Below are 115343 nucleotides of genomic sequence, written 5' to 3' on the forward strand. Positions count from 1 at the left end.
GAATCGCACTAAACTGGTACTGGGCGCAGTAATCCTGGCTTCTACTATGCTGGCTGGTTGTTCAAGCAATGCTAAAATCGACCAACTGTCTTCTGACGTTCAGACTCTGAACGCTAAAGTTGACCAACTGAGCAACGACGTGAACGCAATCCGTTCTGACGTTCAAGCAGCTAAAGATGACGCAGCACGCGCTAACCAGCGTCTGGACAACCAAGCTACCGCTTACAAAAAGTAATCGGGCCTGGTTAATAAAAATGGCGCCTGGTGCGCCATTTTTTTTGCCTTTTTTCAGGGTTCCCTTCTCTCACTCATCGCGAAACCCCATCACCAAACACACACTATTGAACAATGTTTTCGTTATTCATGTCAGTGATAGGTGCATGAGGCTGATTATTGGCGCTCTGCGTTGCTGTGAGCGACGGAAACTGATCGGGTGCCTCGGTTCCCTGACTTACCAGTACCGGCATGCCAGAACGCCTTGTAATGGCTTTTTTCACTTCATCAGCATTGGTCTCAGAAGACGCGATAAATTTCTTCGCCGTGACACTCAGCGTAATCGGCATGGTTTGCGGATCATCATTGCCCGTGCGTGACAGCGGTTGATGGACTTCGATATAGCGTTTACCGTCCGGTTCAATCGCATATTTAATCGGTTCATTGACGATCTGCACCCGCGTGCCTTTGGGTACGGAATTGAACAGCGCTTCAATGTCATCCGCGCGCAGGCGAATACAGCCAGAACTCACGCGCATCCCGATACCGAAGTTGGCATTGGTGCCATGAAGCAGATAGACCCCACCATTGGCCGAAAGGCGCAGCGCAAAAAGTCCCATCGGATTTTCAGGCCCGGCTGGCACCACCGCAGGCAAGGTAATCCCCTGCTCTTGCAGGTAATGCTTACGAATATTGGCGGTCGGCGTCCAGGTCGGATTCGGTACTTTCTGACTCACCGAGGTGACCATGGTTGGCGTGTTGCGCCCAAGTTGGCCAATCCCGATCGGGTAGACGATCACTTTGTCCTGATCTTTCGGATAGTAATACAAACGCAATTCGGCCAGATTGATCACGATGCCTTCACGCGGCGTATTCGGCAGCAGCATTTGGGTCGGAATGGTCAAAACAGAACCCGGCGTAGGCAGGTATGGATCGGTACCCGGATTGGCTTCCAGCATCGCGAGCAGGCCAATTTTATAATTGGCGGCAATAGCCTCCAGCGAGTGGCCCTCATTGGGTACGGTATACGTCGTATTTTCGCCGATCAGCCGGCTGTCAGCAGGCGGCAGCGGATATTCGGTGGCATTGGCGATCGTTGCACCGCCGAGCAGCCAGCCCGTCAAAAGTAATCCCGTCAAAGTTAACGCACATTTCATGCTTGATTCCTACATCACTTCACACAGTTGGGTTAAGAGGAAGCTATTCATATCCCTATAGCCTATATATTCAATAGCATAGATATCCAAAATACTTGCCGTCTTTCCGATAGGCCAGATGGCACTCTCATAGTAACAGCAGAGAATGGAAAGACAATGTGTGCTCATCCGCAGCACATCAGGCGATGTCACGGATGAGCATTTTCGCAATTAGCTTAAGTTTAGTTGCATTAACTTATCAGTGGAATACTCACGCCAACTGGGCGGCTTTAATGCGGATGGCGCGGATCATCGCCTCCAGTCCCTGAGAGCGGGATGGGGTCAAATGCTGGCTCAATTCAAGTTCAGTAAAAAAGGGTCGCACATCCAGGGCAACAATCGCATCAGCATTCATTCCCTGATAGAGAATGAACACGATGGTCAATAGCCCTTTCACTATCGCAGCATCACTGTCGCCATAAAACGCGACGTCACCTTCTGGCGTGGATTCCATCACTATCCAAACCTGGCTTTGACATCCCGCAATAAGATTGTTCTGCTGACGGAAATTATCGCTGAGCGCGGGTAACTTCGTGCCTAACTCAATGACATACAGATACTTCTCTTCCCAGTTTACGCAGCGTGAAAAGTTACGCAGCAATTTTTCTTTATCTGGCAGCGTTGCCATAAAATTATATCCTGAAGTATACCCTAGCCCAGCAAACGATGAATGCGTTGCAGCCCGGCCACCAGACGATCGACTTCCTCGCGGGTATTGTACATCGCCAACGAGGCACGGCACATCGCCGGTACGCCATAGAATGACATCAACGGCATTGCGCAGTGGTGCCCGGTGCGAATGGCAATACCGTATTGATCGAGAAAACTGCCGACATCATACGCATGGTGTTGCCCTAAATTAAAGGCAATCACCCCTGCCCGGATCTCAGGGCCATAAATCGTCAAGTCCGGCACATGCGCCAATGCCTCAAGGGCGTAGCTCATCAGTGCCTGTTCGTAGCGGTGGATATTATCCAGGCCCAGTGCAGACACATAATCCATCGCCGCACCCAGCCCCATGATCCCGGCGGTATTTGGCGATCCGGCTTCGAAGCGCCATGGCGGCTGCACAAAAGTGGTGCCTTCGGTCAGGCTAACCTGACGAATCATCGACCCTCCTCCTTCCCACGGTGGCATCTCTTCCAACAGCGCCGCTTTGCCGTACAGAATACCAATACCGGTCGGGCCATACAGCTTATGACCGGAGAAAACGTAGAAATCGCAATCCAGCGCCTGCACATCCACGCTCTGGTGCATGACCGCCTGAGCGCCATCCACCAGCACTTTCAGCCCTGCCGCTTTCGCTTGCGGGATAATGACGTCGAGCGGATTCACCGTACCCAGAACGTTCGAAACGTGGGTGATAGCCAGTAATTTGGTCTGCGGCGTGATGAGCGTCGCGAGTTGATCACGATCCAGTTCGCCCTTCTCCGTCAGGTACCACACATCGAGATGCAATCCGCGCTCTTGCGCCAGCATCTGCCACGGCACGATATTCGCGTGGTGCTCCATCTCGGTAATGATGATGCGATCGCCCGCCTTCAGCGCAGTACGCCCGAAAGTGTTGGCAACCAGATTAATCCCTTCGGTCGAGCCTTTTACGAAAATAATCTCTTCAGCGGAGGCCGCATTGATAAAAGCCGCTGCCTGAGCACGCACCGCTTCCATCTTTTCCGTGGCTTCAACGCTGAGCGTGTGAATGCCGCGATGCACTGCGGCGTAACCATACTGGTAAAAATCCATTTCACACTCAATGACCTGACGCGGTTTTTGCGCGCTGGCGGCACTGTCCAGATAGGCCAACGGTTGTCCATTGACTTCACGGCTCAGCAGTGGGAAATCCTTGCGCACCCGTTCAAGCGGAAAAGTCATCGCACACCTCCACGCAGACGTCCGGTAATACGCGCCAGCACCACATTACGCAGGGTTTCGTCGCCCAGCGCCTCGGTCAGTGCGGCGGCAAAAGCAAAGATGATCATCTGTTCCGCCGCTGCCACATCGATGCCGCGTGAACGTAAATAGAACAGTTGTTCGTCGTCAATGCGCCCGACCGTCGCGCCATGGCTGCATTTTACGTCATCGGCGTAAATTTCGAGTTGCGGCTTGGTGTCCACTTCCGCCTGCTTGCTCAACAGCAGGTTGTTGTTGGTCATCTGCCCATCGGTTTTCAACGCATGCTTGGCGACTTTGATCATGCCATTGAACACCGCTTTCGCGCTGTCATGGACGATCACTTTGTGCAACTGGCGGCTTAGGCAGTACCCTTTGTTGTGTTCGAGATAGGTACGGGTATCGCAAATTTCTTTGTCGATCGGCAACACCAGTGTGTTAATGTTCAACACGCTGTTTTCACCGTTCAACTGCGCGCTGGTGTTATGGCGGGTCAAACCGGCTCCCAGCAGGAAACTGTGGCTGGTGACTTTCGCATCGCGCCCCACCACCAGATCGTTATGGGCGAAGTGGTAACTGGCCTGGCTCTCAAAGGCCAGTTTGCAATGCGTGAACTCGGCATTGTCGCCAATCTCCACCGTCAGGCGGGTACCGGTAAAATGCCCTTGCTCACCCAGACTGACATAGTGTTCGATGACCTCGGCCTGCGCGCCACGCTCAATCTGTACATGATAACGGTGATGCGCCGTATTGATCTCTTTCGCGGCGTCACGGCCAGTACTCAGATGCAACAGGTAGAGCGGTTTGTCGACCTGTTTGCCTGCCGCGACACGAATAAGCTGCGGCTGCTCGCTCAGGCTCTCCGTCAGGTGTAAAAAGACCTCAGACTGGATCGGCTCAGGCAACATGCCCGCACGCGACGCAGGAATGGCCTCCACCTGAAAATCACCCAGATCGCTGTCGCTTAACTCGGCAGACAGTCGCCCATCGATAAACACCAACCGATAAGAGGCCAGCGGCAGTGCCAGCGCATCAATTTGTTCACGGCTGACGGTTTGGCTGGCGGGCGAAAAGAACTGATTGCCGAGCAGCGGGGCGACAGGTGTATATTTCCAGTTTTCCAGCTTGGCGTGCGGGAAGCCCAGACGCAAAACCTGTTGCCAGTGCGCGTGAGCATGCGAGGATTGTTCACCCCCCTGACTTTCAAACAGTCGGTAAAGCTGCTGCATGGCATGCGAATTACCGGCTTGTGGTAGATTACTCTTGGTCGGTAAGCCAGCCATAACCCTGCTCCTCTAACTGTTTGACTAACGTGAAATCTCCCGATTTAACGATCCGTCCCTGAGACAGAACGTGAACAAAATCAGGTTTGATGTAGTCGAGGATGCGCTGGTAGTGCGTAACGATAATGAAAGCACGCTTGCCATTACGCAGCGCATTTACGCCGTTCGCAACGATCTTCAGCGCATCGATATCCAACCCGGAGTCGGTTTCATCCAGGATACACAGCGAAGGCTCCAGCGCAGCCATTTGCAGGATATCGTTCCTTTTCTTCTCGCCACCGGAAAAACCCACATTCACCGAACGGGTCAGCAGATCGGCAGGCATTTTCAGCAACTCAATTTTTTCTTCAATGAAATCGGCAAAGTCAAAACGATCCAGCGGTTCCTGTTCACGGTACTTGCGCACCGCATTCACTGCGGTTTGCAGGAAAAAGTTGTTGCTGACGCCGGGAATCTCCACCGGATACTGGAACGCCATGAACACACCTTCACCCGCACGCTCTTCCGGGGCCAGCTCAAGCAGATCCTTCCCCTTGAACAGCACATTGCCGTCAGTCACTTCATAATCTTCGCGCCCCGCCAGCGTGGCAGACAGCGTACTTTTGCCGGAGCCGTTTGGCCCCATGATCGCGTGCACCTCGCCCGGATTAATCTGCAAATCAATCCCACGCAGAATTTCATTGTCCTCTACACTCACTCTCAAATTTTTGATACTTAACATGTCTTTCCTTCGGCGCCGCTGCGCGCTTAATTCTGATAAATGGCTTACTGACCGGGCTGCGGGTCGATCAACCGACGCTGTGCTCAAGGCTTATCGCCAGCAGTTTCTGCGCTTCAACCGCAAACTCAAGCGGCAGCTCAGAGAAAACATCCTTACAAAAACCGTTAACTATCATTGAAATCGCATCGTCTTCACTGATCCCGCGCTGCAGGCAGTAAAAGAGTTGGTCATCACCGATTTTTGATGTGGTGGCTTCATGCTCCAACTGCGCAGAATTGTTGCGCACTTCCACATACGGGAAGGTATGCGCTGCGCTGTCAGGGCCAATCAGCATGGAGTCGCACTGGGTAAAGTTACGGGCGTTATCCGCACCCGGCAGGATTTTCACCAATCCCCGGTAGCTATTCTGGCTATGCCCGGCAGAAATCCCCTTGGAAATAATGGTGGATTTGGTGTTCTTGCCGATGTGAATCATTTTGGTGCCGGTGTCGGCCTGCTGGCTGCCGCTGGTCAACGCCACCGAGAAGAATTCGCCAATCGAATTGTCCCCTTTCAGGATCACACTCGGGTATTTCCAGGTGATCGCCGAACCGGTTTCAGACTGTGTCCAGGACATTTTCGAGCCAGCCCCTTCACACAGCGCACGTTTGGTCACGAAGTTCAGGATACCGCCGGTGCTCTGTTTGCTGCCGGAGAACCAGTTCTGCACCGTGGAGTATTTCACCTCGGCATTTTTGTGCAGGATGACTTCCACGACGGCCGCATGCAGTTGATAGGTGTCACGCGCGGGAGCGGAACAGCCTTCAATGTAGCTGACATAGCTGTCTTCATCGGCGATCAGGATAGTTCTCTCGAACTGACCGGTTTTGGCCGCATTGATGCGGAAATAGGTCGACAACTCCATCGGGCAGCGCACACCTTTCGGGACGTAAACGAAGGTACCGTCGGAGGCGACAGCCGCGTTCAGCGCGGCAAAAAAGTTATCCTGCGCTGGTACCACGGTGCCGAGATATTTGCGCACCAAATCAGGATGTTCCTGAATCGCCTCACCGAAAGAGCAGAAAATAATGCCCTGCTCCGAGAGTTTTCCGCGATAGGTCGTCGCTACCGACACCGAGTCAAAAATAGCGTCGACTGCCACTTCCGCCCCTTCGCGAACCGGTACGCCCAACTGTTTGAACGCCTCTTCCACTTCGCTGGTCAGGTAGTTTTTGTGGGTTTCCACGGCGGGAACGCCGAGCGCTTCGGCAGCGGAGGGTTCCTGCGTGGCCCCAGGTTGCGAACCACAAGTGTCATCACAACTGCCGCAAGACGGTGCGGAATAGTAGCTATAGTCCTGATAATCGAGCGGGGCGTAGTACGCTTTCAACCAATGGGGTTCTTCCATTTTGACCCAGGCGTGATAAGCCTGCAGGCGGAATTCAAGCATCCACTCTGGTTCATTTCTTTTGGCCGAAATCGCCCGTACAACGTCTTCGTTGATGCCAGACGCCAGTTCATCAGTCGCCAACTGGGTGAAGAAACCCTCTTTATAGTTCTCTTCACCGGCCCAGACTTGCACACTATCCGGGATTTCTACATTGCTTCGTGTCATGGTGGTTACGTCGCTTAAACGCCAAAACTCTCGCCGCACCCGCAGGCGTTCTGAGCTTTAGGGTTATTGAATTTAAATATCTGATTCAGCCCTTCCCGGACGAAATCCACCTCGGTACCGTCAATAAAAGGCATCGCTTTGAGCGGGACAAATAGCTTCGCGCCGTCGCGTTCAAAAGTCAGGTCATCGCTGGCCGGTGTCTTGGTCAGATCCAGCACATACGTAAAACCCGCGCAGCCGGACTGTTTCACCGCCAGTTGCAGTCCCTTGACGTCAGGATCCTGCTTAATCAAATGTTTAATCTGTCTGGCTGCCGACTCGGTGATCGTCAGTCCCTGCCACAGATTGTCCTCCAGTGAGAACGTTGCAACTTCAGTTTGCATCAGTCATACCTCACAGTGATCTCTTCTTTAGTTTAGTGCTTTATCACCATCTTAGTGATAATGATTATCACTTCAACCTCTTGTTTTAAGAGGGTATAGCGATAATCACCCTTTTGCGGGTCATATCCCTGAGTATAAATTCAGCACGGGAAAGTTGATGTAAACAAACGTGCTAAACAAGCTGTTGAATAGTTTGTGAATTTTATGTTGCCAATTTCTCACCCGCGTAGTGAATCAGTATAAATTTCCTCCATTATAAAACATTCATCGAAAATACCTATTTATGAATTTGTCGCTGGCTATAAGGATTACTTAAAGCTTCAGGCTTATTTTTTGTCAGTTTGAACGCCTTAGAGGGAAAACGCGCTCCCCATCCTTCATAAGCATAACAGCCGTCAATTTTTGGGCGTAAAAAAACGCCGCAGCTTATGCATACGGCGTTTGATCACTGGAAAGTCAGGAGGCAGGCGCGTTGATAACCGCGGTGGTCAGGCGCGACGTGCAACACAACCGCCCTTCTGTATCGAACACCTCGATTTGCCACACCTGATGGCTGCGCCCGGTATGGAGCGCCCGGCACACGCCGCGCACCGGCCCCTTGCGCACTGCGCGTATGTGGTTGGCATTGATTTCCAAACCCACCACCTGCTGATTGCCCTCAGTGCACAGATACCCGGCCATTGATCCCATCGACTCGGCCAGTACCACTGACGCGCCACCGTGCAGCAATCCGAACGGTTGTGTCGTGCGGGAATCCACCGGCATGGTCGCTTCAAGGTAATCGTCACCCAGCACGATAAACTCAATTCCCACATGACCAACCATGCATGCTTGACCGGTCTTGTTCAGCATGTCGAGGGTGGCTTCGCGTCGCCAAATTCTCATATCAGCTCCAATAACGCCTGTAATGGGTGGCGCACACCATTGCCTTCGATGCGTTTAACCTGACTGCGGCACGAATAGCCGGTTGCCAGACAGCGTTGACGCGGTAAACGTTGCAGTGACGTATGCCACGACAACTCGTAAATCCCCAATGAATTGGCGAGGTTCTTCGCTTCATGCCCGTAGGTTCCGGCCATACCGCAGCAACCGACGCTGACATTTTCGAGCTTCGCGCCAAAACGTGAGAAAATCGACGCCCATTGCTGGGTACTGGCTGGCAATGCCGTGGTTTCGGTGCAGTGACCAAACAGATACCACGACTCCCCGCTCATCTGCTGTACCGGTTTATCTGCCAGTACACCCTGTAACCACTCATGCACCAATTGTACCTGGAAGGAACCGCGCGTATCGCCAAGAATCTCTTTGTACTCATCGCGATAGCAGAGCACCAATGCCGGATCAACGCCCACCATCGGCATCCCCAATTGCGCAATACGGTTAAGGAAATCAGCCGTTTTGCGCGCCGTCCTGGCAAATTTGACCATAAAACCTTTGATGTGTTGCGCTTTGCCGTTTGGCGAGAACGGCAGCAGGACCGGCTTCAGACCGAGCTTCTCGACCAGACGAACAAAATCGGCCACCACGTGGGCGTCGTAATAACTGGTAAACGGATCCTGCACGATCAGCACATATTCACCGCGATTGGCTGGCGGTATCTTCTCAAGCTGCTCCAGCGTCATGGTTGCGGCACTGTGCCCGAGCATCTGCTGGCGCAGCGTCGGCGTTGAAAGCAGCGGTAAATCCACCATGCCAATAGTACCGCGGCTCATTTCCCGTACCCACGGCTGCTTGAAGAAGAAGTTAAAGAACTTCGGTACCTTCGCCATCAGTGGCGTATAACTTTCAACGCCTGCCACCAGATAATCCCTGGCGGGGCGCAGGTAACGCGTATGGTAAAGCTGTAGGAAGCGCGAGCGGAAGCCGGGCACATCAATCTTGATCGGACATTGGGTCGAACAGGCTTTGCAGGCCAGACAGCCTGACATGGCCTCTTTTACCTCGTGCGAAAAGTCATACTCCCCCTTGCTGGCGTGCCATGAATTGCGCGTTTTATCGAGGAGCGTGCGGAAGCTGATCCGTTTCTTCTCGGCCAGACTTTTCTCCAGCTCCAGCGGATCCACGCCCTGCTCCGCCAACAGGCGCAGCCATTCACGCACCAACCCTGCCCGCCCTTTCGGCGAATGAATGCGGCTGCCGGTAATTTTCATCGACGGGCACATCGGGCTTTTCACATCGAAGTTAAAACAGAGGCCGTTGCCGTTACACTCCATCGCGCCGCGAAACGCCGTTCGCACATTGAGCGGAATACGCCGATCAAAGGTGCCACGTTTCACCGCATCCACCTTCATCATCGGCGCATCGTTACCCAATGGCGCACAGATCTTGCCAGGATTCAGACGGTTATCGGGATCGAACGCCGACTTGATGCGACGCAGTTCAGTAAACAATTCCTCACCGAAAAATGCCGGGCTGTATTCGGCACGGAAACCTTTACCGTGTTCGCCCCACAGCAGGCCGCCATATTTGGCCGTCAGTTCAACCACCTGATCGGAGATCTGCTTCATCAGCACTTCCTGCGCCGGATCGCACATATCCAGCGCGGGGCGCACATGCAATACGCCCGCATCCACATGGCCAAACATGCCATAACTCAGATTGTGGCTGTCGAGCAATGCGCGGAATTCGACAATATAGTCAGCCAGATGCTGCGGTGGCACGCAGGTGTCTTCCGCAAAGGGGATCGGTTTTGCCTGCCCTTTGGCGTTACCCAGCAAACCCACGGCTTTCTTGCGCATCGCATAGATGCGTTCAATTCCCGCCAATTCCCCGCAGACCTGATAACCGATCACGCCATCACGTTTATCCGACATCAAACCATCAAGCCGCTCGCAGAGTTCTGTCACCTGCTTCTCGATCAACGCGCTGTCGTCACCGGCAAACTCAACGATATTCAGGCCCAGCATTTCCTGATTGGGCACGTCAGTAATCAATTCGCTGACGGAATGCCAAACGATATCTTCCCGCGCCAGATTGAGCACTTTCGAGTCGATGGTTTCTACCGACAGCGCGTTGGCCTGCACCATTACCGGCGCATTGAGCAATGCAGAGTTGAAAGAGTCGTACTTGATATTCACCAGACGCCGGACTTTCGGGATCGGCGTAATGTCCAGCCGCGCTTCCGTGATAAAGGCCAGCGTACCCTCCGCGCCCGTGAGGATTCGGGTAAGATCGAAGGTTTGCAGATCGTCACTCAGTACGTGACGTAAATCATAACCGGTGAGGAAGCGGTTAAGTTTTGGGAATTTCTCGATAATCAGCGCGCGGTTTTCACGACAGCGATCCAATACCGTGCGGTAAATCCGTCCGAGGGTGGACTGCTCTTCACCCAACTTCTCCGCCAGTGCGGTCGGGATCGCCTGCGTGTCGAGCATCTCCCCACCCAGCAGGATGGCGCGGAGCCCCAGGACGTGGTCCGATGTTTTGCCGTAGACCAATGAACCCTGACCGGAGGCGTCGGTGTTGATCATGCCGCCGAGCGTTGCACGGTTGCTGGTCGACAGTTCAGGCGAAAAGAAATAACCGAAAGGCCGTAAATAGTCATTCAGTTGATCCTTGATCACCCCGGCTTCGACCCTGACCCAACCCTGCTCAGTGTTGATATCCAGAATACGATTCATATAGCGTGACATATCAACAACAATGCCGGTATTCAGCGACTGACCATTGGTGCCGGTACCCCCTCCGCGAGGCGTAAAGACCAGACTATGGAAACGCTCCTCCCCTGCCAATCGGGCCAGCAGCGCCACATCAGACGTTGAGCGCGGAAAAACCACGGCATCCGGCAAGAGTTGATAGATGCTGTTGTCAGTCGCCATCGTCAAGCGATCGGCATAACTGGTCGCCGTATCACCGTTGAACCCGTTATCTTTCAATGCTTCCAAAAAATCGAGCACCAGTTGAACCATGCCTGGTGCCTGAGAAATTTGTGGGATCATATTTTTGACCCTGTCCTTTTTATGTTGTGTATAACGAATAGATGTTGTGTATCTCGCCTGTCCGCCTACTACCCGATCTGTTGTGCAGATCCATCTTTTTTTTTCGCCATAAAATTACCACACTTCTTTTTTATGCGCGCCTGCCCCCTAACATAAACCGTACCCCTACGGGAGGCCACAACAAATGATGCTGCCTGGCTGTGAAAAATCTCAAAAATGCATCATGATTAGCAGATTGTTCTCCGGCAAATTTGCCTTATACATTGATGAGATCCATGCATGAATTATCCGCATAAGAATTATGACTTGCCCCGCATTATGTTTGGGGTGTTGTTCATCGCCCTGATGACGGTTGCCAGCATTTGGGTGGTACAACCCTTTATTTTAGGCTTTGCCTGGGCAAGTATGGTGGTCATTGCAACCTGGCCTCTGTTAATAAAAATTCAGGCTCTCTTGTGGGGGCGGCGGTCATTGGCCGTCATCGTCATGACCTTACTGTTGATCCTGCTGTTCGTTCTGCCCATTGCCCTGCTGATTAGCAGCGTCGTAGATAATGGCGGCGCGCTGGTGGCACTGGCCAGTGACCCGTCAAAATTACATGCGCCGCAATTGCAGTGGCTACAGGCAATCCCGATCGTGGGTAACAAATTGTACTACGGTTGGCAGGGTCTGCTTCACGGCGGGAACGGCGCAGTCATGGGAAAAATCCAGCCTTATATTGGTCAGGCGGCAGGATGGTTTGTGACGCAGGCGGCCAATATCGGACGGTTTGTTTTGCACTGTTCGCTGATGGTTCTGTTCAGTATTCTGCTCTACTCGCGCGGCGAACAAGTGGGCATGGGGATCCGTCATTTTGCCTTCCGGCTGGGTGCTGAGCGCGGTGATGCAGCGGTATTACTCGCCGGGCAGGCAATCCGCGCGGTGGCGTTGGGCGTGGTGGTTACCGCCATTGTTCAGGCGCTACTCGGCGGGATTGGTCTGGCGATTGCCGGTATTCAATACGCGACGCTGCTAACCGTCGTCATGTTTGTCTGCTGTGTTGCCCAACTCGGGCCGCTGTTGGTGCTTATCCCTGCCATTATCTGGTTGTACTGGAGCGGTGATACCACCTGGGGCACCGTTTTGCTGGTCTGGAGTTGCGTGGTCGGGACTCTCGATAACGTCTTGCGTCCGATGTTGATTCGTATGGGTGCGGATCTGCCAATGATTCTGATTCTGTCAGGCGTTATCGGTGGATTGCTGGCCTTCGGAATGATCGGTTTGTTTATCGGTCCGGTTGTGCTGGCTGTTTCCTACCGCCTGATCTCTGCGTGGGTCAACGAAGCCCCTGAGCCAGAAAAAGATCTGCATGAAGTCGCACAAGACATCGAAGATATGAAGCACTCTTAAAAGTAACGTTTGTCGCCGGATGCTGCCGCTTGTGGCATCCGGCTTCCCCAGATGACACCCTCAGCCCCGCCGTTTTCATTGCCTGCCTTTTTGCATTCGACCAGTTTCTCTTTTATATGGCGATAATCCTAATCGATATTTGTTGAACGCCCGCGATTGCAGGAGCTTACTGATTCATTGGCTGGGAAGGATTTTCGATTAGGATGATTCTTACAGACTAACTTTCGCCCGCCCCTTAATATTGAAACCAGATCGGATTTCAACCCACTGATTTATATACAAGCTTTCCCCTGAGTGAGTATTAAAAATCATCTAATTGCTGTGTGTAGTCTTTGCCTGTCATCCAATGATGGGCTTTTTTTTGCCTGTATTTTGCCTATTCCTTTATGCTGCCCTTCCGCTATAGGTTTTCACGTATTTATAAATAAAAAGTGATAAATAAAAAGCCACCGCCGAAGCGATGGCCTTTAGTTGTGTCGTGCCACATCAATTCTTGCGTATGAAATGTGGCGTATTAAGCTGGCGTATCGGCGCTATCCGCTTTATTCACTTCCGCCAGACTTACCCAGGTTTGCACCACGGTGTCAGGGTTCAGGGACAAACTGTCGATCCCCTCTTCCATCAGCCACGCGGCAAAATCCTGATGGTCAGAGGGGCCTTGCCCACAGATTCCAACGTATTTACCGTGACGCTTGGCGGCCTGAATCGACATCGACAGCAGTGCTTTCACCGCCTCGTTGCGCTCATCAAACAGTTCTGAGACCACGCCAGAATCGCGATCCAGTCCCAACGTCAATTGAGTCATATCGTTCGAACCAATGGAGAATCCATCGAAATACTCAAGGAATTGATCGGCCAGCAGTGCGTTGGACGGGATCTCACACATCATGATCACTTTGAGTCCGTTTTCACCACGCTTCAAACCCTGGTTCGCCAATTCAGCCACCACGGCTTTCGCCTGTGCAACGGTTCGAACGAAGGGAATCATGATCTCGACGTTGGTCAAGTCCATGTCATTGCGCACGCGTTTCACCGCTTCGCATTCCAGGGCAAAACAGTCACGGAAGCTGTCAGCCACGTAGCGGCCAGCACCACGGAAGCCCAGCATTGGGTTTTCCTCATGAGGTTCGTATTTCTCGCCCCCCACCAGATTGGCGTATTCATTGGATTTGAAATCAGACAACCGCACGATCACCCGCTTCGGCCAAAACGCCGCACCCAGCGTTGAAATCCCTTCGGTCAGACGCGCCACATAGTATTCCACCGGATTGTCATAACCCTGCATCAGCGTCTGGATCTCCCTTTGCACGGCAGGCTCTTGCTGATCAAATTCCAAGAGTGCCTTCGGATGGACGCCAATCATCCGGTTGATAATAAATTCCAACCGCGCCAGACCGACACCTTCATTCGGCAGGCAGGCAAAATCAAACGCACGATCCGGATTACCGACGTTCATCATGATCTTCAGCGGCAGATCCGGCAATTCATTGACTTCCGAGCTTTGCACTGAGAATTCAAGCAGATCGCTATAGACGTAGCCAGTATCACCTTCTGAACAGGAAACCGTGACTTTTTGGCCTTCTTTCAGCAGATCCGTCGCATTGCCGCAGCCCACAACCGCCGGGATACCCAATTCACGGGCAATGATCGCCGCGTGGCAGGTGCGTCCGCCGCGATTGGTGACAATCGCCGAGGCTTTCTTCATGATCGGTTCCCAGTCAGGATCGGTCATGTCGGTAACCAGGACGTCACCCGGCAGAATGCGGTTCATCTCACTGATATCATGAATTACTTTAACCGGGCCTGCACCGATGCGGTGGCCGATAGCGCGCCCTTCAACCAGCACATCACCGCGATCGCCGAGCTGATAACGCTCCATCACCTGACCGTTGGAACGCACCGTTTCAGGACGCGCCTGAACGATAAACAGCTTGCCGGTGTGTCCATCTTTTGCCCACTCGATGTCCATCGGGCGGCCATAATGTTTCTCAATCTGCACGGCCTGTTTCGCCAGAGACTGGATTTCTTCGTCGTTCAGACTGAACCGGGTACTGAGTTCAGTTGGCACATCTTCGATACGCACCTGTTTGCCATGCTCCTGAGTCGGGGCATAGACCATGCGGATTTTTTTCGAGCCCAGTGTACGCCTGACGATTGAAGGTTTGCCCTTCTCCAGCGTTGGCTTGTGGACGTAGAACTCGTCTGGGTTGACGGCCCCTTGCACCACCATTTCGCCCAAACCGTAGGCCGAGGTGATAAACACTACCTGATCAAAGCCAGATTCCGTGTCGATGGTAAACATCACGCCAGCAGACGCCAGGTCAGAACGTACCATGCGCTGCACGCCTGCCGACAGAGCGACACCGCGATGATCATAACCCTGATGCACGCGATAAGAGATCGCACGATCGTTGAACAATGAGGCATACACGTGTTTGACCGCGATCATTACCGCGTCAAACCCCTGCACATTAAGAAAGGTTTCCTGCTGCCCAGCAAAGGATGCGTCAGGCATATCTTCCGCCGTGGCTGAGGAGCGCACGGCAAAGGAGGCGTCGTCATCGTCAGATGAGAGTTCTTCGTAAGCTTCCCGGATCGACTGTTCCAGCGCGGGCTGGAAAGGTGTATCTACAATCCACTGGCGTATCTGCTTGCCTGCTTTGGCTAATTCACTGACATCATCGATATCAGTCTCATCCAGCAGTTCATAAATGCGCTGGTTGACGCCGCTTTGTTCCAGGAAGTCGTTAAACGCCTGAGCCGAGGTAGCAAAACCATTAGGCACTGAAACACCCAGCTCAGAGAGGTTGGTAATCATTTCACCCAGAGAAGCATTCTTGCCTCCCACCTTATCTACGTCATTCATTCCAAGCTGGTTGTACCAGAGAACATTACGCACGTCAGACTCATTGTTAGACATCGAAACAATCCTTTTGACATTCAGTGAGATACAATTGGCAGTCGCTGAATAATCTAAATCAGCTTTCTGAGATTAGCACAATGATCAATAAAAACAGGACAGGTGAATCGATCCACCCCCTGTAACTTTTTTATTTCAGATAAATCCAAATATAATTGCTTTTTTAGAACGCAATTATCCTTATGATATTCATGGTTTTTCATTCATAGACACCATCATGATGAAAGATAAATTCCATAACTATAATTAATAATATGAAAATTTCATTTAACTAAGAAATATCTCCCTGTCATTTTTAATTATTTATAAAATAAAACAGCATTTCATGATTAAAGTTAATTGCTTATTTTTTTACCTGCCAAAAGAAATAAACAATTAGCGAATTAGATGTTATTTTTAATTCAATGAATGGCATTTCCCGGTGTATAGCAAAGGAGTATTGCGTTGGAAAGAAGCGTATTTTACATCTCTGATGGCACGGCAATCACCGCTGAGGTGCTTGGACATGCGGTGCTGTCACAATTTCCAGTGAAGGCCACCATTTTCTCCCTGCCGTTTGTGGAAACAGAAGGGCGCGCCCGCGGAGTTTGCCAACAAATAAATGATATTTATGAGAAAACCGGCGTTCGCCCGTTGGTGTTTTATTCGATTATCGCGGCGGATGTCCGGCAGATCATCAACAGTAGCGAAGGGTTCTGCCAGGATATTGTGCAGGCGCTGGTGGGGCCGTTGCAAAATGAACTCGGCGTCGATCCCATGCCTGTCGCCAATCGTACCCACGGTCTGACCGAAAGCAATCTGGGCAAATATGACGCTCGTATCGCTGCCATTGACTACACGTTGGCGCACGATGACGGCATTTCGCTGCGTAACCTCGATCAGGCGCAGGTGATTCTTTTGGGGGTTTCCCGCTGCGGCAAAACGCCCACCAGCCTGTATCTGGCGATGCAATTTGGCGTGCGCGCGGCCAACTACCCCTTTACCGCCGACGACATGGACAATATCCAACTCCCGGCCGCCCTGAAACCTTTCCAGCACAAGCTGTTCGGTTTGACGATCAACCCAGAAAGGTTGGCAGCAATTCGCGAAGAGCGCCGGGAGAACAGTCGCTACGCGTCACTGCGACAATGCCGGATGGAAGTTGCCGAAGTGGAAGCCCTGTATCGCAAAAACCAGATCCACTATCTCAATAGCACCAACTATTCGGTAGAAGAGATCTCAACGAAAATTCTCGACAGTTTTGGCATGAGTCGCCGTCTGTTCTGATCTGTCCGGTGGCAATTTTATGCCACCGGTCACTTTCCTCATTTTCCCAATATTTTTTTGATAATTCCCTGCATATCCCGCGTGCAATGGTTGAATTCATCTGGTTTTCCTTTATTGTGATCTCCATCACTTCCCGGTATTCCTGCCGCAGCGAAGAAAAAAATTTCGAGAACAGTATGTACAAGACAGATGAACTGCGTACGACGCGCATCGACAGCCTTATTACGCCCCAGGCTTTGGCGGATAAGCTGCCGATCTCGGCGTCTGTTGCAGATAACGTGACGGCGTCGCGGCAACGCATTGAGAATATTATCAGCGGGAAAGATCAGCGTCTGCTGGTGGTCATTGGCCCGTGTTCTATCCACGATATTGAAGCCGCTATCGATTACGCCGCGAAATTAAACGTTTTACGCGAGCGTTACCAGGATCGGCTTGAAATCGTTATGCGCACCTATTTCGAAAAACCGCGTACCGTTGTGGGCTGGAAAGGAATGATTTCCGATCCTGAGCTCAATGGCTCGTTTCGGGTTAACCACGGCATAGAACTGGCGCGCAAACTGCTGCTGGCGGTCAATCAGATGGGGTTGCCTACCGCCACTGAATTCCTTGATATGGTGATCGGCCAGTATATTGCCGATTTAATCAGTTGGGGCGCCATAGGTGCTCGTACCACCGAGAGCCAGATTCACCGTGAGATGGCTTCCGCGCTCTCTTGCCCGGTCGGCTTTAAGAATGGCACTGATGGCAATACCCGTATCGCCATCGACGCGATCCGTGCTGCCCGTGCCGGTCATATGTTTCTGTCACCCGACAAGAGTGGCCAGATGACCATCTATCAGACCAGCGGCAATCCTTACGGCCATGTGATTATGCGTGGTGGGAAAACCCCTAATTATCACGCCAGCGATATTGCTGCGGCCTGCAAAAACCTGAGCGAATTCGACCTGCCGCAGCGTCTGGTAGTCGATTTCAGTCACGGTAATTGTCAGAAGCGCCATCGCCAACAGTTGGACGTCGCACAGGATATTTGTCAGCAGATTCGCAGCGGATCAACGGCCATTGCCGGTATTATGGCGGAAAGTTTCCTGCTGGAAGGATCGCAAAAAATCGTTGCCGGGCAGTCGCTGACCTATGGTCAGTCGATCACCGATCCCTGCCTGAACTGGGACGACAGCAAGACTTTGCTCGCCATGCTGGCCGACGCCGTCGACAGCCGTTTCTAGTTGTTATCCCTTCAGTTCATGGGCGCATTACTGCGCCCTATTCTTCACGACCTGCCTGCACTTTTGATCCTGCGATCGCCACCTGCTCGACCTATCACAAAGCCAACAAATTTTTCTTGATGTAACCGCCCGTTGATATGATAATGATTCTCACATTGAGATTAATTCACATTAACATTTACACTATGCAGAAAGATGTCCAATCCAATGATATTTCGCCGACTTCCGAGAACACCGGTTCCGCTATCCGCGAGATCGGCTGCATTGACAGTGAAACCCTTCTCGGTACGCAGGGCATGGTATTCATCAATCATCAGGGCCAGCAATACCAATTGCGAGAAACCAAATCCGGTAAGTTGATCCTGACAAAATAATTCGTTCGTTTATCCATTTGTATCCAGCGTAACTGGAGCGGTCGGTCGCTAATCCTTATGAGATCAGCCGCCGTAACTTCATGTATGACGGGTATGTATGACGAATGTGTGTAACGAGTATTTGTAACAAGTAATAAGCAAGCCACCCAGATTTCAAGATCGAGGCAGCCAGCAAATCTATTGATATGTTTTCGCATATGGAGAATTGCATAATGCCTCAGCACCTGACTACCCGGCTGCGTTTTTCAGCGTTGAGCCTGGCCATCGCCTGTGCTCTGCCGATGGTAGCGCACGCAACATCAACACCATCTGCCACGCCATCAGTGACAGATTCAAGCACAACTTCCGCCACTACCCGCGATGAAATGACCGTGACTGCCACAGGCAATCAGCGCAGCAGTTTTGAAGCGCCGATGATGGTCACCGTCGTGGACGGTAAGAGTCCGGAAAGTCTCACGTCATCCTCCGCCAACGATATGCTGCGCCATGTTCCGGGCGTGGCGATTTCTGGCACGGGTCGAACCAACGGACAGGATATCTCGCTGCGCGGCTACGATCGTCGTGGCGTACTGATTTTGGTGGACGGCATCCGTCAGGGAACGGATACCGGCCATATCAATAGCACTTTCCTCGATCCGGGTCTGGTCAAGCGGGTCGAAGTGGTTCGTGGCCCGTCGGCTCAACTGTATGGCAGCGGAGCACTGGGTGGCGTGGTCTCGTTTGAAACCGTCGATGCCGCCGATCTGTTACTTCCTGGTCATGACAGCGGATTCCGCGTCTTTGGCCTCGGCGCCACCGGCGATCACAGTCTGGGCATGGGTGCCAGCGCCTACGGCAAAACCGATGATCTTGACGGCTTGATCTCTTTCGGTACCCGCGATGTCGGCAGTATTCGCCAAAGTGATGGTTTCGATGCACCCAATGATGAAACCATCAGCAACGTGCTGACAAAAGGCACCTGGCAATTCGATCCGGCGCAATCCATCAGCGGTAATCTGCGCTACTACAATAATCGCGCAAAAGAGCCAAAAAATCCGCAAACCAGCGACATCTCAAGCGGCAATGTCCTGACCGATCGTTCCACTATCCAACGTGATGCCCAACTCGGTTATCATCTGAAACCTCTCGATCAGGAATGGGTTGACGCCACGGCAACCGTTTATTACTCCGAAGTGCAGATCAATGCCCGCCCTGAAGGTACGGATGAAGAGGATCGCAAACAGACGACCAAAGGTGCCAAGCTCGAAAACCGTACCTATCTGTTTACCGACAGCATCGCGTCGCACTTACTGACCTATGGTTCTGAGGCGTATAAGCAGGAGCAAACGCCTGGCGGCGCAACGGAAAGTTTCCCTCAGGCCGATATCAATTTTGCTTCGGGCTGGCTGCAAGATGAAATCACCCTGCGCGATCTGCCGGTCTCCATTCTTGCCGGAACCCGCTATGACAACTATCGCGGCAGCAGCGACGGCTATGAGGACGTCAACGCAGACCAATGGTCTTCGCGGGGTGCGGTAAGCATAACCCCGACTGATTGGCTGATGGTGTTTGGTTCCTATGCGCAGGCTTTCCGCGCCCCGACCATGGGCGAGATGTACAACGATTCCAAACACTTCTCGATGAATATCGGCGGTAACACGCTGACCAACTATTGGGTGCCGAATCCCAATCTGAAGCCGGAAACCAATGAGACGCAAGAGTATGGTTTCGGGCTGCGCTTCGACAACCTTCTGTTGGCCGACGATGATCTGCAATTCAAGGCCAGCTATTTCGATACCAACGCCAAAGACTACATCACCACTGGCGTAACAATGGATATGGCAAGAGGCCCCAACGGTTTTTACTGTAGAGAGTGTTCAACGTATTCCACCAACATCGACCGGGCGAAAATCTGGGGTTGGGACGCAACCATGAGCTACAAAACGCAATGGTTCAATTGGGATCTCGCCTATAACCGTACCCGCGGGAAAGACCGGGATACGGGCGACTGGCTTTCCAGTATCAACCCGGACACCGTCACCAGTATGCTCGACGTTCCTGTGGTAAACAGCGGTTTCTCAGTCGGTTGGGTGGCAACATTTGCTGAGCGCTCAACGCGGGTCAGCAGTGATTACTCGGAACAGGCGGGTTACGCAGTGAATGACTTTTACCTGAGCTATAAAGGCCAGAATGGATGGCAAGGTATGACCACCACCGTGGTTCTCGGCAATGCCTTCGACAAGGAATACTACTCCCCGCAGGGTATTCCACAGGATGGCCGCAACGCCAAACTGTTCGTCAGTTACCAGTGGTAAGTGGGCGTGGTGTCGCAGGGCTGGCTCTGCAGCACCACGCTGTTTGTACATTATATTTATGCAATGACGACCCAAATAATAAGAGCCAATAGGAGCAAATATGAACTCATCGCTTTTTCAACGTTACCAGCAAGCTAAAGCAGATCACCCCAAAAAATACGCCCGTGATCTGGCTGAATCACTGAACGTCAGCGAGGCAGAACTGACCCATGCGCGTGTAGGGCATGACGCCCAGCGCGTGCAGACCGATGCCCGTACCTTGCTCGCAGGATTGGAACAGGTGGGAGAGACCAAGGCGATTACCCGTAACAGCTACGCGGTACATGAGCAAATGGGCTTTTACCAGCACCAGCATCTGAGCGGCCACGCCGGGTTGATCCTCAATCCCCGCGAGTTGGATTTGCGTCTGTTCTTGCAGCATTGGGTGAATATATTCAGCGTGACAGAGACGACTGCGCGCGGAGAACGCCACAGCATCCAATTTTTTGACCAACAGGGTGATGCGGTACACAAAGTCTATACTACAGAATTGACCGACATGGATGCATGGCACGCGCTGATTGCGGCATCGATCGGTGAAGACAATCCACCGCTGGCGCTTATCCCGGCCACGACTATAGCGGTGAATCCGGCTTCAGAGAGCGCATCTGAGGCAATCGACAGTGAGTGGCGCGCCATGACCGATGTGCACCAATTCTTCCAGTTGCTTAAACGTCACGATATCAGTCGGCAACAGGCGTTCAAGGCCGTGGGTGACGATTTGGCCTATCGCGTTGATAACACGTCATTAAGTCAGTTGCTGTCGGTGGCACACGAGCAGCAGAACGAAATCATGATCTTTGTTGGCAACCGCGGTTGCGTGCAGATTTTCACGGGGAGGATCGAAAAAGTGGTTCCTTACAATGAGTGGATCAACGTCTTCAATTCACGTTTTACCCTGCATCTGATCGAAAACGCCATCAGCGAAAGTTGGGTCACCCGTAAACCAACCCAGGATGGTTTCGTGACCAGTCTGGAGCTGTTTGCAGCCGACGGAACGCAAATTGCGCAACTGTATGGTCAACGCAGCGAAGGACAACCCGAACAGACACAATGGCGCGAACAAATCGCCTCGTTAATCAATAGGAATATTGCCGCATGACAACCCCGACCCGCTCTCCCCTGCGTTGGATCGCACTGCTGCTGAGTCTGGCAGCCTCGCTCCCCGCCGTGGCAAACGAACGTATTGTTTCAATTGGTGGCGACGTGACTGAAATTGTCGCTGCACTGGGGGCTGGCGATCAGTTGGTCGCTCGCGACAGTACCAGCCTGAAACCTGCCTCTGTTACCGCACTGCCTGATATCGGTTACATGCGCCAGCTCAATGCCGAAGGCATTCTGGCAATGAAACCCACCCTGGTGATCAGTAGCGAACTGGCCGAACCGTCACTGGTTCTTCAGCAAGTTCAGGAGAGCGGCGTCAACGTCGTCCGCGTACCCGGTACCACCACACTGGATGCGGTAACGGTAAAAATTTCAGTCATTGCCAACGCGCTGGGCCGTAAGGCTGAGGGTGAAAAACTGGCGGCTGATTTCACGGCAAGACTGAATAACGTCGCGATAACGCCAGTTCCCGTCAAAGTATTGTTCATCATGAGCCACGGCGGTGCGACGGCTTTGGTGGCGGGACAAAACACTGCGGCGGATTCCATTATCCAGGCTGCGGGCGCAACCAACGCCATGCAGGGCTTCAGTCGTTACCGTCCATTGTCCCAGGAGGGCGTCATTGCCGCAGCACCGGATTTACTGTTGCTGAGCGATAGCGGCATCAAGAGTTTGGGTGGCGTTGATCAGATCTGGAACCTGCCGGGCATGGCAATGACCCCAGCCGCGCGCAACAAGCGCATGCTGATTGTGGATGACATGTCACTGCTCGGTTTTGGCCTGGAAACGCCTGAAGTGCTGATGACCCTGCGCCAGGCCCTGGAGCAGGTGAAATGAGTGAGAGCCGGACAATGAACGCCCAGCCACGCAGGCGGTTACGGATCACCCCCGTATGGACCGTTCTGGGTCTGGGCGGGTTGTTGATCTGTCTGGCTCTGGTTTCCACCAATATGGGGGCGCTACAACTTTCCGTGACCACGCTGTGGCATACGCCGTGGCAGGATCCGCTATGGCATATCTGGTTGAATATCCGGCTGCCGCGGGTGTTGCTGGCCGTTTTGGTCGGTTGTGCCCTCGCCTGTTCCGGTACAGTGATGCAAGGGCTGTTTCGCAACCCGCTGGCCGATCCGGGTTTATTGGGTATCAGCAGCGGCGCAGCCCTGTTCGTGGCGTTACTGATCGTTATGCCCTTTTCACTTCCCCCCTTACTGGCGCTTTACAGCCATATGATTGGCGCGTTTGCGGGCAGTCTGGCGATCTCATTACTGATCTTTGCCCTGAGCCAGGTGGGTCACGGGAATCTGGCCAGATTGCTGCTGGCCGGTATCGCCATCAATGCACTTTGCGGTGCCGCTGTGGGTATGCTGACGTATACCAGCGACGATCAGCAGTTGCGGCAATTTTCGCTCTGGAGCATGGGTAGTCTGGGGCAGGCGCAATGGTCAACGCTTGCTGTCGCAGCGTCGTTGATTCTCCCCGCCTGTACGGCGAGCCTGCTGCTGGCCCGCAAGCTCAATCTGCTGCAACTCGGTGATGAGGAGGCCCACTACCTCGGCGTTAATATCCGGCGCACCAAACTGACCCTGCTGCTGCTGAGTGCCTTGATGGTGGGTACTGCCGTCGCGGTCAGTGGCGTGATCGGGTTTATTGGTCTGGTCATACCGCATCTGATCAGAATGCAGGTAGGGCCGAACCATCGCTGGCTGTTACCCGGTGCGGCGCTGGGTGGAGCCTGCCTGTTGCTGGTTGCCGATACGCTGGCGCGCACTCTTGTCGCCCCGGCTGAGATGCCGGTTGGACTATTGACCAGCCTGATCGGCGGCCCCTATTTTTTATGGTTGGTACTGCGCCAGCGGGAGAGATCCAATGCCTGATACCACTCTCTGGCTTGACGCCGAACATTTGCATTTTCACGCTGGAAATCGCTGTCTGATTGACGACATCTCCCTGCAACTGCACAGTGGGGAATTGGTGGCCATTATCGGCCCGAACGGGGCAGGTAAATCGACGCTACTGCGATTACTGACCGGTTACCTGCAACCGCAGCAGGGCGAGTGCCACTTATTGGGAAGCCCGCTCAAAAGCTGGCAACCCGAAACACTGGCTCGCACCCGGGCGGTCATGCGCCAGCACAGTGAACTGGCGTTTGGTTATAGCGTTCGGGAAGTGATTCAGATGGGTCGTTCCCCACATTCACAGCGCGCAGGCGCAATGCGTCAGGACAAGCTGGCAATAGACGACGTGATGGCACAGACGGACTGCCTGCCCCTCGCCGATCGTGATTACCGCCAGCTTTCAGGTGGGGAACAACAGCGCGTCCAGCTCGCCAGGGTATTGGCCCAGCTCTGGCAGCCGGAGAACACCCCACGCGGCCTGTTCCTTGATGAACCCACATCCGCGCTCGATCTCTACCACCAGCAACATACGCTACGCTTGCTGCACCGCTTAACCCGTGAGCAGCCGCTGGCCGTGTGTTGTGTGCTGCACGATCTCAATCTGGCCGCGCTGTATGCTGACCGGATTTTCCTGTTGCATAACGGGAAGCTGGTTGCCAGCGGAACGCCTGCGGAGGTATTGACCAGCGCCATACTGACACGTTGGTATCAGGCTGACCTTGGTGTACACCCTCATCCCGAGCATTCATTGCCGCAGATTTTTTTACGTCAATGATTTATTTACGTCGATGGTTTATTTACGTAAAGAATGCAGATGCCGGGCGGACATGCCCGGCATCACGCCTCAGCTGGAACAGGAAATTTCCAGATGTTTCCCCCAATCCGGCGGCAAGCGGGCCAGATCCGCGAACTCGGGTGCGTCACCGTAGGGATCGCGCAACGCCTGATGTAACCGCGCCAGCACGCTGATGTCATCCTCCTGCGCCCGCTCGATCGCCTGCTGCGCCAGATAGTTGCGCAAAATAATCCGGGGATTGGCCAATTTCATGCTCTGCTGGCGCTCACTGTCGCTCACATTTTCATTTTGCAACCGCTGGCGATAGCGCTGATACCAGCCGTCAAATGCCTGTCGATCGATAAACTCATCGCGCAATGGTGAATACGCCTCATGCTGCGCGACATCGCTCAGCATGCGGAAGGTTTGGGTGTAATCCCGCCCCTCTTTGGCCATCAGACTCAACAGATCGGTCAGCAGGGAATTGTCCCGATTGTCTTCGGTGAAAAAGCCCAGTTTTGCGCGCATTTGTTGCCCATAGGCGGCCATCAACGCAGGTTCATAGGCGGCAAGTGCCGTTTCGAGTTGCTCAATGGTCATCAATCCAGACAATGCCTGCGCTAATCGATGCAGATTCCACAACCCGACTGCAGGCTGGTTGTCATACGCATACCGTCCCTGATGATCGGAATGGTTGCAGATGTAACCCGGTTGGTAATCATCCAGAAAACCGAAGGGACCGTAGTCGATCGTTAGGCCGAGGATCGACATGTTATCGGTATTCATCACCCCATGGGCAAATCCCACCGTCTGCCAGTGGGCAATCAGTCGCGCAGTGCGTTCAACGACATCTGTAAACCACTGCTGATAGCGTCCCGGTTGTCCGCTAAGGGACGGCCAGTGTTTTTCAATCACATAATCAGCGAGTTGCTGTACCTGTTCCGGCTGTTGGCGATAATAGAAATGCTCGAAGTGCCCGAAACGAACGTGGCTTTCCGCCACCCGCAATAACATTGCGCCACGTTCAGGCTGTTCACGGAATACCGGCTGATCGCTGGTCGTGATGGTCAATGCCCGCGTGGTCGGAATGCCCAGATGATGCAGCGCTTCCGATGCGAGAAACTCGCGTATTACCGAGCGCAGGACTGCGCGGCCATCCCCCATCCGTGAATAAGGCGTCAGCCCGGCACCTTTAAGATGCCAATCCATGCTTCGGCCATCAGTCAATTTCTGCTCACCCAGCAGGATGCCGCGCCCGTCGCCAAGTTGCCCGGCCCAGACGCCAAATTGATGACCGCTGTAAACCTGCGCCAGCGGCTGCATCCCCTCCAACAAAATATCGCCGGACCAAACCCCCTGCTGCTCAGGGCTAAACCAACTGTCATCAAGACCCAGCTCTTTTGCCAGGGGTTCACTGTGATAAAGCAAACGCGCCCCTTTCAACGGCGTGGGTGGCAAGGCAGTATAAAAGCCAGGAAGCTGGTTGAAATAGCTGTTCTCAAAATGTGGCATAAGCCCTCCTCTCTTCAGTGTAGAACCCCTCGAAGAGAATTAACACGGAGAAAAAACAGGGAGAAAGATCGCTATACCATAAAAGAATGGACTAAAAACGAGACGGAAAATCAGGAATAATGGCAAACAGAAGGGAAAATAGTCTTTACAACTCACTGGCGAACGGCAAGGGGGAAGTGAGCAAACAATTCAGTGCGTTTTCATCGACGCCCGGCCATAACATTCCCTGAACACCAGCAAAAGGCTGATCGTTCAACGCGGAAAAATAATCTTTCGTATCAATACCATCAATAACAACGCCCTGACAAAAGCGGTTAATATTTCTCAGGAGGGATGGAAGGATAATCTTGTAATTTTCACCTGCGACCAACTGCCAGAAAAAATTCCTGTCTGTTTTTACGTATTCAAACAGATGATCGAATAATGGCGCAAGATGGGCATTCCCCGAACCAAAGTTGACCAGCCACAACCTGAAGTGCTTGCTGAGCTCAGATAAAACGGGATTCCGTTTGCCCAGTGAGATATCGGGGAAGGACTCGCTCACTTCCAAACGAATAAAAGATAAGGCGGCGAGTTTATTGCGTAAAATGACATCAGAAATAATTAACTGAGCCAGTGATTGATCCACAAAAATATTCAGCAATATCCCATGTTCTAAAAACCATGCCTGCTGCGTTGTCGCATAATTGATCTGCTCATCAAGCATCTGGGTTAATTGTTGTAAATCTAGGGACTTCGTGACGAGTTCTATTGGCATCGTCAACTTTCCGTCTTCACTATTGAACCGGTTCGCTAATTCTACAGCGAGCAACTTACCGATCCGGGAATAGACGGGTTGGCACCAGAAGCTACTTAGAAAAGCCGTATCGAGTTGAATTTCCATTTTCTTTCCAGACAGGTAATGGCTCAGCAATATCATATTTTACGGAATTTACCGATGAGATTATCTTAAACCCATCGTTAAAACCAATGATGTAACGTAGATAACGAAAATGTATAAATTTAGATAATAATTCGTAGTTACCTGATTATTTAAGGACGGTGGTTAACCACTGCTGCAACTGCCGTAACTCCTGCTGCTGCGCAGGAAAACGCGCAATCACTTTTTCGCAGCACGCGGCGACATCATCGCTGCGGTAATAGCAACCGGGAAGCAATTCGGCCAGCGTCTCCAACGGTTCTGGATTAAGGCTGTCTGTGTAGATTTTCGCCCGACCGATCGCCCCTTTCTCTACATCAAAAAATATCTCAACCCCGCCCCAGACAAACCGTTCATCAAGTGAATGACTAAAAGCCGGTGCCTTACCGAAATTCCACTCCCAACTGCTTTGTTTGGCGAATTGTTCAGGAAAACCGGGCAGATCGGGATAAACATCCGGAGAAATGATTTCAGGCTCCACGCGACTGCCGTAATAGTTGAAAAAGGCTTCCATGGCTGCCGCGCATATTTGTTCATGGTTGATGTCAGGCAGGAATTCACTGAGATTTGCCACCCGGGAACGCACAGACGTAATCCCTTTGGCCTGCAGTTTTTTTACGTCGGGATTCAGGTAGTTCGCCAGTCGACTCAGATCGGCATCCAACAGCAATGTGCCATGGTGAAAGCCGCGATCGGCTGTTTCACGGTAGGCCGATCCGGAAATTTTCCGATCGCCATCCGGTGTCGCCATAACCAGATCGTTACGGCCTGATGCGGATGCGTTGATACCAAGAGAGTTCAACGCATCGAGGATAATACCGGTAGAAACGCTTTTGTCGTATTCCGGCTTGCCCGCCATAAAGGTGAAACAGGTATTGCCGAGATCGTGGAACACCGCGCCACCGCCACTGCTGCGACGGGCCAGTTTGATACCATCCTGCTCCATCCGCCGGGTATTGCACTCTTTCCAGGGATTCTGCGCCTGACCGATAACGACAGTTTCAGCATTGCGCCACAAAAAGAGAACGCGTTGCGTCGTCATCTGGCGAAAGATACAGTCTTCAACCGCCAGATTGAACCACGGATCGTAGGAATCAGAGAGTAGTAGCCGCAAGCTTTTCATAGAGATCACACCAAAGATTGTTTGCGATTATATTATCAGCAAAATCAATCATGACCTCATGATATATACCCTAAATAATTTGAGCCGCAGGACAAATCTGCTTGGAGCAGATTTGAACGCTGCTTGCAGCGGCCCCTTTAGGGGCGAGTCCCAGGGATGGGACGAGTAACGCGACAAGGACGAGAATCCCCAGGAGCATAGATTACTATGTGACTGGGGTTCGAGGACGCAGTCAACGCATCTGCGGCTCGAAGTATGACGGGTATATTTAGATGCGTCGCGCCTGCCAGTACGCCTTCTTCCAATAAACATTCTCAAGCGAGGAGCGCATTACGCCGCGACTGGTTGATGCGTGAATGAATTGATCGCCGGTGTCATAGATACCAACGTGAAGCCCACTTTCGCCACTGCCGGTTTTGAAAAAGACCAAATCACCGGGTAATAGCTCGTCACGCGAGACTTTGGTTCCCAGCTCGGTTTGCGCTTCGGTGGTTCTGGGGAGTTGCAGGTCAAAGCGATCGCGGAAGGTTCGGTAGACAAAGCCGGAGCAGTCCACGCCATTTTCATCCAGTCCACCGTAACGATAGGGCGTACCTTGCCAGTGACGTAACTGATCGTTCAATTGCGCCACGACGGTAATAGAATCCGCCAGTCGACCGCTTGGTGGTGGCGCATGACTGCTACAGCCTGTTAGTACCAGGCTGGCAAGAATCAGGCTGAATATAAATGCCCCTGTCCGCATGACTGACATTCCTGTATTCGCGATGAAACAAACAATATGTGATCGGATGCCCCCTCCCTGCTACATCATTTACGCAGGGTATAACTTGTTGAAATATAGCACGGGCAATAATGGCGTCTAGTCTGAGTTTCGGATAATGTTTGATTGTGCGCAGATTCTGTTCATTTGACGGGGAAATTAATAGCTCACGAATATGAAAATGCGGAAAAGTGTCCGCCTTATAAATACCTCACATTGCAAAATAGGCTTTTACTTTACAGATTGAATTGTTCTGTTTATTTCGCCTTGAGGCGCTTTATACCCTCGGGTTTGCTGTAAATAAGCCAAATGCCCAGCAGAATACACAACGTACCCACAGTTTTTAGCCAATGAAGCGATTCGTTGAACCAGGGTAAAATAACCGCCGCCAGGTACACCAGCGCGTAACTGATACTGAGCAGTGGATACGCGCGGTTCAACGGTAATTGCCTGAGCGCAAAAAACCAACACATCATAGATAACGCATAGGCAAACACCCCGCAGATTACCGCTGATGGATTGCGCCGGATCGAATTGCCAGGTGCCTTTTGTCAGCACGTTGCTGATGGTTTCATCATTGGGTGCATCGAAACCATCACTTTGGCGATACTGAAAAACAGCAGCGGCATGAGCGTCCAGCACAACGGCCCCAGAACCAGTCGCAACCAGACCAGTACCAGCGCCAACAAAAATCCTGAGATCGCAATGACGCTGCCAACGACGCTTAACAGACGCAGCGGCGTGGTAGTTAAACAGGTGATCAGGTCGTACATCAGATTAATCAGGCTATATTTTGAGTCGCCATATTCGCGCTCAGCATGATGAACGGGGATTTCAATGGTTTTCCGGGCAAACGTAGTCGCCCATCGACTTGCCGGTAGCGCGCTGGATCATCCTGTTAATCAGCTTTGAAGCCGATTTACGAAACCAGGAATCGCGACGGTTTGCCCGCACCGTTCCGACCACGTCATTGCCCTGCTCAGCCGTCGCGACCAGACGTGGGATCTCTTCCGGCGGATTTTGCAGATCGGCATCCAAGGTAATGACCAGATCGCCGCTGACGTGATGGAAACCGGCCATAATCGCCGAATGTTGTCCATAGTTGCGATTTAGCGCTACGGCAATCACATGATTAGCGGGAATTTCGGCTACCGCAGGTTTGAAATCGTCATGGTGGATACACTAGATGAATAACCTTAATTGAACCTTAAGAGAGAAAAATGATGAAATGTTTATTTATATATTGATAATTATGCAAAAATATCAATAAAATCAAGTTAATAAAATAAAACCAAATAAATCATTCATGCTCGTTTTTATGGAAACAGAATGATTTAATGCGTCACTTCAAATTTTAAAGCGGAAAAACAAATTAAAAAAAACACCAATTGTAAGAATTGATGCTTAGTAATGACTGGATGCTTCTATCGTTGTTATTAATTACGCCGTTCGCGTCATTAACCAATGGTGATCGTCCAAAGAGTGGAGTTGAAAACCTACTTCAAAAACGGGGGATAATATTGCCGGCTGCATCACTTCCACTGCCGAACCGCAAGCGATGACGCTGCCATGCTGCATCAGCCACACCTGATTTGCCTGTTGCAACGTCTGATTGAGATCGTGGGCGCTGATGATCACGCTGCGTCCCGATTGGCAAAATTCATCAATGAGTTCGTTCAGCGCCAGTTTCTGCGCAACGTCGAGACTATTTTCTGGCTCATCCAGCAGCAAAAGCTGGCTATCAGGATTCAGCGTCGGCCAGACTTGCAGCAAAGACGCCGCCAACCGCACACGTTGCCACTCACCACCAGAAAGTTGGTCCACGCTACGCGCCAGTTTATCATTTAGGCGCAATCGCAAGGTCAGGTAGGCGATCGTCTGTTCAACGTCATTCTCAGAGGCCGTAGCGGGCTGGTGCAGTGCCAGAAACTGAAAAACCGGCATCAACGATACCGGCGACTGTTGCTGGGCAAGATAAGAACGCAGGCGGGCCAGATCGCTGCCCGTGCACGCCTTCAACGGCGTGCCATTCAATACTATCTCTCCCGTTGAGGGCAGCATGCCAGCCAGACTCGCCAGCAGTGTGCTTTTCCCAGCGCCATTGGGACCAATCAGATGAACCTGCTGGCCAGACTCGACCCGCGCACTGAAGGGCAAGAGGCGTTGCGGTACGCCAACCTCATGAAGAGACAACATCAATTTACTTCGCCAGTGCCAGTTTGATGGATTGCAGAATCAGGGGATCCTGCGGTTCCATATCGGGTGCGAAACGCTCAATGACTGTACCGTCACGACCGATCAGGAATTTCTCAAAATTCCACAGGATATCGCCAGGCTGTTTTGGCTCACGGCCTTTGCTTGCCAGACGTTGATAAAACTCACTGCCTTCGGCCTGTACTGCCTGCGGTTTCGCCGCAATCAACTGCTGATACAACGGATGACGCTGCTCGCCATTGACTTCAATTTTGGTAAACATCGGGAATTCCACGCCAAAGGTTGCCCGGCAAAATTCTTGAATCTCCTCATTTGAACCGGGCTCCTGTCCGGCAAACTCGTTTGATGGGAAACCCAGAACCTCGAAACCTTGGTGATGCCAGGCTTTGTAGAGGTCTTCCAACCCTTCATACTGCTTGGTCAGACCGCATTTGGACGCCACATTCACCACCAGCAATACGGAGCCTTTATACGCGCCCAGAGTGGTAGCTTTCCGGTCAATGGTTTCTAATGCAGTATCAAAAATTGCATTGCTCATTCTTTGTTATCCTTTGATTCAGCAGGTTTTATATTCTCCGTCAGCGAGAACACTGATGGACAGCGATTTTTTTAAAGAAATGCCTGGGCTACCGTCAACGCGTCGGCAACTCGAATGATGAAGAGCATTCACCTTACGCTTTTTAACCGGGTCAACAACCAGATAAATACTGGTGCCCCCAGCGTGGCAGTGACGACGCCTATCGGTAACTCGGCAGATGACAGCATAATGCGCGCCAGAACATCAGCCAGTAAAAGTATCGCGGCTCCCGCCAGCGCACAGCCTAAAAGCAAACGACGCTGATCGGTCAACCCGTTCAACCGCAGTATATGCGGGATAACCAGGCCAACGAATCCGATTACCCCGGCGATAGCGACACTCACCCCAACCAGCCAGCCGACGGCAACCACCAGAATATTACGCCACAGATGCACTGATAATCCGAGCTGACGTGCCTGTTCCTCGCCAAGCGCCATCAGGTTGAGTGCCCGCCCCTGGAAACACAACCAGATGGCAATGGGCAACAGAGAGAGCATGAGCCACTTCTGCCGCCAGTCAACGCCGCTGAAACCGCCCATCATCCAGTACATCAGTTGACGTAAATCCAGACTGGAACTGAAGTAGACGGCCCAGGTCATGACTGCGCTGCAAACGATACCCAGCGCTACCCCAACCAGCAATAAACGCGAATTGGTCAACCGGCGACGGCGCGAAAAGAACAGCAGCAGTAAGGTGATGAATAAAGCGCCAGCGACTGCGCTCAGGCTGATTAACCACACGGGCACCATCTCCTGGCCCAGGAAAACCGTCAGTACCAACGCCACACCCGCACCATTCGCCACGCCCAGTAAACCCGGTTCCGCAAGGGGATTTTCAAACAGCGATTGCATCACCGCCCCAGCGATAGCGAGGCTGGCCCCCACCGCCATGACCGCCGCCGCGCGCGGCAAACGTAGCTGCCAGACGAAAAGGCGTGAAGAATCATCCATCCAGTGTTGCGGCAAGATCCAGACATCGCCCGCGCTCAGGCTGATGACAAAGATAATCAGCAATAGCACGCCCAACAGCAGCAGGCGTCGTCGATCTTGCCAACCCTGTTGCTGTTTGAGTTGTGTGAATGTCTCGTTAGATGGCATGAAAACTGGAATCCCGGTCACAGAGCAATTTGCTGTGGAGAACAATATAAAAAGAAAAGGCCGCTTTCGCGGCCTTTTATACTTTCACTTACTCTTTCGGTGTGGCATTTTCAACCCGGCTTTTTAACTTTTGCCCTGGACGGAAGGTCACCACACGGCGCGCCGTAATAGGAATGTCCTCTCCCGTCTTCGGGTTACGTCCCGGACGTTGGTTCTTGTCACGCAGATCAAAATTGCCAAAACCAGACAACTTGACTTGTTCACCATTCTCTAAAGCATGACGTACTTCTTCAAAGAATAGCTCTACCAGGTCTTTGGCATCCCGCTTGCTCAGCCCGAGCTTTTCAAACAGGTGTTCTGACATTTCAGCTTTAGTAAGCGCCATAGGTTCAATCCCTCAAGGATGCTTGGAATCGCTGTTGTAGAGCCTCTACACATCTTGCAACGGTAGCGGCAATCTCCTCTTCTTCCAGTGTACGAGCGGTATCCTGCAATACCAGACTGATAGCCAGGCTCTTGTAACCTTCTGCCACGCCCTTGCCACGGTACACATCAAACAAGTTTACGCCAACTACCTGATTTACGCCAACTTTCTTACACTCGACCAAAATATCGTCTGCGGAGACGTTTTCAGCGACCACAACAGCGATGTCACGACGGTTTGCAGGGAAGCGCGAAATCTCTCTCGCATCAGGCAGCACGCGGTCTGCGAGCTTATTCCACAACAATTCGAACACCACAGTACGGCCATTCAGATCGAGCTTACGCTCCAGCTCCGGGTGCACTACTCCAATGAAACCAATACGTTCGCCGTGTAAATAAATTGCGGCGCTCTGGCCCGGATGCAATGCAGGGTTAGCTTCAGTCTTGAACTGTATGGCAGATAATTTGCCAGTAAGTTCAAGAATTGCTTCAAGATCCCCCTTCAAATCATAGAAGTCAACTGACTGACGCGCCAGATCCCAATGTTCTTCGTATCGGTTGCCTGCAATCACACCTGACAGCATGACATCCTGACGGATACCCAGATCCGCTGAACTATCAGGTACAAAGCGCAGGCCACTTTCAAATAAACGCAGTCTGTTTTGCTGACGATTCTGATTATAGACTACGGATGATAGGAGGCCACTCCACAGGGAAAGGCGCATCGCTGACATATCAACAGAGATAGGGCTAGGCAGGATCAGGGCTTCTTCACCCGGGTGCAGCAGGGATTGAATCTTAGGATCAACAAAGCTATAGGTGATCGCTTCCTGGAAACCACGGTCGACCAGCATGGCTTTCACCCGCTTGAGCGACAGATTCGCCTCACGGTGTTGGGTCATGATCAGGTCGGCTTTCACCGGCACATCCGGAATGCTGTTATAGCCATAAACCCGGGCGATCTCTTCCACCAGATCTTCTTCAATTTCCATATCGAAACGCCAGCTCGGCGCAACGGCCAGCCAGTGGTCACCGTTATGGCTAACGTCGCAACCCAACCGGGTCAGGATATCCGTCACCTGCGCGTCTTCTACGTGATGACCAATCAGGCGATCGAGTTTTTCCCGGCGCAACGTGATGGTTGCGGGTTTAGGCAGGGTGGCTTCTGTGGTGACATCAATCACCGGACCGGCTTCACCCCCGCAAATGTCCAGCAGCAACTGGGTCGCACGCTCGATGGCCTTCTTTTGCAGCGCAGGATCAACGCCACGCTCATAACGATGCGAAGCATCAGTGTGCAAGCCGTAACGGCGTGCACGGCCTGTAATCGACAGAGGATTGAAGAACGCGCTTTCGAGCAGAACGTCATGCGTTTCGCCATTGACTCCGGAATGCTCACCACCAAAAATACCACCCATTGCCAGCGCTTTCTGGTGATCGGCAATAACCAGGGTATCTTCACGGAGTTTGGCTTCGCTACCATCAAGCAGCGTCAGTTTTTCTTCTGGTTTAGCCAGACGAACAATGATGCCGCCTTCAATGCGGTTCAAATCGAACGCATGCATCGGCTGCCCCAGTTCCAGCATGACGAAGTTGGTAATATCAACCACCGCATCGATTGAGCGGATACCACTACGGCGCAGTTTTTCACGCATCCACAGTGGGCTCGACGCCTTGACGTCAATGCCTTTGATCACACGGCCCAGATAGCGCGGGCAGGCGTCGGGGGCATCAACACGAATCGGCAGTGTATCGGCAATCGTCGCGGTAACCGGATTCATCTCAGGCGCAACCAACGGCAGTTGATTGATCACTGCGACATCACGCGCCACCCCAATAATGCCCAGACAGTCAGCACGGTTCGGCGTAACGCTAATTTCAATAATGCGATCGTTGAGTTTGAGGTACTCACGGATGTCGGTGCCAATGGTGGCGTCCAGCGGCAATTCAATAATCCCGCTGTGATCCTCGGAAATACCCAGCTCAGAGAATGAGCACAGCATACCTTCTGACGGCTCGCCACGCAGTTTTGCCGCCTTGATTTTGAAATCACCCGGCAGAACGGCACCAACGGTAGCAACAGCCACTTTCAGCCCCTGACGGCAATTTGGTGCGCCGCAGACGATATCCAACAGACGATCGCCGCCGACATTGACTTTTGTTACGCGCAATTTGTCAGCATTCGGATGCTGGCCGCATTCGACAACTTCACCCACGACAACGCCGTGGAATTCGCCAGCAACTGGCTCCACGCCGTCAACTTCCAGACCGGCCATAGTGATTTGGTTGGCCAGTTCGTCGCTACTGATGGCTGGGTTTACCCATTCACGCAACCAGAGTTCACTGAATTTCATGTGATATTCCCGCCCTTACTTAAACTGTTTGAGGAAACGCAGATCGTTTTCGAAAAATGCCCGCAGGTCAGTCACGCCATAGCGCAACATGGTCAGACGTTCCATGCCCATACCGAAGGCAAAACCCGAGTAAATTTCCGGATCAATACCAACCTTGCGCAGCACGTTTGGGTGCACCATGCCGCAACCGAGCACTTCAAGCCATTTGCCGTTTTTGCCCATCACATCGACTTCAGCAGAAGGCTCGGTAAATGGGAAATACGAGGGGCGGAATCGAATCTGCAAATCTTCTTCAAAAAAGTTACGCAGGAAATCATGCAGCGTCCCTTTCAGGTTGGTAAAGCTGATGCCTTTATCGACAATCAACCCTTCCATCTGGTGGAACATCGGCGTGTGCGTCTGGTCGTAATCGTTACGATAAACGCGACCTGGTGCAATGATACGGATTGGCGGTTGCTGACCGTTCATGGTGCGGATCTGCACACCAGAAGTCTGCGTGCGCAGCAAACGGCTCGCATCAAACCAGAAGGTGTCGTGATCGGCACGGGCTGGATGGTGTGCTGGAATATTCAACGCATCAAAGTTGTGGTAATCGTCTTCGATTTCAGGCCCGGTTTTGACAGAGAAACCCAACTCGCCAAAGAACGTTTCGATACGGTCGATAGTGCGGGTGACAGGATGCAACCCACCGTTTTCCATACGGCGCCCCGGCAAGGAGACATCGATGGTCTCTTCGGCCAGGCGCGCATTCAACGCGGCAGACTCCAGGGTATTCTTGCGCGCATTCAACGCGTCCTGAACTTCCTGCTTCGCCTGGTTAATCAGGGCACCGGCGGCTGGACGCTCTTCGGCAGACAATTTGCCCAACGATGCCATTTGCAACGTTATGTGGCCTTTCTTGCCTAAATATTCGACGCGTACCAAATCCAACGCGGCAACATCCTGGGCATCCTCTATGGCTGCCTTCGCGTTGGCAACCAGCTCTGCGAGATGTGGCATTGTTTTCCTCTTCTTCTGGCCGGAATGGCCCGATGTAAAATAAAAGATAGTTATTGTGTGTTCGCCCTGTCCCACTGGCCTGCATACTCAGAGGGCAAAAAACAAAAAAGCCTCCACATAGGGAGGCTTAGGCGCTACTTTTCGTTTCTTTTCTTACGCGCTAAAGCCCCCTGAACTCAGGTGCCAAAGTAAAAAAAGAAGCGGAAAACAGCAGCATTCATGCTTGCATTACCTTAGTAATCAACTCACAACCATTGTTAAATTCTGGCACGAAAAAGTCAATATTTCTATAAACATAAACGCAAAAGAGGGAGCAAGCTCCCTCTTTCATCTGACTTACGCCAGAGCCGCTTTCGCTTTTTCGACCAGTGCACTGAAGGCCACTTTGTCAAATACTGCGATGTCAGCCAGAATCTTACGGTCAATTTCAATAGAAGCCTTTTTCAGACCATTAATGAATTTGCTGTAAGACATGTCATTCTGACGCGCTGCTGCGTTGATACGTGCAATCCACAGTTGACGGAATTGACGTTTCTTTTGACGACGGTCGCGGTAAGCGTATTGACCAGCTTTGATTACTGCCTGGAAGGCAACACGATAAACGCGCGAACGGGCACCGTAGTAGCCTTTCGCCTGTTTCATTATCTTCTTGTGACGTGCGCGAGCAACCACACCACGTTTTACACGAGCCATATGCTCTCCTAAGTCTTATTCTGAGTTAATTAAAAAAGTTTCTTATGCGTACGGCAGACACGCGATGACAAGGCCCAAATCGTTCTTGGAAACCAGGCCTTTAGGGCGCAGATGACGTTTACGTTTAGTCGCTTTTTTGGTCAGAATGTGACGCAGGTTAGCGTGCTTGCGCTTAAAACCACCGTTGGCGGTTTTTTTGAAGCGTTTAGCGGCGCCGCGTACTGTTTTAATCTTTGGCATTTTAATATCCACTTCGCATTGTTAATTACATGAATCAGAAAGGCGAACTAAACCCACGCAGCGCAAGCACTGCGTGGGAGACGTTACTTGGAAGCCTTACTGTTTCTTCTTAGGTGCGAGCACCATGATCATCTGACGGCCTTCGATCTTCGTAGGGAAGGATTCGACAACGGCCAAATCAGAATCTTCACACAAATCTTTACGGACGCGGTTAAGCACTTCCATACCGATTTGTTGGTGCGCCATTTCACGTCCGCGGAACCGCAGGGTGATTTTGGCTTTATCGCCATCTTCCAGAAAGCGAATCAGGTTGCGTAGTTTGACCTGATAGTCGCCATCATCGGTGCCAGGTCGGAATTTGATTTCCTTGACCTGAATAACTTTTTGCTTCTTCTTCTGTTCTTTAGTCGACTTACTCTTCTCATAGAGGAATTTGCCGTAATCCATGATACGACAAACTGGCGGTTCGGCATTAGGGCTGATTTCTACTAAATCGACCCCAGCTTCCTCTGCTTTTTCAAGAGCTTCACTCAGATTAACAATACCAAGCTGCTCGCCATCGACGCCTGTTAGGCGAACTTCTTGAGCGCGAATTTCTCTGTTAATGCGATTAGGACGCGCCGGTTGAACTCGTTTTCCGCCTTTAATACTTTATTCCTCCAGTTGATGAAGACTTCGGCTGCGTATCTCATTAAGCAGCCTGTCTACGACGTCGTTAACATCCAGGCTTCCCAAATCTTTACCGCGGCGGGTACGGACGGCAACGTTGCCTGACTCGACCTCTTTATCACCACAGACCAGCATGTAGGGAACCCGACGTAACGTGTGTTCGCGAATTTTAAAGCCTATCTTCTCATTTCTCAAGTCTGCTTTTGCGCGAATACCGGCATCTTGCAGCTTTTTAGTCAATTCTGCGACATATTCAGATTGGCTGTCGGTGATATTCATCACCACCACCTGAACCGGTGCAAGCCAGGTCGGGAAGAATCCCGCATACTCCTCGGTCAAAATACCGATGAAGCGCTCCATGGAGCCCAGAATTGCACGGTGAATCATTACCGGTACCTGACGATCGTTACTTTCGCCAATATAGGACGCATTCAAGCGGCCAGGTAATGAAAAGTCGAGCTGCACGGTACCACACTGCCACGCACGATCCAAACAATCATGCAAGGTAAATTCAATTTTTGGTCCGTAGAATGCCCCTTCACCCGGCTGATATTCGAATGGAATTTCGTTTTCAGTCAGTGCTGCCGCCAGATCGTCCTCGGCACGGGTCCATAATTCGTCGCTGCCAATACGTTTTTCAGGACGGGTGGATAATTTCACCTCAATCTTGTCAAAACCAAAGGTGCTGTACATGTCGTACACCATCTTGATGCAACTGTTGACCTCATCACGCACCTGCTCTTCGGTACAGAAGATGTGCGCATCGTCCTGGGTAAAACCACGGACGCGCATCAGGCCATGCAGGGAACCCGACGGCTCATTGCGATGACAGCTACCGAATTCAGCCATACGCAACGGCAGATCGCGATAGGATTTCAAACCCTGATTGAAGATCTGTACGTGACCTGGGCAGTTCATCGGCTTAATGCAATACTCACGGTTCTCAGACGACGTGGTAAACATGGCCTCTTTGTAGTTATCCCAATGCCCGGTTTTCTCCCACAGTACCCGATCCATCATGAACGGACCTTTTACTTCCTGATACTGGTAGGATTTAAGCTTCATGCGCACAAAAGCTTCGAGCTCGCGGAAGATAGTCCAGCCGTCGTTATGCCAGAACACCATACCCGGCGCTTCTTCCTGCATGTGGTAGAGATCAAGCTGCTTACCGATTTTACGGTGATCGCGCTTGGCCGCCTCTTCCAGACGTTGCAGGTAGGCGTTCAGTTGTTTCTTGTCAGCCCAGGCGGTGCCATAAACGCGTTGCAGCATTTTGTTTTTGCTGTCGCCACGCCAGTAAGCACCAGAAATTTTCTGTAGCTTGAAGTGATGGCAAAAGCGCATGTTCGGTACGTGCGGACCACGGCACATATCGACATATTCTTCGTGGTGATAAAGGCCGGGGCGATCGTCATGGCTGATATTCTCATCGAGAATCGCCACTTTGTACTCTTCACCACGGGCGGCAAATGTGTCGCGGGCTTCCTGCCAGCTCACTTTTTTCTTCACCACGTCATAATCTTTGTCGGCAAGCTCATGCATCCGCTTTTCCAGCAGATCCAGATCTTCCTGGGTCAGTGAGCGATCGAGATCGACATCATAATAGAACCCGTTATCAATCACCGGACCAATAGCCATTTTGGTATCTGGCCACAACTGTTTGATCGCATGACCCAACAGGTGCGCGCAAGAGTGACGCAAAATTTCCAGGCCATCCTGATCTTTGGTGGTGATGATGGCGAGTTGCGCATCGGATTCGATAAGATCGCTGGCATCAACCAGTTCACCGTTGACGCGCCCGGCGATGCAGGCTTTCGCCAGACCAGGACCGATATCAAGCGCGACATCAAAAGGGGAAACGGGATGATCGTACTGACGCTGACTTCCATCAGGAAGGGTAATTACTGGCATGATAATTCCTTATCTACAGTGGTGACCCACACGACAGATCACATATAGTAATATATTATTGAATTGTATCAGTTAGTTATCAGCGTTATCCAGCTTCACTCTGCCAGATATAGGCACGCATAGGTACACAATTAAAATGCACTATGTTGCGACGCTATAACCTGCCCGCGATACTACCATCAAACAAATTCCCTATTCCATCACTTCGAACCTTATCCCTCCCTTCTTTGTGGATAAATAGCTTGTGGATAAACAAATGCCAAAACCATCATGCTTCTACAATACGTAGCCTTGCATAACATTATGGAAAAAAGCACGTTATGAGCCCACAGCCTGGAATTGCTGTTTATTATAGGGTTGTCTGCGGAAGGATAGGATGGCGCTCAGCGGTGGATTAACGAAGAGGGTGAGGCATTCTTTAGAAGTAAAAGCTGAAGTAAAGCGCCCTCAGGATTCAGGCCGTGCCTCAAGAAATGCTTCTGAATGGGTTTGACTTAACATAGTGATATCGCTGAATACAACCACCTTATTTGCATCAACTGCATAGCCACATTTCTTGCAAACAAGATGGCTGACGGATTGGGCATAGGGTTGCGTTGTAGGCGCTGTGAAACGGTCAAACCCACAGTTTTCGCAAAAAATTTTTATATCGGGCATGTCTATTGTAACCGCGCTGTTGAAAAGCAAGGTCACAAGCATAGCACATTTAGGACTATTCTGATAGCCGTCCGTAGATTTTAAGCAATGGTTTTCACTCCATTACACCCCCGCGCAATAAATTGACCAAGGGGAAATCCGAATTTTGGGGCGAGAGCGCAATTTCTCAGCTTCTGAAAAGTACATAGAGGAGGAAACTGCAACTAAAAAAGTCTAAAGTTGTATTCTCTGTAGAATCTGGATAGCAACACGAAAGGCTCAGGAAATGGTAAAGTTAACCAAGCAGCAATGCATTATTCTGACCGGCTTTACCGGTGTTTTGCACGGTGAGTTTGAATGGTTTCACGAAGATTTGGAGCATCGACTGGGACGAGAAGTCCAGACATCGGAATTGGGATACCCTGAATTCATTGCAGAATGCAAACTGTTATATGCCGACGATTTTGAGTCGTTGATGCCTTGAACCCAAACGCACATAATTTTTGCTCCCCCACGCAAGACCACTTCTGGCCTCTTGAATCTGCTGGCGACTCGCATATACTGTGCGTATATACAGCAAACCACGGAAAGGAATAGAGTGAAAGTCGAACTGATTTATGACAAAAGAAACGTCAGCGGCATTCAGAATGCTGCCGAACTCATTAATGCAGAACTGACGAAACGCGTGCATAGGGTCTTCCCGGATGCGGAAGTCAAGGTCAAGCCGATGCAGGCCAATGGGATCAATACTGATGCCAGCAAGCAGGAAAAGTCAGTCCTTAATCGTCTGGTAGAGGAAATGTTCGAAGATGCAGAAGAGTGGTTGATCAACGAGTAAGTGAGCGTCTCTACTGGAGCGGTGCCCTATTCTTCGTAAAACCGACGTCGTAAAACCCACTCGCTATGGGTTTTACGAATAAAAATAATGTGCTCAATCTGGTATTTTTATTACTTCATTATGCGTATTGTAGGCAAATCCGTCTTTACTTTCAGTGCACGATCAATGAACATTTCTGCCGAACTCTCTGGCAAGCCATTTCCACTCCCTATGTGCTGTTTTTTTCTTCACCCCGTTTTCATAAAAACTGGCGATGGACTCTTTTTTGGCTCCCCCATGAACAAAAAAACTGGCGCATGCCAGACTCACGACATTCTCACTGAAAGACACCTAACATGTTAAAAATCTTCACAAAATATGCCAGTATTGGCGTTATTAACACACTGATCCATTGGGTTGTCTTTGGCGCAATATATTATGGGCTACATGCCAATCAAGCGCTCAGCAACTTCAGCGCTTTTTGCGTAGCGGTAACGTTCAGTTTCTTCGCCAATGCCCGATTTACTTTTCAGGCACAGGCCACCACCATTCGTTACATGATGTATGTTTTTTTTATGGGCGCCTTGTCGTGTATCGTTGGATGGGGAGCTGATAAAAGCGGTTTGCCTCCCCTGTTTACCCTGATCTCTTTTTCAGCGATCAGTCTGATTTGCGGCTTCTTTTATTCAAAATTTATTGTATTTAAGGAAAAGCAGTGAAAATCTCATTAGTCGTCCCCGTCTTCAATGAAGAAGACACGATTGCGCTGTTCTATCAGGCTTTACGCGGTTACGAACCCTTAAAGCAGCATGAAATTGAGATTGTATTTATCAACGATGGCAGCAGCGATAAAACTGCTGACATCGCAACTGCATTGGCGATGGCCGATCCGCTGGTGATGGTACTCAATTTTTCACGAAATTTCGGCAAGGAACCGGCTCTGTTCGCTGGACTGGAGCATGCCACTGGGGATGCGGTGATCCCTATTGACGTCGACCTGCAGGATCCCATCAACGTTATTCCGCGTCTGATTGAAAAATGGCAGCAAGGTGCGGATGTGGTATTGGCCAAACGTTCCGATCGTTCTACAGACAGCCAGATGAAAAGAAAAACTGCTGAATGGTTTTATAAGCTTCACAATAAAATCAGTTCCCCAAAAATTGAGGAAAATGTCGGTGATTTTCGCCTGATGTCGCGCCAGACGGTCGATAATATCCGCACCATGCCCGAACGTAACCTGTTTATGAAAGGCGTGCTGTCCTGGGTCGGGGGTAAAACCGAGATTGTGGAATATACCCGCGAAGAGCGTGTTGCGGGCACGACCAAGTTCAATGGCTGGAAGCTGTGGAATCTGGCATTGGAAGGGATCACCAGTTTCTCCACATTTCCGCTACGCATATGGAGTTATCTGGGGCTTAGCGTTGCAACCATCTCTTTTCTCTACGCGGCCTGGATGGCTGTCGATAAACTGGTCTGGGGGAACCCGGTAAGTGGTTACCCTTCAATGATGGTATCAATCCTCTTCCTGGGGGGCGTACAACTGATCGGTATCGGCGTATTGGGTGAATACATTGGCAGGATTTATGTAGAAGCCAAAGGCAGACCGCGTTACATCATTACCCCTTCCCGTATGACGCAAGACAAAAAAGAAGTAGAAGAAGAAAAACCCTAGAAATACATAGCGGACTGTCAGTGCAAACTGACGATTAATGGAGACGGATCTCTTTGAAAGCGATCAGTGTAGTTATAATAACCAGGGTTCAAAATGAAAATAAGCGATAAGTTGCCACTCATCGTTATCACGCTGTTGGCTATTGTGGTGGTTTTATCTCCTGTCTTTGTCCATGACACGTGGACAAGTTACGATTCTGCCGCTCATTACGGCAGATTGAAGGCTATTAACAACCAGGTTGCGAACCTGCAATTTCCCCCCTTGTTTGACTACCTGAGCCCCGGCAGTTTCGGGTATTCCTGGAATATGTTTTACCCGCCGCTTAGCGTTTACATCATGATGCTGGTGAAACTGCTCTCTTTCGGCACACTCAGCGATGTCGTGCAGTTTAAACTGTCGGTTGGCGCGATGGTGTTGATTGGCTTTGCAAGCATGTATTACGCGGCCAAAGAGATTTTTGCTTCCCGTGAGTGTGCGATGTATAGCGCTGTGCTATTCGTCACGTCCGGTTATTTCCTTAGCAATGCCTATGTCAGGGTTGATGTCGGTGAGTTAATGGCGATGTCATTTATACCGTTGCTGGCATTGGGATTACGTTCGCTTCTGACCGGAGGCAAGCACCATGCCTTTTTCCCTTTCGCTGTCGCACTGATTTTGCTGTCAAATATTCCCTCATTTATCGCGTCATTGATTTTTATTACTCTGGTTCTGGTTATGCATCTGAAGATAACCTTCACCCGATCAGTCATGCTTTATATGCTGAAAAGCGTTGTCTATGTTCTGTTGGCAACGGCCTTTTTTACCGTCCCTTTGGTTTACCACTCGATGCATTACGACGTTTTTGCGTTCAATCATCTGGGTTATCACTATGAAACAATGGGTAAACTTTCTGCTGACTTGCCAGAGATCGTGTTTGGCATGATGTCAGCAAAAGGGAATATCACCCCCGGCATACTGATTTCAGCGGGTGTGGTAGTCAACGCCATCGTAATTGCCGGATTACTCAAGCGCAACGCGATAACCACTCACACCCCACAGAATATTGATATCAAACTGTTGCTGATTGCTCTGGTCTTTATCCCTGCGGCAACCAATATATTCCCCTGGTACATTATTCCTAATAGCGTTCCATTTTTCCGCTTTATGCAATTTCCGTGGCGGTTGATTATGATTTCAACACCCATCCTCTGCCTCTACGCAGGGAGCATGCTGTTCAAATCTTTCAATAATGTTCGCGTACTGAGATATTTCATTTTGGTGTTTGCGGTAATTATGGCATTTTATCCATTACGCGTGCCTTTGACCGAACGGGTAAAAGAGATTCCGTTGAATGTTTTCAATGATTACATGACGACGAAGTTTGAAAAAAACAAAGGCACGTTGACCAAAGAAGAGATGCAGGTAGAAATTCTGTCTGGCGAAGGTTCCGTAAACCTTTCTGGTTACACACTGGGCTATCCCGTTTATCAATATAAAATAACCTCTGATAGCGCATTGGTCGAGTTACCTATCATGGCTTATAAAGGCTATAACGTCGAAGTCAACGGGCAGTCGGTTGAGTATGGTGACGGCGATCGCGGTCTGATGACCGTAAATATTGCACAAGGATCAGGAAACGTAGCGGTAGAATATAAAAAATCACTGACACTGATTCCGTTCATCGTCTCGATACTTTTTATTCTGATTATGCTCATCAGCATTGTTAAACCGCGTAAAAGAAAATAAGTGATATCGGTTGCAGAGCCGCGGCTGGCGGCTCTGCAACTGCTCCCAGCACCCGCCAATTTCACATGAACACTATTTCATTTCATTTCGTTAATTTCATTTCATTTCATGCAGACCATGAAATAAAAATGAAATAGCATGCGCACATCCCGATTTTATTTTCCTTGCCCTGTCTAGCCTGATAACTTCCGTAATCGTTAAGACGCATTACCCTGGTGAATTTTCGAGGTGAGAAATATATGGAAGGGAAAATAATCATGAGTGAAGAGATTAAGGATGCCCGCAAGAGCATTCATGTAGTCTCTTTTGGTCAATTGGGTTATTACGTATTCACTGAATCTGGCGAGAGAAGTTTCAAACCAGGTGATAGTTTTCGTTATGAACGAAACCAGTGGCGACTGAATAACAAAATACCAGTACGGTTATTTGACTTCAATCTGCTTACGCCAAAGAAAATGAACCTCTTGATGAGCCAATTAAAAAAGGCAGGGTAATATCAAGACAATCTGATTATCGAGGATAACTATGGACAGTAATATTTATCTGACGCTAGTAGCGGTATTAGTGATTATTACAATGTATGCTTTTGTCAGGCATATTAAAAAGATCCGAAGTGGTCAAATATTTAGTCAAAGGATGACGCATAAGAAAAACAGACCTTTTCGCACATTTCTTTGAGACACCATTATTTGAGATACCCTTATTTGGACCAATCGCCTTTTGACATCAGAGTCCATTGAGAACAGTTTTTTACCATCACGATCCCTCACAGGCTATACTGCCGGAGCACAGCTTACCATTGCGGCTGGCAACACTATGTGGGGAGTAATTTGATGTCTGAAGTGCTGCAACTGTTCAAGGCCATTGGATTGGGTCTGATGATTTTGCTGCCGTTGGCAAACCCGCTGACAACCGTCGCTCTGCTGCTGGGACTTTCTGGCAACATGACGAAGGAGGAGCGCGACAATCAGTCTTTAATGGCATCAATTTATGTTTTTGCCATTATGACTGTCGCGTTCTATGCGGGTCAGGTGGTAATGAACACTTTTGGGATCTCAATTCCGGGTCTACGTATTGCGGGCGGCCTGATTGTTGCCTTTATCGGCTTTCGTATGCTTTTTCCACAGCAACAGGTGGAAGATGCAACTATTGTCGAAAATAAAAATGCCGAGATGAAGAAGCACAAAACGGCAAATATTGCGTTTGTGCCCCTGGCCATGCCGAGTACGGCTGGACCAGGGACTATCGCGATGATCATCAGTTCTGCGTCAACGATACGTGACGGAGTGGATTATCCGCATTGGATTATTTTGATTGCTCCGGTGCTGATTTTTTTTCTCGTCAGTACCATCCTGTGGGTAAGTTTACGCAGTTCAGGTGCCATCATGAGAATGGTGGGGAAAAGCGGTATCGAGGCAATCTCACGTCTGATGGGTTTTTTGCTGGTCTGTATGGGCGTGCAATTTATCATTAACGGCGTACTGGAGATTATTTCAAGCTATTCTGCAACCCTTCCCTGAGGCGCTACGCAGCGCGGTAACAGGATTTGCCACACCTTGCAGAATCAGGCCGTTGAGGTCGTCAACGAATACCTCAACGGCCTGTCTGTGCTCCTCTAAAGTCACCGTCCCCCTTTAAAGCAAAAGCGACTGATAGGCAGTATTCACCTTCCAGAGATAGCGCGGTGCCTGAGGTGCCGGGTGGTAATTCTGTATATGTTGATAGAACTCTTCCGGGCTGAGATCATTGATTTTCCTGACCGCCAGTTTACGATCGTTGGAGAACGTGCGCAGCAAAGCACCGGCACCATTCACGTAAGCAACTGTTGTGGCATAGCGCAGCGTCTGTGGATTATCGATCCCGGCCAGTTGCTGTTGCAACATACTGAGATAGGCGGTACCCAGATCGATATTGATCTCCGGATCTTTGAGATCGCTGGTGCTTGGTTGCCCACGCCGCCCCTGTAATTGATAAGCGTCACGGCCAGCCGTTGAGGCTTTCAGTTGCATCAGCCCAATCGCATTGGATGCACTGACCACGTTGGGATTGAAGCCGGACTCTACCTGGATAATCGCTTTCACCAGTGTTTCATCCACATCGTAGCGTTTTGCTGCCTGATGAATCGTATTGGCATAAAGAATGGAATTCTCACTGCCATTGAAAACCCCACCTTGCCGCTGAGGCGTTTTTTTTGCGCATCCCACCAAAAACAGAATGGCGATCAGGCAACAGACTCTCATTTTCACGCGTTATCTCTCACTTATCAGCATCAGGAAGCTACCGCAGCCAACAGCAGTTTCCTGGTCTATATTCTGAATATTATATAGGGTAACAACGAGGTGATTATGGCTCAATCTGGAATAAATAATTATGTCATAACGTTCCGTTACGAAGAAAAAGGGCTTTCTGACCTGGCGCAACTGAACAACCAACTGGCGCTCGAGGGTTTTTCCACCACCCTGAAAGACGAGGAAGGAAAAATTCATGAGTTGGGCAGCAATAGTTTCGGTTATGTCGGTCCGCAGGATGCAGAAACGCTCCGCCAGCGGGCTATCGCGATGGGTCATGTCGCCCTGGGTGTGGATCCTGACGTTGAGGTGAGTGAACTTGCGCAATACCTCCAAACGATATCGGTACGACAAAATCAGCAGGTAAAGCAGGTAAAATAGCCATGTGGCTTTTGTTGCTGACTTTTTAAGCGTATTATCAGTCATGTATAGATGTCGAGTGGCGCTGATTACCGGTTGGTATCCAAACGAGCCTCCCCTCTCTTTCCAGCTGTGCGCCATGTCGATCTTTTAGCAACGAAATGACGCTAACCTAATGAATTATTGGCAGGTTGGAGAGGTGATACCATGTGGCAAGCTGTGAGTCGTTTGTTAAGTGAGCACCTGGGTGAGGCAGAAATGCGCGAACGCGTAGAATTGCCTGGAGGAGACATTCATTCAGCCTGGCGGGTAAGCTACGGAGACAAAGACGTTTTTGTTAAGTGGAATACCCGTGAATGTTTGCCCATTTTCACCGCAGAAGCGGATCAACTCGCACTACTCGGTCGCAGTAAGACGGTTCGCGTGCCTGAAGTCTACGGCGTCGGCAGCGATCGTGATAACAGCTTCCTTCTGATTGAATACCTGCCTTTCAAGCCACTGGATGCCCATGGTGCCTATTGTTTGGGTCAACAGCTCGCCAGACTCCACCAATGGAGCGAACAACCGCAATTTGGTCTCGATTTCGATAACGACTTATCCACTACACCGCAACCAAACAGTTGGCAACGCCGCTGGGCACAATTCTTTGCTGAGCAACGAATTGGTTGGCAGCTTCAATTGGCCGCAGAAAAAGGCATGATGTTCGGCGATATCGATGAAATTATCGCCTTGGTGCTGCGAAAACTGCAAAACCACCAGCCACAGCCTTCGTTGCTCCACGGGGATTTATGGCCAGCCAACTGCGCGCAGAGCGCTGATGGACCGGTGATCTTCGATCCTGCCTGTTACTGGGGTGACCGTGAGTGTGATCTGTCGATGTTACCGCTCTACCCCGTTTTACCGCCGCAACTTTACGACGGTTACCAGAGCATATGGCCGTTGCCTGCTGGATTCATTGAGCGGCAGCCTGTCTACCAACTCTACTATCTGCTGAACAAAAGTAATCTGTTTGGCGGGCAGCATTTAGTGACGGCGCAACGTGCAGTGGAACATTTGCTGCATCCTGATCCCTTCTGATTGCAGCAGTACGGGTAAAAAGCCTGCCCCTTGGCAAGAGGCAGGCTTTTTATTGTGACGCGATTTTATTTCACAGGGGTTAAAACCCGACGAGTTTGATGATGAAATACGCGACGATCGCGATGATCAGCGGAAGTATATAGAGCGGGAAAAACTGCAGAAAAATAGTGTGGTGTGGCAACGTGAGTTTTTCTTCGAGTTGCGTCCGGCTTCTGCCCTCAGTGCCTTTGGCATGCTCAAGAATCAGTTGATCCTCCAGCCCTTCGCGAATATGCCTGACCTGGCGGGACATCCTCGCGCCTGATGCCTGCAAAGCGAGTCCGACAAAAATCAAAATATAGATCACGACAAACATCACATTGGCTGAGGAAAATCCGCTGCCCATTTGCGGAACCGGCGAGTTGAACCAAAACACGTTCAGAAATCCGGTATTGAAGCGGATCATATCAATCATGACATGCATGAAATCCAACATAACCGCATTGATGCCTTCGGTTTGCTTGCTGTGCTGATAGATAAAATTCAGCAATGAGACCAGCGTCGAGAGCAGCGCAGGGATGAAAATGACCCATCCCGCTACGCGTTTGAGGACTGCCACGCGTCCAGCCTGTTGATACGTCATGAATTCCCCTTGTTAAAGACGTCCCAGTTATTCCCCAAGTTTACCCATAGTTAGGAAAAGACGCCTGTTTTTTCAGTGGCCCACTCCAAAGAACCCAGCTAATAAGTGCCTTGACGGGCCGTTTATCGCCCTGGCTGGCTGTTAATTTCATTGACTGACTATTTATTGCATTGACTGACCATGGATAGCATGGTCGACTTATCCGCAGTACCCAAACTTTCTTACACAGGAGTGATACACATGGCATATACCCGCCCTATCGAGGCCGCTATATTTGATATGGATGGTCTGTTGATAGATTCAGAACCCCTTTGGATTCAGGCTGAAATGGATATTCTGAGCACCTTGGGCGTTGATCTTTCACAACGGGATCAATTACCAGACACGCTGGGTCTGCGTATCGATCAGGTGGTGGATATGTGGTATCAGGCGTTCCCGTGGAAAGGTCCGGATCGTGCGCAAGTGATTGAACGGGTAATTAATCGTGCTGTGGAACTGATAGATGCAACACGCCCACTCCTTCCTGGCGTTCAACATGCCTTGGATCTCTGTCGCGATAGCGGTTTAAAAATCGGTCTGGCCTCAGCATCACCGCTCTTCATGCTTGAGCGGGTGCTGGAGATGTTTCAGCTACAGGATTATTTTCAGGTTCGGGTTTCTGCCCAATTCCTGCCTTATAGCAAACCTCACCCACAGGTTTATCTGATGGCTGCGGAGCAACTGCATGTTGATCCGCTCAATTGCATTACCCTTGAAGACTCCTTCAACGGCATGATCGCCACCAAAGCAGCGCGAATGCGTTCCATTGTGGTACCCGATAAAGAGGTCCGTGACGATCCGCGCTGGGCGTTGGCCGACGTTAAATTAGCGCAATTGGGTCAGTTAAGGAATGAACACATCGGGGGGTAATGTTTCGACAGAACAGTACCTTAGAAGAATAACATTTTCTAAGGCAAATAGTTTGCGGATGCCACAAGGCATCCGCAAAAGAAAAATATCACAGAAAATCAGCGCGTTTTGGCGTGAACGTATCAATCAATATGCTGTTGTCTTCCAGTGAAACGGCTCCGTGCATTTCATTCTTGATGGCACGATACGCATCGCCCGCTTTCAGAATGCGTTTCACACCTTCAATTTCGACTTCAAAACTGCCTGCGGCCACATACGCAATCTGATCGTGGATGTCGTGCTTGTGCGCGGTACCAATGGCACCTTTATCAAAATGCACGCACACCATCATCAAATCATCACTCCAGGTCATGACTTTACGTTTGATGCCATTGCCCAACTCTTCCCATGGGGTTTCGTCATTAATAAAGAAAGTCTTCATTTTTTACTCCAATTGATATGCGATAGATGGGATGCACTGATTAGCCAACCCAAACAGCCGTCAGCCACACAGGATTCGGCCCATTCTACTGGCTTAAAGGTCACGCTGCGGTTAAAAAATTCAAAAAGCATGACCTTCCTCAAGAAATAAATAAAACGTTATTTCATTTTTATTGAATTAGTATGCCACAAGAACTATCATTCGGCCATCACAAGGAAGAACCGGGCGAGATAGTTGATCCTACTGCGTTGTCACTGCCACGCTACCCAGTTTGATCTGCCCGGGGTATTCCATGGCGGGTAAGTCTCCGGAAACCCTCCATCAGTTGGTTCATAACACAGTTGGTTCATAACAACAGTTGGTTCATAACAAACAAGCGGCAATTTCACCGGGTTGGTTCATTCACGCAAGCTCAGGCACCAGACGTTCAATTGGGGTTGGGTGGGTGAAGATCGGGCCTTTGTGATAAGGATCACGTCGCAGTGAGTGAGCTGCGCTAAACGCGCAACCAATAACAATCGGCGTTGCCACGAGCTCGCCAGTATAAAAACCTGCGGCCGTGCAGCCGCTTACAGAGAGAATGTTAATATGATTTTGGATTCCTTTGATTTAAAAGGTAAAGTTGCGCTGGTTACTGGATGTGACACCGGGTTGGGTCAAGGTATGGCTGTCGGTCTGGCTCAGGCTGGTTGTGACATCGTCGGCATCAACGTAGTAGAACCTACAGAAACCATCGCTAAAGTGCAGGCATTGGGCCGTCGTTTCCTGAGCCTCAGTGCTGACTTAAGCAAAATTGACAAAATTCCGGAACTGATTGAAAAAGCAGTTGCTGAATTTGGTCATATTGACGTGTTGGTTAACAACGCTGGTATTATCCGTCGTGAAGACGCCATCGAGTTCAGCGAGAAGAACTGGGATGACGTCATGAACGTTAACATCAAAACCGTCTTCTTCATGTCTCAGGCTGTTGCACGCCAATTCATCAAGCAAGGTAAAGGCGGCAAAATCATTAACGTTGCTTCTATGCTCTCCTTCCAGGGCGGTATCCGGGTTCCTTCTTACACTGCGTCAAAAAGTGCTGTAATGGGCGTTACCCGTTTGCTGGCCAATGAGTGGGCAAAACACAACATCAACGTCAATGCGATTGCCCCAGGTTACATGGCAACCAACAATACCCAGCAGTTGCGTGCCGATGAAGACCGTAGCAAAGAGATCCTTGAGCGCATCCCTGCTGGCCGTTGGGGCTTGCCAGATGACGTGATGGGTCCAGTGGTATTCCTGTCATCCACAGCATCTGATTACATCAACGGTTACACCATTGCCGTAGACGGTGGCTGGTTAGCACGTTAATCCATATTCATAGTCTTCAAAAGGCGCAATGTTTATTGCGCCTTTTTTTCTTTTTAATCAAAAAGTTAGTTTTTAGTTATAAAAAATTTCCGTTTTAAGATCCCCTTCCATAAAAAAATCAAAACAACGTTCCGACTTTGATCACACTTTTACCATCCTCTGAATGACTCGCTTCGAAATACAAATATAATCAATCAAAACACTGTTTCTATTTATGAGGAACTGTAAAACAGTTTCCCGACATGAGGCATCGTCAATGGCAGTTGCAACAAAAGCGTTAAGCAGTGATGGAATGATTCTGGACTGGTTGTCAGCCATACGCAGCCACGTTGAACAAATCCAGAAACACGGTCACAGCACCAGTAATCCAACGCCTTTGCTCGCCGATGGATTTGACGTTATTAGCTTTGAACCTGTGACCTGGCAATTCTCAGACGGCCACCAGGCGGCGGTTTCCAACTTTGCCAGCCAGCAGAATTGGCTGCGTACGCTTATCGCATTGAGCGTTGTGACCGGTGATGAAACGTACCGCCAACAGGCCGACGAGCACAGCCAATATTTCATGTCGAACTATGTTCACCCGAAAAGCGGCCTGTTCTTTTGGGGCGGCCATCGGTTCGTCAATCTCAATACATTGCAGGCAGAAGGCTTTGAGTCCAAGGCGCTGATGCACGAATTGAAACATCACCTGCCCTTATATGATTATCTGGCGCAGATTGATCGCCAAACCACGCTCAACTTCATTCAGAGCTTCTGGCATGCGCATGTCGAAGACTGGCAGTCTCTCGATCTGGGTCGCCACGGCGATTATGAAAAAATGCCGGATCCGGATGTCTTCAAACACTTGCGTAATGACGTGGTTGACCCATCACGTTGGCCTGAACTGCCAGAAACCAAAGGACTGACCTTCGTCAATGCCGGTACCGATCTGATCTTCGCAGCGTTCACCTTCGCGCGTCTGACAGGCGATAAAAACGCGGCAGCGTGGGGCAAGCATTTATACCGCCAATATGTTCTGGCGCGTAACCCAGACACTGGCATGCCCGCGTATCAATTCAGCTCCCCGCTTCAACGCCAGCCTATTCCCGCAGACGATCGCCAGACTGAGTCCTGGTACGGTGACCGTGCGAAACGCCAATTTGGGCCGGAGTTTGGTGAAGTCGCCCGCGAAGCCAACGTGCTGTTCCGCGATATGCGCCCCCTGCTGATCGACAATCCTCTGGCGATGCTGGAAATCCTGCGTCAGCAACCTGATGAAGAGATGATGGATTGGGTCGTTTCAGGGCTGAAGAGCTACTACCAAAGCGCCTACGACGTTGAGAGCAACACCCTTCGGCCAATGTGGAATGACGGCCAGGACATGACTGGCTACCGTCTGCTGCGTGACGGCTACTACGGTGCCAAAGATACGGTACTTAACGCGTTCCCACTGGAACCTGATTATCTGCTGCCACTGGTGCGCGCCTGGAATCTCACCAAAGATCCAGACCTGCTGACGCTGTTGAGCGTGATGCTCAAGCGCTTCGATCTGGCGTATATCACCTGCGCAGAGGATATCGTCAGCGCAGACACCACCGATTTGGCGTCACCGCAGTTGCTCGTGGCGCTGACTGAACTGGCTGAGAGCTGTGACTCAGATGCCCTGTTCACACTCGCGGCCAAAGTAGGGAATAACCTGGTCCGTCGTCATTTCCACCGCGGCCTCTTCGTGGAATCGGCACAACATCGTTACGTCCGCCTTGACGATCTTGTTCCCCTTGCCTTGTTGACTTATATCGGGGCCAGACAGCAACAGGGCAAACTTCTGCCAACACTTTTAACAAAGGGCGGTTATTTGCACGGGGATTTTCAGTACTACCAGCAAAGGAAAACTATTTTTGACGTTGAAGTTATTTACACGTCTTTATTACCAAATTAAAAATTTTACTCACTCACTTTCTTTTAATCAGATCAGGTAAGCATTATGAATGAAAACAGAATGCTGGGGCTCGCCTATATCTCTCCCTATATAATAGGGTTGTTGATATTTACGGCATTCCCCTTTGTCTCATCGTTTATACTGAGTTTTACTGAGTATGACCTGATGAACCCTCCCGTTTTCAATGGGATGGAAAACTATCGTTATATGCTGATGGAAGATGATCTCTTCTGGAAATCCATGGGCGTTACCTTTGCCTATGTGTTCCTGACTATTCCATTGAAACTGGCGTTCGCACTGGGTATTGCCTTTGTCCTGAACTTCAAGCTGCGTGGCATTGGCTTCTTCCGTACGGCGTACTACATTCCGTCAATCCTCGGCAGCAGCGTGGCCATCGCCGTCCTGTGGCGTGCCCTGTTTGCTATTGATGGTTTGCTGAATGGTTTCATCGGTATCTTTGGCTTTGATGCGATTAACTGGTTGGGTGAACCTTCCCTGGCATTGATGTCGGTAACGCTGCTGCGCGTCTGGCAATTCGGTTCAGCGATGGTGATCTTCCTTGCTGCCCTGCAGAACGTTCCGCAGTCGCAATACGAAGCCGCCATGATTGACGGTGCATCTAAATGGCAAATGTTCATGAAAGTGACCGTGCCATTAATTACACCGGTTATTTTCTTTAACTTTATTATGCAGACCACGCAGGCCTTCCAGGAATTTACCGGTCCTTATGTTATTACCGGCGGTGGCCCGACGCATTATACCTATCTGTTCTCGCTCTATATTTACGAAACAGCCTTTAAATATTTCGATATGGGTTACGGTGCCGCATTGGCGTGGGTTCTGTTCCTGGTCGTCGCCGTCTTTGCGTCGATAGCCTTTAAATCGTCGAAATACTGGGTGTTCTATTCTGCAGATAAAGGAGGAAAAAATGGCTGATTTACACAATGGCCAAACGGGACTGAGTTCAGCAGAAGAGATCGCCTCTGCAGAAGTAAGCCGTACATTGCGCCGTGAAAAGATTAATGCCTGCATCCGTTACGTTATATTGCTGATCGTCGGCTTGCTGATGCTCTATCCGTTGGTCTGGATGTTCTCTGCGTCGCTCAAACCGAACAACGAGATCTTCACCTCCATCGGTCTGTGGCCTTCAAACGCGACCAGCGACGGTTTTGTCAACGGTTGGAAAACCGGTACGGAATATAACTTCGGTCATTACATGCTGAACACCTTCAAGTATGTCATTCCGAAAGTAATCCTGACGATTATTTCCTCAACCATCGTGGCTTACGGGTTTGCCCGTTTTGATATCCCGTGGAAGAAATTCTGGTTTGCAACGCTGATCACCACCATGTTGCTGCCAAGCACCGTGCTGCTGATCCCTCAGTACATCATGTTCCGTGAAATGGGCATGCTGAACAGCTACATGCCGCTCTACCTGCCGCTGGCATTTGCGACACAGGGCTTCTTTGTGTTCATGCTGATCCAGTTCCTGCGCGGCGTACCGCGTGATATGGAAGAGGCCGCACAAATCGACGGCTGTAACTCCTTCCAGGTGCTGTGGTATGTGGTGGTGCCGATCCTCAAACCGGCCATCATCTCTGTCGCCCTGTTCCAGTTCATGTGGTCCATGAACGACTTTATCGGCCCGCTGATCTACGTCTATAGCGTTGACAAGTACCCGATTGCACTGGCGCTGAAAATGTCCATCGACGTGACCGAAGGCGCGCCGTGGAACGAAATTCTGGCGATGGCGAGTATCTCCATCCTGCCATCCATTATTGTTTTCTTCCTTGCTCAACGCTACTTCGTACAGGGCGTAACCAGCAGCGGTATCAAAGGTTAATTGAGGATTTATCATGGCTGAAGTCACTTTTAATAAACTGGAAAAAGTCTACTCCAACGGGTTCAAAGCGGTTCATGGTATTGACCTGAAAATCGCTGAAGGCGAATTCATGGTTATCGTCGGTCCATCCGGCTGTGCGAAATCAACGACCCTGCGCATGCTGGCCGGTCTGGAAACCATCAGCGGCGGTGAAGTGCGCATTGGTGACCGTATCGTGAATAACCTGGCACCGAAAAGTCGCGGCATCGCGATGGTGTTCCAGAACTACGCGCTCTACCCGCACATGACGGTAAAAGAGAACCTGGCCTTTGGTCTGAAACTGAGCAAAATGCCGAAAGCGCAGATCGAAGAGCAAGTGCTGGAAGCGGCAAAAATCCTTGAGCTGGAAGAGTTGCTGGATCGCCTGCCCCGCCAGTTGTCGGGTGGACAGGCACAGCGTGTGGCGGTAGGTCGCGCCATCGTGAAAAAACCTGATGTGTTCCTGTTTGACGAACCGTTGTCAAACCTGGATGCCAAGCTGCGTGCGTCAATGCGTATCCGTATTTCAGACCTGCACAAGCAACTGAAAAAGAGCGGCAAACCGGCCACGACCGTTTACGTTACCCACGATCAGACTGAAGCCATGACCATGGGCGATCGGATCTGCGTAATGAAACTGGGTCATATCATGCAGGTGGATACGCCAGACAACCTGTATCACTACCCAAAAAATATGTTTGTAGCGGGCTTCATCGGCGCGCCGGAGATGAACATCAAGCCAAGTAAATTGGTGGAGAAGGATGGCCAAATCGGTCTGACTGTCGGTCACTACACGCTGGTTCTCAATGCGTCTCAGCAAGATAAAGTCAGGTCTCATGCCGGACAGGACGTGTTCTTCGGCGTGCGCCCGGAATTTGTCAGTGTCTCAGCGACGCCGTTTGCCGAAAACCATTCTCAGGGCGAACTGGTGCGTGTTGAAAACATGGGCCATGAGTTCTTCATGTACCTGAAAGTAGACAACTTCGAGTTAACTTGCCGTATGCCTTCAGACCAGGCAAGACCCATTATTGAAAGCTCTATGCACGGGACAGTGTACTTCCAGTTCGAAATGGACAAGTGCCACATCTTTGATGCAAAAACAGAACAGAATATATCTCTATAACAGGAGTTGTACCCAATGAAAAAAACAATTCTACATACCCTGGTCGCCTCTTCTCTGGTGCTGTTTGCCAGTCAGGCATTTGCTGCGGATGATGTGAATCTGCGTATGTCCTGGTGGGGAGGCAATGGCCGCCATCAGGTCACATTGAAAGCATTGGAAGAGTTCCACAAACAATATCCGAATATCAATGTTAAATCAGAATACACCGGTTGGGACGGTCACCTCTCCCGTCTGACCACCCAGATTGCGGGCGGTACCGAGCCTGATGTTATGCAGACCAACTGGAACTGGTTGCCAATTTTCTCTAAAGACGGAAAAGGCTTCTACGACCTGAATACCGTGAAAGGCGAACTGGATCTGAGCCAGTTCAACCCGATTGAATTGGAACAAACCACGGTTGACGGCAAGCTGAACGGGATCCCAATCTCCGTGACCGCGCGCGTGTTCTATTTTAACGAAGAAACCTGGAAAAAAGCCGGTCTGGCCTACCCTAAAACCTGGGACGAACTGCTGGCTGCCGGTCAGGTATTCAAAGAAAAACTGGGTGACCAATACTATCCGCTGGTTCTTGAGCATCAGGACTCCCTGGCGCTGGTCCGCTCTTACATAACGCAGAAATATAATATTCCTGTCATTGACGAAGCAACCAAGAAATTCAACTACTCGCCAGAGCAGTGGGTTGAGTTTTTTGAAATGTATAAGAAAATGGTTGACAGCCACGTCATGCCGTCTTCCAAATACTATGCATCGTTCGGCAAGAGCAACATGTATGAAATGAAACCGTGGGTTAACGGCGAGTGGGCGGGTACCTACATGTGGAACTCCACCATTAACAAATACTCCGATAACCTGAAAGCACCAGCCAAATTGGAACTGGGTGATTATCCAATGCTGCCTGATGCAAAAGACGCGGGTCTGTTCTTTAAACCTGCACAAATGTTCTCAATCGGTAAATCCACCAAGCATCCGAAAGAAAGTGCGTTGTTGATTAACTTCCTGCTGAACAGCAAAGAAGGCGTTGACGCACTGGGTCTGGAGCGTGGTGTGCCATTGAGCCAGGCGGCAGTGAAACAATTGACTGACAATGGCGTGATCAAGGCCGATGATCCTGCGGTATCCGGTTTGACCCTGGCATTAAAACTGCCACACGAAATGAAGACTTCTCCTTATTTCGATGACCCACAAATCGTTGCCCTGTTTGGTGATGCCATTCAGTCAATAGATTATGGTCAGAAATCCGTTAAAGAAACGGCAGAATATTTCCAGAAACAAGGCGATCGTATTTTAAAACGCGCTTCACGTTAATACACATTTAATTTAACTCTGTAATAACAATACCCCGTCATTTATTAAAATGACGGGGTACTTTTCTACATACCTCGGAAAACTCCCAATATTTTTGTAGCGAATCAACAATATAGATCACGATCACGCTTCGTAACCTTTTCTTACGTTTAATCATATAAAAAAGACATGGATCACATAATTCTTTTGGGAAGTATTTAGAATCTATATCAGCTTTAATGAAACGATATTTCAATAAATCAATACCAACACCACTGTTCTTCAACAGCGAGAATAAAATAATGAAATTAAAATTATTAGCACTGGCAATCACCACTGTTGTTAGCATTAATGCAAGCGCAGTATCTTTCGACTACCGTCATGAAATGACTGACAAAGCAGGGAATACACATAAAGATCGTTTATTGATGTCCAACCGTTTTGCCAACGGTTTTGGTCTGTCCATGGAAGGTAAGTGGAAAGGCTACGACGATAGCAAAGACAAAGCCTTCAATGAAAACGTCAGTAACGGCATTGAAGCAACGGCGAGCTGGTTGTACAAGTTTGACAAGACGTTCGCTGCTGAAGCAGGTTTCAACCTGGTTTCAGAATCCGGTTCTTCAAACTATCGTCCATATCTGCGTGGCGAAGCAAAAATAGTTGATGATGTGGTTGTTTCTTTCCGTTATCGTCCTTTCTACAAGCGCTACAGCAGCAATATCGGTACCACCAGAGATACATCTGAATCGGGTTATACCCTGACCAGTTATATCAGCTATGACTTCTTGCAAAATTTCAACCTGACTTATGAAGTTGAATATCAGAAGTCAAACTCAGCTTACTTCTCACCAATCGCCAATAACGAAAGTTATGATTGGACCCACGACTTTAAGCTGGCTTACAAAATCGATAAGAACTGGAAGCCATATGCCGCGATCGGTAACGTCTCTGGCAGCAAATTCACTGACGAGCGTCAAACCCGTTTCCGTGTTGGTGTAGTTTACAGCTTCTAAGTGGTGTGAAGTCATTGTTGTGTGAGTACAAACGGTGGAGGGTTGCGCGATCGTCCACCGTTGTTAATATATTTACCCCTTTCCGGGTAAATATCTGAATATCATCATTATTGCCCTCAAAGTTTCTTTTCCATTTAAGCGTTTTTTTTAGGGGTGATGTGTGTCGGCACATCACCCCGTTATTTTTTGGCATTCGTGGCGCAGTAGGTTTGCCTACCGCCAGTTGGCCGACGTTAGTCCAAAACTGGCTGAAAGCCTTGCCATTACCGGCTTCTGTTGACAAATGGTTACAGCGTGACGGCTTCCGTCAGTGATATATTTCGCTTATACTGGATAAATTAACAGTTATCCAGTCCGGGTTTTATATGACTGCCGAAGGGCACCTAATCTTTTCTGTCGCCTGCGCCATTTTTTCCAAGAAAGCGGAGTTATCCCCTGAGCTTGCGCATGGCGATTGGTGGCACATTATCCCCGGTGCCCTGCTGACGTCACTGTTACCTGATATCGATCACCCTAAATCGATAATCGGCCAGCGCCTGAAATGGATTTCACAGCCTATCGCCCGGCTGTGTGGTCATCGTGGATTTACGCACAGCCTGCTGGCGGTTATTGCTGGCATCATGTTGTTCCGCGCCAAAATGCCCGCCGACTGGGTTATTCCACCTGACGTCATGCATGCCATGATCATTGGCTATCTCAGCCATATTCTCGCCGACATGCTGACCCCTGCCGGTGTGCCTTTTCTGTGGCCCTGCCGCTGGAAGTTCCGTTTGCCGCTGCTCAACAGCCAGAAAGGCAATCAACTCGAAAGGGTGTTATGTCTGTTTCTGGTGGGTTTTGCCATCTACTGGCAGCAAGGTGCGCCGATTATTGACAGCCTGCACTTGCAGTCTTTGAGTGAATTATTGCGAACCATCACCTCGATTTGAAGACAATCACCTTGATTTGAAGACAATCACCCCGATTTGAATATAATGTCGCCATTACGCGTATTTCTCGTCCGAATATTAAGTTAAAGTTATATATAATTACTTTTGGATATAAGTGATGAAAGTCCGAAGCTGTTAACATATTTAGATTGCACTGCTTTATCGCAGGTATGGGCAAGATTTGGCGGTAAAGAAGAAGTATTTCATAATAAAATTCTTGGAGACATGGGTATGAATCTTCCGCTCGTGATAAACGTAGTGGTCTTCGTCGCCCTCCTTCTGCTATTGGCGCAAACACGCCACAAGCAGTGGAGCCTGGCAAAAAAAGTGTTGGTCGGTCTGGCGATCGGTGTGGTCTTCGGCCTGGCGCTGCAATGGGTTTACGGATCGGACAATCCGGTTCTGAAAGAGTCCATTGGCTGGTTCAATATCGTCGGTAACGGATACGTCCAGTTACTGCAAATGATTGTGATGCCATTGGTTTTTGTCTCAATACTGAGTGCCGTCGCCAAACTGCACAGCGCATCATCGCTGGGTAAAATCAGTTTCCTGACGATTGGGACATTGCTGTTTACCACCCTTATCGCCGCACTGGTGGGCGTACTGGTCACGGGTCTGTTCGGCCTGACGGCTGAGGGACTGGTTCAGGGAACGCAGGAAACGACGCGTCTCGCTGCGCTGGAAAGCAACTACATCGGTAAGGTGGCTGACCTGACGGTACCGCAATTGATTCTCTCGTTTGTACCGAAGAATCCGTTTGCTGAACTGACCGGTGCCAACCCGACGTCGATCATCAGCGTCGTGATCTTTGCTGCATTCCTCGGCGTTGCCTCGCTGCAACTGCTGAAGGATGACAAAGAGAAAGGTCAACGCGTTCTGGTGGCGATTGATACCCTGCAATCCTGGGTGATGAAACTCGTTCGTCTGGTCATGAAGCTGACGCCTTATGGTGTGATGGCTCTCATGACCAAAGTTGTCGCGGGTTCCAACGTGCAGGATATTATCAAGCTGGGCAGTTTCGTGGTGGCGTCATACTTGGGTCTGGCGATCATGTTTGCAGTGCATGCGGTGATTCTGTCACTTACCGGTATTAATCCGGCGAAATTCTTCCGCAAAGCCTGGCCGGTACTGACGTTTGCTTTTACCAGCCGCTCAAGCGCAGCAAGTATTCCGCTGAACGTAGAAGCGCAGACACGCCGTATAGGCGTTCCTGAGTCGATTGCCAGCTTCTCGGCCTCCTTTGGTGCAACCATCGGCCAGAATGGCTGTGCGGGGCTTTATCCGGCCATGCTGGCCGTGATGGTCGCCCCGACTGTCGGCATCAATCCGTTCGATCCGATGTGGATCGCGACGCTGGCCGGGATTGTGACCCTCAGCTCCGCTGGCGTGGCCGGTGTGGGTGGTGGTGCAACCTTCGCCGCACTGATTGTTTTGCCTGCCATGGGCTTGCCCGTTACGCTGGTCGCACTGCTGATTTCTGTTGAACCTTTGATTGATATGGGGCGTACGGCACTGAATGTGAGCGGTTCGATGACCGCCGGTACAGTGACCAGCCAATTGATGAAGCAAACAGATAAAGAGATATTTAACGCGGATGAAGAAGCTGAATTAGCGATTCGTTAAGCGAAAATGAGCAGTGAAAAAACCGACGTTGATTTGGCGTCGGTTTTTTTATGCCACATTGGTTTCAAAAACATTGATAATCGCCCTGCCATTCCAATGGTATTCAAAATGCTTTGACTGGGAAATTTCGGTGACCAGGCGCGGGCGGTAAAGAACATAACACTCGTAACCGCTGTGGCGAACCGAGCAATAGACCAAACCGTCGGCATGCTGTTGATGGGCATTGACTGCCATTGCCTGGCCCGGCGAATAATCCGTGGGATGATAAAGTGATGAGCGGGCAAAGGGCTCTCCGGTGATATCCCATAAATCCGCATCAAAACGGGCAAAGAGGCTGCGCATCTGAATACGCTGCGCGGGTTCAGCCGTATAACCCAAAATGCGCTCCTGGTGGTATACCGTCTCTTTAATGGCGGTATCCAGATGCGGTGCGCAATAATACCCGCCGAAATCCCCGGTGGTGAAGCGTCCACCTTCTGGATTGACATGGGTAAATGCCGCCATCACATAGCTGCTGTGCGCCACACCCACCAGCCAGTCTTCACTGGGGACCCGGTTCAAATCACCAGCCTCTTCGCGCAGCCGGGCATTGGTTAACGCCTCTACTGCCCACACGGCAGCCAATTCCTCCGCAGTCGCGACATCATCAAAAACATCAATGGTCGGATAACGGCTGGGGATCAGCCGATAGCAGGGTTGTTGCTGGAAAACACGGGAGGTGATCTCGTCCATTACGCGCCCCCGCCACGCCAGGCATGCAGCCTGCTGGCGACCTGATAGAGATCGGCGACCCGCCCTTGCAGCATGACGTTCAGCGCGCTGCGCCCGGCAAAAAACGGATGGTTATTGGGTTTGCGCACCCAGCCATAAATGCTGTCCTCATGGGTAAACATGATGCGCAAACATTTATGGATATTGAGCAGATAACTCATCCGCTCAAGCAGATCGCGAGACAGCCTGATATTCTGCGGATGCTGGCGATATTTGTTCAGTGTTGTACGTGAGTCGATACCAAGCAACGTCATCTGTTCAGCAATGGAACATTGCCACTTATCAAGAATACGGAAAATTACCGGCAAAGCATTGCTGTAATCAGCCTGTTGTTGCGGCTCTTTTGATTGTGAGTGTAATTGAGTCATCATTCCCCCTGGATATAATGCCAGTATCAGCAGAATAGCGCGACAGAAAGAACTTGTCCACTAATGAACAAAAAGAATAAAAAATAAGCAGGGGAAAGTAGGAGCCGAAAAAAAACGGCAGAGAAAAATTTTCTTTGCCGCCTCTTTTTCTTTCAAATAATGGGAGTAATTGGCCGTTGCCCAATCATGCCATTATCTGCTGTTCTTCTATAAGATGTTCTTAAAAACGGGGATAAAACGTCGTCCTCAAAAAGGATAATCGTGATAACCCATTTGTTCTGAAATATAGCGGGCAGAAGCATGTAGCTTGTTAACGATTTCGCCTTTATTGTCTTCTGAGAAGCGAATCGTCGGGAATGAAATACTCAAGCCAGAAATCACCACACCAAAACGATCGAAGACAGGGACTGCGATACAACGCAAACCTTCTTCCTGTTCTTCAATATCTTCACCGAAACCTTGCTCACGCACCCGATCCAGCACCGGCAGCAAATCTTCCGTACTGCAAATGGTGTGCGGCGTACTGCGGGTAAAATCGATACCAGAAAGAATCTCTTTCACTTCATCGCGATCGCGCCATGCCAGCAGCACTTTACCGATGGCCGTGCTGTGTAATGGATTACGGCGACCAATGCGCGAATACATGCGTAGGTTATACATGGAATCAATTTTATGGATATACACAATGCTGTCTTCATCAAGAGCACCCAGGTGAATAGTTTCACGGGTCTCTTCGGACAAATGACGCATTTGAATATCCGCACTTCTGATCAAATCAACATTCTGCAAGGCCTTGGCACCCAGCTCAAAAAGCTTCAAGGTCAGAGAGTACTTCTCGGAATCGCCTTCCTGGGCCACATAACCGAGTGATTTCATCGTCTGCAAAAAGCGGTACACCGTGCTTTTTGACATCATGACACGCTGAGATAACTCGGTAATCCCAATTTCGCGCTCTTCACCCAACGCCTGTAGAATACCAAATACTTTTAAAACCGATGAAACGGAATCAGGTTGTTTATCTAGATCTGCGATAGCCATAGTCGTTGTTACCCTACTCAGCCTTTTGTTTTAAAAAAAATAGAACAGCATTTTTAGTATAAAGGGAACTCAGATTAATTAGCAATGCGCGAGTTAGTGAAACGAGAAATTCCAGACAATTTGCACCGGCTTTGCGCAATCATTGGTTGTCTATCATAGCGTCAGATAAAAAAACCGCACCTGGGAAGATGCGGTTTTTTATCTGAAAATGTTACTGCCAGACACTCTCGGGCACGTCGGCCAGATACAAGGCAGGTTTTCCATCAACATCAGACGTAAACAGAATTTGTTTATTGTCCGGGGTAAAGGATGGATGAGGATGCGTTACCTGGCGATCACCTTCGAATACGCGCCAGGAGGTGTTGTGCTGGGCGATACGATGCTGCTTGCCATTTTTCATATTGAAGACATACAGGAACGGATCGTTCTCGATCTCGTAACCGTCGTTGTCCTGCACATCGACCGGCGCATCAGAACCATCACCGACCAGCAGCGAGCCATCGTAGTTGCTCATCAGATGTGAACAAGGCGGCATCACCATCAGTTGGCGATTTTCCAGCGTTTCAGGATTCACGCTGCAAATGAAACGGTCGCGGCTGCCTTTCATGTATGAAACGTAAATCATCGCAGAACCATCGGGTACCCAGAATTCATGGGTGCAGCTTTCGCCCGGCGCATGGGTTTTCACTTTGCGCATATTGGTGCCGTCTTCATTGATGAACCACATGCGGGCATCAACCAAATCGTGCGGGCCTTCATGGCAGAACGCGACGGTGCTGTCGTCATTTGGACGATAAATGGGGTGACCCAACCAGCGTTTCTCTTGCAGGATCACTTCACGCTCACCGGTATTCAGATCAATGCGTACCAAACGGCAGCACGGGTTGGTGAAGTAGAAGTCATGGAATTTCTTCCAGTCGGTCAACGGCTGCCAGTCTGCACGACTGATTTCGATCCCGACCAGTTTGTTGCAGTCACTGTTGGCGACCCAGGTGCCGTAACCGACCCAGTCTTCAGGTACCTGATAAATCACCGTCTCTTGCAGGGTTTCAAGATCCACACGCACCAGATTACGTTCGCTTTTCACGAAATACAGTGACTTATCATCTGGGGATAAAAAGCCGCCAAACGTATTATCGCCCTTGCCTTCAGTCAATTGCGTGGCAACCTGACTTTTCAGATCCAGCAAGTAGTAGTTCCACGGGCCATCAAAACCTGCGCCGAATAACAATTTGCTACCATCGCTGCTGAAACATTTCTGATAGAAATAGTTGCGGTGACAAGTAACATCGGGAGGAGTGAGACGCGTGACTTTGGCGCCCGTAGCGCTGTCAAGGGTCGTATGAAACGTCAACGGGATCTGTGTACCTTTGGACATCCTAAAAATCCTTAGCTTCGAGAGTATGAAAAAAATTTAACGTGTCAGTGACATGAGGTAATTGTACACGATTTAAATATGATTTTCACATTATAGAAACGATGTTTCATTTTTCCGTGATCGAGATTTTGTTTTTGACGGAATCACACAGATTCGGACATTTTTTACGAAAAATCCAATTTCACATGCCTTGATTCTACTGCTTGCGCATTGTTATTTAGGAAATAAAGCCTGAAATACCTCTCTGCCATCACACTTTTATGAAACGCAGGTTTATTTTATTATCGTCCACGTTTTAACTGTCTCTGACGCTGTATGTGCTGGCGGTGGATACTCTCGATGGGCGAGTCGTTGCCGTTTTCCTACAACATCTCTTAAGGAAGCAGGCTATGTATATGTTGCGCAGTTATGATTTCTTCCCGCACCAGCAGGATGCTGTAGCCCTTGCCTTCCGTGAACCCCAGGAGGCTTTCCCCGAGCACACCCATGATTTCAACGAAATCTTTATCGTTGACGGCGGTTCAGGGATACATGTGCTGAATGATTTTCCGTATGCCATCAACTGCGGCATGTTTTTCTACATCAGTGCCAACGATCGCCATCTTTTTGAACAGGTTGACGACCTGAATCTGGTGAATATTCTTTACCGTCCGAATGAGGAATTCACCTTCATCAAAAACTTCACTCATCTGCTACCGAAACCCGAGGAGGGTTGTGTGTGGAACATTAGTCCAAAGCTGAAAAAAGAGCTTAAGCAGATGTTGGAAGATATGAATCGCGATGAAGAGCAGGAGCCGCTGATCGAGCAATGCCGTAAAGAGATGCTGTTTTTGAAAATGTTGCTTTTGCTGCGTCAGGGCCGTTATCGCGTCAGCCACTCCGATTCAAACCAGGATAAGTTGCAACAAATCTTACTGTTTTTGCAACAGCATGCGCTGGATGACATTAATTGGGAGTCATTGGCTGAACGCTTTTTTATCACGCCAAGGACGCTGCACCGTCAATTCCTCAATCACACGGGTCAGACACCGCAGAAATACCTCAATCATCTGCGTCTGAACCGGGCGAAATACCAGATCCAGTCAACCGATCAGACGCTGACCGAGATTGCCTTTGCCTGTGGTTTCAGCGACAGCAATAACTTCTCAACGTCCTTCAAGAAAGCCTTTGGCGTCAGCCCAAGCCACATGCGTAAGTCGATGCAATTTAATTAATGTTATAAAATCAATTAGTTGATATTTTCCTGACATGATTTGGTAAATGGGAGCATCCAAAAGCAGATTGCCGACTGAATTTCTCTTACAAAATAACGATCGCGGCAAGTGAAAAATAGCGGCCAAGTGGTTAGCATAGTAATATTCCCCTGGCTCATCATCAGCAATAGATACTTTACATGACATCGACCCCCGCAGACGGTTTACCGCTTCCGCAGCGCTACGGCGCAATTTTGGCTATTGCCCTGGGTATTACCGTTTCTGTTCTGGATGGTGCAATCGCCAACGTTGCCCTGCCCACGATCGCCAACGACTTGAACGCCAGCCCGGCGTCATCCATTTGGGTGGTAAATGCTTACCAGTTGGCGATTACCATTTCGCTGCTTTCATTGGCTTCGCTCGGCGATATTGTGGGTTATCGACGCGTCTATCAGTGGGGGTTGCTGGTATTCAGTGTCACTTCCCTGTTCTGTGCGCTCTCCGATTCGCTGTTGACGCTGACTTTCGCGCGGGTGCTGCAAGGCTTTGGTGCTGCCGCGATAATGAGTGTCAATACCGCACTGATCCGCATTATTTATCCGCAAAAATTTCTCGGTCGGGGGATGGGGATTAATGCGCTGATCGTTGCCGTGTCATCTGCCGCAGGGCCGACCGTGGCCGCCGCCATTCTGTCCGTGGCATCGTGGCAATGGCTGTTTGCCATTAACTTGCCGATCGGGTTGGTGGCATTACTATTGGGCATCAAATTTCTGCCGCCAAATATCAGCCGCAGCAAAGAACAACGTTTCGATATATTCAGCGGCGTGCTGAATGCCTTGACCTTTGGTTTACTGATCACCGCCATCAGCGGTTTTGCCCAAGGGCAGAATCATTGGCTGACCGGTGGCGAACTGATCGTCCTGCTGCTGATTGGCTTTATTTTTATTCGCCGCCAACTGGGGCAAAAGTTCCCGTTACTGCCCGTGGATCTCCTGCGCATCCCAATATTTGCAATGTCACTCGGAACGTCGCTGTTCTCGTTTAGCGCGCAAATGTTATCGTTTGTCTCGCTGCCGTTCTTCTTGCAAGCAACGCTGGGGCGCGATGCAGTATCGACCGGTCTGCTGCTGACGCCGTGGCCACTGGCAACCATGGTGATGGCACCGATTGCCGGGCGCCTGATTGAGCGTTACCACGCTGGTATGCTGGGCGGCATCGGACTGGCGGTCTTCTCGATGGGACTGTTCTCCCTGGCCCTGCTGCCCTCCTCACCGACGGATCTGGATATCATCTGGCGCATGATAATCTGCGGCGCAGGTTTTGGCCTGTTCCAATCGCCGAACAACCACACGATTATCACTGCCGCACCGCGCCACCGCAGCGGCGGAGCCAGCGGATTGCTCGGCACTGCGCGACTGCTCGGCCAGACCACCGGAGCCGCCCTGGTGGCGCTGATGTTCAACCTCTTCCCCGATCACGGAACCCACGCGTCATTGATTCTGGCTGGCGTATTTGCTGGCAGTGGCGCGGTGGTCAGTTTCCTGCGCATGACCCAGCCCACTGGCAACCATCCTGCCATTCACCGGCATGAGAGTGGGAAGTAGTCGTTCGCGTTAAGCCATGGTTTTATATGGCAAACAAGTTTTATAGGGCAAACAAGTTTCACATGGCCCACAAAAAAAGCCCCGCACTGTAAAATGCGGGGCTTTTGGATGGTGCGATCGTTTCGACCGGTTATTTCAGATAGGCACCGCTACGCAGCGCTTCAATACGTTTGTCCAATGGCGGATGCGACATAAACAATTCGCTGAACGACTTGGATTTACCATTGATACAAAATGCCATCAAACTGCCTGCTTCCTGTGGCTCGTAGCTGGTTTTCAGCCGTTGCAGCGCGGCGATCATCTTCTCACGCCCTACCAATTTGGCGGAGCCCGCATCAGCATGGAATTCACGATAGCGGGAGAACCACATGGTAATCATGCTGGCAAGAATACCAAATACCAACTCCAGCACCGTCGCCACGGCGAAGTAAATCATCGGGTTACCGCTGCTGCTCTCGCCGTCATTGCGGCTCGACAGAAAACCGGAAGCCACCTGCGCAATCAGACGCGAAATAAAGATCACGAACGTATTCACTACGCCCTGAATCAGGGTCATGGTCACCATATCACCATTGGCGACGTGGCTGATCTCATGGGCGATAACCGCCTCGGCTTCGTCCTGACTCATATTCTGTAGCAATCCGCTGCTGACCGCGACCAACGACGCATCACGGCGGGCACCCGTTGCAAACGCATTGATATCAGGGGCGTGATAAATCGCCACCTGCGGCATCTTGATACCTACCTGCTGCGACTGACGACGCACGGTATCTATCAGCCAGCGCTCCGTTTCATTGCGCGGCTGCTCAATAACTTCACCACCCACCGCGCGCAAAGCCATCCATTTTGACATCAGCAGCGAGACTAATGCGCCGCCAAAACCAAACAGGCCAGCCATGATCATCAGTCCCTGAACACTGCGTGACTGGATCCCTGTCAGACTGAGCACCAGTCCGAAAACCAACATCACCGCCAGGTTGGTCAGCAGGAACAACGCTATACGCATCATAGAATTCTTACTTCCTCATTGTTAAGTAGATTGCCCAAAGCTTAAGTCGAGTGCCCTAACCACGCACTGTGGAGTTACCGTAGATCCTATGGGCTTCCCGAAGGGTTTCAAGAGGGGGAGGCGCTTTAAGCGGCCAAAATCACAATACTTTACAATTTGCAGGGCTTTAATTCACAAACATTGAACATTTTTACACCGTCACTGCGTCGACCAGCCCAGGCAGATCTCATCAATAAGTGGTCGAAAACCATAAAAAAAGCGCACCGAAGTGCGCCTTTTGACATCTTGTTGCATCCTGATTAAGGACTATTTCGCCGCCACCGGCTGCTGTGGCGCCTGATCTTTTACCATCCTGGCCCAATCAAGTGCGATATGGACAGTTTCGTCCAGATACGGATCCGGCTGCTGGTAATCTTTTGGCAGATCGTCAAGGGCGTTAATCGGTTTCTTGCCTTCACGCTTGAAGCGCTCGTTGATACGCGTCAGACGGGTCGCATCATCCTCGTGGTTCTCTTTGTCACGCTGGGCGTAATTGAGAGAGACGATGTCACGTTTGTCTTTCAGCGCCTTGAAGCGTTCGATATCCTTCGCGATATACTGGAACTCTTCATTGCTGGCGATACGCGCGCTATGGGCCTTCAGCAGCTCAGACAGGAAAGGCTTCACATCCCCGCTCTTGGTGTAGGTTGCAGCATTGATGCTGTCCCACGGCAAGGCGTTATCCTCAAACTCTTCACCCGTTTCCGCCGCCTCGATACCGGTTGGCATCATGATGTCTGGCGTCACGCCTTTACGTTGCGTACTGCCACCATCAACACGATAGAATTTCTGGATGGTGTACTGCACCGAACCCAGCGCTGGCCACTCAGGGCGCAGCATCTGATCGTAGATGCGGTTCAGGGAGCGATACTGTTGCACAGTGCCTTTACCGAAAGTCGGTTCACCGACAATCAGCGCCCGGCCATAGTCCTGCATTGCGGCAGCAAAAATTTCAGACGCAGACGCACTGAAGCGATCAACCATCACCACCAGCGGGCCTTTGTAATACACAATGTTATCCGCGTCGCTGTCTTCGCGCACTTTGCCATTGTTATCACGCACCTGAACGACCGGGCCACTCGGGATAAACAAACCGGAGAGTGACACCGCTTCGGTCAACGCGCCGCCGCCATTGGTCCGCAGATCGATAATCAGACTGCTGACGTTCTCTTTGGCCATTTTTTGCAGCTGAACTTTGACGTCATCGGTCAGACCGACATAGAAGCCCGGAATATCCATCACCGCGACCCGCTCTTTGCCGATCTGCTTGATGGTCATCTTGACTGCACGATCTTCAAGGCGAATACGTTCACGGGTCAGCGTCACTGTCCGCGTTTTGGTACCCTTGCCGGCAGGGAGCAGTTCTAGGCGGACCTTGCTGCCCTTCGGCCCTTTGATCAGCGCAACGACGTCATCAAGACGCCAGCCAATCACGTCCACCATCGGTTTGCCGGTCTGGCCGACACCGACAATGCGATCGCCAACGGTAACTGATTTACTCTTCGCTGCCGGACCACCCGGCACCATGGAGTTGATGAGCGTGTAGTCATCATCCATTTGCAGCACCGCACCAATCCCTTCCAGAGACAGGCTCATCTCAGTATTGAACTGCTCGGTATTGCGCGGCGACAGATAGTTGGTATGGGGGTCGATCTCATGCGCGAACGCATTCATGACCAATTGGAAAACGTCTTCACTGTTGCTCTGGCTCAGGCGTTTAATCGCCGACTGGTAGCGCTTGGTGAGCGTCTCTTTGATTTCTTTGTCACTTTTGCCGGTCAGTTTGAGGTTCAGCTGGTCATATTTGACTTTCGCATCCCATAACTGATTCAGCTCGGCCACATCTTTTGGCCACGGTGATTTACTGCGATCGAGATCGATCGTGTCAGTCCCCGTAAAGTCCATCGGCCTTTCAAGCACCGACAACGCGTACTGATAACGTTCGTAACGCCGTTTTTGCACCAGATTAAAGAGTGCGTAGCCGGTATCCAGATTGCCAGACTTCAGCTCTTCGCCCATTGCGTTTCTTTTATCCGCAAACTGCGCAACATCAGACGCCATAAACACGTTATGGCTGAAATCCAGCATGTTGAGATAACGATCGAAGATTTTAGCGGAAAAACTCTCGTCAAGATCGAATTGACGATAGTGCGATCGGGTGAAACGTGACGTCACACGTTCACTGACGGTCGCGTCTTGCCGTTCCTGGTGCAGTTGGGGCAGTTTGTCGATACTTACCGGCGTATCGTTGGCAAAGCTGATCCCCACTGCCAGAAACAGAGCCGCAATTGCGGTTAATCTGACAAATTTGTTCATGCCTGGGTTGGCCTCCGTATCAGAACTGCAAGTGTTCTGCGCGCACGATCATCGCCAGACCGGTAGAGAGCTGTACACGTACGCCATCTTTAGCGATTTCAAGTACGGTTGCATCCATCGCGCTCTGACCTGCTCTGACTTTGATTTCCTGGCCAATCTGCAGTTTAGAGATATCGGTAACCTGTTGGGCTACTGGCACCTGGCGCGGCTGATTTTCCTGCCGCGGTGGACGAGGCTGGCTGGCTTGTTGCGGGCGATTTTGCTGACGCGGCTTGCGGTTTTCCTGCGACGCGGTGTTATCGCGACGTGGTGCAGGTTTTTTACCAGCAGGACGCGGACGGCGGACCTCGGTATTTTCACCGCTGGTTTCGCGGGCACCGGCGGTTTCGCGACGCTTGGCCTGTTGCTCTGCACGCTGTGCTTGCACACGTGCTTTAGCTTCTTCCAGTTGCTTGCGGGCATGTTCTACATGTTGTTCCTCAAGCTCGCCACAAGCATTACCGTCAAGATCAACGCGTTGAGCGCCGACTTTAACGCCGTAAAGGTAACGCCAGCTTGAGGTATAGAGGCGTAAGGCAGAACGCAATTGCGTTTTGCTCAGATTTTCCTCGCCTTGTACACGTTCCACAAGATCTTGAAAAATACCGATCTTCAGAGGACGTGCTTCACCTTCGGCAGTAAAACAAAGCGGAAAACGCTCTGCCAGAAAGGCGATGACTTCTTTACTACTGTTCAACTTAGGTTGATTTTCCATGAAATTTCCTGATTACAACGGGTTTGCCAACCGGCGCAGGCATGAACAGGCGCCATTATAATGACGTCATCAGTAAATGCCACGTTATCCGTAGATCATCTTGCGATCAGATTGACATATTTTGCCGCATCGCACTGTTCGAGGTGCGCGCAAAGCCCCGCCACCACAGCGTTCAAGCCCTGTTCATCGTCGTGATCGAAACGTTGATAACGCGTGCTATCAATATCTAAAACGCCAATAACCCGGCCACCCACATTCAATGGCAACACAATTTCAGCATTGCTGGCTGCATCACAGGCGATATGCCCGGGAAATGCATGTACATCGCCAACGCGCTGTACGGCATTGTCTGCCACTGCCGTACCACAGACCCCTTTACCTACCGGAATTCTCACGCAGGCAATTTTGCCCTGAAAAGGGCCAAGAACCAGCGTCGTACCATCCAATAAATAGAATCCAACCCAGTTGACGTCCTCAAGACGTTCGTACAACAAGGCACTGGCATTAGATAGGGTAGCAATAAAATTGCTCTCCCCGGCGATCAACGCGCTCAAATCACGTTTTAATTCGGTGTAGAATGCTTCTTTATTCATTTAATAACCATGAGAACAATAAGGATGACTAGCCACCAGCGGTGTTTAGCCCCTATAAAATAAGCATTAAATGCCTATTGCCACAAGGTGAATCATCTGTGGCTTTAAAAACACTAGCCTACAATGTATGTTTGCCGACCCAAAATACATTTTTTGCATATTCGAGCCTGACCGCAGTGGCTAACCAAGCTACGCTAACAGTCATCAACGCGCTATCGGCGAACTCCGGGATTATGAAAATAAGAACTCTCTCAGGCCCTTTGCCACAACCTCGTTATCAACGCTGTAACGAGTGTGACACACTTTTCATCCTGCCTGAGTTATTAAACCGTCAGAGTGCCTATTGCCCACGCTGCAACGCCCAGGTGGAGAAAGGTCACGAATGGTCGCTGACCCGCCTCACTTCACTCGCCGTGGCGATGCTGCTGTTGATGCCCTTTGCGTTCTTCCAGCCGCTGATCAGCATCCGCCTGCTGGGCACCAGAATTGACGCCAACCTGATGGAAGGTATCTGGCAGATGACGCAGCAAGGTCATCCCATCACCGCCAGTATGGTCGCCTTCTGCACGATTGGCGCGCCCGTCACCCTCGCGGGTTCGATTCTCTATCTTTATCTGGGCGAGCGATTGGGCATGAACCTGAAACCGGTGCTGCTGATGCTTGACCGGTTGAAAGAGTGGGTCATGCTCGATATTTACCTGATTGGTATGGCCGTTGCCTGTATCAAAGTCAAAGAATATGCCGACATCAACGTTGGCATGGCACTCGTGGCCTATCTGGCGGTCACGGTGCTGGCAACGCTGACGCTGATTCACATCAACGTTGAACAACTGTGGCAGCGCTTCTACCCGCAGCCCAAAGCCAAAGGGCCGCCCTCAACTCTCCAGCTCTGCCTCTCCTGCAACTTTACCGGCCATGCCGATGCGCGTGGCCGTTGCCCGCGCTGCCACGTCGTGATCAGGCCACGACGCCGCCAAAGCCTGCAAAAAACCTGGGCAGCGCTGATTGCCTCGACCGTGCTGTTGTTGCCCGCCAATTTATTGCCGATCTCGGTGATCTACGCCAACGGACAGCGCATGGAAGATACGATTTTCTCCGGCGTGGTTTCACTGGCCAGTTCCGGGAACATGCCTATCGCGGCCATTGTTTTTATTGCCAGTGTGCTGGTGCCCTTCACCAAAGTGATTGTGCTGCTGACGTTACTGTTGAGCATCCATTTCAAAACGCAGCACAGCCTGAAAACGCGAATCCGTCTGCTGCGGGTAATCACCTGGATTGGCCGCTGGTCGATGCTCGATTTATTTGTTATTTCATTGATGATGTCGCTGGTGAACCGTGACCAGCTCTTGTCATTTACCATGGGTCCGGCGGCGTTCTATTTTGGCGCTGCGGTAATTCTGACTCTTCTTGCCGTACACTGGCTGGATAGCCGCTTGATTTGGGATGCACATGCAACAGGAAACGCCGAATACACCGACTGAGGCGCGGGTGAAAAATAAACGCCGGATTTCACCTTTCTGGTTACTGCCTTTCATCGCTTTGCTGATTGCAGGCTGGTTGCTCTACGGCAATTTTCAGGAGCGCGGCACGACAGTCACGATTGAATTCCAGTCTGCCGCAGGCATTGTGGCGGGACGCACGCCCGTGCGCTATCAGGGCGTGGAAGTCGGCACCGTTCAGTCCATCCGACTGAACAAAGATCTGCGCAGCATCCTGGTCGACGTCAGCATTAAAAGCGATCTGGAAGATTCATTGCGCGAAGGAACCCAATTCTGGCTGGTGACGCCCAAGGCCTCGCTGGCGGGGGTCTCCGGCCTTGATGCGCTGGTTGGCGGCAACTATATCGGCATGATGCCAGGCACTGGCGAACCGCAAACCCACTTCACCGCACTGGATACCCAGCCTAAATTCCGGCTGAATACCGGTGAACTGATGATCCATCTGCACGCCAGCGATCTGGGGTCGCTGAATACCGGTTCACTGGTCTATTACCGTAAAATCCCGGTCGGCAAAGTCTATGACTATGACATTGAGGCGGGTAATAACGGCGTCACCATTGATGTACTGATCGACCGCCGTTTTGCTGAACTGGTCAAAAGCAACAGCCGCTTCTGGAATGTCTCGGGGTTCAAGGGCGATTTCAGCCTGCAGGGCGCAACGGTTGAGATGGAGAGTCTGGCGGCGCTGGTCAATGGCGCCATCGCGTTTGATTCCCCCATCCACGGCAAGAAAGCGGAACCGGAGCAATCCTTCACCCTGTATCCGGATTTGGCGCACAGCCAGCGCGGCGTGGCGATCACCCTCGACCTGCCCAATGGAAATAGCCTCAGCGAAAACCACACGCCGCTGATCTATCAGGGCTTGCAGGTTGGGACGCTGACTAAAATCACCCTGCAACCTGATGGCAAGGTGACGGGCGAACTCACTATCGATCCGTCGGTGGTGGATCTGATGCGCACCGGCACGCGCATTGAGATGAACAGCCCCAAGATCAGCCTGAGCGGCGCGAAACTCAGCGAACTGCTCACCGGGAATACGCTTGAACTCATCCCCGGCGAAGGCGAATCGCAGAACCATTTTGTGGTCCTCGACAGCAGTAAAAAATTGCTGCAAGAGCCGGGCGTTCTCACCTTGCAACTGCTGGCATCGCAATCCTATGGCATTGACGTCGGGCAGCCGATTACCCTGCATGGCATCGCCATTGGGCAAATTCTGGATCGCGCCCTGACCGATGACGGCATTTTGTTCAATGCGGCGATCAAAGCGCAATACCGCCATCTGCTGCACAAAGACAGCAAGTTTGTGGTTAATAGCCGGGTTGATGTGAAACTGGGCATTGACGGGCTCCAGGTCGTGGGGGCCAGCGCGCAGGAGTGGATTGACGGTGGCGTGCGCATTATTCCGGGGGGCAAAGGCGAACCCGCCAGTCGTTATCCGCTCTACAGCGATCAGGACAAGGCCCGCGAAGGCATTCAGGGCAATACCCCTGCGCCAACCTTGACCCTGACCGCGCAAAGCCTGCCGGATGTACAGACCGGCTCGGTGGTGCTCTACCGTAAATTCGAGGTGGGTGAAATTGTCGATGTACGGCCAAAGACCAACGAGTTTGAGGTTGACGTCTATATTCAGCCTGAATATCGCAAATTATTGACTGAAAAGAGTATTTTCTGGGCTGAAGGCGGTGCAAAAGTTCAACTCAACGCCAATGGCCTGACGGTACAGGCTTCGCCGCTCAACCGCGCCCTGAAAGGGGCGATCAGCTTCGATAATCTGGAAGGGGTCACGCTGACCAAAGGCAGCAAACGCGTGCTTTACGCCGCGGAAACCGCCGCGCGCGCCGTCGGCAGCCAAATAACGCTCGTCACCTATGACGCCAGTAAACTGGCGGCGGGTATGCCAATCCGTTATCTGGGTATCGATATCGGTCAGGTCGAGTCGTTGAAACTGGCGGACAATAAAAATCAGGTGCAGGCGAAAGCGGTCCTCTATCCGGAATATGTCCAGACTTTTGCCCGGGCAGGCACGCGCTTCTCCATTGTCTCACCGGAAATTTCTGCGGCCGGGGTCAATAATCTCGACACCCTGCTCCAGCCCTATATCAACGTTGAAGCCGGAAGCGGCCACGTCTCGCGTAATTTTGAATTGCAGGAATCCACCATCACCGATTCGCGCTATATAGACGGTCTGGGCATTGTGATGGATGCACCCGAAACCGGATCGCTACAGATTGGCACGCCGGTACTCTACCGGGGTATCGAAGTCGGCACGGTGACCGGTTTCTATCTGGGTGCCATGTCCGATCGGGTGCACGTCACGCTGCGCATCAGCAAGAAGTTCCAGCATCTGGTGCGCAACAACTCGGTGTTCTGGCTGGCGTCCGGCTATAATCTGGAGTTCGGCCTGACCGGCGGCGTAGTCAAGAGCGGCACCTTCCAACAATTCATTCGCGGCGGTATTGCCTTCGCCACGCCACCGACGACGCCTCTGGCACCGCCTTCGTCCCCCGGCAAGCACTTCCTGCTCAATAGCGAAGCGCCAAAGGATTGGAAAGATTGGGGCACCGCGATCCCACGTAACTGATTTGACACGGCGGGGAGCGTCTCCGGCTCCCCACCTTTACGGCTTACGGCCATTTTATGATAAACTCGCCCACTGATTTGAATTCGCATTGAGATCCCCTCCCGTGGCCAAACATGCCTCAGCTTTTTTACCGCCCGCCTTCCTTGCGGCAACGCGCGATATCATGCCCGCTCATCTTGATATGGATGGATTCATCCAAGCCTGCCAACGCCCCTTGCGCGCCAGCCTGCGGGTGAATACGCTGAAAATCGACGTTGATGAGTTTTTGTCATTGATGGCCCCTTATCACTGGCAACTCGACCCTATTCCTTGGTGCAAAGATGGCTTCTGGATTAATCGCGACGATGAAGAGACGTTGAGACTGGGCAATACCCTTGAGCATCTCAGCGGTCTGTATTACCTCCAGGAAGCCAGTTCGATGCTGCCGGTCACCGCCCTGTTCACACAGGCAGAGCGCCCTTCACGGGTATTGGATGTCGCCGCAGCACCTGGCTCGAAAACGACGCAAATCGCGGCGATGATGCGCAATCAGGGCGGTATCGTCGCCAATGAGTACTCTGCCAGCCGGGTGAAAGTGCTGCATGCCAACATCAGCCGCTGTGGTGTCAGCAATACGGCGCTGACCCATTTCGATGGCCGGGTATTTGGTGCCGCGCTGCCAGAGTGCTTCGACGCCATTCTGCTCGATGCCCCATGTTCCGGCGAAGGCGTGGTGCGTAAAGATCCCGACGCCATGAGCAACTGGTCGCAAGAAAGTATTGGCTCGATTGCCGCCACACAGCGTGAGTTGATTGACAGCGCATTCCATGCGCTGAAACCCGGTGGCGTAATGGTCTATTCGACCTGTACGCTGAATCGCCAAGAGAATCAGGACGTGTGTCAGTGGCTGTTGGCGCAATATCCCGGCGCGGTTGAAATTGAACGGCTGAATGATTTGTTCACCGGTGCCGAACTTGCCAGCACGCCCGAAGGTTTCCTGCACGTATTCCCGCAGATCTATGACAGCGAGGGCTTTTTTGTCGCCCGCTTGCGCAAGACCGCATCCATTGCGCCTTTACCTGCACCGGGTTACAAGGTCGGTAAATTTCCGTTTGAACGCCTGCCGGGGAAAGAACGCGATGCGGTCACCCAAGCCGCCCAAACCGCTGGACTCAGCTGGGATGAGACGTTGCAACTCTGGTGGCGGGATAAAGAAATCTGGTTATTCCCAAAAGAATTGCAACCCCTGCTCGGCAAGGTGCGCTTCTCGCGCATTGGCATCAAACTGGCAGAACGTTTTCCCAAAGGCTATCGCTGGCAGCATGAAGCAGTGATCGCCCTGGCCGATCCGGCACATATCCGCGCGACGGCTTTGACACCAGAACTGGCGCAAGAGTGGTTTATGGGGCGCGATCTCTATCCCGAACAGACGCCTGAGCATGATGAAATGCTGGTGTGTTATTTACAGCGGCCAATAGGCATGGCGAAACGCATTGGCAGCCGCATCAAGAATAACCTGCCGCGCGAATTGGTACGCGACGGTGCGGCACTGTCGCCCGCTGGCGATCGCTGAGAGCGATCGATTCTGAATAATGCTCCCATGCAAGCCTCAATGATGGCGGATCCTGCTGACACGGCGGATCTACCATTTTTCGTTATAGCCCCTTTCATTTCTCAAATATTTCCATTGATAACTTTCCCCACGCTTAAAATCCCCCAGCAAAACAAGTAAGAGTAATTTATATTTTCCAAAAAATTACGTTCCACTTTGCGGCACACTCCCGCGAAAAAAACCAGCAATTGTCCAGATCCCTCCGAGTCAGTACTGGCTTTAGCAAAAAATCCCTTAATTGCCAGCTAATAGGTCAAAAAAGAGTAATTCGTGAGCCTGATGTCTTTTTTTGGATTTAAACAGGAAATATCCATGAATGTATTCTAATAATTAATTTGTTTAAAAATATTAATGCTTACTCGCGGAAGCTGCCATTTTTAGACATCTGTAGTTCAACTTTAGATATCTGTAGTTCAACCACTGATGCGGCCCATTTTCAGTTTAAGGAACAGGCTATGAAGAAAATACGACTCGTGCTGGCTTGCTTGACGTTGATGATGTCGATCACCGCAACACCGCTTTTCGCCGGGACCGTTCAAGGAAATTTGAATGTGTCACTGACTATCGGTAATGGTTGCGAACTGACTGGCGGCGACTATACGGGTGCAGTGAACCAATTTGGAAATCTGAGTTTTGGCCAGTATTCCTCGCTCAGTAACATCATTGACTCCCAATCCACAGGAGCCAGTACCGGCAATATGCAAATGGTGTGTACCACAGGAACGGCGTACACCGTCAGCCTGGATAATGGCTTGCATGCAAGTGGCGCACAGCGGCGAATGATGGGCCCTGCAGGGGCATTCATCAATTATAACCTCTTTCAGGATGCGCCCCGCGCCACGGCATGGGCGGCAGGCACACCGTTGGCCGCAACCGGTGCTGGCACCCCGGTGGATCTGATTGTTTATGGCCGCGTGCCTGCGCAGACCACCCCGGCGGCGGGTGCTTATGCGGACACGGTAACCATGACCGTCACCTGGTGATGGTGTGGCATTCAGGGGCTCTGATTGATGGGGATAAGGAAAAGCCGGGTATCGGAACTGTGGGTATTGCTGATGATTGTCAGCACCCACAGCCATGCCGATAGCAAAACGGCCACCCTTGGCGTCAGCGCCACGCTGGTCTCCTCCTGCGTGGCCGGCACCTCCAATGCGGGCGTCACCAGTTTCGGTACGCTGAATTTTGGCACCGTCTATTTTCTCAGCAAGGCGGTGACCGTTACCGGCCAGCAAAACGCCGGGGCGATCCAGATTAAATGCAACAACGGCACGGCCTGGCGGGTGTTGCTTGGCGGGGGGCAAAGTGGCAATACCAGCGCCCGTTATCTGTCCGGTGGCCCAACGTCGCAGCACATCAATTACAACCTGTATACCAGTGCTGCGTATAACACGATTTGGGATAACCAGACAGGAATCAGCGGCACCGGTAGCGGCCAAACCGTCTGGCTGCCGGTGTATGGATTGGTTGCGCAACAGGCGACGCCGTCGGCTGGAAATTACAGCGACACGGTACAGGTGACGGTCAGTTGGTGACATGAAGGAATAGCCATCCATGACGTGTGCGGATCGAACCTTCAGGCGTGTTACAGCTTGCCGGCACACGGCGGCACAGATTATAGCCGGAATGTCTTTGGCTGCACTGCTGCAAAACGCCGTGGCGGATACCGGGGTAGACGACTTGTCGAAGTCGCAGGCGTTCACCGTCAACGCCAGCATTGTCAAGGGATGCACCCTCGGCTCGGGAGCCACGGATGTTACCAGCCTAGGTACGCTGAGTTTCGGCAATGTGTCCTCATTGGATGCGCCGGTGGACGTGGCCTCCACGCAAAATGCCGGTTCCGTGGTAATCAAATGTACACCGGGTGTCAGCGTCACGCTGGCTTTGGGTAGCGGGAATAACGTCACGGGGAGTGTCTCTTCCGGGCGTAAGTTGCTGAAAGCCAGCGGTACGGAAACGCTCACCTACCAACTCTTTCAGGACGCCGCGCATGCCACGGTTTGGGGAGATGGAACCAACGGCGGCAGTAGTCAGGTGTTCTCGTCCACCGGCGCGGTTCAGGAATATAAGATTTATGCCCGTTTGCTTGCCAGCAGCACCCTGCCCAGCGCAGGAAACTACACCGATAGTGTGCTGCTGACCGTAACTTATTGATTGTCATTGTAATAAGGATAGCTTTAATGAAGATGCACCCCTACGCTGTTTTGGCGCTTGCCCTGCTGCCCGCCTTCTGTTCCCTGTACTCTGCCCAGTCCACAGCCGCCGCCTCAATCCTTATCTGGCCCATCGATCCGGTTATCGAGGCAGCCGATCAGGCCAGCGCACTGTGGCTGGAAAATAAAGACAGCAAACCGGTCTATATGCAGATTCGGGTGTTGGGCTGGCAACAGCAAAACGGCGAGGACAACTACCACAGCCAGAGCGAAATTATCGCCAGCCCACCGGTTGCCACCATTGATCCCGGCAAGCGGCAACTGATTCGTCTGGTCAAAACCCTCCCCGTCCCGGCAGGTCAGGAGCGCGCCTATCGCATTCTGGTGGATGAAATTCCGCGGGCAGACGAAAATAAAACCACGCAAAACATCGACATGGGCCTGAAATTCCAGATGCGTTACTCGGTTCCCCTGTTTGTCACCGGCGAAGGTGTCTGGACCCGGCAGAATTACGAACACCCACGCGACATGGCGACGGCCTCGCTGCCGCAACTGAGTTTCCGCACGGTTAATCAGCAGGGTCAGCGCGGGGTCACCATCGCTAATCAGGGCAAGGTGCATGCGCGGCTGTCGAAGGTTTCATGGGTAAATGGCGCGCAGCACACTACGCTCAATGACGGATTGCTGGGTTATGTCCTTCCCGGCGCACAGATGACCTTCCCGGCACCGCAAGGCGGCGGAACACAGCTGCAAGCGACGGTTAACGATCAGCCTAAACCGATGGTGATTAACGCAAGATAAACGGAGCTGATAGCCCGATGCGCTATTTATCTTACTTTTTATCTTACATCGCCAGATTAGCTGCATGAATGGCTGCCGGATACTGACGCCGTTACGCGCGGCCATGGTGCTGGGCGTACTGAATGCCAATCTGGCACTGGCCGACGGATTGCCACCGCCGCCCACCGCTGCCAGTATGCCGGATACCCTGCTCTACCTTGAACTGGTCATCAATGGCAAACCTTCGGGCAATGTCCTGCCGGTGGCTTTTCGCGGTGGGCATTACTACCTCACGCCCGATCAGTTGATTGCCGCCGGTGTGCCTCTGCGCCAACCGGGCGATAAGCCCGTCGCCGTCGATCAGATTGATAAACTGGACGTCAGCTATAACGGTGAAAGCCAGCAGTTAATGATCTCCCTGCCCGGCGATTGGCTACCTGAACAGCATTTTAACACCCTGCGCCCCGGCGATTTTCTCCCCGCCCAGAGCAGTCTGGGATTTCTGTTCAACTATGACGTCTACGCCAACAATACGCCGCATTCGCAGCAGACAGGGTATGTCTCGTCATGGACCGAACAACGCCTGTTCGGCAGCTACGGCGCACTGAACAATAGCGGCGTCTATCGCCGGGAGATCGGCAACAGCGGCGACATTGACGAGGAAAATCGCTATATCCGTTACGATACCCAATGGCTGTACAACGATGACCGCACGATGATGCGTTATACCGCCGGGGATTTAATCACCGGTTCGCTGCCCTGGTCGAGTTCAGTCAGAGTGGGCGGAATACAGCTCTCAAGGAATTTCGCGACCCGCCCGGACTTGATCACCTATCCTTTGCCGCAGTTCGTCGGACAGGCCGCCGTACCCAGCACCGTTGACCTGTACATCAACAGCTTTAAAACCAGCAGCAATAACGTCAATCCCGGCCCTTTTACCCTCGACAGTATTCCGTTCATCAATGGCTCAGGGCAAGCGACCGTCGTGACGACCGACGCCCTCGGTCGACAGGTCAGCACAACGGTGCCTTTCTACGTAGCCAGTGAACTGCTGCGCCCCGGTCTGACCGACTACAGCGTTTCGATCGGCGCATTGCGCCAGGATTACGGCATCAGTTCTGCCAATTACGGTCAATTGGCTGGCAGCGGTATTATCCGCCACGGCATCACCGACTGGCTGACGCTGGAAGGCCGGGCGGAAGGCGCGCCCAGCCTGGCGGTGACCGGTGCTGGCGTGGGTTTACGCCTCGGCGAGTATGGCGTACTGAACGCCGCCTTGAGCGGAAGCTACTCGCAAGACGACGCGTTTGATGCCTCCACTTCGCTCATGAAAACCTACAACCCGGCAGACCCTTTTGGCAGCGCGACGCCGCCCGAACCGCTGGACAACAATGTCCCACCGAAAGGCGGAAACGGCGATCAAACGGCAACGGGTTACACCTACAGTAACCGGCTATTCAGCATCAGCGCGCAACGGATCTTGCGCAGCGACGATTACGCTGATTTATCGAACTACAAAACCAACTACCGCCTGAGCCGCCGCAGCGATCAACTGACCGGCAGCGTCGGATTGGGCGACTATGGTACACTGGGTTCGGGGTATTTCGACGTGCGCGACGGTGTGGGCACCCGCACGCAACTGATCAACCTCACCTACAGTAAATCGCTGTGGCGCAATATCAGTTTCTACGCCGCCATGAACCGGGAAATTGGCGGTGACGGCTACAGCGCGCAATTGATGCTGAGCATACCTTTCGCAAACTGGGGAACCACCAGTCTCAGCGCCAGCCAAGACACCGACAATAACTGGACGCAGCGCGCCACCTACAGCCGGGCCGCGCCCACCGACGGCGGATTGGGCTGGAATCTGGCTTACGCCGATGGCCGCGATCCGGGCAGTGAATATCAGCAGGCGGATGTCATCTGGCGCGCACCGGCATTCGAAACGCGTGGCGGCGTTTACGGCGGACAAGGCAATTACACCCGCTGGGGCGAGTTGACTGGTTCGCTGGTGGTCATGGACAGCCATCTCTACGCCACCAATCAGGTGAATGATGCGTTCGCGCTCATCTCCACCAACGGCTACGCCGATATCCCGGTCTCTTATGAAAATCAGCTTATCGGCAAAACCGACTCCCGTGGCTATTTGCTGGTGCCGACAGTGACGTCCTATTACCACGCCAAGTTTGAAATTGATCCGCTGAATCTGCCTGCCGATGTCAATACGCCGACCGTCGAGCGTACCCTTGCCATTCGGCAGAACAGCGGCCTGCTGGTCGAATTCCCGGTGAAACAGTTGTCATCGGCGACGGTAATTCTGGTCGATGGTCAGGGAACGCCATTGCCCAAAGGCAGTCCGGTCACCGTCAACAGCAGCGATCAAACCAGTTATGTCGGCTGGGATGGTATTGCTTGGCTGGAACAGGTCAGCAAAGAGAATCGCCTCACGGTGACCCGAGCCGACGACGGGAGCCGTTGCCATGCGCAGTTCGTATTGGCCCATCCGCAGGGCAGGCAGAATGTCGGCCCGTTGGTTTGCGTACCCTGAAGACTGCACTTTGAAGACTTTGAAGACAGAAGGAATTCAGCTATGTGGCGTTGCCCCCTAACCCGTGCCCTGACGCAGGGTGCCAAGCGATGGATAGTCATCGCCGGGCTGTTATACAGTTTATTGCTCAGTTTGCTGTTCAGTACCGATGCGTTGGCAGATTGCACCTTCACCAACGGCACCGTCAATCTGGGCACGCAGAGTTCGTTCACCGCCTATAACAGCCAGTTCCGCGCGCAGGGCACCGCGGGTATGTCATGCAGCGGCGTGAGTCTGGCGCTGCTGACCGCCAATACGATCAAAGCCACCATTCAGTCCACCGCCAATGGCATGAAACTTACCAATCAGGACGGGTCGGGCGACAGCATTTCCTATCTCATCTACCCGGATGCCAACTACCAATATCCCTACACCACCAGTCAAACTATCGACTACGGCGGGCTGAATCTGCTGTCACTGATCTTCCAGTCGACCTCTGCCAACGTGCCGCTGTATATCCAAACCACCGCCGGTGCCAACGTGCGGGCGGGAACCTACACGGACACCATTAACCTCACCTGGCAGTACTTTATTTGCCGCACGGGCGCGCTGGTGCTGTGCCTCAGCAACTGGAGCGGCACAGGAAGTTCGGCGGTCACCGTGACGGCAATCATCACCAAAGACTGCGCGCTGAATTCGGTTCCCAACGTCAACTTCGGCAGTAAAGCCCTGGTGGAACAGTTCAATCCGGTGACCCAGAGCATCACGCTGACCTGCACCAAGACGGAAGGCTATAAAACCTATTTTACGGCGGGAAACAACGCTTCTGGCGGTTGGCGGCGCATGCGCAGCGGTGCCACCAGCAACTATTTGCAGTATCAGATTTACGTGCCCAATACGACAACGGTTTGGGATGTCAATAATAAACAGGGTGGATCGGCAACGGGTTTGAGCCAGAGTCTCTCTTATACGGCGACGGTTAATCCAGCGCAGGCCGCAGTTCCGGTCGGGACTTATCAGGACAGTATCAGTTTTGTTATCGAGTACTAGAAGCAAGGCGGGACACTGCGGTAAATAGTGGGTGGCGCGGTAGGAATAGAATCAAGCGGATTTATAGAAATTTACTCTGTGAGCTCGCAGAAATATTATTTTGGAAATTTTAATATCTTGAACTAGGCTCATTATCATGACCAATAACTGGTCATACCTCCTTCAGCCGGCCAAAACAAGGAGCACGTATGGGGAAATCAACAGTCAGGATAGGCAGTTTTGAGATTTACGATGCACAATTATCCAAACCCGATGCCAAGGGAGGCGATACTTTGCGCATTCCATGTAAATCCGATGCGGGTCTGTGTATGCAGTTGGATGGGTGGGATGAAAAAACCAGTATTCCCGCGATCCTTGATGGCAGGCATTCCATTCTCTACAAGCAACATTACGATAAAGGCGAGGATGCCTGGATTATGCGGCTCGAATAAGAGCCTATCCCATTAGGGCTAAGCCACATAAATCCCGGTATTTTCAACCCCGTCAGCCACAGATCGGTTGTCCTGCTGCGCTGACGGGCGTCACGCCCCTGCCATTCAGAACGTTTCGATCAATTTGAATTTCATCAGAATCAACGTCATTTCCGGTGAAAAGAGATCATAGCTTTCAAAAAAGCGCTGATGCTCTTTGCGCCAGTAAGCCAACGAACGATCGCCCTCACCCTCTTCAAAAGCATGTTTTTCATCAACCTGATTGAAGGGTACAACATCCGTTGAGGTCAGCTCCACGGCGCACACAGGCTCACTTCGCCCGTCCACGACCACAAATACATCACCGACCTGAGGGATGCCGTCTTCATCGAGCATCGAACAGGTTGCGGTCTTGGTACCCGCAACAATCAGTTTTGCCAGTTCATCCGCCAGGGCTTCGGTATCGGCAAAGACCCACTTTTCAGCCTGTTGGTATTTTTCTGGAATCTGCTTAGCCATTTTCTCACCTTAAAAATTCTGTATTGCGCGCCGTTGGCCGGTCGCGCAACAAAAAAATCATCACTGTCTATTCCGCTTGGCGTAACCGCTATTGCTCGCAGCGTACCGGCATTTTCGGCGGCCACTGTCGTACTGCACCTGTTCCATAGAGAACCTGAATACCACATTCCCTATCCACGCGCGCCAATGGCTTACCGCTGCGATCAATCATCATCGAAACGTTATCATCCGACACAATCGCCACACCGCTGTCGAAAGGCGATACCGCGCTGAATACCGGGGCAATCACGAAATTACCCTGTGCATCGATAAATCCGTAGCGGTTGGCGGTCTGGGCAAAGGCCAGCCCGTCGCTCGGCAATCCCAAATCCTGGAAGACCACACCGTCAGTGGCGTGGCCCTGCAAATCGATCCAGGTTTTTTCTGCCGCCGAACGCGACAACACCGCGCGACCATCCTGCAACCGGCTGCCCTGTCCGTCAACCGTGAGAACAATCTTGCCGCTGGCATCCGCATAACGGGTGACGCTCTTGCCATCATTGGTCTGCGTACTGAACGCCAGATCGCTGGCGGCTGGCCAGAACCACTGACCTTCAGGCAGCACGCCCACTTTCACACCGTTGGTATCGATAATTTCAGTATTTTGCGCACCGGCACGCAACGCGTGTCCATTAACAAAGGCCGATGTCTGCCAATTGCTGTCAGAGGGAATTTGCCACTCGCCCTGCGCGTTGATGTAACCTTCCTGCGGCAAACGTGACAACCGCACCCAATCACCCATCGCGCGAATACCGGTATGCTCTTCGCTCAATTGCAACTGTCCATCGGCGGAAAGCAGCCACGACTGGCCGTCTGCGGCAGTTGCCAGAATCCGCCCGTCGCTGAAACGGTTAACGGTCAAACCGGCACTTAGAGCGATACGCTGTTTGCCGTCGGTCGCGATAATTGCCCGCTGGGCAACGTCCTGATTGGCGGGTTCCGTGCCTTGTGGCGCAGCCAGCGTCACGATCCACAACGCAGAATTGATCCGCTCAACCTTGCTGAATTTCGCAGCAATTACCCACTGACCATTGCCGTCAATGACGCCCCACTTGCCGTCGGGCAACTGGGCACTGGTTTGTCCGCTGGAGACGCCAGCGCCTTCATTCACGCTACCGACCTGCGTCAGCGACGGGGCGATCACTATCTTCTGCGACACCACGTCATAAATCCCCCACAGCGCATCTTCCGCGGCGGTTTCACGGTAACGGAACCAGCCGCCACCGATGGATTCAAGCTCAAAGACGTTCGGCAGATCAAAATGGTTACCCTGATGATCGAGCGCGTTCAGTTTGCCATCGCGATAGGCGAAGGCATATCCGTGCACGTAAGGTGAAATGTTGTCCTGTTCGAACGGCACCAACTGTTTGCCCAGGCTATCGATCAGCCCACTGCCGGTTTTGGTTTTGACGATAAACTGCAAAGGCGCATTGCGATCGGCATCGGAATCCGCGCCATCAGCCAACTGAATATCACTCCATTTGGCATCAAGCATCAGCGAACCGTCTGCCCGCAGCAAGCCCGCCCCTTCATTGTCCGAGACCAGCATCCCGAGCGGAATTGCCGATTCGGTCATGCGCTGGTTCTGGTCGGTAACCCCAAACAGCGGTTGCAGACGGCCATTTTGCAGGCTGCCCAGCGTTTTCTGCGACAACAGCGCTTTTCCGTGCTGATCGACGATGTTCAGCAATTTTCCGTTGCCATCGCGCAGCCACAGTCGGCCATTGATCACCTGTGAATTATCGATCTGCGCCAGCCAGTTCGGTTGCTGCATGCCACCGATCATCTGCCCGTCGGGCGCAATAATACTGTTGATTTTGCCCTGCTCACCACTGCGGGTCATCAGGAACGGCGCGGTATCCTGCGCGGACGCCACGCTGTTCGCCGGTATCGATAACGCGCCTTTGAATCCGGATAAATAGACTTTTACCGCGTCTTTATCGCTGTTGAGCACGTATTCATCGTGGATGCCCAATTTCGACGCGGCACTGCCGTCCAGACTCTGCAATTCATTACCCACGCTGTCGAGCAGCACGGTTTTGTCTTGATCGTTTTTCGCCAGCCACAACGAAGACGTCAGGGGTTCGGCGGAACGGTAGGTCTTTTCCACCAACGATCCATCGGCGCGGATGAAGCTGACCCGGTCACCCTGTTCGGCCCGTGCGAGCGAGTATTTGCCCGGTGGCACGGTAATCGCACTGAAGCTCGGCTCGATTCGCCAATTCAGGTTCTGATCGACGATACCGTAGCCCTGCTCGCTGTTGCGGGCGACAAACATGCCTTCATGACCGAAGGGTTGCACGATTTCCATTTGATCGCTGGCGAAGTGTCGGGTGCCGTCCGGCGACAGAAATACGGTTTTATACTCCAGACGCAGGCGCAGCGGATTGCCGTCCTCCAGCAACAGACTACTGACGCGCTCATCCAGCGGCTGGCCTACCGGTGCGCCGCTGCGGTTAATCAACTGCGGCCGACCTTCCCGCGTAACAGCCGCGATACCCAACTCAGTGAAATCGCCTGCGCTGGAAAACTGGGGTTCGATCGCCCATTTACCGCTGACGTCAATGTAGCCCCATTTGCCATTCTGGCTGACCGCCGCCAGACCATAGTGATAATCACTGGCCTGCTCGAATACCGGTTTGATCACCAGTTGGCCTTTCTCATCCAGAAAACCCCAGCGGTGCCCGGACATTTGTGGCGCCAGCGCGGCATCATCAATCGCCATTTCAGCGGACGGCAGGAGAACGGCGGCGCGCCCCTGATGAATATCGCGAATACAGATATTCACCACGCCCGGCAAAGCCAGACGAGCACGCGCCACGGCCTGAACGCCGGTTTCTGGAACGCTGCATCCTGTGGCGATATCCTCTGCGCTGGCCTGTTGTGCCAGCGCCAGTAATGTCACTAACCCGCCATTTTGCAGCGTCTTACGCAGGGCATATTTCATTGTGAACCTCCGGCGCAGGTCACGGCCTTGGCGGGCCATAGCGGCTGGCCTTTGGCGTCGACCACCACCCGTTGATTACAGCGCAGCAGAATTTGTGCCTGCACGCCGCCATCCGTATCTATTAATTGCAACTGGCCTTTATTCACCACCCAGGCGCGGCGATCGCTGAAATCGCTGGCCCATTCAAAGCGCGGTGAAATCACGTAGCGACCGGTTTGATCGATATACCCTGTTGCCGGGCCATAGGTCGCGCTTTTCACTGCGCGGGCGCGGCTGTCTTTCATCGGACCGAGTTGATCGAAATAGGCACCAATCACCTTTTTGCCGCTGGCATCAATAAAGCCATAGCGCTGATTTTCGCCGCGGAACGGCACCAACCCTTCGCTGGCGGATGAAGTCACAATACTGTTGAGCCCCGCAAACCGGCGAATCTCCTCACCGGAAAGATCGCGCAAAACGCTTTCACCGGTTTGATTGTCGTTATCGGCCAGACGATCCAGACCGTTCATCGGTAGCGCCGCCATAAAGTCAGGCAACGGCGGTTGCCCGGTGCGATCGATCAAGGTTTGGCTCTTGTCATTCACCGCGCTGGCCCACGGGCCGCTGCCGACAAAATTGAGGGCTTCGGTGTAAATCGGCGCGACTTGCCACTCGCCCTGACTGTTCAGCGCACCGTAACGTTGTCCGAAATTGAGCATGACCCAATCGCCGGTGATGGCGACTTTGTCCATGGCGATCGGTTTTTCCATTACGTGGCGACCTGCGGAATCGATCAGCGCCACACCGCCTTCAACCGGCTGTACCAGCCAATGATCCGCACCGACGGAGCGCGGTTTATCCAGCAAACCCTCAACCACCGACTGGCCCGTTGCAGCACTCAGCAAACTGTAGACCGTGCGGACCGGTGAGTTTGCTGCGCCCTCGGTCATTGCGAGAAACATGCCATTGCCCATATATTGCAGCGGTTGCAGACGGCTCTCGTCAGGCCGCACGGCCCAACCGCCATTACGATTGATCACGCCCCATTGATCCTGCATCTTGGCGAGCGCAAAACCGTCCTGGAACGGTTCAATCTGATCAAACGTCGGTGCTGCAATTTCGCGTTTGGCCTGAATATCCCACAGACCCCAGCGCTTGCCGTTCTCACCGTCCTCGGCGGTCAGCAGCAGCCCGTCAGAAATACTCTGACTCAGTTGCAGCGTCCGCGTCGGAACCTCCATCACCACGCCTTTGCGATCGATGATGCGGCGGTTCTCACCTTGCTCATCAGTTTGCGTTGCCCAGCCGTAGTCGCCGTCAAACGGGGTAATGCTTTGAAATTGCGGCTGAATAACCCACTGTCCGTTGGCATCAACGGCACCGACCTGACTGTTTTCGGTACGAACCAGTAGCGGGGCAGAGGCAGTTTTACTGTCGATACTGGCCCATTGTGGATCGGAGAATATTTCGCCGTGCGAAGTGAGAATCGCCGGGGGTTTGGTCGCATCTTGCGGCGTTAACACGGCCAGCGGAAGTCTCTGCGCCGCATCGTCACTCGCGGTCGCCAGATGCCCATTCAGCGGAGCGACCTGATAGCTTTTCAGGGCGGCCAGCGTCGCGTCTGTCAACAGGCCGACGCCGTTCATATCGTAGATTTGCAGCAGATCGGCGGTGTTGGCGTTATTGGCTTTCGCGCCCTGACTGATCCACAGCGTGTCGGCCAACAGGGTAATCTGCGGTTTTTCCGCTTTGACGGTGTTCACCAGATTATCAGGCCCGATCATCACCACCGTATCGGCGTTATTGGCGATCAGCCATGTGCCCCACTGGCGGAAGTTGTCCAGACCATCAGGTAGATCACTCTGTTTTTCCAGCGCAGCATTCAGCAGTTGCCGTTTACCCTCTTTGGTCGTCACCAGCCAATTGCCGCCGCTCAGCGGGGTTAGCGCTTTGAACTCCTGCTTATTCAGCGTCGCACCCTGACGATCGACGAACACCCAACCGGACTTACCCTGTACCGCAACCGCGTTACCGTTCAATTGCGGCAGCGTGCGGGTTTTCAGTTTCATCGGATCGACGGCCCACTCGCCGTTCTCATCCAGATATCCCCAATACCCTTTATCACGGGCATCACGCTTCTGCGCGGGAACCAAACCATCCTGGGGTTCACTTAATGCCATGATATCTTCGGGTAGCGCCAGCGAACGGGCGAGCGCGGCATTCCACAGCGATGGCGCGATTTGCACCTGAACGCTGGCGAGCGCCTGACCATTGACAAACCCGTCGCTCCCCAGACTGGCGGAGAACGGGAACGTCTTGACGATTTCGCCCTGCTTGTTAATCAGCGCCAGCCGGTTATCTGTCTCGACCAGCGCGGTGCCGTCAGCATTGAATGGGGTTGCGCGGGTAAAACGCGGCGCGATCAGCCAGTCGCCTTTCTGATCGATATAGCCAAACTGGCCGTCCTGCGCGGCGGCGGCCATGCCATTCACGAAACCGGACGCCGCGGTGAACGCAGGTGCAATCGCCATGCGACCGGAGGTATCCATGTACCCCCACAGCCCTTGCCCATCTTTTGCCGCGCCGAGCTGAACCGGTGCCAAGCCCTGCTGAAAGGCATATTGGCACTGTTTGCCCGCTTGAGGTGAATTGCACGATCGTGGCCACTGTTCTTCTGCACTGGCCGGGATGATGAATACGGCGTTCAACGCCAGCGCCAATGCACTGACATTCATCGCATACGTTAGTTTTTCGGAGTAAGTCATCCGATTCCCTTTGTGCCAAAATAATGTGAAAGTGTAGCGCATGCCACGGCTCACGGGCGCTGAACCATCGTCCCTCATCAGCACAGCGGCGCACCTGGCCGCGTGTGAACTGCACCATACAAATAATCGGTTGCCTGCTTGGGCTTAATCCGCCTTTTATAACATATGTTTAAGCAACACTAACATCCCTGAATAACTCGGGTTGCAGGTCGGCGGCAAGCAAATGAATCCCGATGAGCTGACTGCACCCATCGGGATCACATTCTATCTATCTGACCGCAACAAATCTGTTCTGTTTTAATATTTCGTTTCAATTGATGGCACTATCTTCTGTTCTCCTGCTTCTTTACTGTGAATGGCGGGTACAGTACGGCGCGTCGCAAGCGATCCGCGAGAAAACTGGATTACGCATCGCAAAGCCTGTGATAGCTTAAGACCCTTCATTTTGCAGGCATTAATTTCAGGACGACCCACTTGAAGCACGCTGTCAATACCGCCACCCTCACCGGACTTGTCGCCATTCTCCTCTGGAGCACCTCAGTCGGCATGATCCGCAGCGTCACCGAGTTGCTCGGCACAACGGCGGGAGCCGCCCTGATCTATTCGGTCAGCGCGATCTGTGTTGCGCTGGTGAAAGGCTTTCCGCGCATCGGCAAGTTCAACCGCATCTACCTGTTAATCGGTGGGGCGCTGTTTGTCAGCTATGAAATCTGTCTCGCGTTGGCGCTTGGCATCGCGCACTCGCGCCCGCAAGCGCTGGAAATTGGCATGATCAACTACCTCTGGCCGTGCCTGACCATCCTGTTTTCCCTGTTCATGAACCAGCAGAAAAGCACCTGGTGGATCTGGCCGGGGTTCGCGCTGTCATTTACCGGGATTGTGTGGGTCATGAAAGGTGATGGACACTGGTCCCCCGCGCTGATGTGGCAAAATATCTGCGAAAACCCAGTGGCGTATGGATTGGCATTCCTGGCCGCGATACTTTGGGCGCTGTACTGCAATCTCGCGCGGCGCTATGGCGGCGGCAAGAGCGCCGTCTCGCTGTTTTTGCTGGGCACTGCCGTCCTGCTGTGGATTAAATACGCTCTCGGTTCGCATGAGCCGATAAATTTTACCCTCCCCGCCGTCGGTCAACTGCTGTTCATTGGCGCAGCCACCGCCACCGCCTATTCCTGCTGGGACAGCGCCATCCAGAAAGGCAATATGACGCTGCTGGCGACCGTCTCCTATTTCACCCCGATATTCTCCACGCTGCTGGCGAGTCTCTGGCTACAGATCACGCCCGGATTTGCGTTCTGGCAAGGCGTTGCAATGGTGACTCTCGGCTCGCTGGTCTGCTGGCGCGCTACGCGGGAACGCTAATCAACGTCAACTCGTCGGTGTTTGGCATTTTCCTTCATCTATCTGTTCACCTGGCCTGCGCACGGTGGTATTGGCGGGCTGGACTTATGCCTTTATATCCAGTCGGAATAAAAAATTTATTAATAATTCTTAACATCCGGACGCATTTATAAAAATTTCTATAGATTCTTACAAGAATTGATTAAGGTCATTATTTATCCACTCTTCCTCTGGTTTTATAGAGACAGACGATTTGTGAAACAGGTCACGGTAGAACTCGATTTATGTACCTAAAACCTGAACGCAATCGATTACTTAACTCTCAGAGGAAACAATATCATGCCTATAGTCCGCGCCCGTCTTAGCCTGTTCGGAGGAGACACTGTTGTTGTGCGGTGCTCCGACAGTTGTCACATCCATCTGATGTGTGAAGGGGAATCTTCACCTAAACAGGCATCACGGGGTTTTGGCGATATTCTTGGCGTTAACGATCGTAAAACGGCTTATCTGGGTGTGCCGTACAGCGGATTTTGGAACGTGGTCATTGATACAAACTGCGATTCACTGGAGCATTCAATCAGCTATTTACCGGCCTGATTTTGATTGTCTTAGAGGCTTCTAATTATGTTGCCTGCCAACCAACGCCCAGAAACGGGCGTTTTGTTTTCCCCCACGCCTGCGAAATACCCGTTGATATTCAGAACACGCTACGGATAAAATTTTGTTATTATCAAGGAAGCGTATATTGATTATATCTCCACCTCTCGCCACTGTAGAATAATTAATACGTCAGAATCGTTTTCTTGCAATAAAAAAGCCATTGCCAGGCCATCGGATTATTATTAGACATGGCTCATTGTGAAAATTATTCATTATGTATGCGGCACGTAATTCATTGTTCAACGCGTTTGAGTCGGTGCTGAAAATAAAAGCGTTAACCAAAAATCAATCAACTTATTGAATTATAAAATAAAAAGGCAATAGTCCGATGATCATAACTTACTTCGTTCATTCCACTACCACGGATAATGAGTCTGGCGTTGTAACGGGCTGGGAAGACAGTCCTCTCTCCGAAAAAGGCAATAAACAGGCTGCTGAACTGCATAGTCTTACCGCAGATCATCCTTTTGATGTCGTTATTAGCTCAGACTCAGGTCGGGCAATAGAAACCGCAACAATCGCGTTTAAGCCATTATTCCTTATGACCGACTGGCGGTTGCGCGAGATAAATTATGGTAAATATAGCAAGCAACCTTCACATACGGTAAAAAGCGATTTAACAAAATATATCAACTCGCCCTTCCCAGAAGGAGAGTCATACGACGATGTATTAACTCGGATGGTGAGTTTAATCAGCGATATAAAAAAATATCACCAAGGAAAATCTGTTGCACTGGTTGCCCATCAGGCACCACAACTTGCATTGAATGTCCTTATACATGGCAAAACCTGGGAGCAGGCATTTCAGGAGGACTGGCGTAAAACGCATGCCTGGCAACCTGGTTGGACTTATGAAATATAAGCTTTTTATTTACTGGGAACAGATCACCCGCTTTTAACACCACACGAATCGCTCAAAAAAAACACCAGATGATGAACTATAATTAGCAAGATAAATCCTAAGGAGGGTTTGTTATGGAACAGATACTCTTTCTGGTATTTGCAGTCTTGCTGATCGTCATATCGTTAAAAGTTCGTGTGTGATCGCAGTCTGAACAAACGGGTCAGCGCGGGGAACTCCTACGCTGGCCCGTTGACGTTTATTTTCCCTGATGGCAAACCGCAATAGGCTATTTCCAATAGGTGACCGACCGCGGCCAACGGCTGAACCGACTGCGCATTATCGTTGCCGCGAAAACACTCTTCCCTTGAAAACCCCTGGCCGATAAAACATCACCAGATTACCCAGCAGAATCAGCACCAACCCAAAAATGGCGTTGCTGTGCCAGATGTAGTTTTCATAAACCGTTGATATTGTTAATGCCACCAGCGGGAAAAGCAGCGTGCTGTAGGCGGCCTGATTCGCGCCGATGCGCCCTACCAGACTGAAATAAGCGGCAAAAGCAATGACCGAGCCAAAAATAGCCAGATAGAACAGCGAGCCCAAATAGCGGCTGTTCAGTTCAATAGTAAAAGATTCACCCTGCACCAGGGTCAATATTCCCATGATCGCCGCACCATATGACATGGCGTAAGCGTTGGTGGAAAAAATATCCAGACCACGACGCTGATGGCGGCTGCTGATCATATTTCCTAATGAAAATCCGTAGGTACCCAACAGGCTCAGACCAACGCCCTGCAACAATTCCGGGGCGATTTCTGCCGCCATCAGGTCATGCCAGAACAGCGCGACAATTCCTGATAACCCCAGAATACTGGCAGGAATAAAGTTCGGGTGCAGTTTTTGGCGGAAGAAGATCAGCCCATTAATGGCGTTGAATAATACGGCCATTGAGAAAATAACCGATTCAATGCCGCTGCTGACATACGCGGCAGCGTGGTAGAAACAGTAGAAATTAAACGCAAATACGCAGAAGCCCTGTGCCAGACAAAAAAGATGATCGCGAAACGAGATCCGGCTCAGGCGTCGACTGACAATCAGGGCGATCATCATGACGCTGGCGGCAAGGGCAAAGCGGTAAAATATTGACGCCGTGACGGCCACGGTGCCTTGTTGCATCACAATGGCTATCCAGGTCGTACCCCAAATCAAAACGACCAGCAGATACAGCAGCGCATTCATAACTCTCTCCCACAGAAAACAGGTCTTCAGTGTGAAACAAAGACGCGATCGTTTTCTGTCAGGACGTTGCGGTCAGTTACATAATCTTGCGCTTTTTTCACAGCGACCGCAGGTTACTTGTGGATTAGGGGTGCGTCGCGTCTTAAACTATTCATCCGGATTTAGGAAAGAAGCACGAACCATGCATCAGGAATATCAGGCGTTCGAAACACTCAAGCGGCATCAGGCGACACTGCACAACACGGTGGAACTTGCGTCGGGTGTTCGGCTGGCCGCCTGGTCAAACAAGCATGATTGCATCACCCAGGAAAATCCATCGCACCATACCTTGAGTCTCTACACCGCCGATGGCTACGAGTCATATCATAAAACCCGCAGCGGTTGGCAAAACGGTGGCGGCCCGGATCGCTTCTGTATCATGCCCAAAGAGAGCGTGTCGAGCTGGGATATCCGCGACGATCTGTCGTTCGTGCATCTCTACTGCACCGATGCCCACTTGCGCCAGTTGGTCGAACAGACCTGGGATCGCAGCCCGGCGGCGATCAACGTCGAAGAATGCATTTTTGATGAAAATCCGCAAATTACCCTGCTCTATCGGCAATTTTTATTGCGTTGTCAGTGGCAGGAACCGAGCGATCAATTAATCCTCAGCAGCGCCGCAAACATGTTGATGACGCATATGCTGACGCGCTACACGCAATTGCAGTGGGCGTTGCCGCAGATTCGGGGAGGGCTGGCACCGGTGGTGTTGAAACGGGTCGTGGAGTTTATCCAGAACCATCTTGCCCAACCGTTGCAATTAGCCGATCTGGCCAGTTTGGCCGGACTCAGTGAGTTTCATTTTGCCCGCATGTTCCGCCAGAGTACCGGCATTGCCCCCCATCAATTTGTGATGCAGGCGCGCATTGAACACGCTGAGGCGCTGTTGCGCTCCAGTACGATGCCACTGATCGACATCGCGCTGGAGTGCGGTTTCAGTTCAGCCAGCCATTTCAGTCATCGCTTCAAGGCCATGCGCGGCGTTACCCCGTCGATACTGCGACAGGAGCAGAAAATCTAGCCGGGGGCACTTTACCGCGCGCTATTTAACGTCCTGGCGGCGCGCTCAAAAGAAGCATTGCGTTTCGCTCTATCCGACGTATTTCTGGTCATCACGCTTTCCACAATGGCCGCCGGGGCTGTTTCAGGTCGTCCCGCATTAAACGGCGGTTCAGGGGAGTATTCCAACCCCAGTTGGATTTGCTGGGCAATATCTTCACCAAATAATTCACTGATGACCACCAGCGCAAAATCCATACCCGCGGTTACACCGCCGCCCGTAATGATATTCCCGTCCCTGACCACGCGTCCGGAATCGGGAATGGCACCAAACAACGCAAGGGTGTCACGCCATGCCCAGTGGCACGTAGCACGTTTGCCGATAAGCAATCCTGCCGCAGCAAGGATCAATGATCCGGTACATACCGACGTAATGTAGCGGGCACCCGAGGCCAGTTGGCGGATTTTAGCCAGATAGACGGGATTTTCCATCGCATCGCCGCACCCTCCGCCACCAGGAACGCACAATACATCGCATTCATTCAACGTGGAGAGATCCGCCAGCGACGAAAAAGTCAGGCCATCGGCATGAATGGGCTCCGCATTCAATGATGCAACGATAACCCTGACATCAGGAAGCTTTGAGAAGAATTGATAGGGACCGGTGAAATCAAGCTGGGTGACGTTTTGGTAAAGCGGGATAACGATTGTCAATGGACGGCTCATGGTACAGTCTCTCCAGTAGGATTTGATACCGCATGAAACGACAGCGTTGAATGTCGCAGTGGGGCCGATCGGCCAGCACAAAAGCAATGATGTCCATCACCGACATACCCCGAAGCCGCGCATACCCAAATGGAAATGGTTGGCGTGGGCAGCATTGTAATCCGGGCCGAGCGAGTTACCAAAAAAATGGCAGCTGTCATTGAATACCGCACGCAGATAATTGCCCGCTGCATCGTCCCGAGGCCATCCGGCCAGCACGGTGACGGTTCGTCCGTTGGCAAAGCGGAATCCGGTAATGTCCAGCGCGTCTGCCGTGGCATGTTCGCTAAGCCGACCTTCGGGACGATGGTAAACATTTCGGCAGGCGTAACTGCCTAGGTGATCAATGCGTGACAACGCGCTACCCAGTCCCTCTTTGGCCTGCGGTGCCGCCGATTGCGCCACAAACATCGCACTGCTCATGGCCAAAGGACAGCTCGCCAGAAAACTCGAACTCAGCGTGACGCTGCCAAAATTCTGCACCCGCACCGGAGCCAGCAACGGGCATTTCCCCTTCATCTCACCCAACTGCGTAAAGGCAATTCGTCCGGCTTCACGCGCACGGTTCAGTGCGGCCAGACAGGCATCCGGATCGCTGCCGAGACGAGCCAGCTTGTAGCGGGTGATCAGCGTTGGCGGATCGTCAACCGACAGCGGCGCGAAAGGATCGTAACCCGGCGGCAGATAGGGCCGGATCCAGGGCGCCAGCCCGGCCAGTATCAGCACCACGATCAACACCCCGATAATCACTCGCAAACGCCTTCGCTCCTTTTCTCTCTGTCGTGCATCTATCCGCCAAGAGTTGGCCTACAGACCGACAATACTTTCCACCTGATGGTGAAACACATAGGGATCAGAGATCAACGCAAATTTTTCATCTTCAGAATAGGTCACCGCAATGGAGTAATCCTCACCCGCGAAGGCTTTTACTGCGGCCAGATTTTCCCAATAGGTCGCCAGGAAAAAGTGCTCATACCCCGCCTGAGTTTCACGGCGTACAAACGCACCGAGATTACCGGCAATACTTTTCGAATGCTGGATACCAGTGAGTTGCAGATGCTTGGCAAATCCCTCAGCATGAATCACAGGCACACAACCGTGCCAGGTACGACAAATCATTCCACCCTCGCATATCTATTCAATAATAACGAATAGATAGTCTACATCAATCTTCCGCGTCGGCAAAAAACCTTTCCTTCCACGTACCCGCCACAGCCATTCAGGCGGCGAACGGTCAATTCACAGAGTTAACCCCTGCGCCTTAAGGTGCTAAGATTGAAACAGTTTCATTGTATCTGGCAGGGCATGCGTGACGCCCGCAATAACTCGTTGAAAATGAGAGTGTGTACATGGAATTCAAGGACTATTACGTCATTTTAGGGGTCAACCCTAGCGACGATCTCAGAACCATCAAAACGGCTTATCGACGTCTGGCACGCAAATACCATCCTGATGTCAGCAAGGAGCCGAACGCTGAAAGCAAATTCAAAGAAGTTGCCGAAGCCTATGAGGTACTGAAAGACACCGAGCGCCGTGAGGAATACGATCAATTGCGTCTGCATCGCAATGATCCGAACTTTGGCCGACAACAACCGTGGCAACAGCAGCGCAGCAGTGCGCATAGCGGTGGGAATGGCAGTGGCCACTCGCAAGACTATTCAGACTTTTTCGAGTCGGTATTTGGCGGCAGGGCCCGTTCGACACGGCAACAATCCCAGGCTATTCGCGGTCAGGATGTTGAAATGGAGATTGCGGTGCTGCTGGAGGAAACGCTCACGGTGCAAACCCGCACTATCTCCTTCCAACTTCCTGCTGACGATCCTTTTGGTCGGCCAGTACAAAACCGCACTAAGACGCTGAACGTCAAAATCCCTGCCGGTGTGGGTGAAGGTGAGCGGATTCGCCTGAAGGGCCAGGGCGGCGCGGGCTTCAACGGCGGGCCAAACGGCGATCTGTATCTGGTGGTGCGCATCGCCCCGCACCCACTGTTTGATATCGATGGTCACAATCTGAATATCGTGGTGCCGCTGGCGCCATGGGAAGCCGCCTTGGGTGCCAAAATCGATGTCCCCACGCTGGCCGGAAAAATCACCGTAACCATTCCCGCTGGCAGCCAGACCGGTCAGCGCCTGCGCATCAAGGGCAAAGGGCTGGTCGGCAAGAAAGAGTCCGGCGATCTGTTCGCTATTCTCAAAGTCACTATGCCACCCAAACCCGACAACAAGACCGCTGAACTTTGGAAGCAGTTGGCAGCGCACACCACGTTTAATCCCCGTAGCGAATGGGAGTAAAACATCATGACCGAAATAGACGTTACTTTTACGATCACTGAATTCTGTCAATATACCGATCTTTCCCCAGACGAACTGAGTGAAGTGGTCGGGTTGGGTCTTATTGAGCCGAAAGAAATCGAATCTGAAAGTTGGCTCTTTGACGGACATGCCCTGGTGATTTTCCAGCGGGCGCAACGGTTGCACCAGGAATTGGAATTGGACTGGTCAGGCATCGCGCTGGCTATCACGCTGCTGGATAATATCGAACACCTGAAAGAAGAGAACCGGCAGTTGCACAAACAACTCAGTCGGTTCTTGCTGGAAAACGAAGGCCGCTGATCTCCCCCGACGATCATCCGTCGTTTGCCAGCTCAGCGAGGTGTTATAGGTGAATTCAGGCGTAATCGACAGATAATCCCCGGTGTTTTTGTTTTTCGACTCAAGCATATAGGTAAGGACTGACAAATCGCTATGTCTACAAATATTGAACAAGAAATCACTGAAAAACTCGACCGGCTTTTTAATGAAATCATCACCGTGCGTACCGACGATCGGCAACTGAAAGCGCTGAAAGTGAGCGCCGCCGAACTGTCGATTGAGAACTGGGACTGGCCGCAAGGTGTAGGTATTTACGGCATCTGGCGGCTCTACAAAGTGACCGGACAGTCGCGCTATCTCGGCTATGTACGCAGTTGGTATCAACGCCGTCTCGCGGAGGGCCTGCCCGAAAAGGACATCAACCGCGTCGCGCCCATGCTGACGCTGACCACGATGAGCCTCGAACTGAATGACCGCAGCCATGATGATTTAATTCATGAATTTGCCCACTGGATCGAGAAAGAGCTGGTCCGCACGCAGGAGAATGGCTTCACCCACAGCACCAGCGATCATCTCAATGAAGAACAGTTATGGGTCGATACCCTGTTCATGAGCAGCCTGTTTTACGCCCGTGCCGGATCTTATCTGGCGCGACCGGCCTACAGTGAAGAAGTCACCTACCAATTCCTGCTGCATATCAAGTATCTCATCGACCGCAAAACCGGTCTTTGGATGCACGGCTGGAATTTCAATGAAGCCAGCAATTACGGCGAGGCGCTCTGGGGACGCGGAAACGGCTGGGCAGCCATCAGCACCGTCGATTTCCTGGAAATGCTCAGTGAGAAAAATGCCGGTTATCAGATGATCGAACAGACATTCCAGCGTCAAGCGGCGGCTGCCATGAAGTATCAGCACCCAAGCGGCATGTGGCATACGCTGGTCAATAAACCGGACAGTTATCTGGAAACCTCGGGCACCGCCGGATTCACTTATGCGTTGCTAAAAGGGATGCGATTGGGTCTGCTGGATGACTCTTATCAAGACACCGCGTGGAAAGGTGTCAAAGCATTATTAAGCCGTATCAATGAACAGGGTGAAGTCGCTGATGTGTCTGCCGGAACACCCATTGGCGCAGATCTCACCCACTATCACAACATTGCCATTAAACAGCGCGCTTACGGCCAGTCCCTGACCATGCTGGCACTGACGGAAGCGCTGGCGTTTTCAGCGCGGGTCGCCCCTGTACTGTGAATGGTTTAATCAGCCGCAGTTGAAAAAAGCCCTGTCGGCGTTGACTCGCGAACAGGTCACAGCCTAACCCCCTCTCCGCCTACCGCTTGGTAGCGCGGGGATATTTTTCATTATTTTTCAAACGCTTTACGCTTTCTTTCGCAAAATAAAAATCAACGCCCGAATTTTGTCGCTCCGATAAACAGAATTATTCTACTCTGATTACCAATGAGTGAATGAAGAGTGAGCAACCCTATGCTTTTTGATCTTCCTGACGATGACACCCTTTACACTGCCCTCATTGCCCGCGATCCGGCCTACGATGGATTTGCCTTTGTCGGGGTGAAAAGTACCGGGGTGTTTTGCCGACTGACGTGCGCCGCGCGTAAACCCAAACGTGAAAACAGCCGGTTCTTTTCGTCCATTGCCGCCTGTCTGGAAGCCGGTTTCAGACCGTGCAAGCGCTGTACGCCGCTGGCGCTTTCAGGCGAGAAAGACCCGACGGTCACCCAACTGATCGATGCGCTGGATCGTGAACCCGAGAAACGTTGGTCGGAAGACGATCTGCTGCGGCTGGACTACGATCCCTCGACCGTCCGCCGCGCGTTCAAGCGTCAATTTGGTATCACCTTTCTTGAAATGGCCAGACTGCGCAGGCTCGGCAAAGGCATGGATGTCCTGGCATCCGGCGTCAAGATTATTGATGCGCAAATCGAAGCCAGTTACGAATCCGGCAGCGGATTCCGCGCGGCCATTGCCCGGCACATCGGCGTCAATCCGAGTCAGGCAAGAACCCATCAATTCCTGAAGGCTGATTGGCTGGATACACCGATCGGCTCGATGCTGGCGGTGGCGGACAATTACGCGCTGCACCTGCTCGAGTTCTGCGATCGTAAAGCACTGCCCACGGAGCTCACCCGGCTGAAGAATGTGACGGGTTCGGACATCATTATGGGCCGCACGCCCCTGATTGACCGTGTGGAACAGGAGATGAACGGTTATTTCTCGGGGCAACTTTTTGAATTCACCACACCTCTGGCGCAACACGGCTCGCTGTTTACCCAAAAAGTCTGGGATGTGCTGCGCTCAATTCCGATTGGCGACGTACAAAGTTATTCCGCGATAGCGTCGATGATGGGTCAATCCTCTGCCGCCAGAGCGGTTGCGCGCGCCAACGGTGCCAACCAGATTTCCATAATCATCCCCTGTCACCGGGTGATTGGTGCTGACGGTTCGTTGACCGGTTACGGCGGCGGGCTGTGGCGAAAGCGCTGGCTGATCGAGCATGAGCGCCGCATGTCGCTGCGTCAGTAGCGATATAAGCTACGCTCCGGCGACCTCTCTTTCGCTGATGGAGAGTTTTAAACTGCGGTTAACGCCGCAAAGCCGATAATTAATACTGAAAATCCTAACGCTATATAAATGAATATTTGCTGCATGCTATTTTATTCTTTTACGCCTTGAGCGAAAGAGAGTCCCTATGGCCACGTCGACTGCTGTTATTGCCATTCTGGTGGCGCTGATGTTGGGTGCAATGAGTCCCGGCCCCAGTTTTGTCCTGGTCGCACGTAATTCGGTGGGATTGTCGCGCGCTGATGGGTTGGCAACAGCCGTCGGGATGGGCGTTGGCGGTGTAATTTTTGGCGGTATCGCACTCGCCGGACTTTATACGTTGCTCACGTCGGTGGAATGGCTCTATATCACGTTGAAAATAGCGGGCGGCGTATATTTGCTTTACCTCGCCTATAAGATTTGGCGCGGTGCCAACTCGCCGTTGGTCGTTGACGATGGCGCGATTTTGCACCGCAAAGGGGTGCAGCGTTCGTTCTGGCTGGGGCTGACCACGCAACTGAGTAACCCAAAGACAGCGATCGTGTACGGCAGTATTTTTGCGTCGCTGCTTCCGCAACATCCTCCGCTCTGGTGTTATATCGCGTTACCCCCGCTGATGTTTGCCATTGAAGCCGGATGGTACACGCTGGTGGCAATCTGTTTTTCGAGTCGCCGCCCGCGGGAAATCTACCTGCGCAGTAAAAAATGGGTCGATCGTCTGGCATCCACGGCGATTGCCGCACTGGGGTTGAGGCTGATTCTCACCGCGCATAAAACGGGTTTATGAACGTTAAAAGGCCGGATTATTCCCGGCCTCTATTCGCAAGATGGCTGTACCGCATGCATTATTCTTTCGCGTTGAACTCGGCTGCACTTCCCAACACATTGGCGGTATTGAACGTGACGTGATCACCCATTTTGTAAAACGGATGCGCGGGCAACGCATCGCCAAGCGTGCCGACTTTAATGATTATCCCTTCCAGTTCGTTCTGATCTTTGGAAACAATTCTAACCGCCAGCCGGTAGCAGATAGCCGGATTGCCAACCTGAAAAGTAGTAAGCATGACATTCTCCCCCACTTTGAAACTGTGGAGGAGACACAGGGGAGCTTGTCTAAACACATTTTCGTTCATCATTAAGTATCCTTTTATTCTTATAATGACGGGTAAGGTGCTTATATTAATGATAGAACATGTTTTTTAAGTTAGCCGTTTTCACTGTCAGGAAGTAATTCGAGAGGATGTCAGGTATTGATGTTGCCGTGCAGATCGACGTGGCAGCAGAACATTCTTAAGCGGGATATTGGCGTCAGGATGCGGAAAAACCGCCCGCAGGCGGTTATGTTATTTTACTTTGATGGCACTCTGGATGGCGTCGGCCATCAATGCAATGTGCTTTTCAGCCGATTCGAACTGATAAGCAACCCCGGTACCATCGTTGACATCGGATAACGTGGCTTTGATCAGTTCAAGCGCGGCCTGCACTGCAAGAATCCGTTGTTTTTGTTCAATCGATGCATCAGGTGCTAAATAATTATCTAACATAACCGTCTCCTTTTGAGTATCTCCTAGCCAGTATAAGCATCTGGCAATAAATAGCGATTAAACAAAGGTCTTTTCGAGAGACGGGTCAAAAGGAAATTCCGCCCGCTAGCGGAAAAATATTATTTAAGATAAAACCCTGGGAAAATAATACCATTTTCGCCGTAGTGTGACCGCGCTATAACTCTACGCTCTCTTGCATCGTTGATTGTGTAATGCCTGTGGTATGTTTTGTGCCTATATTAAACTGGAGGATTTATGCTCACATACGGCTTAGGATTCCGCGCCCCGCAAGGAACATATCTGGTTAAAGGTTTGGGTTATGAAATATATAGTGGCAGAGTAACGCTTGATTTGGTTATTAGCGATTACAAACAAGGGCATACAGCGAAAATTCTTAATAAGTCAATTCCACCGAGGGGAGAATGTGCATCAATTTCCACCGATCTGACAACTTTCCTGAAAAAATTCAAAACGCTTATTTTCAACGACTACGGTTTCAATAATTCGATCTTATTTCTGGATAAAATCCATGAGATTGAGTTTCAGGTAGACATTAATGATAGCGGGCTGGTCGACAGGGTCTACGCAAAAAAAGAGATGCCACGTCTTTTTTCCAGTAAAAAAGATCTCCTGGAAAGTCTCGCCTAATAATTGTTGAATGCCTTTCATTACGCCAGAAATGCGTTCGCGTTGCGAACGCTACAGGTGCAAGTTTTATTTCCTCCATTTCCCCCTTAATGCGACAATTTTATGGGCTGCCTGATCCCCGACGCCCTATGACGGGGCGCTATTTGTGAGCTGCCTGCGCGGCAGCGAACACGTATTCGATCATGAGGCATTCACTATGTTCTTTCTAAACTGCCTGCGCGGCAGCGAACCGCAACTCACCCGCTGCTCCCAACGTACCGTATTTCTAAGCTGCCTGCGCGGCAGCGAACAAGCTGGCGCACAATAAAGTCGATAATTTCAGTTTCTAAGCTGCCTGCGCGGCAGCGAACTGTTTTGCTAGTTGTGGTCGGTGGCGTTTCTTTTTCTAAGCTGCCTGCGCGGCAGCGAACAAATGGCAGACGGCTGGTCGGCTGGCGTAGCCTTTCTAAGCTGCCTGCGCGGCAGCGAACTGAATCAGTAATGCCCAGCAGGGTTTCATGCTTTTCTAAGCTGCCTGCGCGGCAGCGAACTAAGCGGAAAGCGGCTCCCCCTTAAACGGTGATTTCTAAGTTGCCTGCACGGCAGCGAACATGACGACGGATTGATTGTCGATAGTGCTGTTTTTCTAAGCTGCCTGCGCGGCAGCAAACCAAAAAACCCAACTGAAGTGCCAACATCAATCTTTCTAAGCTGCCTGCGCGGCAGCGAACTGGGACAAGTTGCGAGCAGCTCATACCCTTGCTTTCTAAGCTGCCTGCGCGGCAGCGAACTTGGCGGAAATACGCCGTTTGGTGTGCCCGCCTTTCTAAGCTGCCTGCGCGGCAGCGAACGCTTATCGCTTTGGCTTGTATTGGCTCCTCCTTTTCTAAGCTGCCTGCGCGGCAGCGAACGGGTTTCATTGACGGCCATCGAGGCCAGCCGATTTCTAAGCTGCCTGCGCGGCAGCGAACTCAAATCCGTTCATTTTATCGCTCAACAAATTTTTCTAAGCTGCCTGCGCGGCAGCGAACCCCATTGCGCCTAAATAGTTTAATACCCTATCTTTCTAAGCTGCCTGCGCGGCAGCGAACTCGATCGGCTGTTGATGCAAGTCCGCAGTAAATTTCTAAGCTGCCTGCGCGGCAGCGAACCCCGAAAGCAGCACCGATAATCACACCGACTGTTTCTAAGCTGCCTGCGCGGCAGCGAACTTAATAAGCTGCCAGAATTCAGCGGCGAGCTGTTTCTAAGCTGCCTGCGCGGCAGCGAACTGTACCGAAACTCTATTAACTCCTTAACCAACAAAGATAAACCGGTCTTTTCGTCCAAAAACCCTTTTTTATCGCTAACTGAATGCGGTCTTATAAAACAATCAGTTAGCGAAGGGTCGGAAAAAAGGGTCAGAACCACGGGATCGTGGCGGTGCTGCTTAGGCCGTATGCGGAGAATATTCCCGCCTGCGGTTGCGGCAGAATATCGCCGTGCTGAATGTAGATACGCATCGTATTGCCGTTAGACAGACTGCCCATCTGAATAAATGGCATATCCAACGATTTCTGTTGGGTATCAGGTATCTGCTCCAGAGCCTGCTGCTCGGTCAGCCATCCTTTGAGAATCGAACGCCGTCTTTTGTTATGCGCGCTTTTTGCCTGAACGCGTTTTACCGTTCTGTACTTAACCTGTGGCGGAATCGGCTGCAATGCCCCACAGCGCGTATAATCGCGTAAACCTTGCAGCCAGTTTTGATCCATCAGGTGGGACAGATCCTCTTTTGTACCGTGCAAACGCAGAATCTCGCCCAGCAACTTTCCTTGCTGGGGAAAACTCACGCCCACCTTCCCTTGCGTATGCTGCCCCAACGCCCGGTGCAACTTCGAGAAAAGTTTATTGAGCAATTCTTGCGCTGTACTTTCCAGATCCGGTAACACCTTGATATCCAGATAGTGATCCATAGCCACCTCGTTTAGCTTGCATCACCAAAAACACCGCCGCGAATCAGCATGGCAATTACATAATGCTGCTGCGCCAAATCAGGTTCTTTGCCTTTGAGCACCCACGCATCAAGCAGGTTGTAGAAATCCGTTTTATCCTTGGGTTGGCGGTACGCTTTGCCGCGATTGGTCACCGATCCATAGGGTTCGACGGCAATAGCGCCGACTTCAGCAGACTCTGGGTGCCAGGTGTCGATGGTGCGCAATGCATTACCGATTTTTTGTGAGTGCATCGCCGCAACCTGATTCAACTGGAACAGGAATTTACTCTTGTCCCCTTTGCCGCCGCCCATCACCAGTTCTTACGAAGGATAGACCGCTTGCCCCTGACCCAACCGGACAAATGCCTGCACCTCGATAAAGGTATATCGCTCACCGTGCAAACCCGTCTCAATGGCTTTACTCAGTGCCAGCAGATCGCCCGTCACCGGTTGAAACTCATGCAGACTCTGGGCATAGCCGTCAAATACCCAGCGTTGATCGCCGCACTTTACCCGCACTTCAACCTGTTCAGCGCCGACCCGGTTGCGCCACAGAAAACGACCGCTGGCGATATTGGTGGCATAACGCGTTGCCAGTTCACCAAACCCTTCACGAGCGATGTAACCTTGAATAACTGCCGTCAGAGCCGCCTGATAATCAGGATTGTTACAGGCCGAAGGTGTGATTAAATTACCCAATACGCGCAGAGTAAAACTCACCCTCAACGTATCTTGATCAAAAGGCAGCGCCGCAACGTCGACGGTTTGCGGGTTGGCATTTTGAATCGCTGCATCCACTTTGCCAGAGTTGCTACTTCGCGCATTGCCGCCTGCGTAACCGACGTTCCGGTTCCGAGCATCACGGCGGTGGTGTTGGCGATAGGGATGTTCCAATACAACGATTGCGAACCCTCATCGGTGACGTACTCCACACGACCGCCATTAACCAGAATTCGACAGTGCTGGAGATAATAGAGGTTCGCGCGTTTGGAGTGCAGGATGGTTTTTAATTCGCTGGGAGAGAGATCTTTCATCAACGATCCTTGTTGAAATTCCTTAAGTTTCATCATGCTACTTGGACGAATGATAAATCAACCAATACCGCAGTCTAAAATCACTCATTGATCACAAAGATTTATCATATCTAATAAATTTATCTATTTTGCTCCCGCTTTTACGCGGTGAGATAAAATTCCTAACAGACCCTTTTTTAGGCTCTGTGGTAAGTGTTTGTTTTATTTAGAGGTAAATTGCAGATGAAGAACAAAGGGGTGATTGAAAGAGATCGTGGGTGTTTTGTTGGGGTTGGGGTTGGGGTTGGGGTTGGGGTTGGGGTTGGGGTTGGGGTTGGGGTTGGGGTTGGGGGGGTTATGTTTTAATTGCTCGTCGTACAATGCAAGCCGTATGAACTCACACTGCCTATCTCTCTGGTTGGCGATCTCGCCCGATGTATTGATACATCAGCGGTGCAAGTCTCGATTTTTTTATCAGGCTGAATAATCAGTCAGTCTGGTTTTACCGGCCATCAATGGGGCATAACCCAGTCGCCTTTCATCAGGCGGCTTTTTGATATCTTCAAAACGCATTTTTGTGCATTGGATCGCATAATTCAAAATGGATCCCCTACCTCACTGAAGGTCAGAGTTGGCGCGGTCTCGAGTCAGGCATGCAACTAAATTAAAAGCGACTATAAAGCGGGCAGGTGGGGCGGGGAAAGCATTGCGCGCTTATTGTTAGGGCGTTACATTGATTAGTAGACCTTCTAAATCTGCTAACCGGAGCTTTTATGGCTTTACAATTTGAAGAAACAACTCTTTGGGAAAAAACTTTTAGAGTTGAAAATGATGATGTAACAAGATTAAAAATAGTCTACTCTAAGTTTAGAGAAAATATAGACTACCTTCTTAAAAATATAGGTGCAGAATTACCTGGACTCACGGTACATGACATCACCCATTTAGATGCTCTCTGGGATATAGCAGATCAAATTATTGGCGAGCACGAATATTTAAATCCTATCGAAGGTTTTATATTAGGTAGTGCATTTTTACTTCATGATGCGGCTCATGTTAGTGCGGCCTATGATGGAGGATTTGAGAGTCTCAAGCAAACTGATGAATGGAAAGATCTCATAGCATTGAAATTTAACAATAAAGAACCAGTTTTAGGTACACAAGAATATACTAATGCTCTTTTTGATATTGTTAGAGGAAATCATGCAGCCCAAGCAAAAAAATTAGCCAACGCTTCATGGAGAAATAAAAGTAGTATGACCCAATTTTTCCTAATTGAAGATAGTGAGATTAGAGAATACTATAGCGATGTAATTGGTGAAGTATCTGAAAGTCATCACTGGTCATCAGAAAAGGTATATAAAACATTCAATGGTGTCAAACTTAACTCGCCTGGTTTTTTTAAGAAAAGTAACTGGACTGTAGAGCCTCTAAAAATAGCTTATATCTTAAGAACGGCTGACGCTGCACATATTGACAGCCGAAGAGCACCGTCATTTTTATTCGCAACTACAAACCCAGCAGGTATTTCCCACTTCCATTGGTCTTTTCAAAATAAACTTGGCCGCCCAGCCTTAGATGAAAGCAATAAACTACGCATTACTTCTGGCGCGTCTTTCGGAGAAGATGAAAGAGAGGCATGGTGGTTAGCTTATAATACCGCAACAATGATCGACAATGAGATAACATTAGCTAATAATTACTTAAAAGAAGCAGACTTAAGGCCTCTACAAGCAACGGGAGTTCTTGGAGTGAATTCTCCACTTGAGTTTTCTAAATTTGTAAAAGTTAAGAATTGGTTGCCAGATGACATTTCAATACACGTTGGTAACCTCCCAAAACTCATAAAAAACTTGGGAGGGAAAGCATTATATGGAGAAAATAACATAGTTTCACTTCGAGAAATAATACAGAATAGTTTTGATGCTATCAAAGCAGCTCAAAAACTTGGTTATCTTAATAAAGATGAAGGAATTATAAAAGTTTCACTGAAAAAAGAAAACGAAGAAAATTGGGTGATTTCAATCATAGATAATGGCATAGGAATGAGTAAATATGTTTTAACAGAAGTCCTTCTAGATTTCGGCAGATCGCTATGGACTACTGACGATATTAGATATGAATATCCCAAGCTTGCTCAGACTGGCTTTAGCTCAATCGGACAGTTTGGCATTGGATTTTACTCTATTTTCATGATAACTAATAATGTTGAAGTTATTACCAATCGGTATAAACCGACCAAAACACAAACTAACACTCATTCAAAATTATCTTTTAGAAACGGTTTAATTGGCCGCCCTTATTTATCAATTCCATCTGATGCAGAACAACTCAAGAGACATGGAACAAAAATAAATTTTAAGGTAACAAACGCCATATTAAACACTCTACTCAATATAAAAGATAACACAATCCTATCTGATAAAGAACTATTCAGTCATTTCGCCTTTTCTCTCAACTATATATTCCCTTCCTGCGAAATGGACATAGAACTAGAATTCGGGGGTACAAAATCACTTGCTGTGACAAAAAACAGTTGGAAGGATATATCCAGCACTGATTTACTGGAAAGATTAGGATTTAAAGACACATTTTTTTATTCAGACGAGCTAATTCCAATAAAACTTGCTGGGGAAATAGTTGGAAGATTAAACATAGGTTCGCTTTCTAGCTATGGTGATAGAGATCCAAATTGCATCGTAACTTACAAAGGTATAAAAGCTGGTACTATCAATGGAGTTTATGGACTTTGCATATCATTACAAAACAATGAAAAAGCAGATCGAAATGATGCAAAGCCTTCTTATCCGATTGAAAGTTGGGAGTCATGGGCAGACGAACTTACGACTAAATATCCAGATAAGTCGATGGAATCTCTTTTAAAAATTCATCCCCTGATACCATTTAAGGATTTAAAAGTGTGGTACATAGGTGATGAAAGAGTCTATCTTTCTGAAGTTTTAGATTTTGCAAAAGAAAAGAATGCATTAATGACAATAATGAGAGGCGTTGAGTATGACATAGAGGATGATGTTCCTCAATCAACTTTTGATGATGAGTTCGAGATAGAAGATAACTTAATCACAATAAGTAAAACCAGAGATCTCCACCCTTATTTCCTAGGAAGAAAAGATACCGATTTTATAAAAAATATAACCGATAAAACGTTGGACTATGAATTATTATTCGAACGGGGAATAACCAAAATATGGGGGGGATTTAACACATACACGACATTAGAGATAGTCGGATACGTTGATGGGAAAGAGATTAAGCGAGATGTATTGACATACGAAAAAATATAAATACACGCAAGGGCCAACCATGGCCCTTTAGAAGGATATGCCATTTTTAACCGTTTAATAGATATAAATAATCATCTCATAAAACCAGAGATACTTAACAAAAAACACATTAATAATATTTAAAAACATCAAGAGAATAATTTCTAAATTTTACAATCTCACCCATCAGCCAATCATTATTTTCTTTCATTCGCTCTTGCAGAGGTGCCAGCTCATTCCTTACAAACACCTGCACCTCCTTCTCTACATCCCCGAACTCACCCGCATTATCAGAAGTAATGCCCATCATTTGCGGTTGCATCCGATACGCGCTTACCAAGTCATCCCCGCTCACCTTATTGATATTAAAGAAATCATCTTTAGTCGCCACGTTTCCAGCAGCACGATCTTCGTGCCATCAGGCTTACCGTTAGGGGCATGCATAAACAAGTTGCAGAAATTCCCCAGTCCTTTGGTATTGTAAGTATGACGCATAACCTCAAGCATGCGATCAATATCAGTACTGCTCTGCGTCGCATCGGTCATATACAGGATATAATCGATGTGTGCACCATTCTGATAATACTTGCGACAGAACAGCGTCACCTCTTCATTCAGCAAGGCTGAGTTAAGTGCGCCATGGTATTCCGGCAATCCCTAGAACTCCTGATTAATATCCTATTCTATCAGATGAAAGACACTGCCTGGCTCAAAACGGTGCACCTCCTTCCAGTTTTGCACAAAGCAGTGAACGCCCTCCGCCACGCCGGGTATATTTCGTAGGTATGCATTCCAGCCGCATTGGTTCGCCTAACGCATTCTAACGCAACTCCAGAAAGGCTTTGCCGAATACCGGATAATCCAGCGCAAATTTGCTGAACTCCTGCTGACTCAGTTTCGGATGCGGGATAAAGCTTCAGGCCAGAATGTTGCGCCTTACGTAGATAGGCGAGTTGTGATGTACCTGCGGTCAGTTCATCTAAGCTAATCGGAGGCTCACACCAGCGGCCATTATCGGTACATTCAACGTAATCTGATGAAACCCTGCACTTGGTGAAATGCACTACCGCGCAGCAACTTAAAAAGTACTTTTACTATGACCAAGAAAAGAACATCTGAAAATTTAGTTCGAATATCTCAGTTCGTTAAAATTTCTAAAAATTTCTGTAAATTTTAAAGATAGTAAAAATAACCGTTCAAAAACATACAGATAAAAAAAGACCGAATACGATTCCTATATTCGGTCTAGGGAAATGGCTCTTGGGATAGAGCCGTGCGCTAAAAGTTGGCATTTTTGCAGGCCGTTAAGCCTTGCCCTTTAAAGAGTAGTAGAGCCGCTCAAATTTTCCACTCATGAAAACCTTGCGCTGTAATAACTATGCTAAATCAATTTGCTTTTGTGATAACAATCGCAAAACCAAATTTTAACACGCAATAATCGCAAACTGCTCGCGGCTCACTCGCTTACTTGCACAACTTTTCTGCGCGCTCGATGATCGGTGCCAAACTCATCTTCTGACTTGGATTTAGCGGATCATCGAGCAGTATTTTTTCAATCGGCTGCGCCTGAGTCTGCCCCGCTTTGGCTTGGGCTAGGGCGATATCATTTAGCGGATATTGCGCCAATGTCCCATTGTTGATCGCAAATAACGCGTTGCCATTTTCACTGCTGCGGCACTGCAATATCATCTCTTCACGCGTGAACGGCCAGGCTTTTCCAAACCCAAGACGGCTGACGGTAGCGAGTGGTGCGGCAAAAGAGGACGCCGTTACCGCCAGCAGCGCACAGGAGAGAATAATTTTCCTCATGGGATATCCTTAATATGACAAATTCCGTTGATTTTCCCGCATATGCGTGAGCGGAGCAAGCCTTCCTGCGGCGTCAGGCGTGAATGGGTTCGAGAGTCGCAAACCAACTCACCAGTAGTAAAACCCCCAAAGACAACACCAGTTCACTGTACGTTATCAGAACCAGATTACGCGGGGAACGACTGTTAGGACGCCGCAACGCAGGCACAACCCAATAGCGATTGAGGATCGCCAGCGCCACCATCACCATGACCAGGGCGATTTTTAACAATAACAACCGTTGATAGATCGACGACAAATTGAACGGCCAGCCCTGCACAATTAATGCACTGTTAATAATGCCCGTCAGAATAACCAGCGCAACGGCAAGGTGTCCGCCGGTTGAAAAACGGATCAGGGATCTGATTGCGTCGTGATGTTGGTTTTCGCGGTGAGCGTATGGCAGGCAAACGAGCAGCGGTAAAAGACAGCCAAACCAGTAAGCCGCTGACAGCAGATGAATAGCATGGTTGATGCGTTGCACGTCGCCCCAGCCGCCTTCGCGCATCGCGGCATGGCCGATGAGCGCCAGACTCACCAACAATAATGTTGCGGCAATCAGCGTCAAATGACGGCCTAAACGAGCATGGCAAAACAAGGCGGCGAATAACGTCAATACGGCAAACAACAGATGCCAGCGCCAAACCGTGCCAAATGTAGTGCCGAGCACCGCCTGCCAGATCCGCAAGCTGATCACATCCGGCCAGCCGTTGCCCATCAATCCTGCCTGAATCGCCAGCATACCGACAGCCGTGAGCATCGACAGCAACGCAGACCCAATCAGAACTGGCCGCAGCCTGTTTTGCATTTCACCAGCAAATGATTGCGGCACCAGAAGAGAAGTAAATATCCCGACGCCGAAAATCTGCATCACGGCCATAAAGTGCGCGAATCGGCACAGTACAAACCACGTTGCGAGGCTCATCGTTACTTCACGGTGAAGCTGTATTTACCTTTGGTTTTATGACCGTCGACGGAAACGACATGCCAGTCGACATGATATTCGCCAGCGGTAAGTGACTGTTCAAGCGGAACAATCACCTGGGTATTGTCGTTGCTGTCCAACGCCAGAGCGCCTGTTTTAACCGTCGAATTATTCGGGCCAGTCACATTTACGCCGCTGAAATTAAGCTCGATTCCTTCTGAAAATCCCAGCGTCAACGCTTCAGGTGCTGAACTGACCGCCGCATTGGCAGCCGGTTTCTCAAGTTTGAGGTGAGCGTGAGCCAGAGCTTGCTGGGAGGAAAGTCCTACAAAAAGAACACACAGAGCGGCAATAAGACGGTACGAAGAACAGAGTTTACGGATTAACACAGACAGCTCCTTATCAAATGGTATTTATCTTTAGCCGCCACACTTTACCTTATGTTTCAACATTACTCCTGCAAAAAATGCAGTCAGTTGCACCAGATTCACCTTGATTTTCCATGAAATCGTCTTGTGCTTTGCTTCCTAAATGCCTGCGCGGCAGTGCACCTCATGAAAATGATCGTCCTCGGTGTTAATGGTTTCTAAGCTGCCTGCACGGCAGCGCACGAAGTGTATACGCGGGTGTTTGCGCTGGATATTTTCTAAGCTGCCTGCACGGCAGCAAACCGTAATAAAAACATGGCACCTTCCTGATTACCAACAAAAATCCGCTGTTTTCTATCGGTGAACCCTTTTTTATTCGTTGCAATTTAGCCTTTGATAAAACAAAGGCTTAGGGGAATGGATAAAAAAGGGTCGATTCGGGATGTTGCTTTGACGCTCAAAAGAAAATGCCAATCTGAATTATCTCCCACACTGCCATATTCTGGTTAATGGCAGTCGGATGATTTAGGTTAACGCCCTATCCTCCCGTTTTCAGGCGGTATCCCGACTTTGCACGCAGTTCGATGTAATCAATCATCATGCCCGCAATATCCAGCCCGGTGGTTGTTTCCACGCCTTCGAGTCCTGGAGAAGCATTGACTTCCATCACCAGCGGACCCCGGTTGGCGCGCAGGATATCCACCCCGGCAATATCCAGCCCTAACGTAGTCACGGCCTGAATAGCAATATTTCTCTCCTGCTCTGTAATCTGTACTTTACACGCTGTTCCACCACGATGCAGATTCGAACGAAATTCCCCGGCTTTTGCCTGCCGTTCAATTGCCGCGACCACGCGCTTCCCTATCACCAGACAGCGAATGTCACAACCTTGCGCTTCGCGAATATATTCTTGCACCAAAATATGCGCATTAAGTCCACGAAAAGCGTCGATCACACTCTCGGCGGCCTGACGGGTTTCCGCCAACACCACGCCGATGCCTTGGGTTCCCTCAACCAGTTTCACCACCAGCGGCGCGCCACCGACCAGCGCAATAAGGTCAGCCGTGTCATCTGGCGAGTGGGCAAAACCAGTGATAGGCAAATCAATACCTTCACGCGCCAATAATTGCAGGGAGCGGAGTTTGTCGCGGGCGCGGGTAATAGCGACGGATTCATTGAGCGGGAAACTGCCCAGCATCTCGAACT

At 51.0% G+C, this 115343-nt stretch carries 103 protein-coding genes, 6 pseudogenes, 1 CRISPR repeat array and 1 other annotated feature (2 of these 111 only partly in view); of the genes and pseudogenes, 54 read left to right on the forward strand and 55 right to left on the reverse strand.

Annotated features, from left to right (window positions below; genetic code table 11):
• Window positions 1-235 carry the 3' portion of a major outer membrane lipoprotein gene (locus DRI82_RS12010; protein ID WP_114193920.1) on the forward strand. The gene continues 2 nt to the left of window position 1, outside the view, so 235 of the gene's 237 nt are visible here — the last part of the coding sequence; only part of the start codon is in view: it crosses the left edge, with 1 base visible at window position 1; the stop codon is at window positions 233-235.
• 103 nt (window positions 236-338) lie between these two features.
• Here the strand turns inward: DRI82_RS12010 and DRI82_RS12015 are convergent, their stop codons facing one another.
• The 9 genes from DRI82_RS12015 to ydiJ form a co-directional block, all read right to left on the reverse strand.
• Complete coding sequence (locus tag DRI82_RS12015; protein ID WP_114193922.1) at window positions 339-1370, reverse strand: L,D-transpeptidase family protein; 1032 nt, start codon at window positions 1368-1370, stop codon at window positions 339-341.
• A gap of 250 nt (window positions 1371-1620) precedes the next feature.
• The gene (gene sufE, locus DRI82_RS12020) at window positions 1621-2037 is read right to left on the reverse strand and encodes a cysteine desulfuration protein SufE (protein WP_114193924.1); all 417 of its coding nucleotides are present in this window, start codon (window positions 2035-2037) and stop codon (window positions 1621-1623) included.
• Window positions 2038-2060: 23 nt separating this feature from the next.
• The gene (gene sufS / locus DRI82_RS12025) at window positions 2061-3281 is read right to left on the reverse strand and encodes a cysteine desulfurase SufS (RefSeq protein WP_114193926.1); all 1221 of its coding nucleotides are present in this window, start codon (window positions 3279-3281) and stop codon (window positions 2061-2063) included.
• Window positions 3278-4582: a Fe-S cluster assembly protein SufD gene (gene sufD, locus DRI82_RS12030; protein WP_114193928.1), complete on the reverse strand. Its 1305-nt coding sequence runs from the start codon at window positions 4580-4582 to the stop codon at window positions 3278-3280. The genes sufS and sufD overlap by 4 nt, the downstream gene beginning before the upstream one ends.
• Window positions 4557-5303, reverse strand: coding sequence for a Fe-S cluster assembly ATPase SufC (gene sufC, locus DRI82_RS12035; RefSeq protein WP_114193930.1), 747 nt, complete (start codon window positions 5301-5303; stop codon window positions 4557-4559). Before sufC ends, sufD begins: the two co-directional genes overlap by 26 nt.
• Before the next feature lie 67 nt (window positions 5304-5370).
• Window positions 5371-6897 carry a Fe-S cluster assembly protein SufB gene (sufB, locus tag DRI82_RS12040; RefSeq protein ID WP_114193932.1) on the reverse strand — a complete coding sequence of 509 codons (1527 nt, stop codon included), beginning with the start codon at window positions 6895-6897 and terminating at the stop codon, window positions 5371-5373.
• Between the two features lie 14 nt (window positions 6898-6911).
• Window positions 6912-7280, reverse strand: coding sequence for a Fe-S cluster assembly scaffold SufA (gene sufA, locus DRI82_RS12045; protein WP_114193934.1), 369 nt, complete (start codon window positions 7278-7280; stop codon window positions 6912-6914).
• Window positions 7281-7736: 456 nt separating this feature from the next.
• Window positions 7737-8165, reverse strand: a complete 429-nt coding sequence (gene menI / locus DRI82_RS12050; protein WP_114193936.1) for a 1,4-dihydroxy-2-naphthoyl-CoA hydrolase — start codon at window positions 8163-8165, stop codon at window positions 7737-7739.
• Window positions 8162-11218, reverse strand: coding sequence for a D-2-hydroxyglutarate dehydrogenase YdiJ (gene ydiJ, locus DRI82_RS12055; RefSeq protein ID WP_114193938.1), 3057 nt, complete (start codon window positions 11216-11218; stop codon window positions 8162-8164). The genes menI and ydiJ overlap by 4 nt, the downstream gene beginning before the upstream one ends.
• A gap of 279 nt (window positions 11219-11497) precedes the next feature.
• Between ydiJ and ydiK the strand changes: the two genes are divergently transcribed.
• A complete protein-coding gene (ydiK, locus tag DRI82_RS12060) occupies window positions 11498-12607 on the forward strand; it encodes an AI-2E family transporter YdiK (protein WP_114193940.1) in 1110 nt (369 codons plus the stop codon).
• Between the two features lie 514 nt (window positions 12608-13121).
• Here ydiK and ppsA read toward each other — a convergent pair.
• The gene (ppsA, locus tag DRI82_RS12065; protein WP_114193942.1) at window positions 13122-15527 is read right to left on the reverse strand and encodes a phosphoenolpyruvate synthase; all 2406 of its coding nucleotides are present in this window, start codon (window positions 15525-15527) and stop codon (window positions 13122-13124) included.
• Between the two features lie 444 nt (window positions 15528-15971).
• On the opposite strand from ppsA, the gene ppsR reads away from it, so the two are divergent.
• From ppsR to DRI82_RS12110, 8 genes are all read left to right on the forward strand, one after another.
• Window positions 15972-16793 (forward strand): posphoenolpyruvate synthetase regulatory kinase/phosphorylase PpsR, encoded by an 822-nt coding sequence (gene ppsR, locus DRI82_RS12075; RefSeq protein WP_114193944.1) that lies wholly within the window; start codon window positions 15972-15974, stop codon window positions 16791-16793.
• 176 nt (window positions 16794-16969) lie between these two features.
• Complete coding sequence (locus tag DRI82_RS12080; RefSeq protein ID WP_114194155.1) at window positions 16970-18016, forward strand: 3-deoxy-7-phosphoheptulonate synthase; 1047 nt, start codon at window positions 16970-16972, stop codon at window positions 18014-18016.
• A gap of 185 nt (window positions 18017-18201) precedes the next feature.
• Window positions 18202-18390 carry a hemin uptake protein HemP gene (hemP, locus tag DRI82_RS12085; RefSeq protein ID WP_114193946.1) on the forward strand — a complete coding sequence of 63 codons (189 nt, stop codon included), beginning with the start codon at window positions 18202-18204 and terminating at the stop codon, window positions 18388-18390.
• Between the two features lie 212 nt (window positions 18391-18602).
• The gene (locus DRI82_RS12090; protein ID WP_114193948.1) at window positions 18603-20684 is read left to right on the forward strand and encodes a TonB-dependent hemoglobin/transferrin/lactoferrin family receptor; all 2082 of its coding nucleotides are present in this window, start codon (window positions 18603-18605) and stop codon (window positions 20682-20684) included.
• Window positions 20685-20784: 100 nt separating this feature from the next.
• Window positions 20785-21825: a hemin-degrading factor gene (locus tag DRI82_RS12095; RefSeq protein ID WP_114193950.1), complete on the forward strand. Its 1041-nt coding sequence runs from the start codon at window positions 20785-20787 to the stop codon at window positions 21823-21825.
• Window positions 21822-22664 carry a heme/hemin ABC transporter substrate-binding protein gene (locus DRI82_RS12100; RefSeq protein WP_114193952.1) on the forward strand — a complete coding sequence of 281 codons (843 nt, stop codon included), beginning with the start codon at window positions 21822-21824 and terminating at the stop codon, window positions 22662-22664. The genes DRI82_RS12095 and DRI82_RS12100 overlap by 4 nt, the downstream gene beginning before the upstream one ends.
• A 14-nt stretch (window positions 22665-22678) precedes the next feature.
• The gene (locus tag DRI82_RS12105) at window positions 22679-23701 is read left to right on the forward strand and encodes a FecCD family ABC transporter permease (RefSeq protein ID WP_114194157.1); all 1023 of its coding nucleotides are present in this window, start codon (window positions 22679-22681) and stop codon (window positions 23699-23701) included.
• The gene (locus DRI82_RS12110; protein WP_114193954.1) at window positions 23694-24497 is read left to right on the forward strand and encodes a heme ABC transporter ATP-binding protein; all 804 of its coding nucleotides are present in this window, start codon (window positions 23694-23696) and stop codon (window positions 24495-24497) included. The genes DRI82_RS12105 and DRI82_RS12110 overlap by 8 nt, the downstream gene beginning before the upstream one ends.
• A 69-nt stretch (window positions 24498-24566) precedes the next feature.
• Here the strand turns inward: DRI82_RS12110 and DRI82_RS12115 are convergent, their stop codons facing one another.
• From DRI82_RS12115 to thrS, 17 genes and pseudogenes are all read right to left on the reverse strand, one after another.
• Window positions 24567-26009, reverse strand: coding sequence for a protein adenylyltransferase SelO (locus DRI82_RS12115; RefSeq protein ID WP_114193956.1), 1443 nt, complete (start codon window positions 26007-26009; stop codon window positions 24567-24569).
• Window positions 26010-26154: 145 nt separating this feature from the next.
• Complete coding sequence (locus DRI82_RS12120; RefSeq protein WP_114193958.1) at window positions 26155-26892, reverse strand: EAL domain-containing protein; 738 nt, start codon at window positions 26890-26892, stop codon at window positions 26155-26157.
• 145 nt (window positions 26893-27037) lie between these two features.
• Window positions 27038-28051 carry a lipoate--protein ligase gene (lplA, locus tag DRI82_RS12125; protein WP_114193960.1) on the reverse strand — a complete coding sequence of 338 codons (1014 nt, stop codon included), beginning with the start codon at window positions 28049-28051 and terminating at the stop codon, window positions 27038-27040.
• Window positions 28052-28319: 268 nt separating this feature from the next.
• A complete protein-coding gene (locus DRI82_RS12130) occupies window positions 28320-28793 on the reverse strand; it encodes an NlpC/P60 family protein (RefSeq protein WP_114193962.1) in 474 nt (157 codons plus the stop codon).
• A gap of 275 nt (window positions 28794-29068) precedes the next feature.
• Window positions 29069-29323 (reverse strand): annotated as a pseudogene (gene arnF, locus DRI82_RS12135) (4-amino-4-deoxy-L-arabinose-phosphoundecaprenol flippase subunit ArnF); the annotation flags it as partial.
• Between the two features lie 72 nt (window positions 29324-29395).
• Window positions 29396-29966, reverse strand: a pseudogene (locus DRI82_RS12140) (glycosyltransferase); the annotation flags it as partial.
• A 285-nt stretch (window positions 29967-30251) separates the two neighbouring features.
• Window positions 30252-31007 carry a vitamin B12 ABC transporter ATP-binding protein BtuD gene (btuD, locus tag DRI82_RS12145; protein WP_114193966.1) on the reverse strand — a complete coding sequence of 252 codons (756 nt, stop codon included), beginning with the start codon at window positions 31005-31007 and terminating at the stop codon, window positions 30252-30254.
• A gap of 4 nt (window positions 31008-31011) precedes the next feature.
• The gene (locus DRI82_RS12150; protein WP_114193968.1) at window positions 31012-31563 is read right to left on the reverse strand and encodes a glutathione peroxidase; all 552 of its coding nucleotides are present in this window, start codon (window positions 31561-31563) and stop codon (window positions 31012-31014) included.
• 128 nt (window positions 31564-31691) lie between these two features.
• On the reverse strand, window positions 31692-32699 hold the full coding sequence (gene btuC, locus DRI82_RS12155; RefSeq protein ID WP_114193970.1) for a vitamin B12 ABC transporter permease BtuC: 1008 nt from the start codon (window positions 32697-32699) through the stop codon (window positions 31692-31694).
• Between the two features lie 88 nt (window positions 32700-32787).
• On the reverse strand, window positions 32788-33084 hold the full coding sequence (gene ihfA / locus DRI82_RS12160) for an integration host factor subunit alpha (RefSeq protein ID WP_114193972.1): 297 nt from the start codon (window positions 33082-33084) through the stop codon (window positions 32788-32790).
• A gap of 4 nt (window positions 33085-33088) precedes the next feature.
• Complete coding sequence (gene pheT, locus DRI82_RS12165; RefSeq protein ID WP_114193974.1) at window positions 33089-35476, reverse strand: phenylalanine--tRNA ligase subunit beta; 2388 nt, start codon at window positions 35474-35476, stop codon at window positions 33089-33091.
• Between the two features lie 15 nt (window positions 35477-35491).
• The gene (gene pheS / locus DRI82_RS12170) at window positions 35492-36475 is read right to left on the reverse strand and encodes a phenylalanine--tRNA ligase subunit alpha (protein ID WP_114193976.1); all 984 of its coding nucleotides are present in this window, start codon (window positions 36473-36475) and stop codon (window positions 35492-35494) included.
• A gap of 100 nt (window positions 36476-36575) precedes the next feature.
• Window positions 36576-36701, reverse strand: a sequence feature (Phe leader region).
• Window positions 36652-36696 carry a pheST operon leader peptide PheM gene (gene pheM / locus DRI82_RS23855; protein ID WP_157968058.1) on the reverse strand — a complete coding sequence of 15 codons (45 nt, stop codon included), beginning with the start codon at window positions 36694-36696 and terminating at the stop codon, window positions 36652-36654. Its footprint overlaps the feature before it by 45 nt.
• A gap of 110 nt (window positions 36702-36811) precedes the next feature.
• Window positions 36812-37168 (reverse strand): 50S ribosomal protein L20, encoded by a 357-nt coding sequence (gene rplT / locus DRI82_RS12175; RefSeq protein WP_114193978.1) that lies wholly within the window; start codon window positions 37166-37168, stop codon window positions 36812-36814.
• Between the two features lie 42 nt (window positions 37169-37210).
• Window positions 37211-37408: a 50S ribosomal protein L35 gene (gene rpmI, locus DRI82_RS12180; RefSeq protein WP_114193980.1), complete on the reverse strand. Its 198-nt coding sequence runs from the start codon at window positions 37406-37408 to the stop codon at window positions 37211-37213.
• Between the two features lie 96 nt (window positions 37409-37504).
• Entirely contained in the window at window positions 37505-38056 is a 552-nt protein-coding gene (gene infC, locus DRI82_RS12185; protein WP_114193982.1) for a translation initiation factor IF-3, read from the reverse strand.
• Between the two features lie 3 nt (window positions 38057-38059).
• Window positions 38060-39988, reverse strand: a complete 1929-nt coding sequence (thrS, locus tag DRI82_RS12190; RefSeq protein ID WP_114193984.1) for a threonine--tRNA ligase — start codon at window positions 39986-39988, stop codon at window positions 38060-38062.
• A 922-nt stretch (window positions 39989-40910) separates the two neighbouring features.
• Between thrS and DRI82_RS12195 the strand changes: the two genes are divergently transcribed.
• The 7 genes from DRI82_RS12195 to DRI82_RS12225 all read left to right on the forward strand — a co-directional run bounded on the left by DRI82_RS12195 (window position 40911) and on the right by DRI82_RS12225 (window position 46358).
• Window positions 40911-41108: a DUF7736 domain-containing protein gene (locus DRI82_RS12195; protein WP_114193986.1), complete on the forward strand. Its 198-nt coding sequence runs from the start codon at window positions 40911-40913 to the stop codon at window positions 41106-41108.
• Between the two features lie 114 nt (window positions 41109-41222).
• Window positions 41223-41462 carry a DinI family protein gene (locus DRI82_RS12200; RefSeq protein WP_114193988.1) on the forward strand — a complete coding sequence of 80 codons (240 nt, stop codon included), beginning with the start codon at window positions 41223-41225 and terminating at the stop codon, window positions 41460-41462.
• A 335-nt stretch (window positions 41463-41797) separates the two neighbouring features.
• Entirely contained in the window at window positions 41798-42160 is a 363-nt protein-coding gene (locus DRI82_RS12205) for a GtrA family protein (protein ID WP_114193990.1), read from the forward strand.
• Entirely contained in the window at window positions 42157-43113 is a 957-nt protein-coding gene (locus tag DRI82_RS12210) for a glycosyltransferase family 2 protein (RefSeq protein ID WP_114193992.1), read from the forward strand. Before DRI82_RS12205 ends, DRI82_RS12210 begins: the two co-directional genes overlap by 4 nt.
• A gap of 93 nt (window positions 43114-43206) precedes the next feature.
• Window positions 43207-44838 (forward strand): hypothetical protein, encoded by a 1632-nt coding sequence (locus DRI82_RS12215; RefSeq protein WP_114193994.1) that lies wholly within the window; start codon window positions 43207-43209, stop codon window positions 44836-44838.
• Window positions 44839-45095: 257 nt separating this feature from the next.
• Window positions 45096-45332 carry a hypothetical protein gene (locus DRI82_RS12220; RefSeq protein WP_157968055.1) on the forward strand — a complete coding sequence of 79 codons (237 nt, stop codon included), beginning with the start codon at window positions 45096-45098 and terminating at the stop codon, window positions 45330-45332.
• 339 nt (window positions 45333-45671) lie between these two features.
• Window positions 45672-46358, forward strand: coding sequence for a MarC family NAAT transporter (locus tag DRI82_RS12225; protein ID WP_114193998.1), 687 nt, complete (start codon window positions 45672-45674; stop codon window positions 46356-46358).
• A 114-nt stretch (window positions 46359-46472) separates the two neighbouring features.
• Here DRI82_RS12225 and DRI82_RS12230 read toward each other — a convergent pair whose 3' ends face one another.
• Window positions 46473-47084 (reverse strand): transglycosylase SLT domain-containing protein, encoded by a 612-nt coding sequence (locus DRI82_RS12230; RefSeq protein WP_170138699.1) that lies wholly within the window; start codon window positions 47082-47084, stop codon window positions 46473-46475.
• 99 nt (window positions 47085-47183) lie between these two features.
• Here DRI82_RS12230 and ghoS point away from each other — a divergent pair, with 99 nt between their 5' ends.
• Window positions 47184-47507, forward strand: a complete 324-nt coding sequence (ghoS, locus tag DRI82_RS12235; protein WP_114194002.1) for a type V toxin-antitoxin system endoribonuclease antitoxin GhoS — start codon at window positions 47184-47186, stop codon at window positions 47505-47507.
• A 186-nt stretch (window positions 47508-47693) separates the two neighbouring features.
• A complete protein-coding gene (locus DRI82_RS12240) occupies window positions 47694-48563 on the forward strand; it encodes a fructosamine kinase family protein (protein ID WP_114194004.1) in 870 nt (289 codons plus the stop codon).
• A gap of 79 nt (window positions 48564-48642) precedes the next feature.
• On the opposite strand, the gene DRI82_RS12245 is transcribed toward DRI82_RS12240, so the two are convergent.
• A complete protein-coding gene (locus DRI82_RS12245; RefSeq protein ID WP_114194006.1) occupies window positions 48643-49185 on the reverse strand; it encodes a YniB family protein in 543 nt (180 codons plus the stop codon).
• Window positions 49186-49425: 240 nt separating this feature from the next.
• Here DRI82_RS12245 and hxpB point away from each other — a divergent pair, with 240 nt between their 5' ends.
• The gene (gene hxpB, locus DRI82_RS12250; protein ID WP_114194008.1) at window positions 49426-50094 is read left to right on the forward strand and encodes a hexitol phosphatase HxpB; all 669 of its coding nucleotides are present in this window, start codon (window positions 49426-49428) and stop codon (window positions 50092-50094) included.
• Between the two features lie 88 nt (window positions 50095-50182).
• Here hxpB and DRI82_RS12255 read toward each other — a convergent pair whose 3' ends face one another.
• Complete coding sequence (locus DRI82_RS12255) at window positions 50183-50515, reverse strand: cupin domain-containing protein (RefSeq protein WP_114194010.1); 333 nt, start codon at window positions 50513-50515, stop codon at window positions 50183-50185.
• Window positions 50516-50873: 358 nt separating this feature from the next.
• Here DRI82_RS12255 and DRI82_RS24335 point away from each other — a divergent pair.
• From DRI82_RS24335 to DRI82_RS12300, 11 genes and pseudogenes are all read left to right on the forward strand, one after another.
• Window positions 50874-51015: pseudogene (locus tag DRI82_RS24335) on the forward strand (5-dehydro-4-deoxy-D-glucuronate isomerase); the annotation flags it as partial.
• Window positions 51016-51103: 88 nt separating this feature from the next.
• A complete protein-coding gene (gene kduD / locus DRI82_RS12260; RefSeq protein ID WP_114194158.1) occupies window positions 51104-51865 on the forward strand; it encodes a 2-dehydro-3-deoxy-D-gluconate 5-dehydrogenase KduD in 762 nt (253 codons plus the stop codon).
• Window positions 51866-52121: 256 nt separating this feature from the next.
• Complete coding sequence (locus DRI82_RS12265) at window positions 52122-53783, forward strand: pectate lyase (RefSeq protein ID WP_245956823.1); 1662 nt, start codon at window positions 52122-52124, stop codon at window positions 53781-53783.
• Between the two features lie 45 nt (window positions 53784-53828).
• On the forward strand, window positions 53829-54719 hold the full coding sequence (locus DRI82_RS12270) for a carbohydrate ABC transporter permease (RefSeq protein WP_114194012.1): 891 nt from the start codon (window positions 53829-53831) through the stop codon (window positions 54717-54719).
• Window positions 54712-55626: a carbohydrate ABC transporter permease gene (locus DRI82_RS12275; protein WP_114194014.1), complete on the forward strand. Its 915-nt coding sequence runs from the start codon at window positions 54712-54714 to the stop codon at window positions 55624-55626. Before DRI82_RS12270 ends, DRI82_RS12275 begins: the two co-directional genes overlap by 8 nt.
• Before the next feature lie 13 nt (window positions 55627-55639).
• The gene (locus DRI82_RS12280) at window positions 55640-56767 is read left to right on the forward strand and encodes an ABC transporter ATP-binding protein (protein WP_114194016.1); all 1128 of its coding nucleotides are present in this window, start codon (window positions 55640-55642) and stop codon (window positions 56765-56767) included.
• A gap of 15 nt (window positions 56768-56782) precedes the next feature.
• The gene (locus DRI82_RS12285) at window positions 56783-58072 is read left to right on the forward strand and encodes an ABC transporter substrate-binding protein (RefSeq protein WP_114194018.1); all 1290 of its coding nucleotides are present in this window, start codon (window positions 56783-56785) and stop codon (window positions 58070-58072) included.
• Window positions 58073-58353: 281 nt separating this feature from the next.
• Window positions 58354-59064 carry an oligogalacturonate-specific porin KdgM family protein gene (locus DRI82_RS12290; protein ID WP_114194020.1) on the forward strand — a complete coding sequence of 237 codons (711 nt, stop codon included), beginning with the start codon at window positions 58354-58356 and terminating at the stop codon, window positions 59062-59064.
• Window positions 59065-59222: 158 nt separating this feature from the next.
• Window positions 59223-59378 (forward strand): hypothetical protein, encoded by a 156-nt coding sequence (locus tag DRI82_RS23860; protein WP_157968056.1) that lies wholly within the window; start codon window positions 59223-59225, stop codon window positions 59376-59378.
• A gap of 51 nt (window positions 59379-59429) precedes the next feature.
• Window positions 59430-59993 (forward strand): metal-dependent hydrolase, encoded by a 564-nt coding sequence (locus DRI82_RS12295; RefSeq protein ID WP_114194022.1) that lies wholly within the window; start codon window positions 59430-59432, stop codon window positions 59991-59993.
• Between the two features lie 231 nt (window positions 59994-60224).
• Complete coding sequence (locus DRI82_RS12300; protein ID WP_170138700.1) at window positions 60225-61616, forward strand: L-cystine transporter; 1392 nt, start codon at window positions 60225-60227, stop codon at window positions 61614-61616.
• Between the two features lie 48 nt (window positions 61617-61664).
• Here the strand turns inward: DRI82_RS12300 and DRI82_RS12305 are convergent, their stop codons facing one another.
• The 4 genes from DRI82_RS12305 to DRI82_RS12320 all read right to left on the reverse strand — a co-directional run bounded on the left by DRI82_RS12305 (window position 61665) and on the right by DRI82_RS12320 (window position 65171).
• Complete coding sequence (locus DRI82_RS12305) at window positions 61665-62348, reverse strand: RES family NAD+ phosphorylase (protein WP_114194026.1); 684 nt, start codon at window positions 62346-62348, stop codon at window positions 61665-61667.
• Window positions 62348-62758, reverse strand: a complete 411-nt coding sequence (locus DRI82_RS12310; protein WP_245956824.1) for an MbcA/ParS/Xre antitoxin family protein — start codon at window positions 62756-62758, stop codon at window positions 62348-62350. The genes DRI82_RS12305 and DRI82_RS12310 overlap by 1 nt, the downstream gene beginning before the upstream one ends.
• A gap of 243 nt (window positions 62759-63001) precedes the next feature.
• Window positions 63002-63793: a DNA-binding transcriptional regulator KdgR gene (gene kdgR / locus DRI82_RS12315; RefSeq protein ID WP_114194030.1), complete on the reverse strand. Its 792-nt coding sequence runs from the start codon at window positions 63791-63793 to the stop codon at window positions 63002-63004.
• A gap of 211 nt (window positions 63794-64004) precedes the next feature.
• Window positions 64005-65171: an oligogalacturonate lyase family protein gene (locus tag DRI82_RS12320; RefSeq protein ID WP_114194032.1), complete on the reverse strand. Its 1167-nt coding sequence runs from the start codon at window positions 65169-65171 to the stop codon at window positions 64005-64007.
• Between the two features lie 389 nt (window positions 65172-65560).
• On the opposite strand from DRI82_RS12320, the gene rhaS reads away from it, so the two are divergent.
• Together rhaS and DRI82_RS12330 are read left to right on the forward strand one after the other, a co-directional pair.
• Window positions 65561-66385 (forward strand): HTH-type transcriptional activator RhaS, encoded by an 825-nt coding sequence (gene rhaS / locus DRI82_RS12325; protein WP_114194034.1) that lies wholly within the window; start codon window positions 65561-65563, stop codon window positions 66383-66385.
• Between the two features lie 179 nt (window positions 66386-66564).
• A complete protein-coding gene (locus DRI82_RS12330; RefSeq protein WP_114194036.1) occupies window positions 66565-67968 on the forward strand; it encodes an MFS transporter in 1404 nt (467 codons plus the stop codon).
• Window positions 67969-68098: 130 nt separating this feature from the next.
• Here the strand turns inward: DRI82_RS12330 and htpX are convergent, their stop codons facing one another.
• The 4 genes from htpX to DRI82_RS12350 form a co-directional block, all read right to left on the reverse strand.
• Window positions 68099-68977, reverse strand: coding sequence for a protease HtpX (htpX, locus tag DRI82_RS12335; RefSeq protein WP_114194038.1), 879 nt, complete (start codon window positions 68975-68977; stop codon window positions 68099-68101).
• 306 nt (window positions 68978-69283) lie between these two features.
• Entirely contained in the window at window positions 69284-71332 is a 2049-nt protein-coding gene (gene prc / locus DRI82_RS12340; RefSeq protein ID WP_114194039.1) for a carboxy terminal-processing peptidase, read from the reverse strand.
• Window positions 71333-71351: 19 nt separating this feature from the next.
• Complete coding sequence (gene proQ / locus DRI82_RS12345) at window positions 71352-72086, reverse strand: RNA chaperone ProQ (RefSeq protein ID WP_114194041.1); 735 nt, start codon at window positions 72084-72086, stop codon at window positions 71352-71354.
• A 95-nt stretch (window positions 72087-72181) separates the two neighbouring features.
• Window positions 72182-72679 carry a GAF domain-containing protein gene (locus DRI82_RS12350; protein WP_114194043.1) on the reverse strand — a complete coding sequence of 166 codons (498 nt, stop codon included), beginning with the start codon at window positions 72677-72679 and terminating at the stop codon, window positions 72182-72184.
• A gap of 233 nt (window positions 72680-72912) precedes the next feature.
• On the opposite strand from DRI82_RS12350, the gene yebS reads away from it, so the two are divergent.
• From yebS to DRI82_RS12400, 10 genes are all read left to right on the forward strand, one after another.
• Window positions 72913-74160, forward strand: coding sequence for a membrane integrity lipid transport subunit YebS (gene yebS, locus DRI82_RS12355; RefSeq protein ID WP_114194045.1), 1248 nt, complete (start codon window positions 72913-72915; stop codon window positions 74158-74160).
• Window positions 74129-76759, forward strand: a complete 2631-nt coding sequence (locus DRI82_RS12360) for a PqiB family protein (RefSeq protein WP_114194047.1) — start codon at window positions 74129-74131, stop codon at window positions 76757-76759. Before yebS ends, DRI82_RS12360 begins: the two co-directional genes overlap by 32 nt.
• A 103-nt stretch (window positions 76760-76862) precedes the next feature.
• Window positions 76863-78311: a 16S rRNA (cytosine(1407)-C(5))-methyltransferase RsmF gene (gene rsmF, locus DRI82_RS12365; protein WP_114194049.1), complete on the forward strand. Its 1449-nt coding sequence runs from the start codon at window positions 76863-76865 to the stop codon at window positions 78309-78311.
• 494 nt (window positions 78312-78805) lie between these two features.
• Window positions 78806-79333, forward strand: coding sequence for a Csu type fimbrial protein (locus tag DRI82_RS12370; protein WP_114194051.1), 528 nt, complete (start codon window positions 78806-78808; stop codon window positions 79331-79333).
• A 72-nt stretch (window positions 79334-79405) separates the two neighbouring features.
• Window positions 79406-79882 carry a Csu type fimbrial protein gene (locus DRI82_RS12375; protein WP_425452656.1) on the forward strand — a complete coding sequence of 159 codons (477 nt, stop codon included), beginning with the start codon at window positions 79406-79408 and terminating at the stop codon, window positions 79880-79882.
• 91 nt (window positions 79883-79973) lie between these two features.
• Window positions 79974-80501: a Csu type fimbrial protein gene (locus tag DRI82_RS12380; protein WP_245956825.1), complete on the forward strand. Its 528-nt coding sequence runs from the start codon at window positions 79974-79976 to the stop codon at window positions 80499-80501.
• Window positions 80502-80527: 26 nt separating this feature from the next.
• The gene (locus DRI82_RS12385; RefSeq protein ID WP_114194057.1) at window positions 80528-81301 is read left to right on the forward strand and encodes a fimbrial biogenesis chaperone; all 774 of its coding nucleotides are present in this window, start codon (window positions 80528-80530) and stop codon (window positions 81299-81301) included.
• Between the two features lie 64 nt (window positions 81302-81365).
• Window positions 81366-83828 (forward strand): fimbria/pilus outer membrane usher protein, encoded by a 2463-nt coding sequence (locus DRI82_RS12390; RefSeq protein WP_425452655.1) that lies wholly within the window; start codon window positions 81366-81368, stop codon window positions 83826-83828.
• 42 nt (window positions 83829-83870) lie between these two features.
• Window positions 83871-84857: a Csu type fimbrial protein gene (locus DRI82_RS12395; RefSeq protein WP_114194059.1), complete on the forward strand. Its 987-nt coding sequence runs from the start codon at window positions 83871-83873 to the stop codon at window positions 84855-84857.
• Between the two features lie 188 nt (window positions 84858-85045).
• The gene (locus DRI82_RS12400) at window positions 85046-85288 is read left to right on the forward strand and encodes a DUF1480 family protein (protein WP_114194061.1); all 243 of its coding nucleotides are present in this window, start codon (window positions 85046-85048) and stop codon (window positions 85286-85288) included.
• Window positions 85289-85393: 105 nt separating this feature from the next.
• Here DRI82_RS12400 and DRI82_RS12405 read toward each other — a convergent pair whose 3' ends face one another.
• The 3 genes from DRI82_RS12405 to DRI82_RS12415 form a co-directional block, all read right to left on the reverse strand.
• Complete coding sequence (locus tag DRI82_RS12405) at window positions 85394-85786, reverse strand: ASCH domain-containing protein (RefSeq protein WP_114194063.1); 393 nt, start codon at window positions 85784-85786, stop codon at window positions 85394-85396.
• Window positions 85787-85874: 88 nt separating this feature from the next.
• The gene (locus tag DRI82_RS12410; RefSeq protein ID WP_245956826.1) at window positions 85875-88772 is read right to left on the reverse strand and encodes a WG repeat-containing protein; all 2898 of its coding nucleotides are present in this window, start codon (window positions 88770-88772) and stop codon (window positions 85875-85877) included.
• Window positions 88769-91516, reverse strand: a complete 2748-nt coding sequence (locus DRI82_RS12415; protein ID WP_114194067.1) for a WG repeat-containing protein — start codon at window positions 91514-91516, stop codon at window positions 88769-88771. Before DRI82_RS12415 ends, DRI82_RS12410 begins: the two co-directional genes overlap by 4 nt.
• Window positions 91517-91990: 474 nt before the next feature.
• Here DRI82_RS12415 and yddG point away from each other — a divergent pair, with 474 nt between their 5' ends.
• The 3 genes from yddG to DRI82_RS12430 all read left to right on the forward strand — a co-directional run bounded on the left by yddG (window position 91991) and on the right by DRI82_RS12430 (window position 94379).
• On the forward strand, window positions 91991-92878 hold the full coding sequence (gene yddG / locus DRI82_RS12420; RefSeq protein ID WP_114194069.1) for an aromatic amino acid DMT transporter YddG: 888 nt from the start codon (window positions 91991-91993) through the stop codon (window positions 92876-92878).
• A 318-nt stretch (window positions 92879-93196) separates the two neighbouring features.
• The gene (locus DRI82_RS12425; protein WP_114194071.1) at window positions 93197-93454 is read left to right on the forward strand and encodes a DUF1883 domain-containing protein; all 258 of its coding nucleotides are present in this window, start codon (window positions 93197-93199) and stop codon (window positions 93452-93454) included.
• A gap of 391 nt (window positions 93455-93845) precedes the next feature.
• Window positions 93846-94379 carry a histidine phosphatase family protein gene (locus DRI82_RS12430; protein ID WP_114194074.1) on the forward strand — a complete coding sequence of 178 codons (534 nt, stop codon included), beginning with the start codon at window positions 93846-93848 and terminating at the stop codon, window positions 94377-94379.
• A gap of 318 nt (window positions 94380-94697) precedes the next feature.
• Here DRI82_RS12430 and DRI82_RS12435 read toward each other — a convergent pair whose 3' ends face one another.
• Window positions 94698-95600 (reverse strand): DMT family transporter, encoded by a 903-nt coding sequence (locus DRI82_RS12435; RefSeq protein ID WP_114194076.1) that lies wholly within the window; start codon window positions 95598-95600, stop codon window positions 94698-94700.
• Between the two features lie 181 nt (window positions 95601-95781).
• Here DRI82_RS12435 and DRI82_RS12440 point away from each other — a divergent pair, with 181 nt between their 5' ends.
• Window positions 95782-96660 carry a helix-turn-helix domain-containing protein gene (locus tag DRI82_RS12440; protein ID WP_114194078.1) on the forward strand — a complete coding sequence of 293 codons (879 nt, stop codon included), beginning with the start codon at window positions 95782-95784 and terminating at the stop codon, window positions 96658-96660.
• A gap of 11 nt (window positions 96661-96671) precedes the next feature.
• Here DRI82_RS12440 and DRI82_RS12445 read toward each other — a convergent pair whose 3' ends face one another.
• The 3 genes from DRI82_RS12445 to DRI82_RS12455 form a co-directional block, all read right to left on the reverse strand.
• Complete coding sequence (locus DRI82_RS12445) at window positions 96672-97364, reverse strand: DJ-1/PfpI family protein (protein ID WP_114194080.1); 693 nt, start codon at window positions 97362-97364, stop codon at window positions 96672-96674.
• 96 nt (window positions 97365-97460) lie between these two features.
• Window positions 97461-98159: an extensin-like domain-containing protein gene (locus DRI82_RS12450; protein WP_211317653.1), complete on the reverse strand. Its 699-nt coding sequence runs from the start codon at window positions 98157-98159 to the stop codon at window positions 97461-97463.
• 51 nt (window positions 98160-98210) lie between these two features.
• Window positions 98211-98522 (reverse strand): hypothetical protein, encoded by a 312-nt coding sequence (locus tag DRI82_RS12455; RefSeq protein ID WP_114194081.1) that lies wholly within the window; start codon window positions 98520-98522, stop codon window positions 98211-98213.
• Window positions 98523-98752: 230 nt separating this feature from the next.
• Here DRI82_RS12455 and cbpA point away from each other — a divergent pair, with 230 nt between their 5' ends.
• The 5 genes from cbpA (at window position 98753) to DRI82_RS12480 (ending at window position 103343) form a co-directional block, all read left to right on the forward strand.
• Window positions 98753-99694 (forward strand): curved DNA-binding protein, encoded by a 942-nt coding sequence (gene cbpA, locus DRI82_RS12460; RefSeq protein ID WP_114194083.1) that lies wholly within the window; start codon window positions 98753-98755, stop codon window positions 99692-99694.
• 6 nt (window positions 99695-99700) lie between these two features.
• Window positions 99701-100015 (forward strand): chaperone modulator CbpM, encoded by a 315-nt coding sequence (gene cbpM, locus DRI82_RS12465; protein WP_114194085.1) that lies wholly within the window; start codon window positions 99701-99703, stop codon window positions 100013-100015.
• Window positions 100016-100147: 132 nt separating this feature from the next.
• On the forward strand, window positions 100148-101245 hold the full coding sequence (locus tag DRI82_RS12470; RefSeq protein ID WP_114194087.1) for a glycoside hydrolase family 88/105 protein: 1098 nt from the start codon (window positions 100148-100150) through the stop codon (window positions 101243-101245).
• Between the two features lie 234 nt (window positions 101246-101479).
• The gene (locus tag DRI82_RS12475; protein WP_114194089.1) at window positions 101480-102538 is read left to right on the forward strand and encodes a bifunctional transcriptional activator/DNA repair enzyme AdaA; all 1059 of its coding nucleotides are present in this window, start codon (window positions 101480-101482) and stop codon (window positions 102536-102538) included.
• A gap of 166 nt (window positions 102539-102704) precedes the next feature.
• On the forward strand, window positions 102705-103343 hold the full coding sequence (locus DRI82_RS12480; protein ID WP_114194091.1) for a LysE family translocator: 639 nt from the start codon (window positions 102705-102707) through the stop codon (window positions 103341-103343).
• A gap of 58 nt (window positions 103344-103401) precedes the next feature.
• Here the strand turns inward: DRI82_RS12480 and DRI82_RS12485 are convergent, their stop codons facing one another.
• A complete protein-coding gene (locus tag DRI82_RS12485) occupies window positions 103402-103620 on the reverse strand; it encodes a hypothetical protein (RefSeq protein ID WP_157968057.1) in 219 nt (72 codons plus the stop codon).
• Window positions 103621-103899: 279 nt separating this feature from the next.
• On the reverse strand, window positions 103900-104100 hold the full coding sequence (locus tag DRI82_RS12490) for a hypothetical protein (protein WP_114194095.1): 201 nt from the start codon (window positions 104098-104100) through the stop codon (window positions 103900-103902).
• Between the two features lie 255 nt (window positions 104101-104355).
• On the opposite strand from DRI82_RS12490, the gene DRI82_RS12495 reads away from it, so the two are divergent.
• Complete coding sequence (locus DRI82_RS12495; protein ID WP_114194097.1) at window positions 104356-104748, forward strand: hypothetical protein; 393 nt, start codon at window positions 104356-104358, stop codon at window positions 104746-104748.
• Between the two features lie 142 nt (window positions 104749-104890).
• A CRISPR array of direct repeats spans window positions 104891-105998; the repeat unit is 28 nt; unit sequence TTTCTAAGCTGCCTGCGCGGCAGCGAAC.
• A gap of 129 nt (window positions 105999-106127) precedes the next feature.
• Here the strand turns inward: DRI82_RS12495 and cas6f are convergent.
• The 3 genes and pseudogenes from cas6f to DRI82_RS12510 all read right to left on the reverse strand — a co-directional run.
• On the reverse strand, window positions 106128-106679 hold the full coding sequence (gene cas6f / locus DRI82_RS12500; RefSeq protein WP_114194099.1) for a type I-F CRISPR-associated endoribonuclease Cas6/Csy4: 552 nt from the start codon (window positions 106677-106679) through the stop codon (window positions 106128-106130).
• Between the two features lie 11 nt (window positions 106680-106690).
• Window positions 106691-107524: pseudogene (gene csy3 / locus DRI82_RS12505) on the reverse strand (type I-F CRISPR-associated protein Csy3); the annotation flags it as partial.
• Window positions 107509-107733, reverse strand: a pseudogene (locus DRI82_RS12510) (type I-F CRISPR-associated endonuclease Cas1f); the annotation flags it as partial. The pseudogenes DRI82_RS12510 and csy3, both read right to left, overlap by 16 nt.
• A gap of 752 nt (window positions 107734-108485) precedes the next feature.
• On the opposite strand from DRI82_RS12510, the gene DRI82_RS12515 reads away from it, so the two are divergent.
• Window positions 108486-111017 carry an HD domain-containing protein gene (locus DRI82_RS12515; protein WP_114194101.1) on the forward strand — a complete coding sequence of 844 codons (2532 nt, stop codon included), beginning with the start codon at window positions 108486-108488 and terminating at the stop codon, window positions 111015-111017.
• Window positions 111018-111126: 109 nt separating this feature from the next.
• Here DRI82_RS12515 and DRI82_RS12520 read toward each other — a convergent pair.
• From DRI82_RS12520 to rimK, 5 genes and pseudogenes are all read right to left on the reverse strand, one after another.
• Window positions 111127-112060 (reverse strand): annotated as a pseudogene (locus DRI82_RS12520) (phage portal protein).
• A 400-nt stretch (window positions 112061-112460) separates the two neighbouring features.
• Window positions 112461-112805 carry a YebY family protein gene (locus tag DRI82_RS12525; protein ID WP_114194103.1) on the reverse strand — a complete coding sequence of 115 codons (345 nt, stop codon included), beginning with the start codon at window positions 112803-112805 and terminating at the stop codon, window positions 112461-112463.
• A gap of 73 nt (window positions 112806-112878) precedes the next feature.
• Entirely contained in the window at window positions 112879-113769 is an 891-nt protein-coding gene (copD, locus tag DRI82_RS12530; RefSeq protein WP_114194105.1) for a copper homeostasis membrane protein CopD, read from the reverse strand.
• A 2-nt stretch (window positions 113770-113771) separates the two neighbouring features.
• Complete coding sequence (gene yobA / locus DRI82_RS12535) at window positions 113772-114158, reverse strand: CopC domain-containing protein YobA (RefSeq protein ID WP_114194107.1); 387 nt, start codon at window positions 114156-114158, stop codon at window positions 113772-113774.
• 517 nt (window positions 114159-114675) lie between these two features.
• On the reverse strand, window positions 114676-115343 hold the 3' portion of the coding sequence (rimK, locus tag DRI82_RS12540) for a 30S ribosomal protein S6--L-glutamate ligase (protein WP_114194109.1). The gene runs 235 nt beyond the window's last position; the window shows 668 of its 903 coding nt (coding positions 236-903); its start codon lies off the right edge, out of view; it ends in the stop codon at window positions 114676-114678.

This window comes from Edaphovirga cremea (assembly GCF_003332275.1).
Lineage (GTDB): Bacteria > Pseudomonadota > Gammaproteobacteria > Enterobacterales > Enterobacteriaceae > Edaphovirga > Edaphovirga cremea.

Excerpts from the sequence above, each read along its gene's own strand:
- DRI82_RS12015 (WP_114193922.1), bottom strand. The coding sequence starts at position 1,370 with ATGAAATGTGCGTTAACTTTGACGGGATTACTTTTGACGGGCTGGCTG.
- sufE (WP_114193924.1), bottom strand. The coding sequence starts at position 2,037 with ATGGCAACGCTGCCAGATAAAGAAAAATTGCTGCGTAACTTTTCACGC.
- sufS (WP_114193926.1), bottom strand. The coding sequence starts at position 3,281 with ATGACTTTTCCGCTTGAACGGGTGCGCAAGGATTTCCCACTGCTGAGC.
- sufD (WP_114193928.1), bottom strand. The coding sequence starts at position 4,582 with ATGGCTGGCTTACCGACCAAGAGTAATCTACCACAAGCCGGTAATTCG.
- sufC (WP_114193930.1), bottom strand. The coding sequence starts at position 5,303 with ATGTTAAGTATCAAAAATTTGAGAGTGAGTGTAGAGGACAATGAAATT.
- sufB (WP_114193932.1), bottom strand. The coding sequence starts at position 6,897 with ATGACACGAAGCAATGTAGAAATCCCGGATAGTGTGCAAGTCTGGGCC.
- sufA (WP_114193934.1), bottom strand. The coding sequence starts at position 7,280 with ATGCAAACTGAAGTTGCAACGTTCTCACTGGAGGACAATCTGTGGCAG.
- menI (WP_114193936.1), bottom strand. The coding sequence starts at position 8,165 with ATGAGAATTTGGCGACGCGAAGCCACCCTCGACATGCTGAACAAGACC.
- ydiJ (WP_114193938.1), bottom strand. The coding sequence starts at position 11,218 with ATGATCCCACAAATTTCTCAGGCACCAGGCATGGTTCAACTGGTGCTC.
- ydiK (WP_114193940.1), top strand. The coding sequence starts at position 11,498 with ATGAATTATCCGCATAAGAATTATGACTTGCCCCGCATTATGTTTGGG.
- ppsA (WP_114193942.1), bottom strand. The coding sequence starts at position 15,527 with ATGTCTAACAATGAGTCTGACGTGCGTAATGTTCTCTGGTACAACCAG.
- DRI82_RS12080 (WP_114194155.1), top strand. The coding sequence starts at position 16,970 with ATGTACAAGACAGATGAACTGCGTACGACGCGCATCGACAGCCTTATT.
- hemP (WP_114193946.1), top strand. The coding sequence starts at position 18,202 with ATGCAGAAAGATGTCCAATCCAATGATATTTCGCCGACTTCCGAGAAC.
- DRI82_RS12090 (WP_114193948.1), top strand. The coding sequence starts at position 18,603 with ATGCCTCAGCACCTGACTACCCGGCTGCGTTTTTCAGCGTTGAGCCTG.
- DRI82_RS12095 (WP_114193950.1), top strand. The coding sequence starts at position 20,785 with ATGAACTCATCGCTTTTTCAACGTTACCAGCAAGCTAAAGCAGATCAC.
- DRI82_RS12100 (WP_114193952.1), top strand. The coding sequence starts at position 21,822 with ATGACAACCCCGACCCGCTCTCCCCTGCGTTGGATCGCACTGCTGCTG.
- DRI82_RS12105 (WP_114194157.1), top strand. The coding sequence starts at position 22,679 with ATGAACGCCCAGCCACGCAGGCGGTTACGGATCACCCCCGTATGGACC.
- DRI82_RS12110 (WP_114193954.1), top strand. The coding sequence starts at position 23,694 with ATGCCTGATACCACTCTCTGGCTTGACGCCGAACATTTGCATTTTCAC.
- DRI82_RS12115 (WP_114193956.1), bottom strand. The coding sequence starts at position 26,009 with ATGCCACATTTTGAGAACAGCTATTTCAACCAGCTTCCTGGCTTTTAT.
- DRI82_RS12120 (WP_114193958.1), bottom strand. The coding sequence starts at position 26,892 with ATGGAAATTCAACTCGATACGGCTTTTCTAAGTAGCTTCTGGTGCCAA.
- lplA (WP_114193960.1), bottom strand. The coding sequence starts at position 28,051 with ATGAAAAGCTTGCGGCTACTACTCTCTGATTCCTACGATCCGTGGTTC.
- DRI82_RS12130 (WP_114193962.1), bottom strand. The coding sequence starts at position 28,793 with ATGCGGACAGGGGCATTTATATTCAGCCTGATTCTTGCCAGCCTGGTA.
- btuD (WP_114193966.1), bottom strand. The coding sequence starts at position 31,007 with ATGTTGTCTCTTCATGAGGTTGGCGTACCGCAACGCCTCTTGCCCTTC.
- DRI82_RS12150 (WP_114193968.1), bottom strand. The coding sequence starts at position 31,563 with ATGAGCAATGCAATTTTTGATACTGCATTAGAAACCATTGACCGGAAA.
- btuC (WP_114193970.1), bottom strand. The coding sequence starts at position 32,699 with ATGCCATCTAACGAGACATTCACACAACTCAAACAGCAACAGGGTTGG.
- ihfA (WP_114193972.1), bottom strand. The coding sequence starts at position 33,084 with ATGGCGCTTACTAAAGCTGAAATGTCAGAACACCTGTTTGAAAAGCTC.
- pheT (WP_114193974.1), bottom strand. The coding sequence starts at position 35,476 with ATGAAATTCAGTGAACTCTGGTTGCGTGAATGGGTAAACCCAGCCATC.
- pheS (WP_114193976.1), bottom strand. The coding sequence starts at position 36,475 with ATGCCACATCTCGCAGAGCTGGTTGCCAACGCGAAGGCAGCCATAGAG.
- rplT (WP_114193978.1), bottom strand. The coding sequence starts at position 37,168 with ATGGCTCGTGTAAAACGTGGTGTGGTTGCTCGCGCACGTCACAAGAAG.
- rpmI (WP_114193980.1), bottom strand. The coding sequence starts at position 37,408 with ATGCCAAAGATTAAAACAGTACGCGGCGCCGCTAAACGCTTCAAAAAA.
- thrS (WP_114193984.1), bottom strand. The coding sequence starts at position 39,988 with ATGCCAGTAATTACCCTTCCTGATGGAAGTCAGCGTCAGTACGATCAT.
- DRI82_RS12195 (WP_114193986.1), top strand. The coding sequence starts at position 40,911 with ATGGTAAAGTTAACCAAGCAGCAATGCATTATTCTGACCGGCTTTACC.
- DRI82_RS12205 (WP_114193990.1), top strand. The coding sequence starts at position 41,798 with ATGTTAAAAATCTTCACAAAATATGCCAGTATTGGCGTTATTAACACA.
- DRI82_RS12215 (WP_114193994.1), top strand. The coding sequence starts at position 43,207 with ATGAAAATAAGCGATAAGTTGCCACTCATCGTTATCACGCTGTTGGCT.
- DRI82_RS12220 (WP_157968055.1), top strand. The coding sequence starts at position 45,096 with ATGAGTGAAGAGATTAAGGATGCCCGCAAGAGCATTCATGTAGTCTCT.
- DRI82_RS12225 (WP_114193998.1), top strand. The coding sequence starts at position 45,672 with ATGTCTGAAGTGCTGCAACTGTTCAAGGCCATTGGATTGGGTCTGATG.
- ghoS (WP_114194002.1), top strand. The coding sequence starts at position 47,184 with ATGGCTCAATCTGGAATAAATAATTATGTCATAACGTTCCGTTACGAA.
- DRI82_RS12240 (WP_114194004.1), top strand. The coding sequence starts at position 47,694 with ATGTGGCAAGCTGTGAGTCGTTTGTTAAGTGAGCACCTGGGTGAGGCA.
- DRI82_RS12245 (WP_114194006.1), bottom strand. The coding sequence starts at position 49,185 with ATGACGTATCAACAGGCTGGACGCGTGGCAGTCCTCAAACGCGTAGCG.
- hxpB (WP_114194008.1), top strand. The coding sequence starts at position 49,426 with ATGGCATATACCCGCCCTATCGAGGCCGCTATATTTGATATGGATGGT.
- DRI82_RS12255 (WP_114194010.1), bottom strand. The coding sequence starts at position 50,515 with ATGAAGACTTTCTTTATTAATGACGAAACCCCATGGGAAGAGTTGGGC.
- kduD (WP_114194158.1), top strand. The coding sequence starts at position 51,104 with ATGATTTTGGATTCCTTTGATTTAAAAGGTAAAGTTGCGCTGGTTACT.
- DRI82_RS12265 (WP_245956823.1), top strand. The coding sequence starts at position 52,122 with ATGGCAGTTGCAACAAAAGCGTTAAGCAGTGATGGAATGATTCTGGAC.
- DRI82_RS12270 (WP_114194012.1), top strand. The coding sequence starts at position 53,829 with ATGAATGAAAACAGAATGCTGGGGCTCGCCTATATCTCTCCCTATATA.
- DRI82_RS12275 (WP_114194014.1), top strand. The coding sequence starts at position 54,712 with ATGGCTGATTTACACAATGGCCAAACGGGACTGAGTTCAGCAGAAGAG.
- DRI82_RS12280 (WP_114194016.1), top strand. The coding sequence starts at position 55,640 with ATGGCTGAAGTCACTTTTAATAAACTGGAAAAAGTCTACTCCAACGGG.
- DRI82_RS12285 (WP_114194018.1), top strand. The coding sequence starts at position 56,783 with ATGAAAAAAACAATTCTACATACCCTGGTCGCCTCTTCTCTGGTGCTG.
- DRI82_RS12290 (WP_114194020.1), top strand. The coding sequence starts at position 58,354 with ATGAAATTAAAATTATTAGCACTGGCAATCACCACTGTTGTTAGCATT.
- DRI82_RS12295 (WP_114194022.1), top strand. The coding sequence starts at position 59,430 with ATGACTGCCGAAGGGCACCTAATCTTTTCTGTCGCCTGCGCCATTTTT.
- DRI82_RS12300 (WP_170138700.1), top strand. The coding sequence starts at position 60,225 with ATGAATCTTCCGCTCGTGATAAACGTAGTGGTCTTCGTCGCCCTCCTT.
- DRI82_RS12305 (WP_114194026.1), bottom strand. The coding sequence starts at position 62,348 with ATGGACGAGATCACCTCCCGTGTTTTCCAGCAACAACCCTGCTATCGG.
- DRI82_RS12310 (WP_245956824.1), bottom strand. The coding sequence starts at position 62,758 with ATGATGACTCAATTACACTCACAATCAAAAGAGCCGCAACAACAGGCT.
- kdgR (WP_114194030.1), bottom strand. The coding sequence starts at position 63,793 with ATGGCTATCGCAGATCTAGATAAACAACCTGATTCCGTTTCATCGGTT.
- DRI82_RS12320 (WP_114194032.1), bottom strand. The coding sequence starts at position 65,171 with ATGTCCAAAGGTACACAGATCCCGTTGACGTTTCATACGACCCTTGAC.
- rhaS (WP_114194034.1), top strand. The coding sequence starts at position 65,561 with ATGTATATGTTGCGCAGTTATGATTTCTTCCCGCACCAGCAGGATGCT.
- DRI82_RS12330 (WP_114194036.1), top strand. The coding sequence starts at position 66,565 with ATGACATCGACCCCCGCAGACGGTTTACCGCTTCCGCAGCGCTACGGC.
- htpX (WP_114194038.1), bottom strand. The coding sequence starts at position 68,977 with ATGATGCGTATAGCGTTGTTCCTGCTGACCAACCTGGCGGTGATGTTG.
- prc (WP_114194039.1), bottom strand. The coding sequence starts at position 71,332 with ATGAACAAATTTGTCAGATTAACCGCAATTGCGGCTCTGTTTCTGGCA.
- proQ (WP_114194041.1), bottom strand. The coding sequence starts at position 72,086 with ATGGAAAATCAACCTAAGTTGAACAGTAGTAAAGAAGTCATCGCCTTT.
- DRI82_RS12350 (WP_114194043.1), bottom strand. The coding sequence starts at position 72,679 with ATGAATAAAGAAGCATTCTACACCGAATTAAAACGTGATTTGAGCGCG.
- yebS (WP_114194045.1), top strand. The coding sequence starts at position 72,913 with ATGAAAATAAGAACTCTCTCAGGCCCTTTGCCACAACCTCGTTATCAA.
- DRI82_RS12360 (WP_114194047.1), top strand. The coding sequence starts at position 74,129 with ATGCAACAGGAAACGCCGAATACACCGACTGAGGCGCGGGTGAAAAAT.
- DRI82_RS12370 (WP_114194051.1), top strand. The coding sequence starts at position 78,806 with ATGAAGAAAATACGACTCGTGCTGGCTTGCTTGACGTTGATGATGTCG.
- DRI82_RS12375 (WP_425452656.1), top strand. The coding sequence starts at position 79,406 with ATGATTGTCAGCACCCACAGCCATGCCGATAGCAAAACGGCCACCCTT.
- DRI82_RS12380 (WP_245956825.1), top strand. The coding sequence starts at position 79,974 with ATGTCTTTGGCTGCACTGCTGCAAAACGCCGTGGCGGATACCGGGGTA.
- DRI82_RS12385 (WP_114194057.1), top strand. The coding sequence starts at position 80,528 with ATGAAGATGCACCCCTACGCTGTTTTGGCGCTTGCCCTGCTGCCCGCC.
- DRI82_RS12390 (WP_425452655.1), top strand. The coding sequence starts at position 81,366 with ATGAATGGCTGCCGGATACTGACGCCGTTACGCGCGGCCATGGTGCTG.
- DRI82_RS12395 (WP_114194059.1), top strand. The coding sequence starts at position 83,871 with ATGTGGCGTTGCCCCCTAACCCGTGCCCTGACGCAGGGTGCCAAGCGA.
- DRI82_RS12400 (WP_114194061.1), top strand. The coding sequence starts at position 85,046 with ATGGGGAAATCAACAGTCAGGATAGGCAGTTTTGAGATTTACGATGCA.
- DRI82_RS12405 (WP_114194063.1), bottom strand. The coding sequence starts at position 85,786 with ATGGCTAAGCAGATTCCAGAAAAATACCAACAGGCTGAAAAGTGGGTC.
- DRI82_RS12410 (WP_245956826.1), bottom strand. The coding sequence starts at position 88,772 with ATGAAATATGCCCTGCGTAAGACGCTGCAAAATGGCGGGTTAGTGACA.
- DRI82_RS12415 (WP_114194067.1), bottom strand. The coding sequence starts at position 91,516 with ATGACTTACTCCGAAAAACTAACGTATGCGATGAATGTCAGTGCATTG.
- DRI82_RS12425 (WP_114194071.1), top strand. The coding sequence starts at position 93,197 with ATGCCTATAGTCCGCGCCCGTCTTAGCCTGTTCGGAGGAGACACTGTT.
- DRI82_RS12430 (WP_114194074.1), top strand. The coding sequence starts at position 93,846 with ATGATCATAACTTACTTCGTTCATTCCACTACCACGGATAATGAGTCT.
- DRI82_RS12435 (WP_114194076.1), bottom strand. The coding sequence starts at position 95,600 with ATGAATGCGCTGCTGTATCTGCTGGTCGTTTTGATTTGGGGTACGACC.
- DRI82_RS12440 (WP_114194078.1), top strand. The coding sequence starts at position 95,782 with ATGCATCAGGAATATCAGGCGTTCGAAACACTCAAGCGGCATCAGGCG.
- DRI82_RS12445 (WP_114194080.1), bottom strand. The coding sequence starts at position 97,364 with ATGAGCCGTCCATTGACAATCGTTATCCCGCTTTACCAAAACGTCACC.
- DRI82_RS12455 (WP_114194081.1), bottom strand. The coding sequence starts at position 98,522 with ATGATTTGTCGTACCTGGCACGGTTGTGTGCCTGTGATTCATGCTGAG.
- cbpA (WP_114194083.1), top strand. The coding sequence starts at position 98,753 with ATGGAATTCAAGGACTATTACGTCATTTTAGGGGTCAACCCTAGCGAC.
- cbpM (WP_114194085.1), top strand. The coding sequence starts at position 99,701 with ATGACCGAAATAGACGTTACTTTTACGATCACTGAATTCTGTCAATAT.
- DRI82_RS12470 (WP_114194087.1), top strand. The coding sequence starts at position 100,148 with ATGTCTACAAATATTGAACAAGAAATCACTGAAAAACTCGACCGGCTT.
- DRI82_RS12475 (WP_114194089.1), top strand. The coding sequence starts at position 101,480 with ATGCTTTTTGATCTTCCTGACGATGACACCCTTTACACTGCCCTCATT.
- DRI82_RS12480 (WP_114194091.1), top strand. The coding sequence starts at position 102,705 with ATGGCCACGTCGACTGCTGTTATTGCCATTCTGGTGGCGCTGATGTTG.
- DRI82_RS12485 (WP_157968057.1), bottom strand. The coding sequence starts at position 103,620 with ATGCTTACTACTTTTCAGGTTGGCAATCCGGCTATCTGCTACCGGCTG.
- DRI82_RS12490 (WP_114194095.1), bottom strand. The coding sequence starts at position 104,100 with ATGTTAGATAATTATTTAGCACCTGATGCATCGATTGAACAAAAACAA.
- DRI82_RS12495 (WP_114194097.1), top strand. The coding sequence starts at position 104,356 with ATGCTCACATACGGCTTAGGATTCCGCGCCCCGCAAGGAACATATCTG.
- cas6f (WP_114194099.1), bottom strand. The coding sequence starts at position 106,679 with ATGGATCACTATCTGGATATCAAGGTGTTACCGGATCTGGAAAGTACA.
- DRI82_RS12515 (WP_114194101.1), top strand. The coding sequence starts at position 108,486 with ATGGCTTTACAATTTGAAGAAACAACTCTTTGGGAAAAAACTTTTAGA.
- DRI82_RS12525 (WP_114194103.1), bottom strand. The coding sequence starts at position 112,805 with ATGAGGAAAATTATTCTCTCCTGTGCGCTGCTGGCGGTAACGGCGTCC.
- copD (WP_114194105.1), bottom strand. The coding sequence starts at position 113,769 with ATGAGCCTCGCAACGTGGTTTGTACTGTGCCGATTCGCGCACTTTATG.